The following is a 115,343-nucleotide window of genomic DNA, read 5'->3' as shown; positions in this document are numbered from 1 at the left end:
AGGGCATCGCGGCGAGGTCCTTGGCGAGCGACTGAGCCCGGCAGCTGGAGTAGATGACCCGGCGCACGCCCGAGGCCTCGAGCCACGCGGCGAGGTCCGGCCCGATGCCACGCCGGGGCGGGTTGACGATGACCAGCTCGGGCGGGGCGTCCGCGGCGAGCGCGAACGCCGTGGCGTCCCCGGCGGCGAAGCGCACGCCGGGCAGCCCGGCCTCGTTTCGGCTGGCCTCGGCGCTGGCGATCGCCTCCCGGCTGATCTCGATGCCGGTGACCGCGCGGCCCTCGCCCGCGCTGTGCAGCGCGAAGCCGCCGACCCCGCAGTACAGGTCCCACACCGAGGCCGGGTCGACCTCCTGCACCCACTCCCGCCCCTGCCGGTACAGGGCGGCGGCGACGGCGGTGTTGGTCTGGAAAAAGCTCTGCGGGCGCAGGTGGAGGACGACGTCGTTGACCGCCATGCGCAGCGTGGCCTGCTCGGTCAGGACGATCTCCTCCTCCCCCTCGAGCACCGCCTTGTGCTCGGGCTGGAGGTTGGCGGAGACCACCCGCAGCGTGGGCAGGGCGTCGAGCAGCCACGGCAGGTGCTTGCGGATCCGCACCAGTGACTCGGTCGAGCGCAGCACCAGCCGGAGCATCAGCTCGCCGTCGGGCGAGACGGTCAGCAGCACGTACTTGAGCTCGCCGCGGCGGCGGGGCACGTCGTAGGGGGTGAGCCGGGCACGGGTGACGAAGGCGGCCAGAACCGGGAAGGCGTCGCGCAGCTCCTCGCCGGTGATGCCGCAGCTGGTCAGGTCGATGCCCTCGCCGGCGGCGTCGAGGATGCCGAGCAGCGGCTCCTCCACCGTGCCGGAGACGACCATCTTCGCCTTGTTGCGGTACCCGGACTCGCGGCTGGCCACGGCGGGCAGCCACTCCAGGTCCGGGTACCGCTCGAGGAGGTGCGCGCAGTGCCGCTGCTTGGCCGTCAGCTGGTCGCCGTAGGGCTGACCCATGAGCGTGCACGAGCGGCACGCGACCGCGTCGAAGTAGGAGCACTGCATAACGCCTCGAAGTCTAGGCGCCGGGCCCGGCACTCCCCCGCCGGCTCACAGCAGCTCGAGCGTCCGTTCGTCCTCGAGGCCGTCGTAGTAGCGCTCGAGGACGCGCCGGAAGGCCGGCTCGCCGGGGTCGGCCCGGGCGAACAGCGTCATCGACGAGCGCAGCTTCACGGCGTCGACGCCACCGAGGAGCTCCCCGGCGCTGGCCGCGCCGGACGCGGCGACCACCTCGGCGCACTCGCGCAGCCGCGGGCCGAGCACCGGGTGGCCCAGGTAGGCGCGTGCCTCGTCCAGGGAGGAGACGGCGTAGGCCCGGGCCATCGGACTGTTCCCGAGGCCGGCGATCTGCGGCAGGACGAACCACATCCAGTGGCTCGTCTTCCGGCCCCGGCGCAGCTCCGTGAGCGCGCGGTCGTAGGTTCCGCCGTCGTCCTGGGCGGTGACGAAGCGCTGGAGGTCGTACGGGTCGTCCATGGCTCTCCCTCTGTGCCGGGCCCCCACCAACCCTCTCGCGACCGGCGGTCTCGCGCGCGTCCGCCGTCGCGCCGGCGCCCAGGGGTTGTCAAAGTGAGGGATCGGCAACATGATCGGCGCACCACGCGTCTCGCGCCGCCGCCGCCGCGGCTGCTCGAGGCCGGGCCCGGCGCAGCGACGCTGCCGGGCGGACACGGGAGGAGAGCGGACATGGCTGAGAACCCACGCCTCGGTGACATCGGCGAGGAGGAGGAGGAGATCGAGCTCGAGCCCCTCCCCAAGGAGGTCCCGGTCCCGGAGACCCTGCCGGCGCCCGACGAGGTCCCGGCCTGACGATGGCGCCCGAGGAGTTCGGGGGGCCCGCCCTCGTGCTGGGCTCGGTCCGGGGGCGGCGGTCCTTCGGCGTGACCGCCGACGGCCGGCTCACCGGGCTGTACTACAGCCAGGTCTGGCACCCGGGCGAGAACCGCGCGTCGTGCCTCCACGACGGCGGCGTCGTCGTCCGGCTCCCTGACGGCCGGATCACGGTGCGGGCCGCGTCCGAGCGGGAGATCGGCGCCGGGCACGGCCTCCAGGGGTGCACCTGCGGCTTCTACGCGTACTACCGCGAGGACCCGTACTCGACGTCGCGCCGGATCTCCGGGGTCGTCGAGGGGTATGGCCGGGTGGTCCTCGGCACGGCGGGGTTCCGCGCGGAGAGGGCCCGGATCCTGGCGCTCCTCGTGCCGGGCACGGCCTCGGGTCCCGGGGCGGACGCGCGCCCCCGCCCGGGCAACATCTCGGGCCCGGGCTGGGACGCGGGTGGGTCCCGAGATCCTGACGTCCCGACGGCGACCGGCCGGCGCGCTCCCCGCGAGCCCTCCGGCCGGGAGCCTTTCAGCGGCGCCACCTCGGCCGAGGAGGCCCCGGTCGACGTAGCGAGGATCAGGGCGGCGTACCCGGAGGTCGCCTTCTTCGACCGCGCGGAGGACATGCTCGCGGCGTGCCCGCCCACGGTGAACGGCCCCGAGATCTGACCGCGACGAGAAGGCCCGGTAGCCCGCCCGCTCAGTGGCCGAACGCCTCCGCCAGCCACCACGCCGGCTCGTCGGCGCGCACCTTGGCGTCGACGAGCAGCGGGGCCTCGCGCGGGCCGGCCAGCCAGGCCTCGACACCGGCGAGATCCTCCGGGCCGCGGACGGTCACGGCGGTGAACCCGTACCCGCGACCGACCGCGGCGATGTCCGTCGGCGGGAAGGTGACGATGCCGAGGTCGTCGCCGTCCGGCCCGAAGTGGTGGACCTCGGCGCCGTAGGCGTCGTCGTTGTACACCAGCACCACCATGGGCAGCCCGAGCCGGCGCACCGTGTCCAGCTCGGCCGCGCCCATGAGGGCGCCGCCGTCGCCGAGCGCCGCGACCGGCAGCCGGTCCGGCCGGGCCAGCGCCGCGCCCACCGCCGAGGCCAGCCCGAGCCCGATCGACTGGAACGCCTGGGTGAAGCAGAAGCCCTGCTCGTCCGGGACCGAGAGGTACATGCTCGGGTAGCCCATGAAGTTGCCCGAGTCGACGGCGACCACCCGTTCGGCCGGCAGCAGATCGTCCAACGCCGAGGTGAGGGTGCGCGGGTCGATGCGCCGCTCCCCCGCCGCGTCATCACCGCCGCGGTCCTCGTAGGGCACCGTCCGCCAGCGCAGCCGGTCGCGCAGCGCCTCACGCACGGCCGCGGTGCGGTAGCCGCGGGCCGCCTCGCCACCCGGGGCGGCACCGAGCTCGGCCAGCACCGCGGTCGCGGTGGCGGCGACGTCACCGAGAACCCCGAGAGTCAGCTCGCGGTGTGCGCCGAGCGCCTCTGCGGTGTCGTCGACCTGGACGACGGCGGCGCCCGGCCCGATCAGCGCGCCGTGGCGCATGGTCCACATGTTCAGCGCACAGCCCCAGCCGACCACGAGGTCGGCGCCGCGGATCAGGTCCGCGGCGAGCGGCGAGGAGAAGCCCCCGGCGACGTCGAGGGAGTACGGCTCGGCGTGGAAGAGGCCCTTGGCGACGGCGGAGGTCGCCAGCAGCGCCCCGCACCTCTCCGCCAGGGCGGCGAGAGCGTCGCGCGCGGACGGCGTGCGGGCGCCGCGGCCGGCCACGAAGACCGGGCGCTCGGCCCCGCGCAGGAGCGAGGCGAGCCGGCCGAGCTGCTCCGCCGCCGGGGCCACGGGCGGCGGGGCGGCGGGGAGGCGGGCGGGGGCGTGCTCCGGGGCGACGGCGCCGAGGAGGTCCAGCGGCAGGTTGAGCACCACGGTGCGCCGCCCGTGCAGGGCCGTGGCCACGGCACGGGCCGTCTCGGCGGCGGCGGAGGCCGCGTCGGTGAGGCGGAGCGGGACGGCGCCGACGGCGCGGGCCAGGGCGTCCTGGTCGACGGCGAAGTTCGAGGTGGGCGAGGTGGCCTCGGGGGCCAGCACCACCAACGGGGTGCGGCTCTTCGCGGCCTCCGCGATGCCGGTCATCGCGTTCGTCAGGCCGCAGCCCTGGTGGACGCTCAGGGCTGCGGGGCGGCCGGCGGTGCGGGCGAACGCGTCAGCCATGGTGGCGGCGCCGCCCTCGTGGCGTGCGGCGACGAACCGGGCACCCGCCGCGACCATTGCGTTGGTGAGGTGGAAGTTGCCGGAGCCGACGACGCCGAAGACGTGGTCGACGCCGACGTCGACCAGGGCCCGCCCGACCGCCTCGCTGACCCGCACCTCAGTCCTCGACCAGCGCGATCACCCGGACGGGCGAGCCGGACCCGCCCACGATCTTCAGAGGCGGCGCGACGACGACCGCGCCGGTGGGCGGGAGCTGATCGAGGTTCTGCAGCTGCGCGAGGCCGTACTTGCCGGCGCCGAGCAGGAAGGCGTGGCACGGGAAGGCGGGGTCGAAGGAGTGGGCCGCACCGGCGTCGGTGCCGACCGTCTCCACGCCGATGCCCTGCAGCGGGGAGTCCTCCGCCACCCACCGCGCACACTCCGCCGACAGGCCCGGGCTCGTGGGACCGGTCTCGGTGCTGTTGATCATCTCCTCCTGCGTCACGCGGGCGGACCAGCCGGTGCGGCACAGCAGCCAGCCGCCCTCGGGCAGCGGGCCGTGCTCGGCGACGAACGCCTCGACGTCGGCCACCTCGATGAGGAACCCAGGGTCCTCGGCGACGCGGGCGGTGACGTCCAGAACCACGGCGGGGGCGACGAAGGCGCGCGGCGGGACGGTGTCGATGGGGTCCTTCCCCTGGCCGGTCACCCAGTGGATGGGCGCGTCGAAGTGGGTGCCGGTGTGCTCGCCGGTGCGGAAGTTGTTCCAGTACCAGGCAGGCCCACGGTCGTCGTACCGGCTGATCTCCTCGAGCTGGAACCGGGCGGTCTGGCCGAAGTTCTCGGGAAGCTCCAGCACGGGCGTGGTGTCGGCGAGCGGCGCCGTCAGGTCCACCACCCGGACGGAGCCGGAGGACAGGGCGGCGACGAGGTCGGTCAGCACGGGCATCGTTGCTCCAGCGGGTCGGCGCGCGGGGCGCGGCGGCGAGACGGACTGCAGGTGTGACCGCGAACATAGCGGACCCGACGGACACGAGGTCCGCCGGGTCCGCGATCCGACCGGTGTCCCTGCCTGCCGGCCCCGAGCCGCTAGCCCTGCGCGGCGGTCAGCACGGCGCCCGGCTCCTGCCAGCCCTGGAACGGCTCGCCGTCGACCAGCACGGTCGGGGTCCCGGTGTAGCCGTCCCGGGCGAACTGGGCCGTGTTCGCGTCGACCCACTCGGTGTACCGGTCCTCGGCGAAACGGTCGACCACGTCCTGGGGGACGCCCGCGGCGAGCGCCGCGGCGGCGATGTCGTCGTCCGTCGGCTCGCCCGCACCCTGCCCGCCCTCGACGGCGCCGGCCGCCACGGCGTCGCCCCACAGGGCGAACATCGCATCATGGAAGTCCAGGAACGCCTCGGGCGCGCCGTCGGCGACCACCACGGCGGCCTCCGCGGCCCGGCCCGAGAACGCCGAGAAGTCACCGGACCGGTCGAGGATCGACACCGGGTGCAGCGCCAGCGTCACGTCACCGGCCCGGGCGGCCTCCTCGAGGTCGTCGGCGTTGACCTCCTCGAACTGCCCGCAGTAGCTGCAGGTGTAGTCGTAGTAGACGTCGATGACCGGCGCGCCGGCGTTCGTCCCGCCCGCGACGAGGTCGGCGCCGATCGTCACGGCGCCCTCCTCGGTGACGTGCGCCGGGAGCTCGGCGACGCTCGCGAGCAGGCTCTTGCTGCCCTGGACGACGATCGCGGTCACCACGACGGCGACCACCACGATGAACGCGACCACGCCGCCGACGAGGAGGCGACGGTTTCGTCGGGCCTGCCGCTCGTGCTCGGCGCGCAGGGCCAGGGCCTTCTCGCGGGCGGCGTCGCGTTCCCTGGTGCGGGGAGGCCGGGCGCTGGTGGTGCTCATCGGAAAAACCCTTCGTCGGGCGGTGCGTGACTGTCACCAGAAGGGTGTCCGATATGTACCGGCCCCGCCCGGGACGAAAGTCCGCCTCCGTGGGACCCATTTCCGGTCGAGGGCGGACGGCAACAAGCGGCAACGGTTCGTCGGGTGGTCCGCATCACTGCCTATCCTCGCCGAGCCGTTCCCCCGGGGCTCCGCCGCCCGCGGCTGGTGAGCGGCACTGCTAGCCGAGACGCTCCCATCGCGGGGCGACAACCGAGAGGCCGATGATGACCACCCAGTCCGCCGAACGCACGACGAGTCTGGACAGGAGCCTGGATCCTTACGTGCTGGATCCGGCCAACGTCCAGGAGCCGCCCACGACGCTCAAGGGGCGTCTGAAGTTCCTCGGTCCGGGCATGATCACCAGTGCCGCGGTCGTCGGCTCCGGCGAGCTGCTCACCGCCACCGCGCTCGGGGCCAAGGTCGGCTTCATGCTGTTCTGGCTCATCCTCGTCTCCACGTTCGTCAAGGTGTGGGTCCAGGTGGAGCTGGCCCGCTGGTCGATCTCCACCGGCAAGCCGGCCATCACCGGCTACGCCGACGTGCCGCCGAAGTTCCTGGGCCGCGGCTGGATGGCGTGGCTCGTGCTGTTCATGTTCCTGCAGTTCCTGATCGGCCAGGCCGGCGTCATCAGCGGTGCCGCACTGGCGTTCTCCATGCTGCTCCCGATCGGGGGTGATCCCTTCGCGATCGTCTCGATCGGCAGCTGGGTCGCGATCCTGGTGGCCGTCGCGATCGGCATCCACCTCGCGAACCGCTACGAGCTGGTCGAGAACATCTCCACGTGGATGGTCATGCTCGTCACGCTGTTCGCGGTCGCCGTCGTGTTCCTCGTGCAGTACACCGAGTTCGCCTGGAGCGGCGCCGACCTCGCGGACGGGCTGCGTTTCCAGGTCGCTGCCGGCGCCATGGGTGTCGCGCTGTCCATGTTCGGCATGACCGGCGTCGGCGCCGGCGAGATCACCGCCTACACCTACTGGGTGGTCGAGAAGGGCTACGCCGCCTGGACCGGCCCGAACGACGGCTCGGAGAGCTGGGTCGGCCGGGCGCGCGGCTGGATCAAGGTCATGAAGGTCGACGCGTGGGTGTCGTGGGGCGTGTACACCCTCTCCACCGCCGCCTTCTACATGCTCGGTGCCGCGGTGCTGCACCCCCAGGGCCTGCAGCCCGAGGGGACGCAGGTCATGGAGGTCATCTCCGGCATCTTCTCCACCGCGGTCGGCCAGTGGGGCGGCACGCTGTTCCTGCTCGGCGCCGGGGTCGCGCTGTTCAAGACGATCATCGCCAACGTCCCGAGCCTGGGCCGCCAGGTCGCCAACACGCTCTCGGTCTTCGGTGCCTTTGACTGGACCGACATGGCCGTGCGCGACAGGTGGATGCGCGTGATCATGGTCATCCTGCCCATCACCTGGGGCACGCTGGGCGTCCTCGCCAACTCCCCGCTTGCGCTGGTCATCATCGCCGGCATCCTCAACGCCCTGTTCCTCATGGGCGTCGCAGTCGCCACCCTGCACCTGTCCCGCACGCAGACGGACCCGCGGGTCAAGGACGGCCCCGGCTTCATGGTCCTGCTGGTGATCTCCGCCGTCGCGATCTTCGCGGTGGGCACCATCTCGCTGGTCGACCTGCTCGGCTGACGCAGCACCGGGGCGCCGCGGCTCAGGGCCGCGGCGCCCTGCCGTACGTCGAGCACGCCCGCGCCTCGGCCGCGCACCGCGTGCCGGTGCGCGGCACGCATGCAATCTTGTGCAGATGCGATGGCGAATCGGTGGTGACCGAGACAGAGACGCGCCCCGCGCCCGCCCGGTGCGGGTGGCACGCCCGGACGACGCCGGAGCCGCGCTCCCGCCGTCGGCGGCCGTGCCGCCGGACGGCCGGCCGCGTGCGCGGCGCAGCCCGTGGGCGGACAGCCTGGGACGGGCCGCGATCCGCAGTGCGCAGGTGCTGCTGATCCTCGCGGTGCTCACCTGCGCGGTGCTGGCGCTCCGGCAGCTGAAGCTGCTCGTCATCCCCCTGCTCATCGCGATCATCCTGGCTGCCGCGCTCAGCCCGGCCGTCCGGTTCCTCCGCCGCAAGGGCTGGCCCAACGCCCTGGCGACCTGGACGACCCTCATCGCGGGCGTGGGCGGGCTCAGCGTGGTGCTGTGGCTCGTCGGCCGCGAGATCCGCGACGAGTCGGACGAGCTCGTCCAGGGCGCCACCGAGGGGCTCGACGAGCTCCAGGCATACCTCACCGAGGGGCCCCTCGGCATCACCGACGAGCAGATCAGCGCCGCCCGGCAGGCGGTCATCGACTTCCTCACCAGCGACCAGGTCCAGGGCGGCGCGGTCGCCGGCGCGACCGCCGCGTTCGAGGTGGTGGCCGGGCTGCTGCTGGGCCTCGTCGTCCTGTTCTTCCTCCTCAAGGACGGGCGGCAGATCTTCTCGTTCCTCGTCCGGCCGCTCGACCGCCCGACCCAGGAGCGCACCTGGCGCATGGGCCGGCGCTCCGTGGACGTGCTGGGCGGTTACGTGCGCGGGACGGCGATCGTCGCGACCGTGGACGCCGTCGTCATCGGCGTCGCGCTGCTGATCATCGGGGTGCCGCTGGTGCTGCCGCTGGTGACGATCGTCTTCCTGGGCGCGTTCATCCCGCTCATCGGGGCGACTCTCGCGGGCGTGCTCGCGGCTCTGATCGCTCTCGTGGCCAACGGCCCCGTGGCCGCGCTCATCGTCGTCGCCGTGGTCGTCGCGGTGAACCAGCTCGAGGGCGACTTCCTGGCCCCGGTCGTCATCGGCAGGACCCTCTCGCTGCACCCCCTGGTGATCCTGTTCGCCCTCACCGCCGGCACGATCCTCGCCGGCGTCGTCGGTGCACTGCTGTCGGTGCCCATCACCGCAGTCGTCTGGGCGGCGGTGAAGGAGTGGTGGGCCACCAGTCCCCGCCGCGCGGCGGAGACGGAGCAGGTTGGCGTCGGGTGATCACGTAGCTCGACCGCCTGCCGCGCCCGGTCGGCCAGACCGGTGCGTCCGTCGTCGGTGTCGCACGGCCCCGGTCAGTGGCCCCCGTGCCCCCCGCCGTCGGACGGCTGGCCTTCTTGGACCGGCCCGATCCGGTACGGCCGCATCATCCCGTTGTCCTCGTGCTCCACGATGTGGCAGTGCCAGACGAACTGGCCCTCGGCGTCGAACCGGATCCGCACCCGCGTGACCTCCCCGGGATACGCGATCACCGTGTCCTTCCAGCCCTCCTCTCCCGGGTCGGGCGGTCTCGCCCGGGAGCCGTCCGCGAGCCCCACGGTGCCGGTCTCCTCGTCGACCACGACGGGCTCCCGGTCGATCACCTGGAAGTGGATCTCGTGCACGTGGATCGGGTGGGCGTCCCCGGTCGTGTTGTAGAACTCCCAGGTCTCGGTCTCCCCCACGTGAGGGTTCTCGGTGACGGGGTCCGTCCACTCGTGGGCCACCCAGCGGCCGTCGTCCTCGACCCGGCCGAGAAGTGCCTCGGACGGCGCGTCCTCGAAGTGCTCGGACATCATCTCGATCAGCGCCAGCCGGCGGACGCTCCCGCCGGTCAGCGGGGCGATCGACGGCATGGTGAGGAACTCGGGTGGCGTGGTCCGGTCCGGCCCCCGGGCCGGCGTCACGCGGAACTGCATGACCTGACCGGTCGTCGCCGGGTCGGCCGGGTGGAAGCCGTCGTCGTCCCCTGGCTCGAGCTCCGGCTCCCCGCCGCCGAAGGGCTCGTCCGGCCCGAGGTTGCGCAGCACGTGGCGCCCCGGCGGCACGGCTGAGAAGTCGACGATGATCTCGGCCCGCTCCGCGGGCCCCAGCAGGAGACGTGACCGGTTCGCCTCGCCGGTGATCTCGACCGGCTCGGGCAGGAACCCGCCCTCGGAGCCGATCTGCCACACGCCGGCGCCGGGGATGCCGGAGAAGTCGAGGACGAGGAAGCGGGAGTTGCAGCCGTTGAGGAGCCGGAACCGGTACCGGCGCTGCTCGACGTCGAGGTAGGGCCAGGTGTTGCCGTTGACCATGAGGGTGTTGCCGAAGAACTCCGGGTTCCAGATCGGCGAGACGTCGGTGTGCGGGAGGTAGGGCCCAGGCACGCCGTCGAAGAACTCACGGGTGTCGGGGTAGAAGAGCGAGCCGTCCTGGTTGAAGGAGCGGTCCTGGATGGCCAGGGGGATCTCGAGGTACCGCTTCGTGGCCGGGTAACGGTCGTTGCGCCGGGGGCCGGGCCCGGGCAGCTCGGCGCGCTTCCCGGTGCGGCTGTCGAGGACGGCGTCGTCGCCCTCGGGCCCCCCACGGATGATGTAGAACCCGGCCGGGCCGGCGTACACGTTGAGGCGGGTCATGCCCAGGGTGTGGTCGTGGTACCACAGGGTCGACGCGCGCTGCTGGTTCGGGTACTCGGCGGTGGCGGTGCCCGGGACCCAGCCGGAGCCCTGGAGAGCCTCGGCCTTCGCGGCGAAGAAGTCGTACCAGGTACCCTCCCGGGCATAGTCGGGGTCGATGTCGTGGGCGTCCGGCAGGAACCAGGCCTCGGCGTACCCGTCCGACTCGTCGCCGACGCCGACCGCGCCGTGCACGTGGGTGACGATCGGGACCGGGCCGTCGTACGACTCTGGGGTCTCGGTGTGGTGCGGACGGCTGTCGCGGCCGTCCGTGCCGCCCGGCGGGTTGGCCCAGTGCAGGGTGGGGTCGACGGCGAGCAGGTGCGGGAGGTACCCGCCGCCGTCGTCCACCAGATCGTTGACCCAGGTGACCCGGAGCGGCTCGCCGTGCCGGGCCTCGATCGTGAGGCTCGGAGCGTTGTGGATGGCCAGACCCTTGTTCTGGGGGTCGACCGGTCCGTACCCCCAGACGGTCGTCGCGGGCATCCCGGCCGGAAGGATCTGCTGGTCGAACTCGCGCACGGCGATGACGTAGTGGTCGATGTTCTTCCCCGCCCGGGTACGCACCTTCGAGGTGCGCGGCATCACGGGCGGGACCAGCAGGGGCGTGACGTACTTCGGGATGCCGGTCGGATCGAGGGTGCCGCCGGGCAACGCCGTGGCCGGCACCTCGACGGCCACCGCGCGACCGCCGACCGAACCCAGCAGGAACAGCCCGATGCCCGCGCTGCCCGCGCGCAGGACGGTCCGCCTGCTCAGGGCCGTGCCGAGGACAGCGTTGGCAGGTGCACGGCCGTCGTCCGGGCGGGAGACGCAACGATCACCGGTGGTGCTGCGGGCCTCGGACATCGTGACACTTCCTCGGGTCGGTCGGCGCCCTGCATCGTCAATGAACCGCGCGTTCAGGGGGCCGTCAAGGGCCCTGTCCCATATGTCCCGGACGAAATCGCCTGCTCACCCGCCCCTCACCCGCCTTCGCCTACCCTCCGGGGCGCCAGCGGCGTTCCCGAGAGCGCGGCCAGCTTGGCCATCCCGGGCCCCACGTGCCGGCGGAACCGGTCCTTGGCGGCGGCGACGGCGGCGGAGCCGGCCAGCTCAGGGGGGATGCGCGCGGGGTTGAGCGAGACCGCGTCGGCCCAGTCCTTGATATGAGGTTCCGACGTGAAGGACGCCCGAGCGCCGAGGACCTGCTGCCTCGCCCAGTCAGCCGGCGTGTCGGAGAAGGGCGAGGGCGGGCACAGGCGGTTCTTCTCGTCGTCGTCGTCGAGCGTCGCCTCGACGTATCCGGCGAGCGCGGCGCCGAAGCACGCGAACCCGAGCCGGATCGGCTGGACGGTGATCGCCTGCTCGCCCCAGACCGGCACCAGCGGCCGGTACCGCAGCCCCGAGGCGGCGCAGTGGACGACGACGGCGTCCGGGGCGACGGCGACGTCGCCGTCGTCCAGCTCCAGCCGGCCGCGCTCGACGTGACGGAGGTGCCCGAGCCGCACGACCCGGTCGATCGTGCGGAGCCGGTCGAGCTCCCACCGCGCGAGCGTGGGCACCTTGGCCATCGTGGGGGTGACGGACCGGTCGATCCGCAGCATGACTCCCGCGTCCTCGAGCAGGAAGAACACCTCGTCGGGGTGCGTGGCTGCCTCCGCCGCCTCCATGATGTCGGCCGCCGTGCCGTAGAACACGGCAGGGTCCGGCTGCACCGCCGCCCTGTCGAGCATCCACGGCTCGCGGGGACGCACCCAGCAGATGTCGCCGGGATCGACGCCGTTGTCGAGCAGCCACACGCAGGCGTCGGTGGCGGTCTTGCCGGCGCCGGCGATCACGAACTCCGGCGGCGCTCCTCCGAGATGGACCAGCTCTCCGGACGGTACGACCCGCACGCCGTCCGCGCAGCCGAACGGCGGGGGCGTCGTCGCAGGAATCTGAGGAGAGAGGTAGCGGGCGTCGACGACGCGCGGCCGGCCGCGTACCTCGTAGCGCTTCCCGGACAGCCTCGAGACGAACTGGCCCTCGCCCAGGAAGTCGCAGCTGGGGTAGAAGGCCACCTTCCCGGACCCCAGCATCCGATCCTTCAGCACGCGGGCGTAGTACGCGCAGATCTCCGGTGCGGAGGCGCGCTCGTGCAGCCCTGCCTCGGGCCCGTCCTGCTGGAGCCGGCCCTCGCCTAGCAGCGTCGAGGCCACGCCGTAGAACGAGGAGGCCTGGTGCAGGCGCACGAAGGGGTACGCGTCCAGCCAGTGGCCACCGGCGCTGTGCCGCCGGTCGACCATGACGACGCTGACGTCCGCGTGGGCGACCAGGGCGTCCGTGAACGCCATGCCCGACGCCCCGGCGCCGACCACGAGGTAGTCGGCGTCCAGCACCTCCACCACTCGCCCATGCTGACCCCGCGGGCGTGGCCGGTCAACGGTCCGTCCCCCCCGCTGCCGCTGTGCCGCGCGATCTGCGAGGTCTATAGTCCGAGGCAAGAGGCGCATCTCCCACGCCTCGATCGCCTCCCGAGGGTGGTGGCGCGATGAGTCTGACCGATCGTGAGCTCTGGACGCTGATCCACGGAATGCTCCTCGGAGCGCTGTTCCTGCTCGGATTCGCGGGCGGTCTCGAGGGCCTCTACAGCCTGCGTCCCCAGCTCCTGAGACCGGAGGGCATCCGCGACCGGGCGCGTCGCCTGAAGATCGGGGTCGTCGCGATGGCGGTCGCCGCCTGGGGAACGGTGCTGACCGGCACCTGGATCGTCTACCCGTGGTATCGGGAGGACATCCCCGAAAGTCCCCGCTCGACGTTGCTGGCGGACCCTGCGACAGCGGAGTGGCACCACTTCGGCATGGAGTGGAAGGAGCACGTGGCCTGGATCAGCCCCATCCTGGCGACCGTCGTGGCTTTCATCGTCATCTACTACGGAACGAGCCTCATTCGCCATGACCGAGTTCGCAGGACCACGATTCTGCTCTTCGTCCTGGCCTTCGTCTTCGCGGCGGTCGCAGGGCTCTTCGGCGCCCTGATCACCAAGGCCGCCCCCCTCCTGTAGGAGACAGACATGGCATCGAACCTGGAGACCGGCGCATCGGTCAGCCCGGAGCTCGAGTACGCCGAGAAGCCCGAGGGGCCGGTCTCGGCAGCGATCCTCGCTGCCGGCGTCGGTGCGTTCGCACTCGGCGTCCTCACGACCCTCGCCGAGGCGAGCGAGGGACTCAAGCAGCTCCTGAATCTCTACGACCCGGTCGGCCCCCTCTCCGGCAAGACCGTCGGCGCCGTCATCGTCTGGCTCGTCGCGTGGGCCGTGCTGCACGTGATGTACCGGGGGAAGGCGATCGAGACACGCAAGGCGCTGACCGCCTCCCTCATCCTGATCGGCCTCGGGGTCCTCGGGACCTTCCCCATCTTCTTCCAGGCCTTCGCGGCGGAGTAGGTGCTGCACCTCGACCGTGTCGCCGGCGGCTGCGGTGCCCTCCATGAGCCGCGTTGTCGCCCCACGCCGTCTCCTACGGAGCCATCTGCGTCCTACGGGGTCATCTCGCGGGCGGCCTCCCGGGCGCGTTGGGCGGCCGCGACGACGAACTCGTCGACGATGTCGGCCAGCCCGAACCTGACGCGACCCGCCCGCTTCTCGATCTTGCCCAGGAGCGGCTCGATGAGGTCCAGGTTCTCCGGGCGCTCGCCGTCGCGCTTCTTCCACCCGTTCCGCCGCCACGTGGGCGCCCACACCGTCGCAGTCTTCACGAGGTACTCCGAGGCGGACCGCACCAGCAGGTGGGCGCCGGGTGCCGAGTGATCCAGCAGGTGCAGAGCGGCAACCAGCTCCCCCTCCCTGTCCGTCCCGTTGGGCAGACCGCCCGACGTCGGCTCCCAGGTCTCCTGGTTCACGTACGCCCACCCGGTCGGACCGGGGTTCGGATCGGCGACGGCGTGCAGCGCGACCACGACGTCGAACGTCGTGCCCGCCCCACGCACCACCTGCCTCTGGGCCGCCTGCCTCGGAGCTGCCCGCCCGCGCTTCCCCGCCTCGGCCTCGCTCTTGGCCGGTGCTGCCGCCAGACGCCGTGCCAGGGGCTCGATGACAGGCAGGACCGCCTCCGCCCGCCACCGTACGAACGGCCGCCCGAGCGGCGAGGTGCCGGGCTCGGCAAGCCCTCGGTCCAGCGCGTCGTCCGACGCGTGCCGGCCCTCCTTCAGACCGGCCGCCGCGAGAAGGTCGCCGACCGCCTGGGCATCGATGCCGAGCTGCTTGCCCAGCTCGTCCTGGGTCGCCCCCTGTTCCACGAATCTCTCCTTCCGCCCCCGCGGACCGTGCCGGGATGGCACCGGCTCCGGCCACCCTCACATCGATCAGATGCCGACCTGACCGGCGACCGGAATGTGGCACGTGGAGGGGGCTGTCGCGTGCAGCGCTTCGTGGGCACGCTACCTTCTCACCGGCGGGCAGGGGCGACCGGACGGATTCCGTCAGCCACTCGCGACGCGACCTCACCGAGCAGTGCCAGGGTGGGAGCTCGGCGCCGACACCGGCGTCCCAGGCTGAGGTGGGCTCTCTTCCCTCGGCCAGGTGCACCGATATTCTGTGCTCTGTCACCGGAGGACGGGCGCGTGGACGAACGTGGTAGCTCCCTGTCACTCGCGCGGCGGGCCTACGCCTCGCGCGACTGGCCCACCGCTGTCACGAACTTCGACGCCGCCGACTCGGCGGACTTCTCTGCCGACGACCTCGCGGCCTACGCCGACGCCGTGTGGTGGGTGGGTCGCATCGAGGACAAGCTGCGGCTCGGCGCCGCCGCCTGCGACGCCTTCGAGGCCGCCGCTCGACCGGCCGAGGCAGCGATGACTGCCTTCTCGCTCGGGGTCTGCCACCTCGCTCGTGGCGAGGACGAACAGGCCAGAGGATGGCTGGGTCGCGCCGGTCGCCTGGTGGAGGGGCTTCCGGAGGGCCCGGTCCATGGGCATCTGATGCTGTTCACGGAGGTCGAGGGGAATCTCCGTGCTGGTCGGCCCGCCGCGGCGCTCGACGCGGCGCGTCGGGGGCAGGACATCGGCCGTCGGTACGAGGACGCCGGGCTGCTGGCGCTAGGTGTCCAGAGCGAGGGCAGGGCCCTGATCCAGTCCGGCCACATCGCCGACGGGCTGCCGCTGATCGACGCGGCGATGGTCAGCGTCCAGAGCGGCCGGATCGACCCCTTCCTCTCCGGCGTCCTGTACTGCCACACCGTCGCGGCCTGCCATCGGATCGCGGACGTGCGCCGGATGGTCCGCTGGACCGACCTGACGGAGCAGTGGCTGGCCACCCTGCCCGCGGCGGTCTTCTTCGAGGGCCTCTGTGCGGTGCACCGCGCCCAGCTGCGTCTGCTGCGCGGCGAGTGGGACGAGGCCGAGCGCAGCGCGCTGCGAATCGCGAACGACTTCGACCGGTACCGGGTCGACTACGCCGCCGAGGCATGGTACGTCGTCGCCGAGGTGCGTCGGCTGCGCGGGGACGCACGCGCCGCCGACGCGTACGACGAGGCGCACGCCCGCGGCCGCGACCCGCAACCCGGCAGAGCCCTGCTGCGCAGCCAGCAGGGCGACGCAGCCGGGGCGGCGACATCGGTGCGCTCGGCGCTGGCCGCGGCGGGCGACGACCCGCTGCGCCGGGCCCCTGTCTGCGCGGCGGCGGTGGACATCGCGCTGAGCGCCGGGCGGCTCGAGGAGGCTGCCGCGGCCGCCTCCGAGCTGGCCGCGACCGCAGCGACCTGCGCCACCTCGGGCCTGGAGGCGATGGCATGCGCGGCGCGCGGCGCCGTCCTGCTGGCCGAGGGCCGGGCTGACGAGGCACTCCCGGTACTCCGCGACGCCTGCCGTCGCTGGCACGAGCTCGGTGCCGAGTACGACGCCGCCCGGACCTGCGTCCGGCTCGCCGATGCCTACCGCGCGCTCGGCGACGGGGTGTCGGCCGCCGCAGAACTCGACCGTGCCCACGCGGTGTTCGACCAGCTCGGCGCGTTCCGGCCGAGGCCGGAGCCGCCGGACGGACTGACCCGGCGGGAGTGCGAGGTCCTCGCGCTCGTGGCCGACGGACGCTCCAACCGGGACATCGCCGAGACCCTGGTCATCAGCGATCGCACCGTCGCCCGCCACCTGACGAACATCTTCCACAAGATCGGTGTCATCTCGCGGACACAGGCCGCCCGCTACGCGTTCGACCACAGGGTGACCGCATCCCGGTGAGCGCCGCGCCACTACGCACAACCGCGTAGCCGGGCGGCGGCACGTTGGTCAATCGCTCCGATGAGCCCAGCCCGTCGCGCTGCCTAGCGTCGCGATGAGAGCACGCCGCACGGGCGCGCACCGATCGCGGGAGCGAACTGATGAACACCATGACTGGGACGGCGGCCAGGCGGCTGATGCCGGACCCCACCACCCGGGTCCGGGTCTCCGGTGGCGACGAGCTCGACGTGTGGGTGATCGGCAAGGGCACGCCGGTCGTCCTCGTCCACGGCGCGGTCATGCGCGACTTCCTCGTGCCGCTCGCGGACAGGCTCACCAGCTGGGGCGACCACCAGGTGATCCATTACGGCCGGCGGGGGTACGGCGGCCGCGGGCTGCCGGCCGAGGCCACCGACATTCCCGGTCAGGTGGTTGACGTCCTCGCGATCCTCGAGGCGCTGGGGATCGAGAAGGCGCATGTCGCCGGGCACTCCTTCGGTGGCTACATCGCGATGGAGCTCGCGGCGCGGGCGCCCGATCGTGTGCTGTCGGCACTCCTCCTCGAGCCGTTGCTCGGACAGGTGGTCCGGAGCGCTGAAGGGCAGGAGGAGATGCGAGCCGTCGCCGAGGTGGCGATGCCGGCGGTTATCGAGCAGCTCGGGAACGGCGACGGGCACGGCGCGGTCTCGGCCTTCTACGACGCCACGTCGGGCGTGGAGAACGCACGGGAGCTGGTCGAGCGCTCCTTGCCGAGGGGCGGGCGGGAACTCGCGCTCAGGGACATCGCCACCTTCCTCCAGGTCGACTGGCCGGCGATGGGCGCCTGGATGGCCGAGCCGCTTCGGTTGCCCGACGCCGCCATGCCGATCGTCTGGGTCGGGAGCGCGGACAGCGGAGCGGCCTTCGCCGAGAGCCGTGCCTACCTTGAGGAGCAGCTGCCCGGGACAACGGCCTGCACCGTCGCCGACGTCGGCCACTACTTCCCGCTCCTGAAGCCTGCCGAGACGGCCGGCGCCGTGCACGAGTGGCTGACGAAGCTGCGGCTCGGTCGGCTCGATGGCGGCCGGCGAACACTGGCCAGGTCCACCTGAGCACCGCCGCGATCTCGGGTTCTCGCGTGTCGGACCGGCAAGAGGAAGAGGCCCGTCCGGTTTCCCGGACGAGCCTCTCACCTGCAGTTTTACGTCGGGCTGACAGGATTTGAACCTGCGACCCCTTGACCCCCAGTCAAGTGCGCTACCAAGCTGCGCCACAGCCCGTCTCCCACCAGCACCTGGCCGGTCGGGACTGAACGATGCTACCCCAGCCCTGAGCCCGGTTCCGAATCCGCCGGACCGCCCTCCGCTGTGACTCCCGACACTCCCATCCCCGGGGCAGACGGATCCCGTCCGGTACCACCTCCGCCTCCCGCTACGCTGCCCGGGACACGACGACGGACGACGATGCGGGGGGCCATGCCCGACCTCGAACGGTGGGACCGCGAGCTTCTCGCCTCCGGCCAGGTGCGGCTGCGGACCAAGCAGTCCAAGAATCTCTGGGCGCTGCTCGGCTGCCTCGGCTTCACCGCCGTCGGCGTCTGGGCCGCCGCCGACGGCGCCTGGCTGGTCGCCGTCCTGGCCGTCGGGTTCTTCGGTGGGCTGGGCATTCCCGCCATCGGGTACCAGATCGTGCGCCCCCGCGACGTGCACGTCACGCCGGCCGACGTGCGCGTCGATCGCGTCGTGCTTCCCTGGCGGCAGGTCATCGCGGTGCAGGTCGTCACGATCATGAACCAGCAGACGGTCGTGCTGCGCCTGACCGGGGAGGGAGCCAGGACCGTCGACGGCGGACTCCTCTCCTGGGTGCGGCGGTTCCAGGGGGCGAACGCGAAGCTGCTCGGCGGGCCCGTCCTCGCGCTGCCCACCCAGCTCGCCGGCGACAAGCAGCAGATGGGCATCTGGCTGGCTCTGGTCCATGGTCGTTCTTCTGCCCCGCAGGACCCCGGGGACCAGTGGGCCGGTGACACGGTCGAGCCGCGCGGCTCCGAGCACGGCGTCGGACCGGAGCCCGCTCCCGAGGACCACAGCCGCTTCATGCCGCCGGGCACGCGGCCGCCACGGGGCTGATCCGCGCGCAGCTCTAGGCTGGCGCCATGATCATCCTCGGCGTCCGGGGCTCCACGACCCTGCTCGCGACCATGACCCTGGTGTGCCCGCAGTGCCACAACCCCGCCGCACACCGGCTCCACCGCATCGTCAACAAGTTCACGCTCTTCTTCGTCCCGCTCTTCCCGGTCTCGACGAAGCACGTCATCGACTGCACGTTCTGCGGCCTCCGCCGCACGCCCACGAAGGCCCAGGCCGCGAAGCTCCGGCGGCTCGCGCAGAGCGGGGAGCCCCTCGCTCCGCCGGCCGACCTGCCGTCGCACCCCGCCTGATCTCCAGCGCGGCGCCGCCGACGGGAGCCCAAGCGCGCATCGTCCTCAGGGGATCGCGAGGCGACTGGCGCCCGTCAGACCTCGACCAGGTGCAGCCGCTCGAGACGGTGCTTCTCGGAGGCGATCACGCCGAGAGTGAGCAGCGCCAGGAACAGCCCGAGCGTGGCCGCCCACGGCTCGATCCGGAACAGTGCCACCTGGGTGAGCAAGAGGTTGACGAGCACCGCCCGCCGCAGCCACTGGAAGGCCCGGTAGCGGTCGCTCCGGAGCAGGGTCCAGCCGCGCACGCCGGCCACCAGGGACAGCCCGACGGAGGCGACCGCGCCGATCTCCGCCCAGCCCGGGTCCTGGCCCCAGGTCGCGACCACGGTGACCACCGTGCCGAGCGCGACGACGGCGAGCAGCGCCGTCGTCGTCCGGGTGGCCCACTCCCGCGTCACGACGGCGCGGAACAGGGCCCGCAGGCGCCGGGCCGAGGCGTCGAGCGGGTCGGGCGCCTCGACGTCGTCGCTGGGGACGGCCCGCAGGAGCGCTGCGGTCTCCGCCGCACCGGCGGCCTCGCGGCCCCGGGTGAGGAGGTCCTCGGCGACGGCGCGCCGCTCGGGGCTGAGCCCGCCGGCCAGGCCGGCGACGGCGTGGTCGGCCGCGGCCGCGAGGTACTCGGTCGGGTGGTGGGCCCGGCGGCCGTGCAGCGCGTCGGCCCCGAGCATCACCAGCACGAGCGTGACGTACATGATCATCGGCGCGGGGCTGAAGAAGTAGTCGTTGTCGTGGGTGAGGAACTTGCCCACCTCGTCGATGAACAGCCCGAACCCGATGCCGCCCACGAACGCGACCAGCGGGCGCACCACCGGCCCGGCGAAGGACAGCGTCAGCACGACCGCCACGCCCATGAGCAGGCCGCCCCACAGCACGTGGGCGACGTGCAGGGCGTCGCCGCCCACCTGGGGGAAGCCGGTCAGCTGCAGGACGCCGCGGGTGACCGCGATGGTCAGGACGGTCGTGACGGCGAAGCCGAGCACGTGCTCGGACGCGCGCGGGTCGCGCGGCAGGCCCCAGCGCAGCAGCCGTTGCGGCCGCTGCTCACGCGGTGCGGGCCGCGCGTCGCCCGGCCGCGCCGCCCCGGACCCCGCTCCCATCAGCGCCGCCGCTTCTCCCGCACCCGCACGCTGATCTCGATGGGGGTGCCGGTGAAGCCGAAGTGCTCCCGCAGCCGGTTCTCGATGAAGCGGCGGTAGCCGGCCTCGATGAACCCGGTGGCGAAGATGACGAACCGGGGCGGCCGGTTCGACGCCTGTGTGGCGAAGAGGATGCGCGGCTGCTTCCCGCCGCGCACCGGGTGCGGGTGGCCCGCGGTGAGCTCGCCGAGGAACGCGTTGAGCCGCCCTGTCGGGATGCGGGTGTCCCAGGACGCCAGCGACGTCTCGAGCGCCTTGGAGAGCCGGTTGGTGTGCCAGCCCGTCTTCGCCGAGACGTTCACGCGCGGCGCCCACTGCACCTGGACCAGGTCGAGGTCGATCTCCCGCTCGAGGTAGGGGCGGCGGTCCTCGTCCATGAGGTCCCACTTGTTGTACGCGATGACCAGCGCCCGACCGGAGTCGATGACCTGCTGGATCACACGGGTGTCCTGCTCGGTCATCGGCACGGACGCGTCGATCAGGACGACGGCGACCTCCGCCTTCTCCAGCGCCGCCTGGGTACGCAGGGAGGCGTAGAAGTCGGCGCCGGAGGTCTGGTGGACGCGGCGGCGGATGCCGGCGGTGTCGACGAACCACCACGGCTTGCCGTCCAGCTCGATGAGCTCGTCGACCGGGTCCCGGGTGGTGCCGGCCACCTCGTGCACGACCACCCGCTCCGAGCCGGCCAGCGAGTTCAGCAGCGAGGACTTCCCGACGTTCGGCCGTCCCACGAGCGCCACCCGCCGCGGCCCGCCGGCGGGCAGCTTCCCGGCGACGGCGGAGACCTCGGGCAGGACCTTCATGGCGACGTCAAGGACGTCCCCGGAGCCTCTGCCGTGCAGGGCGGAGACGGGGTACGGCTCCCCCAGGCCCAGCGACCACAGCATGGCCGCGTCAGCCTCCTGCACCGGCGAGTCGACCTTGTTGGCCACGAGCACCACCGGCTTGCCGGAGCGGCGCAGCAGCCGCACCACCTGCTCGTCGGTGTCGGTGGGGCCGACGGTGGCGTCGACGACGAACATCACCGCGTCCGCCATGGCGATGGCGACCTCGGCCTGCTGCGCCACGGAGGCGTCGATCCCCGCGACGTCGACCTCCCACCCGCCGGTGTCGACGAGCGTGAAGTTGCGGCCCGCCCACTCGGCGGGGTAGCTGACGCGGTCGCGCGTGACCCCGGGGGTGTCCTGGACGACGGCCTCGCGGCGGCCCAGGATCCGGTTGACCAGGGTCGACTTGCCGACGTTCGGCCGGCCGACGACGGCGAGCACGGGCAGCCCGGCGGGCGCGATCTCCTCGGGGGCGGCCTCGCCGGCCTGCAGCACCGCGAGGTCCTCGTCCTCGAGCACGTAGTCGGCGAGCCCGGCGCGCAGCGCCTCGGCGCGGCGCTCGTCCTCGGCGGTGTCGGTGGTCGGGACCGCGGGAGGTTCAGCGACGGGGTGCTCGGGGAGCTCGGAGGCGCGGTCGGCGTCGGTCGGCAGGTCCTCGACGTCTGCGTCCGGTCGTGCGGCGGACTCGCGCGCGGGGTCGGTGCTCATGGGGTCATTCTCCCTTGCCGTCGCCGGCGTCACGACCAGGCGCGTCCGGACCGGTCGGGCCGTCGGTGAGCGGGTCGGCCTCCGAGGCGGGCAGCGGGACGCCGGTGAGGGCGACGGCGTCGCGCACGTGGGCCGCCAGCCCGGCGCCGATGCGGTCCATCGCGCCGTTCATCCGGTCACGCCGGCTGGTGCCCTCGGGCATGTCGAGCGTGAGGGGGTCGCCGAAGACCACGTGCAGCTTCGAGCGCGGCCCGGGCACGTGACCGCGCCGGTCGCCGGGCAGCCGGGTGCCCAGGCAGGCGGCCGGGACCACCGGTGCGCCGGTGTTGACGGCGAGCCAGGCCACGCCCGCACGCACCGAGCTGGCGTCGCCGGTGCCGCGGGTGCCCTCGGGGAAGATGCCGACCACACGGCCCTCCTCGAGCATCGACTTCCCGACGGCCAGGGCGGCCCGGCCGGACGCCCGGTCCACCGGGATCTGCCCGGCCCAGGTCATGAGGAAGCCGATCCGCGAGTCGAAGAACTCCTGCTTGACGAGGAAGTGCGAGCCGCGGGGCACCGCCCCGAACACCACGGGGCCGTCGACGATGCCGACGTGGTTGGAGGCGATGATGACCGGCCCCTCGGCGGGCACGCGTTCCGCGCCGTGCACGGTGGTGTCCCACCAGATGTGGTTGAGGAAGCGGCCAACCTGACGGGCCCAGACCGGCCCCCAGCGGTAGATGTCCTCGGGGCGCACGCGCTGCCCGCGGCTCGGGGCCTTCTTCTGCCCGGTCGCTCTGCTCACCGGCGTGCCTCCTGGGCCTTGGTGACCACGGAGAGCACGGCGGCGAAGGTCTCGTCGACCCCGTACGCCGAGGAGTCGACGGTCACGACGCCGTCGGCGGCGGTCAGGAAGGTCGAGACGGTCGAGTCGTCGGCGTCGCGGCGCAGCACCTCGTCGCGGGTGGCCTCGATCGTGCTGGCGTCGGCGGTGCCGTGCCGCTCCTTGGCGCGCCGGGCGAGGCGGGCCTGCTCGTCGGCGAGGAGGAGGATGCGCACGTCGGCGTCGGGCGCCACGACGGTGGTGATATCGCGGCCCTCGGCCACGATCCCGCGCGGCGCGTGGTCCCCCGCTCCCCCGGCGGCGTCCTCGATGATCGCGCGCTGGAGCCGCTTGAGCTCGGCGCGCACGTCGAGGTTCGTCGCGACCTTGGAGACGACGGCGGTCAGCGCCGCCTCGCGGATGGCGTCGGTGATGTCAACGCCGTCGCACACCACGCGCGGGTCGCGCGGGTCGGTGACCATCGTCAGCGGCATCGCGCGCACGGCGGCCGCGACGGCGGCCACGTCGTCGAGGTCGACCCCGGTGCGCCCGCACCACCACGTGGCGGCCCGGTACATCGCGCCGGTGTCGAGGTAGGCCAGGCCGAGCTCGCGCGCGAGGCGGCGGGAGACCGTGGACTTCCCGGAGCCCGACGGCCCGTCGATCGCGACCACGATCCCGCGGTCCTGCCTGCCCTGCTCCACGCTGTCCTCCTGCCGCGCCGACGAACCCTGCGTCGTCGTCCCTGATCCTTGCGTCGTCATTCGTCGCCCCTGCCGCACGCTCACCGGGCCACCACGCGCCAGCCGCGCCGGTCGAGCTCGTCCTCCAGCGGCTCCACCGCGGACGGCAGCACCGACAGGATCGCCAGGCCCACCGGCTGCCCCGCGGAGTGCTCGAGCTGGAGGTCCTCGATGTTGATCCCGGCCTCGCCGACCTCGCTGAAGAGCCTCCCGAGCTCGCCCGGCTCGTCGGGGATGAGGACGGTGACCTCGCCGTAACGGCGCGGGGCGCCGCCGTGCTTGCCCGGGATCCGCCCGACGCCGGAGCGCCCCGCCGCGACGACGTGGGCCAGCGGGCCGGTCGAGCCCGGGGCGAGGGGGCCCTCCTGGGCGGCGCGGTCGAGGGCGGTGACGACGGTGTCGAGATCCTCGCGCACCTCGCGCAGAGCACGGGCGACCGGGCCGGCGTTGCCGACGAGGATGGCGGCCCAGAGTTGCGGGTCGGAGGCGGCGATGCGGGTGACGTCACGCAGGCCCTGGCCCGCCAGTCCCAGCGCCGCCTCGGGCGCCTCGCGCAAACGGGCGGCGACCAGGGAGGCCGCGAGCTGGGGCAGGTGGGAGACCAGGGCGACGGCGTCGTCGTGCTCCTGCGCCCCGAGGGTGACGGGGCTGGCGCCGACGTCGGTGGCCAGGGACCGCACGGCCAGCACCGCGGCGGGCGAGGCGTGCGGCCCGGGGACGACCACCCACGGGCGGCCGACGAAGAGGTCGGCGTCGGCGGCGGCGGCACCGGAGCGCTCCCGCCCGGCCATCGGGTGGGAACCGACGTAGCGGTCCAGGTGCGCGCCCGCGTCCCGGGCGACCTCGTCGGCGATGAGGGCCTTGACGCTGGCGACGTCGGTCACGACGGCCCGCGGGTGGCGGGCCAGCTCGGCGACGACGGTCTCGGCGGCGACGTCGGGCGGGGTCGCGACGACGACGAGGACCGGCTCGGGGTCGCCGTCGGCGGCGGGCGTGCCGGCGCCGACGTCGCGGGCCAGGGCGAGCGCGGTGGGTGAGGCGTCGGCGAGCTGGACGGCGACGCCTGCCGCGCGCAGCGCCAGGCCGAGGCTCGCGCCCAGCAGCCCGGTGCCGACGACCTTCACCGGTCCCGTCGTCGCGACAGGGCTGGTGGGGGCGTTCTCAGGCACCAGGCGAGGGTACCGCCACCGTGGCCGGGGCTCCGGACCGGGCCCGGGTGCACCCGCTCACAGCGGCAGCTACATGTCGACGGCCTTCATCAGCGAGCCGAGCTCGGCGCCGCCGATCACCCGCGTGCTGCCCGGGCGCAGGTTCCCCAGGACGATGGGCCCGATCCGGGTCCGGGTCAGCTTGATGACCGGGTGACCGACCTCCGCCATGAGTCGCCGGACGATGTGGTTGCGGCCCTCGTGAAGGACCACCTCGACCAGCGACTGGTCCGGGACGACCTCCTTGACGGTGAAGGAGTCCACGCGCACGGGCCCGTCCTCGAGCTCGACACCTGCCTCGAGCTGCTTGACGAGGCCGCGGGACACGCGGCCCTCGACGGTGGCCAGGTACGTCTTGAGCACCTCGTAGGAGGGGTGCGTGAGCCGGTGGGCGAGCTCGCCGTCGTTCGTCAGCAGGAGCAGCCCGGAGGTCTCGGCGTCGAGGCGGCCGACGTGGAAGAGCCGCTCGGGCCGGTCCGCGACGTACTGGGCGAGGGAGGGGCGGCCGTGCTCGTCGTCCATGGTGGAGACCACGCCCTCGGGCTTGTTCAGCGCCAGGGTCACGACGGAGTCGTCCAGCTGGACGCGCAGCCCGTCGACGTGGATGACGGCGGTGCGCGGGTCGACGCGGGTGCCGAGCTCACGGACCTTCTGACCGTTCACGGTCACCCGGCCGGCGGCGATGATGTCCTCGCACGCGCGCCGGGACCCGAGGCCCGCACCCGCCAGGACCTTCTGCAGGCGGACGCCCTCGGGCACGTGCTGGTCTGTCATCTGAACTCTCCGTCGACGTCGTCAAGGCTGCCCATGTCGGGCAGGTAGGGGGCGAGCGGGGGCAGGTCCTCCAGCGAGGTCAGGCCCATCCGCTCGAGGAAGTACGCGGAGGTCCGGTACCGCATGGCACCGCCCTCCTCGTCGTGCCCGGCCTCCTCGACCAGACCCCTCGCCAGCAGCGTACGCACCACGCCGTCGACGTTCACACCACGGATGGCCGAGATGCGGCCGCGGGTGACGGGCTGGCGGTAGGCGATCACGGCCAGGGTCTCGAGGGAGGCCTGCGTCAGCTTGGCGGTCTGCCCGTCCAGGACGAAGCGGCCGACGACGTCGGCGTGGGCCGGGGCGGAGAAGATCCGCCAGCCGCCGCCGACCTCGCGCAGCTCGAACCCGCGGGGCCGCCCGCCCCGCTCGCCGCGGTACTCGGCGGCCAGCTCCGCGAGCAGCTCGGTCACCTGGCCGGTGGGCAGCCCCATGACGCTGGCGAGATCGGCCGCCGGGACCGGCTCGTCGACCACCATGAGCACCGCCTCCAGGGCGGTGAGGTGCTGCTCGGGCAGGGCGTCGTCAGGGACCGCCTCATACCGGGGCTCCTCCCCCGGCTCGTGCTCGCTCACTGGTTCTCCTCGCTCGCTGCGGGTCCGCCCCGGCCGGGCTCCGTGCCGTGGTCCTTCTCACGTGCCGCGTCGTCGTCGTGGGGCTCCTGCGGGTCGTCGAAGTCGTCGCGGACGGCGATCTCCCCCTCCTCCGTGCCCGACCAGCGCACGGTGAGCTCACCGAGTGCCTCGGCCTGCTCGAAGGAGACGGCCCCCTCGCGGAAGAGCTCGAGGAGGGCCAGGAAGCGCGAGACGACGACGGCGGTGCTCGCGGCGTCCTCCGTCAGGGCGCGGAAGGTGGCGCTGCGCAGGCGGCGCAGCCGGTCGACGATGATCGTGGCCTGCTCGCGCACGGGCACGACCGGGTTGTGCAGGTGGGACAGCTCGACGGTCGGGGCGCCGGGCCGGGGCGCGAGGGCGCCGGCGGCCAGCCGGGCGAGCTCGTCCGGCCCGACCTGCATGACCAGCTCCGGCAGCAGCGCGGCGAACTGGGGCTCGAGCGGCACGCTGCGGGGGTAGGAGCGGCCGTTGGTGTCCCACTCCTGGCCGAGGTAGGCGGCGACCTCCTTGAACGCGCGGTACTGCAGGAGGCGCGCGAAGAGCAGGTCGCGCGCCTCGAGGAGCTCGAGGTCGTCGTCGTCCTCGACGGAGCCGCGCGGCAGCAGGCGGGCGGCCTTGAGGTCGAGGAGGGTCGCGGCGATGACGAGGAACTCGCTGGCCTGTCCCAGGTCCCAGTCGGCGTGGGCGGAGATGTGGGCGATGAACTCGTCCGTGACCTCGGCCAGGGCGACCTCGGTGATGTCCAGCCGGTGCTTGGCGATCAGGGACAGCAGCAGGTCGAACGGACCCTCGAAGTTGGCCAGCGTGACGGCGAACGTGCCCGCGCCGGCCCGGGTGACGGCAGGCGCCGCGTCGACGGCGGCGGGAGCCCCGCCGGCGGGCACCGCGTCGACGGCGGCGGAAGCCCCGGCAGCAGGCGCCGCGCCAACGACCGTCTCGGCGGGGGCTGCCGCGTCGGCGAGCGGCGTGCCTGCGGGCGCCGCCGGGTCGACGGGCGGCATCGTGACGGTCAGGCCGAGTCGCCGCGCGCGACGAGCTCGCGGGCCAGGCGGCGGTAGGCCTCCGCCCCGGGGTGGGTCGGGGCGTAGGTGGTGATGGGCTCGGTCGCGACGGAGGCGTCGGGAAACTTCACGGTGCGGGAGATCATCGTGTTGTACACCTTGTCGCCGAACGCCTCGCGGACGCGGTCGATGACCTCGCGGGAGTGCAGGGTGCGCAGGTCGACCATGGTGGCGAGGATGCCGTCGATGCGCAGCCGCGGGTTGATCCTGTCCTGCACGCGCTCGATGCTCTCCACCAGCAGCGCGACGCCGCGCAGCGCGAAGAACTCGGCCTCGAGCGGGATGAGCACGCCGTGAGCGGCGGTCAGCGCGTTGACCGTGAGCAGGCCGAGCGAGGGCTGGCAGTCGATGAGGATGACGTCGTAGTCGTCGAGCACCGGGCGCAGCACGCGGGCGAGGGCCTGCTCGCGGGCGACCTCGGAGACCAGCTGCACCTCGGCGGCGGAGAGGTCGATGTTCGCCGGAACGACGTCCAGGCCCTCGACGTCGGTGTGCTCGATGATCTCCCGCACGTCGGCGCGCGGCTCCATCATCAGGTTGTAGATGGTGCGGTCGAGCTCGTGGGCGTTGATGCCCAGGCCGGCCGATGCGGCGCCCTGCGGGTCGAAGTCGACGATGAGCACGCGGCGGCCGTACTCGGCCAGCGCCGCGCCGAGGTTGATCGTGGTCGTGGTCTTGCCGACGCCGCCCTTCTGGTTGCACATGGCGATGACGCGGGCCGGCCCGTGACCGTCGAGCGGCGCGGGGACCGGGAAGTCGACGTCGGCGTCGGGCATGGTGCCCACGGCGCCCTCCGGGATCAGGCCTGGCTGCTCGCTACTCACCCTCGCCACGCTAGTCGACGCGGCGCGGGCGCCCCAACACCGCGCGGGGCGTGGCGCGAAGCCACCGCCCCACGTCTCGCGAGGATCCCCGGACCATCCCCGTTCTCGGAGCGATCCCAGGATCCCGGAGCGATCCCAGGTTCCCGGAGCGATCCTAGGTTCGGTGGTCCTTCCCTCCTCCGGTGCTCGCTAGAACACGCACCGATGATCGGGAGGGGCACCGAAATCCGCGCGCTCGAGTATGCGCCGCCTCCCGCACGCTCGAGGGGGACGCGATGCGCCGCCCGGGCCAGGCCCGGATCCGCTCAGCCCAGGGCTCGGGGGTGCGCGGCGGCGTACACCTCACGCATGGTCTGGGCGGTGACCTGGGTGTAGATCTGCGTGGTGGTCACCGAGGCGTGGCCGAGCAGCTCCTGCACCACGCGCACGTCCGCGCCGCCGGAGAGCAGATGGGTGGCGAAGGAGTGCCGGAGCGTGTGCGGGGAGATGTGCTCGGTGAGCCCCGCACGCCCCGCGGCGGTCTGCAGCACCGCCCAGGCGCTCTGGCGGCTCAGCGGGTTGCCGCGGGTGTTGAGGAACACACCAGCGTTGCCACGGCCCGCCTTCGCCAGCTCCGGCCGCCCGCGCACCAGGTAGGCCTCCAGCGCCTCGACGGCGTAGCTGCCCACCGGCACCACGCGCTCGCGGCGGCCCTTGCCGAAGAGGCGCACGGCGGCGACGTCGCCGTCGAGGTCCAGGTCGTCGACCGCCAGGCCGACCGCCTCGCTGATCCGCGCCCCCGTCCCGTACAGCACCTCCAGCAGCGCCCGGTCCCGCAGCGGGACCGGCCCCTCCCCCAGCGACGCGGCCTCCAGCAGCGCCTCGACCCGGTCGACCGGGATCGCCTTGGGCAGGCGGCGTGAGCTCGACGGCGGCCGCACGGCGGCGCTCGGGTCCTGCGCCGTCGTCCCCTCGGCGTGCGCGAAGCGGTGCCACCCGCGCACGGCGGTCACGGCGCGGGCGGCCGACGACGGCGCGAGCACCGATCCGCCGTCGTCACCGGTGCGGATCGCCTCGAGGTAGGCGACGACGTCGCCCTCGCGCACCTCGTCCAGGCTCGCCCGGCCCCGGGCGAAGAGGAACTCGCAGTAGCGCTCGAGGTCGCGGGTGTAGGCGGCGAGGGTGTGGTCGCTGACGCCGCGCTCGACCGCGAGATGGGCGAGGTACTCCGCCCGCGCGCGCTCGAGCCCCGACGTCATCGCCGCGGCGTCAGAACGGCAGGAACGGGTCGACCGCCACGGCGAGGAACACCACGGACAGGTAGGTGATGGAGCCGTGGAAGACCTTCATCGCGGCGAGCTTGCCCCGCTCGGGGTGCAGCGCCCGGCGGTAGAGGCGGACGCAGGAGGCGAGGAACCACGCCCCGGCGGCCAGCGCCGTCACGGTGTACAGCCAGCCCATCCCCGCCACCGGGATCAGGGCGAGCGTGCAGGCGATCATCGCGACCGTGTAGAGCAGGATCTGCCGGGCCACGCGCACGTCGTCGGCGACCACGGGCAGCATCGGGACCCCGGCCCGCGCGTAGTCCTTGCGGAACTTCATGGACAGCGGCCAGTAGTGCGGCGGCGTCCAGAAGAAGATGACGAGGAAGAGCACCACCGGCGCCCACGCCACGGTCCCGGTCACGGCGGCCCAGCCGATGAGCACGGGCATGCAGCCGGCCACCCCGCCCCAGACGATGTTCTGGGAGGTCCGGCGCTTGAGCAGGATCGTGTAGAAGACGACGTAGAGCAGGATCGCGGCCAGCGCGAGCCACGCGGACGCCCAGTTGACCAGCGCGGCGAACCACGCGATCGAGATGGCGCCGAGGGCGGTCGCGAAGACGAGGGCCTGACGGTCGGTGAGCTCTCCGGTCACCAGCGGCCGCTGCTTGGTGCGGTTCATCAGCCGGTCGATGTCGCGGTCCAGGAACATGTTGAACGCGTTGGCCGAGCCCGCGGCGAAGGAGCCCCCGACGAGCGTCGCGACGAGCAGCCAGGTTCCCGGCCAGCCGTCCGCGGCCAGGATCATGGTCGGGACCGTGGTGACCAGCAGCAGCTCGATGATCCGCGGCTTCGTCAGGGCGAGGTACGCCCTCCAGCGCGACCGCCGCCCGTCCGCCGGGTGCAGCGGGCCCGCCGGCGTACCGGCCCCGGCGGGGGTGGCATGGGCCACGGGGTCGCTCGCGGCTGGCTGGGCACTGTGCACGCGGATCTCTCGCTCCTGCTCCGCCGGCGGGCGCACCGGCTCATGACGGCGGGCATGTTCCACCCGTCCTCCGCGGCCATGGTACGTGGACCGGCCCGGAAAACCGCCATCCTGGCATGTCGAAGGAGTCACGTCTGGCGGCGACGGCGCCCCTCGGGGAGGTGGCGTGCCTCACCCCGGGACGCGCCCCACGGCGCGGGATCCGGCCGTTCTCGCGGCCCTCGGCGGGTCCGGCGACGACGTCGGTCGCCCGGCCCCGGCTACCCCGCGGGACAACCTATGGCCACCCGGGGCCCGGGGGGCCGGCGGCCGGTAAAGTCGCGGAGGTACAGATCGTGACGCCTGCCGTCTGCCGGACGAGCGGAGCCACCGTCCGACGAGGTCCCGGGCCGGAACCGGGACGGAAACGAGGATTCGTGAACGTAACGCCAGCCGCCCTCGAGTGGTCCGAGCTCGACCAGCGGGCGGTCGACACCGCCCGCGTGCTCGCCGCCGACGCCGTCCAGAAGGTCGGCAACGGGCACCCCGGCACGGCGATGTCGCTCGCCCCGGCGGCGTACCTGCTGTTCCAGAAGGTCATGAAGCTGGACCCCGCCGACGACCAGTGGCTCGGGCGCGACCGCTTCGTGCTCTCGGCGGGACACTCCTCGCTCACCCAGTACATCCAGCTGTACCTGGCCGGCATGGGCCTCGAGATCGAGGACCTCCAGGCCCTGCGCACCTGGGGCTCGAAGACGCCGGGCCACCCGGAGTACCGCCACACCAAGGGTGTCGAGATCACCACCGGGCCGCTCGGCCAGGGCCTCGCCTCCGCCGTCGGGATGGCCTACGCCACCCGCAAGGAGCGCGGTCTGCTCGACCCCGACGCCGCCGCGGGCGCGAGCCCGTTCGACCACCACGTCTTCGTCATCGCCTCCGACGGTGACCTCCAGGAGGGCGTGACCTCCGAGGCCTCCTCCCTCGCCGGCACCCAGCAGCTCGGCAACCTCGTGGTCATCTACGACGACAACCACATCTCGATCGAGGACGACACCAACATCGCCTTCACCGAGGACGTCCTGGCCCGCTACGAGGCCTACGGCTGGCACACCCAGCGGGTCGACTGGACCCAGGGCGGCACGGAGTACAAGGAGGACGTCGACGCCCTCTACTCCGCGATCCAGGCGGCGACGGCGGAGACGAGGCGCCCCTCGATCATCTCGCTGCGCACCATCATCGGCTGGCCCTCCCCCACCAAGCAGAACACCGGCGCCATCCACGGATCGGCGCTGGGCGCCGACGAGGTCAAGGCGCTCAAGGGCGTCCTCGGGTTCGACCCCGAGAAGGACTTCGAGGTGGCCCCGGAGGTCCTGGAGCACACCCGCTCGAACGCCGCCGCCCGCGCCGCCGCCGCGCACGAGCAGTGGGACGGCGCCTACGAGGCCTGGCGCACCGCCAGCCCCGAGGGTGCCGCGCTGCTCGACCGGCTGCGCGCCCGCGAGCTGCCCGCGGGCTGGACCGACGCCCTGCCCGTGTTCGAGGGCGGCAAGGCGGTCTCCACCCGTAAGGCCTCCGGCGAGGTGCTCTCCGGCCTGGCCGCCGCCCTGCCCGAGCTGTGGGGCGGCTCGGCCGACCTCGCCGGCTCGAACAACACCACCATGAAGGGCGAGCCGTCCTTCCACCCGGTGGAGCGCTCCACCAAGATGTTCCCCGGCCACGAGTACGGCCGCACGCTCCACTTCGGCATCCGTGAGCACGCCATGGGCGCGATCCTCAACGGCATCACGCTGCACGGCCTGACCCGCCCCTACGGCGGGACCTTCCTCACCTTCTCCGACTACATGCGCCCCTCCGTGCGGCTCGCCGCCCTCATGGGTGCTCCGGCGACCTTCGTGTGGACGCACGACTCCATCGGTCTCGGCGAGGACGGCCCGACGCACCAGCCCGTGGAGCACCTCAGCGCCCTGCGCGCCATCCCGGGCCTCGACGTGGTCCGCCCCGCCGACGGCGCCGAGACCGCCTACGCCTGGCGCGGCATCCTCGAGCGCACCGACCGCCCCGCCGGCATCATCCTGACCCGTCAGGACGTGCCGAACCCCGAGCGCGGCGACGGCGCGGCCGACGGCGAGCAGCTCGCCAGCGCCGAGGGCACCCTCCGCGGCGCCTACGTCCTGGCCGAGGCGGCCGGCGGCGAGCCGGACGTCATCCTCATGGGCACCGGCTCCGAGGTGCAGCTGGCCCTGGCGGCCCGCGAGCAGCTCGCCGCCGAGGGGATCGCCGCCCGCGTGGTCTCCGTGCCGAGCCAGGAGTGGTTCGCCGAGCAGGACGAGGCCTACCGTGAGCAGGTGCTCCCCTCCTCGGTGCGCGCCCGGGTCTCCGTCGAGGCCGGGATCGCGATGAGCTGGCACCACCTCCTCGGCATCGCCGGCCGGGCCGTCTCGCTCGAGCACTACGGCGCGTCCGCCGACTACAAGGTGATCTACGAGAAGTTCGGCATCACGGCCGAGGCGGTCGCTGCCGCGGCGAAGGAGTCCATCGCCGCCGCGCAGGGCGACGCCGCGCCGCAGGCGGAGCAGGTCCCGACGCAGGCGGGCACCGGCGACCTTCCCAAGTGACCCGCGGTCACGCCCACCACACCTTTCACGAACGAGGAGCAGCAATGAGTGACAGCAGCACCGACCGGCTCGGCCGGCTCAGCGAGCTCGGCGTCTCCGTCTGGCTCGACGACCTCTCGCGCGAGCGTCTGACCGGCGGGGGTCTGCGGGCCCTGGTCGACCAGCAGCACGTGGTGGGCGTGACCACGAACCCGACGATCTTCGCCGGCGCCCTCTCGCAGGGCTCGGCCTACGACGAGCAGATGGCCACGCTCTCCGAGCAGGGGGTCAGCGTGGACGAGGCGGTCATCGCCGTCACGACCGACGATGTGCGCCACGCCTGCGACCTGCTGCGGGACGTCTACGACGCCACCGGCGGCGAGGACGGGCGCGTGTCCATCGAGGTGGACCCGCGCCTGGCCAAGAACACCGAGAAGACGATCGAGCAGGCCCGGGTGCTGTGGCAGACGGTGGACCGCCCGAACCTCTTCGTGAAGATCCCGGCCACCATGGAGGGCCTGCCGGCCATCACACAGGCGATCAGCGAGGGCATCAGCGTGAACGTGACGCTGATCTTCTCCCTCGACCGCTACCGCGCGGTGGCCGCCGCGTACCTCGACGGCCTCGAGCGCGCCCACGCCGCCGGCATCGACCTCGGCACGATCCGGTCGGTGGCCTCGTTCTTCGTCTCCCGCGTGGACACGGAGTTCGACAAGCGGCTCGACGCCCTGGGCACCGAGGAGGCGAAGGCCCTGAAGGGCAAGGCCGGCATCGCCAACGCCCGCCTCGCCTTCGAGGCCTACGAGGAGATCTTCTCCACTCCGCGCTGGGAGGAGCTCGCGGCGGCCGGCGCGCACCCGCAGCGGCCGCTCTGGGCGTCCACCGGTGTGAAGGACCCCGCCTACCCGGACACGATGTACGTGGACGAGCTCGTCGTCGACGGCGTGGTCAACACCATGCCCGAGAAGACCATGCAGGCCGCCGCGGACCACGCCGACCTGCGCGGTGACACCGTGCACGGCACCTACGCGGAGTCCCGGCAGATCCTGGACGAGCTCGAGCGCGTCGGCGTCTCCTACACCGACGTCACCGAGGTGCTCGAGGAGGAGGGCGTGGAAAAGTTCGAGAAGAGCTGGACCGAGCTCCTCGAGACCGTCGAGGCCGCCCTCCAGGGCCGCACCGCCACGCAGGAGGCCGCCAAGTGAGCGCCTCGGCCGCCACGATCGCCTGGGCCGGCCCCGAGGAGGGCGCGGTCATCGAGGTGAGCGCGACGGGCGACGCCGCGCGCGCCGTCACCACCCACCTTCCGCGCCTCGTCGAGGACAAGGTCGCCAGCCGCCTCTCCGCGCAGGACCCCACGCTGTGGGGCGATGCCGCGGAGTCCGAGGCCTCGGTGCGCCTGGGCTGGACGCGACTGCACGAGACCTCCCGGCCGCTGCTCGAGCCGCTGCGCAAGCTTTGCGAGGAGCTGGTGGCGGAGGGCGTGGACCGCGTGGTGCTGTGCGGCATGGGCGGGTCCTCGCTCGCCCCCGAGGTCATCGCCGGCACCTCCGGCGAGCAGCTCGTGGTGCTCGACTCGACGCACCCCGACCAGGTCCACCGGGCGCTCGAGGGCGACCTGCGGTCGACCGTCGTCGTCGTCTCCTCCAAGTCCGGCTCGACCGTGGAGACCGACTCCCAGCGCCGCACCTTCGAGGTGGCCTTCACCGCCGCGGGCATCGACGCGGCCAGCCGCATCGTCGTCGTCACCGACCCGGGCTCCCCGCTCCAGGAGGCCGCGACGAAGGCGCGCTACCGCGCCGTCTTCGAGGCCGACCCGAACGTCGGCGGGCGTTTCTCCGCGCTGACCGCCTTCGGCCTCGTGCCGGCCGCGCTGGCCGGGGTCGACGTCGAGGAGCTCCTCGAGGAGGCGGGCGCCGTCGCGGAGTTCTTCGCCGAGGACTCCGAGGCCAACCCCGCGCTGGTCCTCGGCGCCGCCCTGGCGGGCACCGAGCCGCTGCGCGACAAGATCGTCGTCCGGGACGCCGGCTCCGGCCTCTTCCACTTCGGTGACTGGGCCGAGCAGCTGGTGGCCGAGTCCACCGGCAAGGAGGGCACGGGCCTGCTGCCGGTCGTCGTCGGACCGCGGGCTCCCGAGCTCACCGACGTCGCCCGCGACGTCCTGCCCGTCATCCTCACCCCGCTGACCGACGACGGCGAGGACACCTCCGAGGAGGACGCCTCCCGCACCGAGGTGACCGTCTCCGGCACGCTCGGCGGCACCATGCTCCTGTGGGAGCACGCCGTCGCCGTGGCCGGCCGGCTGCTGGGGATCAACCCCTTCGACCAGCCCAACGTCGAGTCCGCCAAGAACGCCGCACGGGGGCTGCTCGACTCCACCCCGGCGCCGCAGCCGCCGGCGTTCGAGGACTCCGGCATCGAGGTGCGCGCCTCCGCGGGCCTGCTCGACGGCGTCTCCTCCGTGGACGAGGCGGTCGGGCGGCTCCTGGGCCGGCTCGGGCAGGACGGCTACCTCGCCGTGATGGCGTACCTCGACCGCGAGGGCCGCGCCAGCCAGATCCTCGACGGCGTGCGTGACGGTCTCGCCCGGCGCACCGGCCGCCCGGTCACGTTCGGGTGGGGGCCGCGGTTCCTCCACTCGACGGGGCAGTACCACAAGGGCGGCCCGGCCAACGGCGTCTTCCTGCAGATCACCGGGACCCCCGCGGCCGCCGTGCAGATCCCGGGGCGCGACTTCGACTTCGCCACGCTGATCTCCGCCCAGGCGGCGGGGGACGCGCGGGTGCTGGCCGAGACGGGCCGTCCCGTCCTGCGCCTGCACGTGACCAACCGCGACGCACTGGCCTGGCTGGCCGGTGTGCTCAGCGGCCCCGTGGCGTCGTGACGAACCCGCTGCGCGACCCGCTCGACCGGCGTCTGCCCCGCATCGCCGGCCCCTCGGGTCTGGTCATCTTCGGCGTCACCGGCGACCTGGCGAAGAAGAAGCTCATGCCCGCGGTCTACGACCTCGCCAACCGCGGCCTGCTCCCGCCGTCGTTCGCGCTGACCGGCTTCGGCCGGCGGTCCTGGAGCGACGAGGACTTCGCCCAGGTCGTCCACGACGCCGTGCGCGAGCACGCCCGCACCCCCTTCGACGAGCGGACCTGGAAGCAGCTCGCCACGGGCTTCCGGTTCGTGCAGGGCGAGTTCGACGACGACGCCGCGTTCGACGAGCTGGCGCGGACCGTCACCGCGCTGGACACCGAGCAGGGCACCGGCGGCAACCACGCGTTCTACCTCTCGGTGCCGCCCGACGCCTTCCCGCTCGTGCTGCGCCAGCTGGCCCGGTCGGGGCTGTCGGGGTCGGAGCCGGAGAGCTGGCGCCGGGTCGTCATCGAGAAGCCGTTCGGGCACGACCTGACCTCGGCGCGCGAGCTCGACGCCGTCGTCTCCGAGGTCTTCCCGCCCGACTCCGTGTTCCGGATCGACCACTACCTCGGCAAGGAGACGGTCCAGAACATCCTGGCGCTGCGCTTCGCCAACCAGCTCTTCGAGCCGATCTGGAACGCCAACTACGTCGACCACGTCCAGATCACGATGGCCGAGTCCATCGGCATCGGCTCGCGGGCCGGGTACTACGACGGCATCGGCGCGGCCCGCGACGTCATCCAGAACCACCTGCTGCAGCTCCTCGCGCTGACCGCCATGGAGGAGCCTGTCTCCTTCGAGGCGGACGCGCTGCGGGCGGAGAAGGAGAAGATCCTCTCCGCGGTGCAGATCCCCGAGGACCTCGACTCCCACACCGCCCGCGGCCAGTACGCCGGCGGCTGGCAGGGCGGCGAGGAGGTGCGCGGCTACCTCGAGGAGGACGGCATCCCGCCGACCTCGGAGACCGAGTCCTACGCGGCGGTGCGTCTCGACATCGACACGCGCCGGTGGGCGGGCGTCCCGTTCTACCTGCGTGCCGGCAAGCGCCTGGGACGGCGGGTGACCGAGATCGCCGTCGTCTTCAAGCGGGCGCCGCACCTGCCGTTCGACCTCACCTCCACCCAGGAGCTCGGCGCCAACGCGCTGGTCATCCGGGTCCAGCCGGACGAGGGCGTGACGATCCGGTTCGGCGCAAAGGTGCCGGGGACCGCCATGGAGGTCCGCGACGTCACGATGGACTTCGGGTACGGGCACGCGTTCACGCAGGACTCCCCGGAGGCGTACGAGCGCCTCATCCTGGACGTGCTGCTGGGCGACCCGCCGCTCTTCCCGCGCCAGAAGGAGGTCGAGCTGTCCTGGCAGATCCTCGACCCGATCCTGGAGCACTGGGCGCGGCGGGGGCAGCCGGAGCCGTACGCGCCGGGCTCGTGGGGTCCCTCCTCCGCGGACGCCATGCTGGCGCGCGACGGACGCACGTGGCGCCGGCCCTGAGCCGGCCCCTGACAAGGAGCAAGCGATGATCGTCACCCTGCGCAACACCAGCGCCGCCGAGGTCGGCTCCCGCCTCGTCTCCCTGCGGGACGAGGGCGGCGCCGTCGCCCTCGGGCGTGTCCTGACGCTGGTGATCCTGCCCGACGACGAGGCGTCCTCCGAGCGGGCCATCCGCACGGCGAACGGCGCGTCCCACGAGCACCCGATGCGGGTGATCGTCCTGCTCCCCGACGACCTCGACAAGCCGGCCGGGCTGGACGCCGAGATCCGGGTGGGAGGCCACGCCGGGGCGTCCGAGGTCGTGGTGCTGCGGCCCCGCGGCGGGGCGGGCAAGACGCGGGACACCCTCGTCATGCCCCTGCTGCTGCCCGACGCGCCCATCGTGGCGTGGTGGCCCTCGACGCCGCCCGCGAACCCGTCGGCCGACCCGATCGGAGCGATGGCGCAGCGCCGGATCACCGAGTCCGTCCGGTGCTCCCAGCCCGTGGAGACGATCCGCACCCTCGCCGACGGGTACGCGCCGGGCGACACCGACCTCGCCTGGGGCGGCCTGACCCTGTGGCGCGCGCTGCTCGCGGCCGCGCTGGACGAGCCCCCGGCGGAGCCGGTGCTCGGCGCCCGCGTCGCCGGCGCGGCCGACCACCCCTCGGTGGAGCTGCTCGCCGCCTGGCTGCGCGTCTCGCTCGGCGCCCCGGTGACCGTGGTCCCCGAGGCGCACGACGCCATCGAGTCGGTGGTGCTCGAGCGGGCGTCCGGGTCGATCAGCATCGTCCGGCCGCAGGGGTCGACCGTCGCCGTGCTGAGCCGCTCCGGCCGGCCGGACCAGCACGTCAACCTGCCCAAGCGCGACACCGAGAACACCCTCATCGAGGAGCTCCGGCGTCTGGACCCGGACCTGACGTACGGGCGTGTGCTCACGAAGGGCCTCAAGGAGCCCGCGACGGCGTAGCGCCTGTCTCCCTCACTCGCACGTCCCGAGCGGGCGGGCCCCTCCTTCCTGGGTGCATGTCCACAGGTTCGGCCTGTGTCCCGGCCGATGTCGGTGGCGGGCCCTAGTGTGGACACATGTTCGACACCGGGCGTGGCGGGGGCGACGGCGTGATGGCCGCCGGTCCCGACGTGTCCGAGCTGGAGGTGCTGCTCGGGGCCGCTACCCGCGCCGTGCGGTCGGCGACCGCCCCGGGGTCCTCGCTCCGCCTCGGCACCGGCCAGAACGGGGTCGCCGTGCTGGTCACCCCCCCGCCTGCAGGCGACGATGCGGCGGCGCCGCACCGGGCCCGCGGCCTCCAGCGCGAGCCGCCGCACCGGGCGCCGCCAGCCCTCCGCGACGGAACGTGGTCCCCGCCCCTGCACAGCCGCGGCCGTGCAGGGTCCGGCCGCGCCGGAGGCGGCCCCGGCACCGGTGCACGCGGGGACGCCGTCGCACGTCGGAGTGCCGCCGCACGCGGCGGTGCCGGTGGGCGCCGCCCCGTCCCCGGCCGGAGCGGTGGACGGCGGCGCGGTGCTGGCCGCGCTCGCCGCCGGCACCGGTCTCGCCATGGGCCAGGAGGTCGACGCCGCCGCGGCCTCGACGCTGGAGGCAATGCCCGGTGGCCCGGGCCTGGCCACCGTCCTGGCCGCCCTGACCCCGGCCGGGCTGGGCGAGGCCACCGTGGTGGAGGTGATCGCGGGCCTCGAGCGCGTCGCATCCTGGGCGATGTCCCTCCAGGCCCGGTACGTGCGCGAGCTGACCGACCGGCGCGGCCGCACCGACCGCGCCGCCACCGCCGCCGCCGCGGAGATCGGCGTCCGGCTCGGCTCCACCGCCACCGTCGGGTCGATGAAGGTCAACCTCGCCGCTGCCCTGGACACCTTCCCCGAGGTCGCCGACGCCCTGACGACCGGGCGCCTCGACACCCGCAAGGCCACCATCCTGTCCACCCGCGAGCCCGGCCTGAGCCTGGACGAGCACCGCCGCGTGACCACCGCCCTGCTCCCCGAAGCGCACCGCCTCACCGGCCCCCAGCTGCGCGCCCGCCTGCGCAAGGCCGCCCTGACCCTCAACCCCACCGCCGCCGCGGCCCGCCACGAGGTCGAGCACGCCGCCCGGCACGTGACCATCACCCCCGCCCCGGACGCCATGGCCGTCGTCACCGCCTACCTGCGCGCCGACCACGCTCAGACCGTCAAGCACTCCCTGGACGCCCTCGCCCACGCTGCTATGGCCGACGTTGCCGACCGCGCCGAGGACCCCCGCACCATGGACCAGGTTCGCGCCGACGCCTTCGTCGACCTGTTCTCCACCGTCCTGGATCGCGGCGTCGACCTCGCCGGCCACCCCTGGGCAACCGCGCCCGCCACGCGCTGCAGGTCACCGTCGGCGCCGGCACGCTCCTGGGGCTCGATCACCGCCCCGCCCACCTCGGCGGCTACGGACCCATCCCCGCCGACCTCGCCCGTCAGCTCGCGCAGGACGCCACCTGGCGTGGCCTGTTCACCGACGCCAACGGCGCGTTCGCCGATCTGGGCACCGCCCGCTACCGGCCCGGCGCCGACCTGACGCGCACCATCCAGGCGCGCCACATCACCTGCTCCTTCCCCGGATGCGCCCGCCCGGCCATCGTCTGCGACCTCGACCACGCGATCGAGTACGACCCCGCCATCGCGCACCTGATCGTCCAGACCCGCAAGTGCAACCTCCACCCCCTGTGCCGGCGGCACCACAACCTCAAGACCACCAAGCACTGGCACGTACGCCTTCATCCTGACGGCACGGTGACCTGGACCGTCGCTCGCACCGGCCACAAGTACCGCCGCGCCCCCGACCCACCCGCCGGCGCCTATCCCGCACCGCCCGACCCCTGGACCATCCCGGGCACCACGGACACGCCCCGCCAAGGTCCCGCCCCCGGCAGAGCCGGCCCGCACGACGACGAGCCACCCTTCTGAATGCCGACCGCACCGGGCGGACCAGCGCCCCTCCGAGCCGGAAGGACTGAGGGCCGCAGGATGGCAGCGGGACTCGGGCTGCCGGCGTGCTCGGAACAAGAAAGCCCCTCCGACCGGCAAGGTCGGAGGGGCGTGTCTCGTCAGCTAGGGCTCAGCCGCCGCGGCGCTCACGCAGGGCGGCGAGGGCCTCGTCCAGGAGGGCGGCGCCGTCCTCGTCGGAACGTCGCTCCTTCACGTAGGCGAGATGCGTCTTGTACGGCTCGTTCTTGGGTGGCAGCGGAGGGTTCTCCTTGTCCTGCCCAGCGGGGAGACCGCAGCGCGGGCAGTCCCACGTCTCCGGGATGACGATGTCGGGCTCCTTGGCGAAGCTCGGCCGGACCTCATGACCGTTCGAGCACCAGTAGCTCACCCAGACGCGGGGTGCGGCCTCGCCGCGTTCGGTCTCCCCCATGGGGCCCGCGCCAACGCGCGACCCGCGGATCGCACTTCCACCAGCCACGACGATCTCCTCAGAACTCGAACTTCTGGATCAAACCGATCAGCATGACCGTGATCCCCCAGACCACCGCGACACCGACCGTGATCCGGTTGAGGTTCCGCTCCGCAACCCCGGAGGAACCCACGGAGCTGGAGAGGCCGCCGCCGAACATGTCGGAGAGGCCGCCGCCCTTTCCCTTGTGCATGAGGATGGTCAGGATCAGGAAGATGCTGGTGATGACCAGCAGCACCTGCAGTGCGATCCGCAGTGCGTCCAAGGTGTCGTCCGTTCGTCGTGTCGTGCGGTGAGCGCCGCAGCGCCGGGTCAAGGATAAGCGATCGAGAACGTCCGAGGGGCCGTCCCGCGCGCGGACCTGGCTCTTCGATGCCGCGAGTGAGTCTACGGACAGCGGCCGCGCGCCAGCGGTGCTGGCGCGCGGCCACGTCGGCAGCGTCGGTACGAGCCCTTACAGGCCGACCTGGTGGTCCTGGAAGCGGACGATGGCCGCGAACTCCTCGGCCTTCAGGCTGGCGCCGCCCACGAGGGCGCCGTCGACGTCCTCCTTGGCCATGATCGAGGCGACGTTCGAGGACTTCACGGACCCGCCGTACAGGACCCGGACGCTCTGGGCGACGGACTCGTCGTACAGCTCGGCCAGGCGGCTGCGGATGGCGCCGCACACCTCCTGCGCGTCCTCCGGCGTCGCGACCTCACCGGTCCCGATCGCCCACACGGGCTCGTACGCGATGACGGTCTTCGCGGCCTGCTCGGCGCTGATCCCGTCGTACGCGCCGTCCACCTGAGCCAGCGTGTAGGGCACGTGCTCGCCCGCCTTGCGGACGTCGAGACCCTCCCCGACGCAGATGATCGGCGTGATCGACGCGCCGAGCGCCGCCCTGGCCTTGGCGCCGACGAGCGCGTCGTCCTCCGCGTGGTACTGCCGGCGCTCCGAGTGCCCGACGACGGCGTAGCTCACGCCGAGCTTGGCGAGCATCACGGCGGAGATCTCGCCGGTGTAGGCGCCCGACTCGTGCGCCGAGATGTCCTGGGCGCCGTAGCGGATGTCGAGCTTGTCGCCGTCGACGAGGGTCTGCACGGACCGGAGGTCCGTGAACGGCGGGACGACGACGACCTCGACCGAGGCGTAGTCGTGCTTGGCGTCCTTGAGCGTCCAGGCGAGCTTCTGGACCAGGGCGATGGCCTCGTGATGGTCGAGGTTCATCTTCCAGTTGCCCGCCATGAGCGGGGTGCGTGCGTTGGCCATTCAGTCCTCCAGTACGGCGATGCCGGGGAGAGTCTTGCCCTCGAGGTACTCCAAGGACGCGCCGCCGCCCGTGGAGATGTGGGAGAAGGTGGCCTCGTCGAAGCCGAGCGTGCGCACGGCCGCGGCGGAGTCGCCGCCGCCGACGATCGTGAAGCCGTCGGCGTCGGACATGGCCTGCGCCACGGCCTTCGTGCCGGCCGCGAACGCGTCGAACTCGAAGACGCCCATCGGGCCGTTCCACACGATGGTCTTCGCGTCGGCGATCTTCGCGGCGAACGCCTGCTGCGACTCGGAGCCGATGTCCAGGCCCATCTGGTCCGCGGGGATGGCGTCGGCCGCCACGGTGGTCGCGGGCGCGTCCGCCTTGAACTCGGGGGCGACCACGATGTCGGTGGGCAGGACGATCTCGACGCCCTTCTGCTCCGCCTCGGCGAGGTAGCCCTTGACGGTGTCGATCTGGTCCTCCTCGAGGAGGGACGAGCCGACGCCGTGGCCCTTGGCGGCCAGGAACGTGAAGACCATGCCGCCACCGATCAGCAGGCGGTCGGCCTTGCCGAGCAGGTTGGCGATCACGCCGAGCTTGTCGGAGACCTTGGACCCGCCCAGGACGACGACGTAGGGCCGCTCCGGGTTCTCGGTCGCGCGGCTCAGGGACTCGATCTCCTTGAAGACGAGCTTGCCGGCCGCGTGCGGGAGCCGCTGGGCCACGTCGTAGACGGAGGCCTGCTTGCGGTGCACCACGCCGAAGCCGTCGGAGACGAAGGCGTCGGCCAGCGCAGCCAGCTCGTCGGCGAACGCGCCGCGCTCGGCGTCGTCCTTGGAGGTCTCGCGGGCGTCGAAGCGCACGTTCTCCAGCAGGGCGACCTCGCCGTCGGCCAGGCCGGCGACGACGGACTTCGCGTCCTCGCCGACGGTGTCCTTCGCGAGGGTGACCTTGGCGTCCAGCAGCTCGCCGAGACGCGCGGCCACGGGGGCGAGGGAGTACTTGGCGTCCGGCGTGCCCTTCGGGCGGCCCAGGTGCGCGGTGATGAGCACGCGCGCGCCCTGCGCCAGCAGCGCCTGCAGCGTCGGCAGCGCAGCCCGGATGCGCCCGTCGTCGGTGATGGTCGTCCCGTCCAGCGGGACGTTGAAGTCGGAACGGACGAGCACGCGCTTGCCGCGCAGCTCCCCGAGGTCCTCGATGGTCTTCACGAAGATGCTCCTTACGTCGTCTACGTCGTGGGCGCGGTGGGGCCGTACGTGCCCCGACGCGCGGACGTCCGCGTGCGCGAGCGGATGCTGCGCACGCGGACGTCCGTCACTGCTGCCGAGCTACGGGGTCAGAGACGCTCGCCCACGTACTCGGTGAGCTTCACCAGGGAGTTGGAGTAGCCGTACTCGTTGTCGTACCACGAGACGACCTTCACCTGGTCGCCGATGACCTTGGTCAGGCCGGCGTCGAAGATGCTCGTGTGCGGGTTGCCCACGATGTCGCTGGAGACGATCGGGTCCTCGGTGTACTCGAGGACACCCTTCAGCTCGTTCTCGGCGGCCTTCTTGATGGCGTTGTTGACCTCCTCGACCGTGACCTCGCGGCCCGCGGTGAAGGTGAGGTCGGTGGCCGAGCCGGTCGGCGTCGGGACGCGCAGGGCGTAGCCGTCCAGCTTGCCCTTGAGCTGCGGGAGGACGAGGGAGACGGCCTTGGCCGCGCCGGTCGAGGTGGGGATGATGCTCAGGTTCGCGGCGCGGGCGCGGCGCAGGTCCTTGTGCGGGCCGTCCTGGAGGTTCTGGTCGGCGGTGTAGGCGTGGACCGTGGTCATCAGGCCGCGCACGATGCCGAACTGCTCGTCGAGAACCTTGGCCATCGGGGCCAGGCAGTTCGTGGTGCAGGACGCGTTCGAGATGACGTGGTGGTTCGCCGGGTCGTAGTCGGTGTGGTTCACACCGATGACGAAGGTGGCGTCCTCGTTCGTGCCCGGCGCGGAGATGATGACCTTCTTGGCGCCGGCGTCGATGTGGGCCTTCGCCTTGGTGGCGTCGGTGAAGCGGCCGGTGGACTCGATGACGATGTCGGCCCCGAGCTCGCCCCACGGCAGCGCGGCCGGGTCCTTCTCCTCGAGCGCCTTGAAGGTCTGGTTGCCCACGGTGATGCTGTCCTCCGTGTACGACACGTTCTCCTTGAGAACGCCGAAGACGGAGTCGTACTTCAGCAGGTGCGCGAGGGTCTTGTTGTCGGTCAGGTCGTTGACGCCCACGATCTGGATGTCGGCGCCCGACTCGAGCACGGCGCGGGTGAAGTTACGTCCGATACGGCCGAAGCCGTTGATGCCGACGCGGATGGTCACAGTGTCCTCCTGGAGTGCGCCGCTCGGCGCACGCATTGTCCGGATTCGTTCAGCACCGCTCAGGGTGCTCCCGGCCGGGGCGCCGCCTCCACGCGAGAAGCGCGGTGAGCACCTCGACCAGCACTGTCGAGTCTACCCACGGAGGGACAAAACGCCCGGGGACCATGGTCCGCCGGGGCCCTGTGACTGCACTCACAAGGGCCGGGGGCCCGGGCCGGAACTGGCGAGCCGAGTGGCACCGACACCGGAGCGGACCGACGCCGGAGCGGACCGACGCCGGAGCGGACCGACGCCGGAGCGCACCGACCGCCGGAGCGGACCGACGCCGGAGCGGACCAACGCCGGAGCGCGCCGGACCTCAGAGGTCGAGCATCTCCGGGGTCAGCGTCGCCTCGGTGTCCGGGATGCCCTGCTCGTGCGCGCGCTTGTCCGCCATCGCGAGCAGACGCCGGATCCGGCCGGCGACGGCGTCCTTCGTCAGCGGCGGGTCCGAGAGCTGGCCCAGCTCCTCGAGGCTCGCCTGCTTGTGGGCGAGGCGCAGCCGCCCGGCCTCGACGAGGTGCTCGGGGATGTCGTCGCCGAGGATCTCGAAGGCGCGCTCCACGCGCGCCCCGGCGGCGACGGCGGCCCTGGCGGAGCGCCGAAGGTTGGCGTCGTCGAAGTTCGCGAGCCGGTTCGCGGTGCCCCGCACCTCCCGGCGCATGCGCCGCTCCTCCCACACCAGCACCGCGTCGTGGGCGCCCATGCGGGCGAGCATCGCGGAGATGGCATCGCCGTCGCGGATGACGACGCGGTCGATCCCCCGCACCTCCCGGGCCTTGGCCGCGACGTTCATGCGGCGGGCGGCGCCGACCAGCGCGAGCGCGGCCTCCGGACCCGGGCAGGTGATCTCCAGCGAGCTCGACCGCCCCGGCTCCGTGAGCGAGCCGTGGGCGAGGAAGGCGCCGCGCCAGGCCGCCGTCGCCTCCGCGACACCGGCGGAGACGACCTGGGGCGGCAGCCCGCGCACGGGCCGGCCGCGGTTGTCCAGCAGACCGGTCTGCCGGGCGAGGGACTCGCCGTCGCGGACCACGCGCACCACGTACCGGTTGCCCCGGCGCAGGCCGCCGCCGGAGACGACGATGATGTCGGAGTGGTGCCCGTAGACCTCCTGCATCGTCTGGCGCAGGCGGCGGGCGGCGATCCCGGCGTCCAGCTCCGCCTCCACGACGATGCGCCCGGAGATGATGTGCAGCCCGCCCGCGAAACGCAGGGTCGCGGCCACCTCGGCCTTGCGGGCCGACATCTTGTCCACCCGTACCCGGGCAAGCTCGTCCTTCACGGCAGAGGTCAACGACATGCCGGCCATCTTCGCACTCATTCCCCCGCGCTTTCCTGCCGGGATCGATGGACGTCCCCCAGCACTCCCTCGAACGCGTCACGGTACGCCGCGGCCAGACGGAGCGGATCGTGACGTGCTGTGCCGTCCCCCACACCGATCTGCCGGAGCAGCACCTCGGCCCCGCACGCCCGGGCGGCGTCGGTGAGGTCGTCGAGATCCTCGACGGCGGTGGGGTCCGCCAGGACGACGTCGAGGCGCAGGTCGGGGGCGAGCTCGTGCAGGCTGCGGACGTGGTCCGCGGCGGTCATGCCGTCGGTCTCGCCCACCTGCGCGGAGAGGTTCACCGTGAGCGCGCGCCGGGCGGGGGTGGTGTGCAGCGCCTCGGCGAGCTCGGGCACCAGCAGGTGCGGGATCACCGAGGTGTACCAGGAACCCGGGCCCAGGACGACCCAGTCGGCGGCCCGGACGGCCGCGACCGCCTCGGGGCAGGCCGGCGGGGCGTCGGGCACCAGGCGGATCCGCTCGACCCGGCCGGGCGTCACAGCCACGTTGTACTGGCCGCGGATGGTCCGCGTGCCCTCGCCCGACTTCACCTCGGCCTCGATCTCGAGCGGGACCGCGGCCATCGGCACCACCCGGCCGTGCACGCCGAGCAGACGCCCGACCAGGTCCAGGCCGGCGACCTCGTTGCCGAGCAGCTCCCACAGCGCCACGATCAGCAGGTTGCCGACGGCGTGGTTGTTGAGCGGGCCGTCGGAGACGAACCGGTGCTGCAGCACGTCGCGCCAGGTCAGGCCCCACTCGCCGTCGTCGCACAGCGCCGAGAGCGCCATGCGCAGGTCGCCGGGTGGCAGTACGCCGAGCTCGTGGCGCAGGCGGCCGGAGGATCCGCCGTCGTCCGCCACGGTGACGACGGCGGTGAGGTTCTGCGAGAGGTGACGCAGCGCGCCGAGCGTCGCCGCGAGGCCGTGGCCGCCGCCGAGGGCGACGACGGCGGGCCCGCGGGCGCCGGGCTGCAGGCTGGCGGGCGGCGGCGTGCCGCCGTCGGGGATGAGGCTCATTCCCGCCCCAGGTCCCGGTGCAGCGTCCGGACCGACTGCCCGCGGTCGCGGAGCCGCTGGGCGATCGCCTCCGCCATGGCGACGGAGCGGTGCTTGCCGCCCGTGCAGCCCACGGCGATGGTGACGAAGGGCTTCAGCTCGTCGATGTAACCGTCGAGGACCGGGGCGAGGGCGTCGACGTAGCGGTCGGCGAACTCGGTGGCGCCGCGCTGGCCGAGGACGTAGTCGCGCACCGGCTCGTCGGTCCCGGTGAGGTGGCGCAGCTCCGAGACCCAGTACGGGTTGGTGAGGAACCGGACGTCGACCACGTGGTCGGCGTCGAGCGGGAGGCCGTACTTGAAGCCGAAGGAGACCACGGTCAGGCGCAGCGGTCGGTCGGACTCCCCCGCCACGACCTCGCGCACCTTGCGCGCGAGGTCGTGGACCGAGAGGTCGGTGGTGTCGATCAGGACGTCGGCCCTGCGGCGCAGGTGCGCGAGCAGCTGCCGCTCCTCCGTGATGCCGTCCAGGAGGCGCCCGTCGCCCTGCAGCGGGTGGGGGCGGCGCACGGACTCGTAGCGGCGCACGAGCACATCGTCGTCGGCGTCGAGGAAGACGATCCGGTAGTCGGTCCCCTGGAGGCGCAGCTGGTCCAGGACGCTCACCAGCTCGGCGAAGAACTCGCGCGAGCGGACGTCGACCACGGCGGCGAGGCGGTGCACGCCACCCTCCCCCGGCGTCATCATCCGGGCGAGCGCGGCGAGCATGCGGGGCGGCAGGTTGTCGACGACGTACCAGTCGAGGTCCTCCAGGGCCGCGGCGGTGCGGGAGCGGCCCGCCCCGGACATCCCCGTGATGATCAGGAGCTCCGGCCGCTCGTTCTGCGGGAGCTTGGCCTCCTCGTCGAGGAGGGGGATCCCCTCCGGCACCGTCGGTGGCCTGCGCTCCTCGTTCCCCGGTGTCTCCATGCCCTCAGGATGCCAGGTGTCGCCGGTCCGCCGGTGCGGGGTCGCCCGCGGCGGCGTCGGCGGGTGACGCGGCGCTGCCCGGCGAGGCGCCGAGCGCCTGAAGGACCGCCCTCGCGGTGTGCGGGCCGATCCCCTTCACCGCCGCCACCTCCTCGACGGTGGCCGCGCGAATGTTCTTCACCGAGCCGAACGCCTTGAGCAGCGCGCGCTGGCGGGTGGGCCCGAGGCCCGGGACGTCGTCCAGGACGGACCTGGTCATCGCCTTGGCCCGGCGCGAGCGGTGGTGGGTGATGGCGAAACGGTGCGACTCGTCGCGCAGGTGCTGCAGCAGGTACAGCGCCGGGGAGGTGCGCGGGAGGACCACCGGGAAGTCGTCGCCCGGCAGCCAGACCTCCTCCAGACGCTTGGCCAGGCCGACAAGCGCCACCTCGTCCACGCCGAGCTCGTCGAGCACGCGCTGGGCCGCGGCGACCTGGGGCGGCCCGCCGTCGACGACGACGAGGTTCGGCGGGTACGCGAACTTCCGGGCCCGCCCGGTGGTGGGGTCCACCGGGCCCGAGCGGAGCGGGACGCCGTCGTCGTCCAGGGTGTCGATGTCGACGGTGTCGGACCGGTCGGGGTCGTCCCCCGCCAGGGCCGCGCCCACGGCCAGCGCCCCCGCGTCCGCGGGCCGGCCGTTGCGGGCCTGCTCCTCTGCGTCGCGCTCGGCGACGTACCGGCGGAACCGGCGCCGGAGCACCTCGTCCATGGCGGCGGTGTCGTCCCGGGCGCCCTGCCCGTCCTCGCCGCGCACGATGAAGTGGCGGTACTCGGACTTCTTGGCGAGCCCGTCCTCGAAGACGACCATCGAGCCGACCTGGTGCGAGCCCTGGGTGTGGGAGATGTCGTAGCACTCGATGCGCAGCGGCGAGTCGGCGAGGCCGAGGGCGTCCTGCAGCTCGGACAGCGCCTGGGACCGGCTGGTGAGGTCCCCGGCCCGGCGGCTCTTGTGCAGGGCGAGGGCCTGCTCGGCGTTGGTGCGCACCGTCTCGGCGAGGTTCTTCTTGTCGCCGCGCTGCGGCACGCGGACGCGGACCTTCGCGCCGCGCCGCCCCGAGAGCCAGGCGGTCATGCCCTCGACGTCGGTCGGCAGCACGGGCACGAGGATCTCGCGCGGGACGGCGGTGGTCGGGGTGTGCCGCACGTCATCGACGCTGGTCGCCTGCCCGTCGGTGCGGCGCGAGCGCGCCTTGCCCACGGAGCGCTCGTCCCGCGGCGCGACCTCCGGCTGCGCGTCGCCGTAGACCTGCTGCAGCAGGTGCTCCACCAGGCCGGCGTCGTCGACGTCCTCGACCCGCTCCACGACCCAGCCCCGCTGACCGCGGATGCGCCCGCCGCGCACGTGGAAGACCTGGACCGAGGCCTCCAGCTCGTCCGCGGCGAGGCCGAAGATGTCGGCGTCGGTGCCGTCGGGGAGCACGACCGCGTTCTTCTCGACGACGCGGCGCAGCGCCGCGGCGTCGTCGCGCAGGCGGGCGGCGCGCTCGAAGTCCAGCTCGGCGGACGCGTCCCTCATCTCCCGCTCGATGCGCCGCAGGTGCGGCCCCGTCTCCCCCTCCATGAACCGGCAGAACTCCTCGGCGAGCTCGCGGTGGTCCTCCGGGGAGATCCGGCCGACGCACGGCGCCGAGCACTTGTCGATGTAGCCGAGCAGGCACGGGCGGCCGGAGGACTGGGCGCGCCGATACACGCCCGCGGAGCAGGTCCGGACGGGGAAGACGCGCAGGAGCTGGTCGACGGTGTCGCGGATGGCCCACGCGTGGGTGTACGGCCCGAAGTACCTGGTGCCCGGGCGCTTGGCGCCGCGCATCACCTGCACGCGCGGGATCTCCTCGCCCATGGTGACGGCGAGGAAGGGGTAGGACTTGTCGTCGCGGTACTTGACGTTGAACCGCGGGTCGAACTCCTTGATCCAGGCGTACTCGAGGGCGAGGGACTCGACCTCGGTGCCGACGACCGTCCACTCCACCGACGCGGCGGTGGTGACCATCTGCTGGGTGCGCGGGTGGAGCGCGGCGAGGTCCTGGAAGTAGCTGCCCAGCCGGCTGCGCAGGCTCTTGGCCTTGCCGACGTAGATGACGCGCCCGTGGGGATCCTTGAAGCGGTAGACGCCGGGCTGGTCGGGCACCTCCCCGGGCCGGGGTCGGTACGTGGACGGATCGGCCATGCGTTCGAGCCTACGTCAGCGCGACGACACCAGGACGCACCCCGCGGGCGCCCGGACGCGCGGCGCTCAGGCCGTGGGGACCGGCACCGCCACGGGCTCGACGAGCACCGGGAACCCGACCGAGCGGGCGAGGTGGTTGTACTCCCGGGCCTCGTGGTGCAGGCGCGCCGCCGCCTCCTCGCTCATGGGGTCGGCGTAGGTGACGTTCGGCCGGAGCACCACCTCGACGAAGGGCCCCGACCCCGCCCCCTCGACGCGCTGGGTGCCGGTGGCCTTGTCCGCGTAGCCGAGGACGACGACGTCGTGCTTGGCCGCGGTGCGCAGGAACCAGAGCATCTGGGCCTGGGACAGGGAGCCGACGAAGAGCTCCTCCGCCCGGTACCGGCTGACGTCGGTGCGGACCTTGAGGTCCGACGTCGCCAGCAGCGTGGGCTTGCCCTCCACCCGGACCTCGTGGTCGCGCGAGTAGCTGGCGTAGCTCGCCGTCCCACGCTCGTCGGCCCCGGTCCAGTCGACGGTGACGTTGTACGTCTGGAGTGCTCCCATGTCCCCACGTTAGCCACAAGAGGGTCGGCGTGGGCAGACTCGCCGACGCCTCGCCACGGGAGACGTCCGCCGTCACCACGGGAGACGTCCGCCGTCGTCCCGCGACGAACGTCGGGGGACGACGGCGGAGCTGGTCGCGTCAGGAGGGCACGCGGACCAGAGAACCGTGGAGCGCCTCCCGCAGGAACTGACCGGTGTGGGACGCCTCGACCTCGGCGACCTGCTCGGGTGTCCCCGCGGCCACCACCGTGCCGCCGCCGGAGCCACCCTCCGGCCCCATGTCGATGACCCAGTCGGCGTTCTTGATGACGTCGAGGTTGTGCTCGATGACGATGACGGTGTTGCCCTTGTCCACGAGCCCCTGCAGCACGAGCAGCAGCTTGCGGATGTCCTCGAAGTGCAGGCCGGTGGTCGGCTCGTCGAGCACGTAGACGGTCCGCCCGCTCGAGCGCTTCTGCAGCTCGGCCGCGAGCTTGACGCGCTGCGCCTCGCCCCCGGACAGGGTGGTGGCGGGCTGCCCGAGCCGGACGTAGCCGAGACCGACGTCGACCAGGGTCTGCAGGTAGCGCCGGATCTTCTGGACCGCGCCGAAGAACTCGACCGCCTCCGCGATCGGCATGTCCAGCACCTCGGCGACGGTCTTGCCCTTGTAGTGGACCTCGAGCGTCTCCCGGTTGTAGCGCGCGCCCTGGCACACCTCGCACGGGACGTAGACGTCGGGCAGGAAGTTCATCTCGATCTTGATGGTGCCGTCGCCCTTGCAGGACTCGCAGCGCCCGCCCTTGACGTTGAACGAGAAGCGCCCGGGGCCGTATCCACGCACCTTCGACTCGGTGGTCTCCGCGAACAGCTTGCGGATGTTGTCCCAGACGCCGGTGTACGTGGCGGGGTTGGAGCGGGGCGTGCGGCCGATGGGCGACTGGTCGACGTGCACCACCTTGTCGAGCTCGTCCAACCCGGTGACGCGGGTGTGCCGGCCGGGCACGTTGCGGGCCCGGTTGAGCTCGGCCGCCAGCACGCGGTAGAGGATCGAGTTGACGAGGGTCGACTTCCCGGAGCCGGACACTCCCGTGACCGCCACGAACGTGCCGAGCGGGAAGGAGACGCTGACGTTCTGGAGGTTGTTCTCCCGCGCCCCGACCACCGTGATCTGGCGCTTCTTGTCGACCTTCCGGCGCTTGGCCGGCATGGAGATGGAGCGCCGGCCGGAGAGGTACGCGCCGGTGACGGAGTCCTCGGTGGCGAGCAGGCCCTCCAGGTCTCCCGAGTGCACCACGTGGCCGCCGTGCTCGCCGGCACCGGGGCCGATGTCGACGATCCAGTCCGCCACGCGGATCGTGTCCTCGTCGTGCTCGACGACGATGAGGGTGTTGCCGAGGTCGCGCAGCCGGGTCAGGGTCTCGATGAGCCGCCGGTTGTCCCGCTGGTGCAGCCCGATGCTCGGCTCGTCCAGCACGTACAGCACGCCGACCAGGCCGGAGCCGATCTGGGTGGCCAGCCGGATCCGCTGCGCCTCACCGCCGGAGAGCGTCGCCGCCGGGCGGGAGAGGCTGAGGTAGCTCAGGCCGACGTCGAGCAGGAACTGCAGGCGTACGTGGATCTCCCGGAGCACCTGGCCCGCGATCGCCGCCTCGCGCGTCCCGAGCGTGAGCCCGTCGAGGTAGACCTTCGCGTCGGCGATGGACAGGTCGCTGAGCTGGGCGATGTTGAGGTCGCCGAGCCGCACTGCGAGCACCTCGGGCTTGAGGCGCGCGCCCTGGCAGACCGGGCACGGGGTCTCCCGCATGTAGCCCTCGTACCGCTCGCGCGACCACTCGGACTCGGTCTCGTCGTGCTTGCGCTTGATGAAGTCGACGGCGCCCTCGAAGCCGGTGGTGTAGGCACGTTCCCGGCCCCACCGGTTGCGGTACCGCACCTTCACCTCGTAGTCGTTACCGTAGAGCACTGCCTGCTTCGCGCGCTTGGGCAGCTGCCGCCAGGGGACGTCGACGGAGAACTCGAGCTGCTCGCCCAGGGCGCGCAGCTGACGCAGGAAGTACTCGCCCTGCGCCGCCCACGGCGCGACGGCGCCGTCGGCGAGGCTGAGCTCCTCGTCCGGCACCACGAGCTCGGGGTCGACCTCGAGGCGGGAGCCGATGCCCGTGCACTCCGGGCAGGCGCCGTACGGGGCGTTGAAGGAGAAGGTGCGCGGCTCGATCTCCTCGAGCGTGAGGGCGTGGTCGTTGGGGCACGCCCGCTTCTCGGAGAACCGCTGCTCGCGCGCGGGGTCGTCCTTGTCCAGGTCCACCAGCTCCACGACCACGAGGCCGTCGGCCAGCCGCAGGGCCGTCTCGACGGAGTCCGTCAGCCGCTGCCGGACGTTGTCACGGATGACGAGGCGGTCGACCACCACGTCGATGTCGTGCTTGAGCTTCTTGTCGAGCACGGGCGGCTCGGCCAGGGGCGAGACCGCCCCGTCCACCCGGGCGCGCGCGAAGCCCTGGGACTGCAGGTCACGGAAGAGCTCGGAGTACTCCCCCTTGCGTCCCCGGATGATCGGTGCGAGCAGCTGGAACCGGGTGCCCTCCGGCAGCTCGCGCAGCCGGTCGACGATCTGCTGGGGCGTCTGCGCCGTCACCCGCTCGCCGCAGACCGGGCAGAACTGCGTGCCCGCACGCGCGAAGAGCAGGCGGAGGTAGTCGTGGACCTCGGTGATGGTGCCGACGGTGGACCGCGGGTTGCGGTTGGTGGACTTCTGGTCGATCGAGACGGCCGGCGAGAGGCCCTCGATGAAGTCGACGTCGGGCTTGTCCATCTGCCCGAGGAACTGGCGCGCGTAGGAGCTCAGCGACTCCACGTAGCGCCGCTGCCCCTCCGCGAAGATGGTGTCGAACGCCAGCGAGGACTTCCCGGAACCTGACAGGCCGGTGAACACGATCAGCCGGTCGCGCGGGAGCTCGAGGCTGACGTTGCGGAGGTTGTGCTCGCGCGCGCCGCGCACAAGAAGCTGATCACTCACCCGGCGATGATAAGCGCCAGGGCCGACATCCGCGCCGCACGTGTGTTCGACGTCACCTCCGGCCCAGCGGCACGCAGGTCCTCGCCCCGCCGGCTCCGGGCGAGCAGCGCGCTCAGGAGCGTGAAGACGACCGCACCGACGAACAGTCCGACCGCTGCACGCCAGATGCCGCCGCGCTCGTGCGCGTCCTCGAAGAGCTCGGAGGTCAGGGCGGTGATCAGGGAGCCGGCCGCGAACGACAGGAGAACCGCCAGCACTCTCTTGGGCAGCTCGAACCGCACGCCGATGAGCGAACCCAGCACGAGCGCGCTGGAGGCGATGGCGCCGAAGACGAGCGACTCGCTCACGGCACCAGCGCACAACCCGCAGGGACGCACGCCGGAAGAGCCCCCACCGCTGCAGCGTCGCCCACGTGTCAGGCGGTTCCGGGCGACCGCTGGGAGCGGGACTGCGACGCGGGGTCCTGCACGAGCCTCATCGACAGGAGCTCGCTGAATCCGGCACGGCGGGCGAAGCGCACCTTCCGACGCTTGTACACCGTGAAGCCGAGCTTGGCGTAAAGGCCGAGGGCGGGTGCGTTGGTGTCCTTGATGTCCTCGAGCACGTACTCGCGATATGCGGGCAGCGCGAGCAGGTGACGCAGCAGCGCGGTCGCGACGCCGCGACCCTGGTGAGCCGGCTCGGTGGCGACGAAGCCGATCTCGGCGAGCCCGGGCCGGGCGCCGTCCGAAGGCTTCATGAACCACCTGCGGATCACCACGTAGCACAGCAGCCCGCGCACCGGCCCGAGGTGACGCCGGATCTCCCGCCATCGCGGCGCGAACACCGTCTGGTCGCCCTCGGTGAGCGAGGCAAGGCCGGCGGGGTCCCCGTCCACGAGCGCGACGTAGAACCGGTCGAGCAGCAGCATGTGCTCGAACGCGTCCGCGAGCGCGCCCGTGTCTCGCGAGAACGCGACGAAGTCCTGCCCGAAGCTGCGCACGTAGACCTCGGTGACGCGGCGCCGGTAGGCCTCCCCGAGCTCGTCTCCGCTCTGAACCACGACCATCGTCGCGACCATCCTCGTCCACTCCGCTCGTCACGCACCGGCGGTGCTCGACCGTGCGGGCCCGACCATATCGACCGGCACGACGACTGCCGAACCATTAACGCGGAAGGCACCGCCGGTGAACGTCAGCCGCGGGGGTCGTGGACGCTGCCGAGGAAGAGCACGGCGCCGGTCTCGCGGTCACTGACGGTGAACGCGAAGGGCCGGTCGACCCGGAACGGCGGCGGCCCGGCGGACTCGGCCATGACCCCGCCCGTGACCGCCGCGGCCTCGGTGCCCTGCTCGTCGACCCGGATGTAGGTCTTCTGCACGACGGTGTCGAGGAACGGGTTCCTCGGCGACATCGGGGTGAAGTCCCCGCCTCCGAAGGCGGACACCATCCCGAGCGACTGCAGAACCTTGTTGAGGTTGGCGTCCCACTCGAGCTCGAAGCGCGGCAGGGCGATCTCGGAGAAGGTGGCAGTCTCGAGGTCGTCGACCGCGTCCCGCCAGGCCTCGGCGTCGAGGTCGTCGAGCAGCTCGTCGAGAGGCACGTCCTGGTCGGGCAGCAGCACCTCCATGGCGAAGCGCTCCTCCTCGCCGTAGGGGAGCCGGAGCATCTGGAAGCCGTCACCGACGGAGGTCTCCAGCGCCGCGTCGCTGCGGTGCATGGTGGGCACGTCCACCTTCTCGCCGCCAGCCAGGGTGAACGTCGCCTCGCGGGTGTCGGCCTCGTCGAACGTGGTGGTCCAGGTGCCGAGGAAGTACACCGTGTTGAGCAGCACCAGCACCGCCTGCGGGTCGGGCAGGTCGAGATCCTTGGCGATCTCGTCGATCAGGCCCTCGGTGCGCCTCTCGACCCAGTCGTCGATCGCGTCGGCGGCGCCCTGCGAGCCGAGGTCGACCTCGTCGAGCGTCGCCCCATAGGTGTCCTGCACGAACGAGACGTAGTCGTCCTCGAACGGATAGCCCTCGGCCGCCCAGAGCGAGTTCGCGACCGACAGCGTGACGTCGTCGGTGTCGACCAGGTCGGCGAGCAGTGCCGCGTTCCGGGTGTCCCGCGGACCGTCGAGGCGCAGCAGATCGACCATCTCCTCGGCAGTGTCCCCGCCGGCGCCGGCGGCCACCATCGCCAGCAGAACCGACGCCGACAGCGGCGAGGTCACCGTGTTACCGCCGTCCTGAGCGACGCCGGCGTGCAGGTCGAAGCCGAAGGCGTTGACGCCCGCGGCCGCCGCCGCGGCGTCCTCGGGCGAAAGACTGCCCGCGAGATCGGCGTCCAGGGTGTCCCCCGCGCCGTCGCCCGGCCGGCCACCGGCCCCGCCACAGGCGACGAGGACGAGCGCGAGCGCAGCCACGCCCGCGGCCGCAGCGGGTCCGGCGCGCCTCGGTTCTGCCACCGCGCTCATCTCTCTCCGGCGGCGGGGGTTGCGGCGCAGTTCTGTGTCATACCCGGAGAATGTCCGGACCACCGCGCTTCTTGCAGCCGCTCGCGCCTGCACATCTTCCGAGGAAGGCGCACGGCCCGAGCGTGACCATGCCGGGATCGCTTCCCCTGGCCCCCTCCGCCCCGTCCTGGGAGCATCGGGACGGTGACCAGCCCCCCACACCAGGTGCCGCCCCGGCGTCCCGGCCCCGCGCCGATCGGTGACTACGCGGCGCTCGGCGACGCCCACTCGGTCGCGCTCGTCTCCCGCCACGGCTCGGTCGACTGGCTGTGCCTCCCCTGGCTGGACTCCCCCGCCTTCTTCGCCGCCCTCCTCGGCACCCCGGACAACGGCCGGTGGCTCCTGGCCGCCGTCGCGGACGAGGTCGACGGAAACGACGCCGGCGACGGGGACGACGAGCGCGACGGCCGCCGGGCCGCCGACGGTGGTGCTCAGGACGGGGTCACGGTCAGCCGGCGTTACCGCGGGGACAGCTTCGTCCTCGAGACCACCTGGACCACGCCCACAGGCACGGCCCGCGTCGTCGACGCCATGCCGCTCGCGGACGGCCGGTCGGACCTCATCCGCCGGGTGGAGGGCGTCACCGGGACCGTGACCTTCGAGCACGAGTGGGTCGTCCGGTTCGGCTACGGCCGCACGAAGCCCTGGATCCACCGCGAGCGTGCGGCCGACGGGCACGAGGTCATCCACGCCGTCGCCGGCCCGGACTCGCTCACCCTCGCGGGGGACCGGCTCCCGCGCGGGGTCCGCGGCAGGCATGCGGACCGGTTCACGGTGAGCGCCGGCGAGACGGTCACGCTGGTGATGACGTGGCAGAAGTCGTGGGAGCCGGTCCCCCTCCTGCCCGACACGGCGGCGCAGCTGGAGGAGACCGAGACCACCTGGGCCGACTGGGCCCGCCTGACCACCTACCAGGGGCGCTACCGCGAGCAGGTGGTGCGCTCGCTCCTCGTGCTGCGCCTGCTCACCCAGGAGCCGACCGGCGGGATCGCCGCGGCGGCGACCACGTCGCTGCCCGAGCAGCTCGGCGGCGGGCGCAACTGGGACTACCGGTACTCCTGGCTCCGCGACGCCGCGCTGACCCTCGAGGCGATGATCGAGGTCGGCTACCGCGAGGAGGCCGACGAGTGGCGTCAGTGGCTGCTCCGGGCTGCCGCCGGGGACCCCGAGAACCTGCAGATCATGTACCGGCTCGACGGCTCCCGTGACCTGCCGGAGCGCACCCTCGACCACCTCCCCGGGTACGCCGGCTCGGCGCCCGTGCGCATCGGCAACGGCGCCGTCGACCAGCACCAGAACGACGTGCTCGGCGAGGTCATGCTCGCCCTGGACCTGGCCCGGCGTTCGGGCATGCGGGTCGACCACGACGCGTGGGCCCTGCAGCGTGTCCTCGTCAACGGGATGATCGACCGCTGGCAGACGCCCGACCACGGCATCTGGGAGATCCGCGGCCCGCTGCGCCACTTCACGCACTCGAAGGTCATGTGCTGGGCGGCGCTCGACTGCGCGGTCCGGGCCGTGGAGCACCAGGGGCTCGGCGGGCCGGTGGACCGCTGGCGCGAGGTGCGGCGGCAGATCCGGGCCGACATTCTGGAGCACGGGTTCGACGCGGAGCTGAACTCCTTCGTCCAGTACTACGGCGCGAAGCACACCGACGCCTCGCTCCTCCAGCTCGTCCAGGTGGGCTTCCTCCCGCCCGACGACCCCCGGGTCCTGGGCACCGTGGCCCGCGTCCGCGAGGAGCTGGCGGACGGGCCGTGGGTCCGCCGGTACCGCACCGAGACCGGCGTCGACGGCCTGGCCGGGGACGAGCACCCGTTCCTCGCCTGCTGCTTCTGGCTCGTCGACGCCCTCGCGCGCACGGGCGACGTCGCCACCGCCCGCCGCCACATGGACGAGCTGGTGGGGACGATGAACGACGTCGGTCTGCTCGCCGAGGAGTACGACCCGGTGAACCGACGGTTCACCGGCAACTTCCCGCAGGCGTTCTCCCACCTCGCGCTCGTGCGGGCGGCCCACTCCCTGCACGTCGCGGCCGCGAGCCCCGTCCCGCTCGGTGCGCAGGCGCCGCTGCACGAGCACGCCCCGCGCCGCACCGGCGAGCACGCCCACGTCACGCGCCACCACGAGCGCACGCCGAGCGCCCGTCGGTCGAACCTGCCCCACGGAGAGCCCCATGCCTGAGCACCCCTCCCCCTCCCACGCCGACGACGACGACCTGCGCCACGCCCACGTCGAGCCCGGCGGGCCCGTCGCGGTCCACCGGCTGGGCGGGGTCACGGTGCGGAAGGCCTCCGTCTCGGAGCAGGACAACAACGCCTACCTGCTCACGGCCGACGACGGCAGCCAGCTCCTGATCGACGCCGCCGACGACGGCCCCCGGCTCCTCGCCCTCGTCGCCGAGGGCTCCGGCCGGCTCGACGCCGTCGTCACCACCCACCGCCACTGGGACCACCACCGGGCCCTGCCCGCCGTCGTCGAGGCGACCGGCGCCGCCGTCCTGGCCGGTGCCGCCGACGCCGCCGAGCTGCCCGTCCCGGTCACGCGCACGCTCGCCGACGGGGACGTCGTCGACCTCGGCGGCCTCCGGCTCGAGGTGGTCGGCCTGCGCGGTCACACCCCCGGGTCCGTCGCCCTGGTCCTGCGCGAGGACGACGGCGCTCCCCGGCCCGGTCGGGTCCACCTGTTCACCGGCGACTCGCTCTTCCCGGGCGGCGTCGGCAGGACGTGGTCGCCGGAGGACTTCACCGCTCTGATGGACGACGTCGAGGCACGCGTCTTCGCCCGGTTCCCCGACGACACGCGCGTCTACCCCGGGCACGGGGACGACACCACGCTCGGCCGGGAGCGGCCGCACCTGGCCGAGTGGCGCTCGCGCGGCTGGTGACGCGCGCTTCTTCCCACATCCTGGACAGCTCGGGCGTGCGGCAGTGTCGCACGTCATATTCGTTCGCCTAGCCGACGACCGTTCGAAGGCCGAACGTCGTTCCGGATCAGCCATCGCGCCCACAGAGCTGGAGCGCGCCCCCGAGAGGACCTACCACGATGTCGAAGGTCGCCACCGAAGGTGCCCCCGTCGCGCAGGACCGGCCACGCCGCACAGTCATGTCGTCAGTCACGGGCTTCTTCACGGAGCTCATGCGCAAGTACCTCCCCGACCCGTTCGTCTTCGCGATCGGGCTGACCCTCCTCACGCTGCTCATGGCCGTGACGATCGAGGGGCAGAACTTCCTCGACATGGCTGACGCGTGGGGCACGGGCTTCTGGGACCTCCTGGCCTTCACCACCCAGATGGCCGTCATCCTCGTCGCCGGCTACGTGCTCGCCTCGGCGCCCGTCACCGACCGGATGCTCGACCGCATCGTCGCGAGGGTGCGGACCCCGCGGCAGGCGATCATCGTCGCCACCCTGGTCGGCGCCGTCGGCTCCTACATCAACTGGGGCTTCGGCCTCATGATCGGCGGCGTCGTCGCCAAGAAGCTCGCCCTCGGGGTGCGCGGCGTGCACCACCCGTTGATCATCGCGTCCGCCTACTCCGGGTTCACCCTGTACGGCCTGGGCCTCTCGGCCACCATCCCGGTGACCATCGCCGCCGAGGAGCACCCGCTGGTGGACCAGATGGGCGTCGTCCCGCTCTCGGAGACCATCTTCTCCGCGCCGATGCTGATCCTCGCCCTCGTCACGGTCACCACGCTGCCCCTGCTGAACGCGTGGCTGCACCCCCGGCCCGGCCAGCCGGTCAAGGAGATCGACCGCGAGCGGGCCGCCTCCGGCGTCGCCGCCGCCGTGCGGACGGACGTCGACCTCGAGAACACCGTCGCCGCGAGGCTCAACAACTCCCGGATCCTCGCGCTCGCGATCGGCGTCCTCGGCATCGTCTTCGTCGTCCTGTACTTCGCGGACGGCCGCGCGCTGAACATCAACATCATCAACTTCATCGTGCTGTTCCTCGGCATCATCCTGATGGGGACGCCGGCGAAGTACGTGGCGAAGTTCGGCGAGGGCATCAAGACCGCCGCCGGGATCGTGCTCCAGTTCCCGTTCTACGCCGGCATCCTCGGGATCATGGCGGCCTCGGGGCTCGTCGTGACCATCTCCGAGCTCTTCGTGAGCGTCTCCGGCGCCGAGACCCTGCCGTTCTGGGGCATCGTCTCCAGCTTCGTCATCAACTTCTTCGCCCCGTCCGCCGGCGGGCACTGGATCATCCAGGGGCCGTTCATGATGGAGGCCGCCACCGCGCTCGACGCGTCCTACGCGCAGACCGCCATGTCCGTCCAGCTCGGCAACGCCTGGAACGACCTCGTGCAGCCGTTCTGGATCCTGCCCGCCCTGGCGCTGTCCGGGCTCAAGCTCAAGGACATCATGGGCTACACGGTCATCATGATGTTCTACGTCGGCGTCCTGTACTGCGGCGCGACGCTGCTGTGGGGTTTCCTCGGCTGACCGCCGCCCCACCCCGCTCCCCGCTCCCCACCGCCAAGGAGGCAACATGCTGTACCTCGTCCACATGGTCGTCGACATCCCCGAAACCGTCCCCGCCGACGTCGCGCAGGAGACGATCGCCCGCGAGAAGGCCTACTCCCAGGAGCTCCAGCGCGGGGGCGAGTGGGCGGAGATCTGGCGCGTCGTCGGCGAGTACGCGAACTACTCGATCTTCGACGTCGAGAACCACGACCGGCTCCACGAGATCCTCTCCGGCCTGCCGCTGTACAGGTGGATGACCATCAAGGTCACCCCCCTGGCCAAGCACGGCTCGTCCATCAGGTAGCGCCGTGCCGTACCTCGTCGAGACCTACGACAAGCCGGGCCACCACGATCTCCGCCTGCAGGTGCGGGACGAGCACCTGCGGTTCCTCGCCGCGAACGCCGAGCTGCTCCTCGCCTGCGGGGCGAAGCTCTCCGACGACGGCGAGACCGCCTCGGGCGGGATCTACCTCCTCGACGTCGACACTCGCGAGGAGGCCGAGGCGCTGATCGCGCAGGACCCGTTCACCCGGGCCGACCTCTTCGACCGCGTGGTCGTGAGCCGGTGGCGCAAGGCCTACCTGGCCGGCCAGAACTACCTCTAGGAGCCCCATGCCCACCCTGACCACCCCCGGCGCCACGATCCGGTACGAGGTAGACGGCGACGCCGCGAACCCGGCGGTCGTGCTGTCCAACTCGCTCGGCACCAACCTTGACCTGTGGGAGCCCCAGGTCGGTGCGCTCGCCGAGCGCTTCCACGTCGTGCGCTACGACAGCCGCGGCCACGGGCTGTCCTCCTCCCCCGCGGGCCCCTACAGGATGAGCGACCTGGCTGGCGACGTCGTCGCGCTCCTCGACCATCTCGAGGTCGAGCGCGCGCACGTCGTGGGGATCTCGATCGGCGGCCTGACCGGCCAGTACCTCGCCGTCGAGCACCCCGAGCGCGTGGACCGCCTCGTCGTCGCCAACACCGCCGCCAAGATCGGCGAGCCGCAGGCGTGGCTCGACCGGGCGGCCCTGGTGGAGTCCTCCGGGCTCGGCGCCATCGCGGACGCCGTCGTGGAGAAGTGGCTGACCCCGGACCACGCCCGCGAGCACCCCGAGCTCGCGGCCCGGCTCAGGGCGATGCTGCTCGCCACCGACGACGCCGGGTACGCCGCCACCTGCCACGTGCTGGCGGAGACGGACCTGCGCGAGCGGATCGGCGGCATCACCGCGCCGACGCTCGTGATCGGGGCCAGCGGCGACCTGCCCACCCCGCCCGCCGCCACGCGGGCGATCGCCGAGAGCGTCCGCGGCGCGCGGTACGTCGAGGTCGACGCCGCCCACATCTCCAACCTGGAGGCGACGGCGGAGGTCACCGCCGCGGTGCTGGGGTTCCTCGACTGAGCCCGTCCCCGCGGGCCTGTGGCACCCACCGGCCCGCGGGGTCCGCCACTGTCGCTACTCTGGCGGGCATGACCCTCTTCGCCGTCGAGTACGTCTACGACCAGAACCGCACGAAGGACCTGGAGACGCTCCGACCGCAGCACCGTGCGTTCCTCGGTGGCCTGCACGAGTCGGGCTCCCTCCTCGCGTCCGGGCCGTGGCAGGACGCCGCGGCCCCCGGGGCGCTCCTCCTGGTGCGGGCGGACAACCACGACGCCGCGATCCACCTGCTCGACTCCGACCCGTTCCACCGCGCCCACCTCATCGTGCGCCGCACCGCCCGCGCCTGGAGCCCGGTGATCGGTTCGCTCGGCTGATGGGCCGGGTGCTCCGCACCTGGGTCGACCCGTTCGTCGTCGCGCTGGTCATCACGATGGTGGCCGGCTTGGTGGTTCCCGTGCCCGCGCCGCTGCGGCACGCGATCTCGGTGGCGGGCGACGTCGCGGTCACGGTGCTCTTCCTCGTCTACGGCATGCGGCTCTCCACCCGGGAGGTCCTCGCCGGTCTGCGCAACGTGCGCCTGCAGGGCGCGATCCTCGCGTCCACCTACGTGCTGTTCCCGCTCCTCGGGCTGGCCCTGCACGCCCTGACCGGGTCGCTCGTCGGGTCGGCGCTGGCCACGGGTCTGCTGTACGTCACGCTGCTGCCCTCGACGGTGCAGTCCTCGGTGTCCTTCACCTCGATCGCGCGGGGCAACGTCGCCGGGGCCATCTGTGCGGCGACGGTCTCGAACGTCCTCGGCATGGTGCTCACGCCGCTGCTGGTGCTGCTCCTGATGGACCGCTCCGGCGCGCTGGGGCTGGGCGGCCTGCGCGACGTTCTGGTGCAGCTGCTGCTGCCGTTCGTCGTCGGCCAGCTCCTCCAGCCGTTCTCCGGGAGCTGGGTGCGCGCCCGCCGCTGGCTCACGGTGAGCGTGGACCGCGGCACCATCCTGATCGTCGTCCTCGGGGCGGTCACCGCCGCGACCGCCGCCGGCGTGTGGGACGCGGTCTCCTGGACGATGGTGCTGGCGCTGCTCGCCCTGTGCGCCGTCCTGCTGGCGGTCATGCTCGCGGCCACGTGGTGGGGCGGGCGCGCCCTGGGCATGGACCTGCCCGACCGCGTCGCACTGCTCATGTGCGGCTCGAAGAAGTCGCTGGCCACCGGGCTGCCGATGGCCGCGGTGCTCTTCCCCGCGTCGACCGCCGCGGCCGTGGCCGTGCCGGTGATCGTCTTCCACCAGCTCCAGCTCGTCGTCTGCGCCGTCCTCGCCCGTCACCTCGCGCGGCGCGCGGCGTAGTCCGCGTCGGCGCGGGGCGCGGGGCGCGGCGTAGTCCGCGTCGGCGCGGGGCGCCGGCGTGAGTGCGGGGCGCCGGCGTCGGCGCGCCCCAACCGCGCAGGCATGCGCACGGCGCGCGAGCCCGACGGTGGGCGCACCGGCGACCTCCCGGTGGACGACCCCGTCCCGGGTGGAGCCCACGGCCGACTCGGGGACGAGGCTTTCGGCACCACCGCCGACAGCACCGAGACCTCAGGCGGATCGGCCTTGACCCGCCGGGCGGCGGCACGGGATGATAGTTCTAATTGCGCGCACATGTGCGCATACCGAACACTGAGGAGTGTGAGCGCGGCGATGCTGCGGATCACCGAGGATCTCCGCGAGGCGGTGGAGGGCATCAGCGACGGGTCGACCGTCATGATCGGCGGGTTCGGCACGGCGGGGCAGCCGGTCGAGCTCATCGACGCCCTCATCGACCAGGGCGCGAGCGACCTGACAGTCATCAACAACAACGCCGGCAACGGCGACGTGGGTCTCGCGCAGCTCATCGCGCTCGGGCGGGTCCGGAAGATCGTCTGCTCCTTCCCGCGGCAGAAGGACTCGTGGCACTTCGACGAGAAGTACCGCGCCGGCGAGATCGAGCTCGAGGTGGTCCCCCAGGGCAACCTCGCCGAGCGCATCCGCGCCGCGGGCGCCGGCATCGGCGCCTTCTTCACGCCGACCGGGTACGGGACCCTCCTGGCCGAGGGGAAGGAGACGCGGCGCATCGACGGGCGCGACTACGTCCTCGAGTACCCGATCCACGCCGACTTCGCGCTCGTCAAGGCCCTGCGCGCGGACGGCGTCGGGAACCTCGTCTACCGCAAGACCGCCCGCAACTTCGGCCCGGTCATGGCCACCGCCGCCCGCACCACCATCGTCCAGGTCAACGAGATCGTCGAGACCGGCGCGATCGACCCCGAGGTGGTCGTCACCCCGGGCATCTACGTCGACCGCGTGGTCCGCGTGGACCCGGTCAGGCCCGAGCCCGAGGAGGGACAGTGAGCGAGCCCCTGACGCGCGACCAGATCGCCGCGCGCGTGGCGCAGGACATCCCCGAGGGGGCCTACGTCAACCTCGGCATCGGGATGCCCACGAAGGTCTCGGACTACCTCGAGCCGGAGCGCCACGTCACCCTGCACACCGAGAACGGCATGCTCGGCATGGGGCCCGAGGCCGAGGGCGACGAGATCGACCTGGACCTCATCAACGCCGGGAAGATTCCCGTCACCGAGCTGCCGGGCGCCTCCTACTTCCACCACGCCGACTCCTTCGCGATGATGCGCGGCGGGCACCTCGACCTGTGCGTCCTCGGCGCGTTCCAGGTCTCCGCCTCCGGCGACCTCGCCAACTGGCACACGGGCAGGCCGGGCGCCATCCCCGCCGTCGGCGGCGCGATGGACCTGGCCATCGGCGCCAAGCAGACCTTCGTGATGATGGAGCTGCTCACGCGCGACGGGCACTCGAAGCTGGTCGAGGCGTGCACCTACCCGCTGACGGGTGTCGGCTGCGTCTCGCGCGTCTACACCGACCTCGCGGTCTTCGACCTCACCGACGACGGCGTGGCCGTCCTCGAGACCTACGGCGACGCCACCGTCGAGTCCCTGCGCGAGACCACCGGGCTGCCGCTGCTCGACGCCACCGTCCCCGCCCGCTGAGGAGAGCCATGTCCGCCTTCATCTACGACGCCGTCCGCACGCCCTTCGGCCGCTACGGCAAGGGCCTCGCCGGCGTGCGCCCCGACGACCTCGGCGCCACGGTCATCAAGGCCGTCGTCGACCGCAACCCCACCCTCGACCCCGCCCGCATCGACGACGTCATCTTCGGCAACGCCAACGGCGCCGGCGAGGAGAACCGCGACGTCGCCCGCATGTCCACCCTCCTGGCCGGGCTGCCGGTCACGGTCCCGGGCGTGACCGTGAACCGGCTGTGCGGCTCCGGCGTCGAGGCGGTCATCCAGGGCTCGCGGGCCATCGAGACCGGCGACGCGGACGTCATCCTGGCGGGCGGCACCGAGTCGATGTCCCGCGCCCCGCTGGTGCTCCTCAAGCCCGAGCGCGCGTTCCCCGCCGGCGACCAGACCCTCGCCTCGACCACCATCGGCTGGCGGCTGGTCAACCCGAGAATGCCGAAGGAGTGGACCGTCGCCCTCGGCGAGGGCGCCGAGATCCTCGCCGACCAGCACCAGATCTCCCGCGAGGAGCAGGACGCCTTCGCGCTGCGCAGCCACCAGCTGGCCACGCAGGCCTGGGACGAGGGCCGCTACGACGCCGAGCTCGTGCGAGTCCCCGGCGTCGAGCTCGACCGCGACGAGAACATCCGGCGGGACAGCTCCCTGGAGTCCCTCGCCCGGCTCAAGCCGGCCTTCCGGTCGCCCGAGCAGGGCTCCGTCACGGCCGGCAACGCCTCCCCGCTGACCGACGGCGCCTCCGCCGTCCTCCTCGCGGGCGAGGACTTCGACGGCGAGCCGCTCGCCCGCGTCGTCTCCCGCGGCGTCTCCGCCCTCGAGCCGCAGATCTTCGGCGTCGGCCCGGTCGAGGCCGCCAACATCGCGCTCGAGCGGGCCGGGAAGACCTGGGACGACGTCGACCTCGTCGAGCTCAACGAGGCCTTCGCCTCCCAGTCCCTCGCCTGCCTCAGGCTCTGGCCCGACCTCGACCCCGAGAAGGTCAACGTCGACGGCGGGGCGATCGCCATCGGGCACCCGCTCGGCGCGTCCGGCGGACGCATCGTCGGCCACCTCGCCCACGCGCTCAAGGCCCGCGGCGGCGGCATCGGCGTCGCCGCGATCTGCATCGGCGTGGGCCAGGGCCTCGCCGTCGTGCTGGAGGCCTGAGGGAGGCCCGAGGGCCGCACGGCCCGACGGCCGCGCGGCGCGACCGCCGCGCGGCCGGGGCTCAGCCCGCCGGAGGATCAGCCCGCCGGAGGATCAGCCCCGGCCGGGCGGTGCACCGGCCCGGCCGGACGCCTCGGCGACGGCGGCGCTGATCTCCCGCCCCGCGGCGACGACCGCCTCGACGAGGTCGGGCCCCACGCCCCACGGCGGCAGGGACGCCGTGCTCAGCGGGAGGTTCACCGCGGCCACGACCACGCCGTCGTCCACCACGGGGGCGGCGAGGGTGGTGAGCCCGGGCTCGAACTCCTCGTCGATGTGGGCGTACCCCTGCGCGCGCACCTGGTCGAGCACCTCGCCCAGCCGGGCGGGGTCGGTCACGGTGGTCGGTGTGAGCGCCTCGAGCGGGCCGGCCCCGAGGACGGCGGCACGGTCGCCGGGGCGGAGGTCCGCCAGCAGCACCCGGCCGATCGCGGTCGCGTGCGCGGGCACCCGGGCGCCGACGTTGAGGACCACGTCGACGATCCGCGCCCCCGCGACCCGCTGGACGTAGACCACCTCGGCGCCGTCGAGTACGCCGAGCGAGATGGACTGGCCGGTGGCGGCGGAGAGGCGTCGCATGGCGGGGAGCGCGAGGGCGGGCAGGCGCAGGCTCGCGCGGTACGCCTCCCCCAGCTCCAGCACACGCGGCCGCAGGCTGAACTCGCGGCCGCGGGCGAGCACGTAGCCGACGTCGACGAGGGTGAGCAGCACCCGCCGCGTCACCGCCCGGTTCAGCGTGGCCGCGTGCGCCACCTGGGCGAGCGTCAGCGGGCCGTCCGCCGCCGCGAGGGCGCGCAGGACGGCGAGACCGCGGGCGAGTGACTGCAGGCCCTCCGGCTCGGCCTCCTCGCTCACGAGCGCTCGCTCTCGACGTCGTCGAGGACCTGCTGCGCCAGGGCGAAGGCGTGGTTGGAGACCGGCACCCCCGCGTAGACCCCGATGTGCAGCAGCACCTCGCGGATCTCGTCGACGGTCAGGCCGTTGCGCAGCGCGGCGCGAACGTGCATGGCGAACTCGCCGTCGTGCCCGAGCGTGGCGAGCACTGCCAGGGTGATCGCGCTGCGCATCCGCCGGTCGATGCCGGGGCGGGTCCAGACGTCGCCCCACGCGTAGCGGGTGATGAGGTCCTGGAAGTCGGCGGTGAAGGACGTCGTGCGCTCCTGGGCCCGGTTCACGTGGGCGTCGCCCAGCACCTCCCGGCGCACCCGCGTGCCGGCCGCGCGCACGGGGTCCTGGGCGTCGAGGTGCTCCAGGACCAGCCGGGTGACGGCGGGCGCCTGCTGCACGGCGCTGATGTGCGCGGCGTCGGCGACCACCTCGTACCGGACCTCGGCCCCGGCGGCCCGCAGGGTCTCCGCGGCGGCGGCGGACAGCTCCGGCGGCGTGGCCGCGTCGCTGTCGCCCGCCACGAGCAGCAGCGGGGCCGAGATGCTGGGCAGCTCGGGCCGCAGGTCCATGCCGGCGACCGCCTCGCAGCACTGCGCGTAGCCCTCCGGGTCGACGGCGAGGAAAGACTGACGCAGGGCGGCGCGGCGCCGCTCGTCGTCGTACGTCTCGGTGAACCAGCGGGACATGACGGCGTCCACCAACGCGCCCATGCCCTCGCGGCGCACGGTCGCGGCCCGGGTCAGCCAGCCCTCCGCGGGCGGCAGGTAGGGGGCGGAGCACACGACGGCCACGCGCTCGACGCGCTCGGGGTGCCGCTGGGCGAGCCACAGCGCGACCATCCCGCCGATCGAGAGGCCGACGTGGTGGGCGGACGCGACGCCCAGGTGGTCCATGAGGCGCAGGACGTCGGAGCCGAGGTCCGCGATGGTGGCCGGGCCCTCGGTCCGCGGGGTCCCGGAGCGGCCGTGACCGCGCAGCTCGTACCGGACCACGCGGTAGCGCCGGGCCAGCACGGGGACCTGGGCGTCCCACATGTGCCGGTCCGTGCCGAGCGAGGAGCCCATGACGACCACGGGGGCGTCCTCGGGGCCGTCGACGGCGTGGGCCAGGATCTGCGCGTCGTCGTGCATCGTTCTCCTTCAGCTGGGGTGCCGGCCTCCCGGCCCGCCCGGCCAGGCTACCGACCCGGACCGCTCAGGAGTCGACGTGCCCGAGGGGGACGAGGTCGGCGTCGATCGCGGCGGCCGTCCGCCGCAGCTGAGGCAGCACCCGGTCGAGGAACGCGGCCGGCTCGTCGTGGATGACCGTGGTCGCGACGTTGACCGCGGCGATCACGTTCCCCTCGCCGTCGTGCACGGGCACGGCGACGGACCGCAGCCCCTCCTCCAGCTCCTGATCGACCAGCGCCCAGCCCTGCGCGCGCGTCCGGGAGAGGATGGCGCGCAGCCGGGCGGTGTCCGTCGTGGTGTACGGGGAGCGCCGCTCGACCCGCACCGACTCCACGAAGCCCTCGAGCCACTCGGGCGAACGGGCGGCGAGCAGCACGCGGCCCATGGCGGTGGACTCGGCCGGGAACCGCGAGCCCACCCGGATCTGGACGCGCATGACCCGGCGGGTGGCGACGCGTGCGACGTAGACGATCTGGCCGGCGTCGAGCACCGAGGCCGACACGGACTCGTCCAGGCGCGCCGAGAGCGCCTGGAGGTGCGGGGTGACGACGTCGGCCAGCGAGAGCCCCGAGAGCTGCTCGAACCCGAGCTCGAGGAGCGTGGGCCGGAGCGTGAACTCACGGCCGGACCGGGCGGCGTAACCCAGCTCCACCAGGGTGTGGAGCGCGCGCCGGGCGCCCGCGCGCGGCATGCGGGCGCGTGCGGCGACCTCGCTCAGCGTCAGTCGCGGGTGCGCCGCGTCGAACGCCCGGACCACCGACAGGCCGCGTGCCAGGGAGCGGATGAACTCCGGTGAGCGGTCCGTCCCGTCCGTCTCGCCGGCCCCACCGCCGGAGGTGCCGACGGCGGTCGCTCCGTCGTCGTCGCTCGCCCGCACCGGGGCATGCTACCGCCGGACGCACGACCGCCCGGCCCCCGGTCCGGGGGCCGGGCGGTGCCGGCGGGCGCGGCGGCCGTGGCCGTCGCGGGACTCAGTCCTCCGAGGTGCGCTTCGCAGGCTCCGCCGGCGGGATGGTCGGACGGCGGTCCTCCTCGCGCTCCCCGGCGCGGAGGATCGCGGCCTCGGCGGCCGCGATGCGGGCGTCCTTCTTGTTCTTGCGCAGGCTGGCCACCACCGTGATGACGAGCACGCCCACGATCCAGAGCAGCGACACGACGATCGACGGCTCGGGGATCGCGGTCCAGTGCTCACCGCCGTTAATGAACGAGAGCTCGTTCTCGTGCAGGGCGTGGATGACCAGCTTGACCCCGATGAAGCCGAGGATCGCGGCGAGGCCGTAGTGCAGGTAGACGAGCTTGTCGAGCAGGCCGTCGATCAGGAAGTAGAGCTGGCGCAGACCCAGGAGCGAGAAGGCGTTCGCCGCGAAGACGAGGTACGGCTCCTTGGTGAGGCCGAAGATGGCGGGGATGGAGTCGACCGCGAAGAGGATGTCGGCGCTGCCGATCGCGATGATCGCGAGCAGCATCGGGGTGATCATCGTCTTGCCGTGGTGGCGGTGGACCAGCTTGCCGCCGACGAAGCCCGGGGTCACCGGCACGAAGCGCCGGACGAGGCGGACGAAACCGTTCTCGTGGTACTCCTCGTGCTCGTCGGGGTCCTCGACCCCCTGACGCGCCTGTGCGATGGCGGTGTAGATCAGGAACGCGCCGAAGAGGTAGAACACCCAGGAGAAGTTCTCGATCACGGCCACGCCGAGGGCGATGAAGACGCCGCGCAGGACGATCGCGATGATGATGCCGGCCAGCAGCACCTCCTGCTGGTACTTCCGCGGGATCTTGAACGCCGCGATGATGATGACGAAGACGAACAGGTTGTCGACGGAGAGGGATTTCTCCGTGACGTACCCGGCGAAGTACTCCGTGCCGTACTGGGTGCCGTAGACGCCCCACACGATGAATCCGAAGATGATGGCCATGGCCACGTAGGCCACCGACCACCAGGCCGCCTCCTTCATCGAGGGGGCGTGCGGGTTGCGGACGTGGCCGACGATGTCGACCACGATCATGACGACGATGATCGCGCCGAGCGCGATCCAACCAAGGGCGTGGACTTCCACAGTGCCTCCGGTACGTAGGGACGGGTACCGGAGGTCTCTTCCGCCTGGTCCGGGCTGTCCCCACCCGCGACGCTCCGGGGCGGGGACGACCGTCGTGGTCCGGGCCAGTGGTACCGAGCGGACGACGTCGCCCACCGTGATGACGGCACCACTGTTCGGGGAATACTCCCCTCCGCAGCGGCAACGATACGTCACCCCCATCCCGAGCGCGACCACCCGGCCGCGTGACGACCGACGTCACAGAACCGGACATGTCGGTCACGACGCCACCTGCCGGGGACGCCGACCGTCCGGCGGCCGGTCAGGCGTTGGCGGCCGTCATCTGCCGCAGCTCCTTCTTCAGGTCCGCGATCTCGTCCCGCAGGCGGGCCGCGAGCTCGAACTGCAGCTCCTCCGCCGCGGCGTGCATCTGGGCGGACAGGTCCTGGATGAGCTCGGCGAGGTCGCTGGCCGCCGCGCCGGCCAGCTTCTCGCGGACCGACTCCCCCGCCTTCCGGCGATCCTTTCCGCCCGGCCCCTTGCCGGCGCCCCGGTAGCCGCCCTCGAGCAGCTCGGCCGTGTCGAGGTCCTCGCGCGCCAGCATGTCGGTGACGTCGGCGATCCGCTTGCGCAGCGCCGTGGGCTCGATGCCGTGAGCCTCGTTGTAGGCCACCTGCTTCTCGCGGCGCCGCGTGGTCTCCTCGATGGCGTGGGCCATGGAGTCGGTGATCCTGTCGGCGTACATGTGCACCTGCCCCGAGACGTTTCGGGCGGCGCGGCCGATGGTCTGGATGAGGGAGGTGGAGGAGCGGAGGAACCCCTCCTTGTCGGCGTCCAGGATGGCGACGAGGGAGACCTCCGGCAGGTCCAGGCCCTCCCGGAGGAGGTTGATGCCCACCAGCACGTCGAACTGCCCCAGCCGGAGCTCCCGCAGCAGCTCGACGCGGCGCAGGGTGTCGACGTCGGAGTGCAGGTAGCGCACCTGGATCCCGCGCTCGAGGAGGTACTCCGTGAGGTCCTCGGCCATCTTCTTGGTCAGCGTGGTCACGAGCACCCGCTCGTCCTTGTCCACGCGGTCGCGGATCTCCCCGAGGAGGTCGTCGATCTGGCCCTTCGTCGGTTTGACCACCACCTCGGGGTCCACCAGTCCGGTGGGGCGGATGATCTGCTCGACGACGCCGTCGGACTGGCTGAGCTCGTAGGGCCCCGGCGTGGCGGAGAGGTACACCGTCTGGCCGATGCGCTCGAGGAACTCCTCCCAGCGCAGCGGCCGGTTGTCCATCGCCGAGGGCAGGCGGAAGCCGAAGTCCACCAGCGTGCGCTTGCGCGACATGTCGCCCTCGTACATGGCACCGATCTGCGGCACGGTCACGTGCGACTCGTCGATGACGAGGAGGAAGTCCTCGGGGAAGTAGTCCAGCAGGGTGTTCGGCGCCGTGCCGGCAGCACGGCCGTCGATGTGCCGGGAGTAGTTCTCGATCCCGGAGCACGTCCCGATCTGGCGCATCATCTCGATGTCGTACGTCGTACGCATGCGCAGCCGCTGGGCCTCGAGCAGCTTGTTCTGCCGTTCGAGCTCCTCCAGCCGCTCGGCGAGCTCGACCTCGATGCCCGCGATCGCCCGCTCCATCCGCTCGGGGCCCGCCACGTAGTGGGTGGCCGGGAAGAGGTGTACCGCCTCCTCGGAGCGGACGACCTCGCCCGTCAGCGGGTGCAGCGTGCTCAGGCCGTCGATCTCGTCGCCGAACAGCTCGATGCGGATGGCGAGCTCCTCGTAGACGGGGATGATCTCGATGGTGTCCCCGCGGACCCGGAACGTGCCACGGGTGAAGGCCATGTCGTTGCGGACGTACTGCATCGTCACGAACTGGCGCAGCAGGTCGTCACGCTCGATCGTGTCGCCCACCTTGAGCTGGACCATCCGGTCGACGTACTCCTGCGGGGTCCCAAGACCGTAGATGCAGGAGACCGACGCCACCACGATGACGTCGCGCCGCGTCAGCAACGAGTTCGTCGCGCTGTGGCGCAGCCGCTCCACCTCGTCGTTGATCGAGGAGTCCTTCTCGATGTAGGTGTCCGTCTGCGGCACGTACGCCTCGGGCTGGTAGTAGTCGTAGTACGAGACGAAGTACTCGACGGCGTTGTTGGGCAGCAGCTCACGGAACTCGGTCGCGAGCTGGGCGGCGAGGGTCTTGTTCGGCGCCATCACCAGCGTGGGCCGCTGGACCTGCTCGATGAGCCAGGCGGTCGTGGCCGACTTTCCGGTGCCCGTGGCGCCGAGCAGGACGATGTCCTTCTCGCCGGCCCTGAGCCGCTCGGTGAGCTCGGCGATCGCCGTCGGCTGGTCACCCGACGGCGTGTAGTCGGAGACCACCTCGAACGGGGCGACGGCGCGCTGCAGGTCGGTCACGGGACGCATGGGTCAACGGTACGTCGGGGCACCGACATCGCGCCGGGTGCCTCAGCGCTGCAGAGCCCCTGCCGCGGTCGACGGACCCGCCGGTGCCGACGGTCCTGGCGACGGTGCGGACGCGGCCGACGGCGCCGTGCTCCCCGTCGGCGCGGACCCGCCGGCGGACCGGTCGACGTCGAGCCCCTCGACGAACCGGCCGAGAAGCTCGGCCAGCACCCGCCGGTCCTCCTCGCTCCACGAGGCGAGCCGGTCCTCGAGCACGGCGGCGCCGGCGCGGCGGAACCTGTCCCGCACGCCGAGCCCCTCCTCGGAGAGCGAGAGGAGCACGGCGCGGCCGTCCTGCGGGTCCGCCGTCCGCACCACAAGACCCGCCCGTTCGAGCCGCCGCACCTGCGGCGTGACGGTCGACTTGTCCACGCCCTGCCACGCGGCGAGCGCCGTCAGCCGCATCGGCCCTCGTTCCGCCAGGACCTCCACGATCCACACGTCCGTCGGCGTGAGCGAGCGTCCGAGCTCCCCGCTGAGGAACTGGGCACGGACGCTCGCCCGGCTCCCCCACCGCAGCAGCAGCCAGAAGGCGCGCTGCAGGCCCGCGCCGACGTCGGCGGCCTCCGCGCCGTCGTCCAGCCCCGTGCTGCCGTCGTCCCGGCCCGTGTCGTTCACCACAGTTGGTGAGATTACACCAACTAATAGGTAGCCACCCGCGCCGACGGCATCTAAACTAGTTGGCACACACCAACGAACCCACCCCGGAGGGACGCCCCGTGTCCAACCCCCGCGACGCCCGACGCACCGAGCCACCGGAGCAGCCTCCCGCGGGCCAGCCCTGGCGCACGGAGGGCGTCCCGCCCCAGGGCCGCGAGCCCGAGCCACCGGGATGGGGACGGGTGATCACCTGGCTCCTGCTGGGCTGGGTGGTGCTCTTCGGGCTGACGACGCTCCAGGACGTCGCGAGCTCGCAGGTCGCCACGATCTCGTACACCGAGTTCCGGCAGCAGGTGGAGGAGGGCAACGTCGAGGAGGTCTTCTCCCGCGGCCAGAGCATCGAGGGCCGGCTGGCCGAGCCGGCCGAGCTGCCCGAGGGCGCCTCCCCGGCCCCGGCCGGCGACGGCGGCACCTACACCCAGTTCGTCACCGAACGGCCCACCTTCGCCCAGGACGACCTCCTCGCCGAGCTCGAGGCGAGCGATGCCGTCGTCCGTGCCACCCCGATCACGCAGGAACGCGGGATCCTCCCGAACCTCCTGATATCGCTGCTCCCGCTCGCGCTGCTCGTGGGGTTCTACGTCTGGCTCTTCCGCCGGGCCCGCAAGGCCGGCGGGATGGGCGCAGGGATGCTCGGCGGCCTGGGCGGGAAGAAGGCCAAGCCGGTCGACCCCGAGAAGGTGCGCGTCAACTTCGACGACGTCGCGGGCATCGACGAGGTCGAGGCAGAGGTCGCGGAGATCGTCGACTTCCTCAAGAACCCGGAGAAGTACACCCGCCTCGGCGCCAAGGTCCCCAGGGGCGTGCTCCTCGAGGGCGGCCCGGGCACCGGCAAGACCCTCCTCGCCCGGGCGACGGCGGGCGAGGCCGAGGTGCCCTTCTTCTCGGCCTCCGCGTCGGAGTTCATCGAGATGATCGTCGGCGTCGGCGCCCAGCGGGTGCGCGACCTCTTCGCCGAGGCCCGCAAGGTCGCCCCGGCCATCATCTTCATCGACGAGATCGACACCATCGGGCGCTCGCGCTCCGGGGCCCGCTCGATGGGCGGCAACGACGAGCGGGAGCAGACCCTGAACCAGATCCTCACCGAGATGGACGGCTTCGACGGCACCGAGGGCGTCGTCGTCCTCGCGGCGACCAACCGCGCCGACGTCCTGGACGACGCCCTGACCAGGCCGGGCCGCTTCGACCGCAAGATCACCGTCTCCCCGCCCGACCAGGCCGGCCGGGAGCAGATCCTCGCGGTGCACACCCGCGGCAAGCCGCTCGCGCCCGACGTCGACCTCGGCGCCGTCTCGCGGTCCACCCCCGGAATGACCGGCGCGGACCTCGCGAACCTGGCCAACGAGGCCGCGCTGCTCGCGGCCAAGCGCGGCCAGGACCAGATCTTCGCCAAGGACTTCGCGGACGCCCTCGAGAAGGTCCAGCTGGGCTCCGAGCGCGCCGTCGTCATGCCCGAGGAGGAGCGCCTGCGCACCGCGTACCACGAGGCGGGCCACGCCCTCCTCGGCATGCTGCGGCCCGGCGCCGACCCCGTCCGCAAGATCTCGATCATCCCCCGCGGCCGCGCCCTCGGCGTCACCCTTTCCACGCCCGAGACGGACCGGTACGGGTACGACGTCGACTACCTCCGGGGCCGCATCATCGGTGCCCTCGGCGGCATGGCCGCCGAGCAGGAGATCTTCGGCGTCATCACCACCGGCGCCGAGTCCGACCTGCAGACCGTCACCGCCATCGCACGCCAGATGGTGGGCCGGTGGGGCATGTCGGAGAAGATCGGGCCCGTCCAGGTCTACCCGAGCGACGGCGACGCCCGGCAGAACGGTGCCTCCGAGGCGCTCCTGGAGGCCGTCGACGCCGAGGTCCGCGCCCTCGTCGACGACTGCTACGCCGAGGCCCGGCGGCTGCTGCGCGAGAACCGCGACAAGCACGAGGCCATCGTCGCCGCCCTCATGGAGCACGAGACCCTCGACGAGGCCGACGCCTACGCGGCCGCGGGCATCGAGCGCCGGCCGGCTGACCCGCACCTCGTGGGGGCCCCGGCGGGGTCGCCCGGGCACCGGGACGCCTGACGACGGGCGGGGCGACCGGTGTCCGAGCGCCGGGACTACCCCGCGTCGTCGGGCGTCGTGGCGCGGTCGTCCGCGGCGGCCTGGCCGACGGCGGCCACCGAGGAGCCCGGGACCCACACCACGTCGCCAAGATCGGTGTTGGCGCCGCGGGCGGCGACGAACAGCAGCGTCGACAGGTGGTTCAGGTAGCGGCCGGCCTCCCGGTTGACCGCCTCCGGGTGCGCCTCGACCGCGCGCCAGACCGCCAGCTCCGCGCGACGCACCGCCGAACGGGCCTGGTAGAGCAGCGCCGCTGCGAGCGTGCCGCCGGGCAGGACCATCCCGCTGAGGTCGCCGGCCCCCTCGGTGAAGTGCTCGATGGCCCGGTCCAGCCGTTCGACGTGGGCGGGCACGATCCTGACCGCGACCGGCTCGTCCCCCACGGTGGAGACACCGAGGTCCGTGACCAGGTCGAGCAGGTCGTTCTGCACGCTCAGCAGCATCGAGGCGAGCTCTCGAGGCAGCGGGGCCGCGGCCATCGCCATACCGATCGAGGCGTTCGCGGCGTCGACCTCGGTGTAGGCCGCCACCCGGAGGTCGGACTTGGCCAGCTCGCCGTGGTCGCCGAGGACCACGCGCCCGGTGTCGCCGCCGTGCTCGCCGAGGAAGATGCTCCCCGCGTCGCCGTGCTCGTCCGGTCCTGGCTCGCCGCCGACAGTCATGGGTGCCACGATACTGAGCGCGGAGTGCCGGAGCGCGACGAGCCGCCCGACGGCCGCGGAGCCGCCCGACGGCCACCGGCCGGCCCCGCAGCCCCATGGGACGGAAGGAGCGGGGACCGCATGGACAACCAACCGTCGGACGGCGTCGTCACGACGCCTGCCGGCACGGCCGATCAGGAACGCGGGTGGGCGACCGTCGACAAGCCGGTGTTCTTCATCTCCGTCGCCCTCGTCATCGTGATCTGCCTCCTCGGCGTGCTGTTCACCGAGGCCGTCGGGGACGCCGCCGGCGCCGCGCTCGGCTGGGTGACGCACACCTTCGGCTGGGTGTTCATCCTCGCCGCGGCGGGGTTCGTCGCCTTCTCCCTGGTGCTCGCCTTCGGGCGGTTCGGAGGCATCCCGATCTCCCGCGCCGGAGAGTCCACCGAGTTCTCCCGGATGTCGTGGATCGCCATGATGTTCAGCGCCGGCATGGGCATCGGCCTGATGTTCTTCGGCGTCTACGAGCCGGTCACCCACCTGGCCGCTCCGCCGCCCTTCGTCGACGCCGCACCGGGCAGCCCGGAGGCCGCCGAGGCGGCGATGGCCTACACGTTGTTCCACTGGGGGCTGCACCCCTGGGCGATCTACTCCGTGGTGGGCCTGGCCCTGGCCTACTCCACCCACCGGATGGGGCGCGGCAACCTCATGAGCGCGCCGTTCCAGTCGATCCTCGGGAAGGACCGGATCGAGCGGCGCGGCTGGGGCCGCCCGATCGACATCCTGGCCATCCTGTGCACGAAGTTCGGCTCGGCGACGTCGCTGGGCCTGGGCGCGCTCCAGATCGCCGCGGGCCTCTCCCTGCTGCGCACCGGCGAGTTCGTCGACGACCCCGGCACGGCCGCGCCGGTGATCATCATCTGCGTCCTCACCGTGGGCGTGGTGATCTCGGCGGCCAGCGGCGTCTCCCGCGGCATCAAGTGGCTGAGCAACACGAACGTCGTCCTCGCGGCGGCGCTGCTGCTGTTCGTCTTCGTGGTCGGGCCCACCGTCTTCATCCTCGACCTGCTGCCCGCGTCGGTCGGTGCCTACCTGTCCAGCCTGGTCCCCATGAGCTTCCACTCGGCCGTGTTCGGCGGCGGGGACTGGCTGGCCAGCTGGACGATCTTCTACTGGGCCTGGTGGATCTCCTGGACGCCGTTCGTCGGGACGTTCATCGCGCGGATCTCCAAGGGGCGCACCATCCGTGAGTTCGTCCTGGGCGTGCTCCTGGCCCCCACCGGCGTGAGCATCGTCTGGTTCGCCGTGTTCGGCGGCGCGGGGATCAACCTGCAGCACAACGGCGTCGACATCGCGGGCACCGGCAGCGAGGCCGCCGGGTTCTTCGCGATGCTCGCGCAGTACCCGTTCTTCATCGGCGCGAGCCTGGTCGTCATGGTCCTCACCGCGGTGTTCTTCATCAGCGGCGCCGACGCCGGCTCGCTGGTCATGGGGACCCTCTCCTCCCGCGGGCGGACCACGCCGTGGACACCGGTGGTCATCATCTGGGCCATCCTCACGGGCGCCGTCGCCGCGGTCCTGCTCTTCGTCGGCGGCCTCGCCGCCCTGCAGACCTTCACGATCCTGGTCGCGACCCCGTTCGTGGTGATCATGATCGGGCTGTGCGTGGGGCTGTACGTGGACCTGCGCCGGGACCCCCTCCGTCAGCGCAAGCCCGGTCCGGTGCGCCAGGCCACGGTCGTGCCGTCCGAGGTCCCGTTCGCCGAGCCCGCCGCTCCCCCGGGCGCGGCGCCGCGGGAGCGTGGGCCGGCGCCGGAGCCGGGCTAGACGCCCGCCGCCGGGCTCGCCCCGGTGCTCCGCGCGCGCCGGTCGCGCTCGGGCACCAGCCTCTCCCGCCACAGCCGGCCGACGGCGTCGCGGAGCTCCTCGGGCGTCCCGGAGTTGTCCAGCCAGACGTCCGCGACGGCCCGGCGGGCCGCGTCGTCGGCCTGGGCCCGGATCCGTGCTCGTGCGTCCTCCTCCGACATGCCCCGGTGCGCCGTCAGCCGCTGGACCCGGGTGGCCTCGTCGGCGCCGACGACCACCACGAGGTCGTAGCGGTCGGCAAGGCCGTTCTCCACGATCAGCGGGACGTCGTGCACGACGACGGCGTCCGCGGGCGCGGCCGCCTGCAGGCGGCGGCTCTCCTCGGCGACGAGCGGGTGCGTGATGGCGCCGAGCCGCGCCAGGGCGTCGGGGTCACCGAACACGCGCGCGGCGAGGGCGGCCCGGTCCAGGGAGCCGTCCGGCGCCAGGACGGAGTCGCCGAACTCGGCGACGACCGCGGCGAGACCGGGCGTGCCGGGTGCGACGACGGCGCGGGCGAGCTGGTCGGCGTCGACGACGACGGCGCCGAGCCTGGCCAGCTCGGCCGACGCGGTCGACTTGCCCGAGCCGATACCTCCGGTGAGGCCGACGGTGAGCATCAGACGGACCGGGGCGCTCGGGCGGACTGGCTCATACCGGAACCCTAGCGGCGCCCGGCGCACCGGTGCGGGCCTCGCGGGTGCTGGCGGGCGCTGGCAGGATGGACGGGAAACCCACGACGCCCGGGCTCCCGGGCGAGCAGAGGAGGAAGTCGCATGGCACTCAGCAGCAAGGCCAGCACCACCTGGAAGGGCAACCTGTTCCAGGGGTCCGGCACGACGACGATGGACAGCTCGGGGCTCGGCACCTTCGACGTGACGTGGAAGGCACGCACGGAGGAGGACCGCGCGCGGACCAACCCCGAGGAGCTCATCGCCGCCGCGCACGCGACCTGCTTCTCCATGGCGTTCTCCAACGAGCTCGACCAGAACGGCACGCCGCCGACCCAGCTCGACACCTCCGCGGAGGTGACGTTCTCCACCGAGGGCGGGGCGCACATCTCCGGCGTGCACCTCACCGTGAACGCCCAGATCGAGGGCATCTCGGAGGAGGACTTCCAGCGCATCGCCGAGGCGGCGAAGGTCGGCTGCCCGGTGAGCAAGGCCCTCGCCGGCACGGAGATCACGCTGACGGCCTCGCTGGTCTGAGGCCCGCCCGACGGCCGAGGTCCGCCGGCACGGCGGCCTGAAGCCCGTCCCACGTACGACGAGGCCCGTCACCCCCGAAGGGATGACGGGCCTCGTCGTCTGCTCACGTCCGCCCGGAGGCGGAGCGGGTCAGTGGCCGGTGAGCTTCTCGCGCAGGGCGGCGAGGGCCTCGTCGGAGGCCAGGGTGCCGGCCGCCTCGGCCGGAGCCGAGCTGTACGAGGTCGGGCCCGCGGCGCCGGCGCCCGGCGTCCCCGTCTCGACGGCCTCGGTGTCGGCCTCCTGGGCGGCCGCGACCTGCTTCTTGTGCGCCTCCCAGCGAGCCTGCGCCTGGGCGTACTCGTTCTCCCACGCCTCGCGCTGGGCCTCGTAACCCTCGAGCCACTCGTTGGTCTCCGGGTCGAAGCCCTCGGGGTACTTGTAGTTGCCCTGCTCGTCGTACTCGGCGGCCATGCCGTACATCGACGGGTCGAAGTCGTCGCTGGTCGGGTCGACGCCCTCGTTGGCCTGCTTCAGGGACAGCGAGATCCGGCGGCGGTCGAGGTCGATGTCGATGACCTTGACGAAGACGTCGTCACCGACCTTCGCGACCTGCTCCGGCACCTCCACGTGGCGCTGCGCCAGCTCGGAGATGTGGACGAGGCCTTCGATGCCGTCCTCGACGCGCACGAACGCACCGAAGGGGACGAGCTTGGTGACCTTGCCGGGCACGACCTGGCCGATGGCGTGCGTGCGGGCGAAGGCCTGCCACGGGTCCTCCTGCGTCGCCTTGAGCGACAGGGAGACCCGCTCGCGGTCCATGTCGACGTCGAGAACCTCGACGGTGACCTCCTGGCCGACCTCCACGATCTCGTTCGGGTGGTCGATGTGCTTCCAGGACAGCTCGGAGACGTGCACGAGGCCGTCCACGCCGCCCAGGTCGACGAAGGCGCCGAAGTTGACGATGGACGAGACCACACCGGGGCGGACCTGGCCCTTCTGCAGCGTCTGCAGGAAGTGCGAGCGCACCTCGGACTGCGTCTGCTCGAGCCACGCGCGGCGGGAGAGGACCACGTTGTTGCGGTTCTTGTCGAGCTCGATGATCTTCGCCTCGAGCTCCTTGCCCACGTAGGGCTGGAGGTCGCGGACGCGGCGCATCTCGACGAGCGAGGCCGGGAGGAAGCCGCGCAGGCCGATGTCGAGGATCAGGCCGCCCTTGACGACCTCGATGACGGTGCCGGTGACGACGCCGTCCTCCTCCTTGATCTTCTCGATCGTGCTCCAGGCGCGCTCGTACTGGGCGCGCTTCTTCGACAGGAGCAGCCGGCCCTCCTTGTCCTCCTTCTGGAGGACGAGCGCCTCGATCTTGTCCCCGACGGAGACGACCTCGTCCGGGTCCACGTCGTGCTTGATGGACAGCTCGCGGGAGAGGATGACGCCCTCGGTCTTGTAACCGATGTCGAGGAGAACCTCGTCCCGGTCGACCTTGACGATGGTGCCCTCGACGATGTCCCCGTCGTTGAAGTACTTGATGGTCGCGTCAATCGCGGCGAGGAAGTCTTCCTCGGAACCGATGTCGTTGACGGCAACCTGGGGGGACGTCGGCTGCGTGGGCGTAGTGGTGGTCATTGAGCTGTGGACTCCGATGCGGACAGGAAGTAGTGCGGACAGGATTGTTCTGAAAGGTGACGCAGGAGCAGCCGCATGGGCACAACTGCACCAAAGGTTGATCCTACCGACGCCGGGCGCGGCCGGGCAACCACGCCAACCCCCTCGTGACGTGCCTCACGCCCTCGGGGTGAAGGGGGTTTGGGGTAGGGCGAGCAGGGCGATGGGGTGGACGAGCCGGTTCCCGCGTGCGACGGCGGGTCCGACATCTCGGCCAGCTCGCCGGTCCGGAGTACCTCGTCGGGAGCCTACCGACACCGGCGGGGCCGCCCCGTGGGCAGTCCGCAGTGGGCCGTCCGCCGTCAGACCCGCGTGCACACTGGGGGCATGGCCCCGCAGAACATCCCGGCGCGCGCCGGCTACGAACCGGTCGACGGCGACGCCGCGGCGCGCGCCAACGCCGCCTGGTGGAGCGAGGAGTCCGCCGAGTACCTCGCCGAGCACGGGGAGTTCCTCGGGCCGGCCGACTTCTGCTGGTGCCCCGAGGGGCTGCGCGAGTCGGACGCGCACCTGCTCGGGCCGGTCGAGGACCTCCGGGGCTCCCGAGTGCTCGAGGTCGGCTGCGGCGCGGCCCAGTGCTCGCGCTGGCTGCTGACCCAGGGGATCGACGCGGTCGCCACGGACGTCGCCGGCGGCATGCTCGAGCGGGCCCGGGAGCTCGACGCGGCCACCGGCGTCGCCGTGCCGACCGTGCTGGCGGACGCGCGGGCCCTGCCGTTCGCGGACGCGAGCTTCGACGTGGTCTTCACCGCCTTCGGCGCCCTGCCCTTCGTGCCCGACCCGGGCCGCGTGCACCGGGAGGTGGTGCGAGTCCTGCGCCCGGGCGGCCGGTGGGTCTTCTCGGTGTCGCACCCGGTGCGGTGGGCGTTCCCCGACGACCCGACGGCCCGTGGCCTGCGCGTGACCCGGTCGTACTTCGACCGCGCGCCGTACGTCGAGACCGACGACGCCGGCCGCCCCCTCTACGCCGAATACCACCACACCCTGGGCGACCACGTCCGCGACGTCGTCGGAGCCGGGCTCGTGATCGAGGACGTGGTGGAGCCCGAGTGGCCCCCGGGCAACCACAACGTGTGGGGCGGCTGGGGGCCGGAGCGCGGGGCGCTCCTGCCCGGGACGGCCATCTTCGTCACGCGCCGGCCCTGACCCGTGGGCGCGGCTAGTGCGCCGCGTCGCGCCAGGACCGGCCGGTGCCGACCGAGACGTCGAGCGGCACGGATAGCTCCGCGGCCCCGGCCATCTCGCGCCGGACCAGCGCCTCGACCTCCTCGGCCTCACCGGGCGCCACCTCGAGCACCAGCTCGTCGTGGACCTGGAGCAGGAGGCGCGAGCGCAGGCCGGCCGTGTCCAGCGCCCGGCGCGTGCCCACCATGGCGACCTTGATGATGTCCGCCGCCGAGCCCTGGATGGGGGCGTTGAGCGCCATCCGCTCGGCCATGTCCCGGCGCTGGCGGTTGTCGCTGGTCAGGTCCGGCAGGTACCGGCGCCGGCCCATGATCGTCTCCGTGTAGCCCGTCCGCCGGGCCTGGTCCACGACGCCGGTGAGGTAGTCGCGCACGCCGCCGAACCGCTCGAAGTAGCCCTCCATGAGGGTGCGGGCCTCGGAGACCTCGATCCGCAGCTGCCGGGAGAGCCCGAACGCGCTCAGCCCGTACGCGAGGCCGTAGCTCATGGCCTTGATCTTGCTGCGCTGGGCGGCGGTGACCTCGTCGGTGGGCACGTCGAACACGCGGCTGCCGACGAAGGAGTGCAGGTCCTCGCCGGAGTTGAACGCGTCGATCAGTCCGGCGTCGCCCGACAGGTGCGCCATGATCCGCATCTCGATCTGGGAGTAGTCCGCCGTCAGGAGCTGCTCGTAGCCCTCCCCCACCACGAACCCCTCGCGGATGCGCAGGCCGTCCTCGGTGCGCACCGGGATGTTCTGCAGGTTCGGGTCGGTGGAGCTGAGCCGGCCCGTCGCGGCGATGGTCTGGTGGAAGGTCGTGTGGATCCGCCCGTCGGGCGAGATCGAGCGCAGCAGCCCCTCGGCAGTCTGCCGGAGGCGGATCTGGTCGCGGTGCGCGAGCAGGTGCTCGAGGAAGGGGTGCTCGGTCTTGGCGTACAGGTCGGCCAGCGAGTCGGCGTCGGTCGTGTAGCCGGTCTTGGTCTTCTTCGTCTTCGGCATCTCCAGCTCGGTGAAGAGCACCTCCTGGAGCTGCTTCGGGCTGGAGAGGTTCACCTCGTGGCCGATCGCCTCGTACGCCATGGCGGCGGCCCGCTCCACCTCGTGGTCGAAGTCCCGGCGCAGCGACTCGAGGTTATCGGCGTCGGCCGCGATGCCGACGCGCTCCATGTCCTGCAGCACCCGCTGGACGGGCAGCTCGAGGTCGGAGAGCAGCTGGGCGGCGCCGCGGTCCGCGAGCTCGCTCCCGAGCACCTCCGCCAGCTCCACGACGGCGCCCGCGCGGATCCCCGCGAGCCGGTCGGCCGTGCCGCCGTCGAGGGCGAGCATCGCCTGGCCGCCCTCCGCCTCGTCCTCGCGCAGCTCCCGGCGCAGGTAGCGCACCGTCAGGTCGGCCAGCGCGTACCGGCGCTGGTCCGGGTGGGTGAGGTAGCCGGCCAGCGCCGTGTCGAAGGTGACGCCCGCCAGGGTCAGCCCACGCCCGCCGAGGGCGTGCCAGGCCCGCTTCGCCTCGTGCACCGCCTTGGCCCGCGCCGGGTCGGCGAGCCAGGCGGCGAGGACCGTCTCCTCGTCGGGCGGGAGCTCGGAGAGGTCGACCGTCACCGCGTGACCGGCGTCGTCGGCCACCGCCAGGGCCCAGGCGTCGCCCGCGCCCTGCGCGGACGTGCCCGTGACGTCGAGGCCGAGGAGCTGCTCGCGCCGCTCGGCGAGCCACGGCGCCAGGCCGCCGGGGAGGTCCTGCACCGCGACGACGTCGATCTCGAGCGTCTCCGCCGGCGCCGACTCGTCCTTGTCGGGCAGCGTGGCGAAGAGCCGGTCCCGCAGGACGTCGAACTCGAGCGTGTCGAACAGCTGGTGGACCGCCTCCCGGTTGAACGGCCGGCGCGCGAGGTCGTCCACCCCGAGCGGCAGCTCGACCTCGGTGACCAGCTGGTTGAGCCGGCGGTTCCGGATCACCTGGTCCAGGTGGTCGCGCAGGCTCTGCCCCGCCTTGCCGCCGATCTCGTCGGCCCGGCCGATGACGTTGTCGAGGCCGTCGTAGAGGTTGACCCACTTCGCGGCCGTCTTGGGCCCGACGCCGGGGACCCCGGGCAGGTTGTCGCTGGTCTCCCCCACCAGGGCCGCGAGGTCCGGGTAACGCTCCGGCCCGACCCCGTACTTCTCCATGACCGCGTCCGGGGTCATCCGGGTCAGCGTCGAGACGCCGCGGATGGGGTAGAGGACGGTCACGTCCTCGCTGACGAGCTGGAAGGTGTCGCGGTCGCCGGAGATGAGCAGCACCTCCATGCCCGCCCCCTCGCCCGAGGTGGCGAGGGTCGCCAGGACGTCGTCGGCCTCGTAACCGGACTTCTCCAGGACGGGCACGTTCATCGCGGCCATGACCTCGCGGATGAGCGGCACCTGCCCCTTGAAGGGTTCGGGAGCCGCGTCCCGGTTGCCCTTGTACTCGGCGTACTCCTGTGTGCGGAAGGTCACGTCGGAGAGGTCGAACGCCACCGCGAGGTGGGTGGGCTTCTCCTCGTCGAGCAGCTTGATCAGCATCGACAGGAACCCGTAGACCGCGTTGGTGTGCTGCCCGGTGGAGGTCGAGAAGTTCTCGGCCGGCAGGGCGTAGAAGGCACGGAAGGCCATCGAATGACCGTCGACGAGCAGGAGACGCGGGCGCTGGGTGTCAGTCACGGATGCCACCCTAGGCGTCATGACCGACACGGACGATCTCCTGCTGGCGCTGCGCGCCACCTTCCCGGGCACCCTGATCGAGCGGCTGGGCATCGAGCTGCTGGCCGCCGACGACGACCACGTCGTCGCCCGCATGCCGGTGGCCGGGAACACCCAGCCGCACGGTCTGCTGCACGGCGGGGCGACGGCGGCGCTGGCCGAGACGGTCGGCTCCTTCGCCGCGACGATCCACGCCGGCCCGGGCCGCGTCGCCGTCGGCACCGAGCTGAGCGCCACCCATCACCGGTCCGCGCGGGATGGCTACGTCACCGCCACCACCACGGCGCTGCACCGCGGCCGGAGCACCGCCACGTTCGACGTCGCGGTCCTCGACGACCACGGACGCCGGGTCTGCACCGCGCGTCTCAGCTGCATGATCCTCGAGCGCGGCGCCGGCTCTCCGGCGTGAGCGGCACCACGGCGGCCGCGTGAACCGTCGCCGTGCGAACGACGCCGCGTGAACGACGCACACGCCCGCACGAGCGGCACCCCCGGGGACGACGACGGCCCGCCTCCCCGAGGGGAGCCGGGCCGCGCCGGAAAGAGCTGACTACTTCTTGCCGCCGACCTGCTCGATGACGGCGTCGGCGACCTCGCGCATGGTGAGACGACGGTCCATCGACGTCTTCTGGATCCAGCGGAACGCCTCGGGCTCGCTGAGCCCCATCTTGGTCATGAGGAGGCCCTTCGCGCGGTCGACGCGCTTGCGGGTCTCGAACTGCTCCGCCAGGGAGGCGACCTCGCTCTCGAGCGAGAGGATCTCCTGGTGGCGGGAGATCGCGATCTCCACCGCGGGCACCAGGTCGGCGGGCGTGAACGGCTTGACCACGTAGGCCATCGCGCCGGCGTCGCGGGCCCGCTCGACGAGCTCCTTCTGCGAGAACGCGGTGAGCATGACGACGGCGCACGTGCGCGCGGAGATGATCCGCTCCGCCGCGGTGATGCCGTCCATCACCGGCATCTTCACGTCCATGACGACGACGTCGGGCTCGAGCTCGGTGGCCAGGGCGATGGCCTGCTCGCCGTTCGCGGCCTCGCCGACGACGTCGAAGCCTGCCTCCGTGAGCGACTCGACGATGTCGAGACGGATCAGGGTCTCGTCCTCGGCGACGACGACGCGGCGGCGGGTGCCGCTCTCCTCGGCCTCGCCGGCCTCGGGGCCGGGCAGGTCGAGGGGGGCTTCGGCCGTCACGGTCTCGTCGGCCGCGTCGGCGCTGGTCGCGGCGTCATTCTCGTTCTTCGTCACGGCCGCAAGCCTATATTGACGACGCTGCCCGAGCAGCACCGGGGGGCCCGCACGTGACACGGTTCACGGCCACCCTGCGGGCGGGGGTGCAGGTGCTCCTGGCGGGACTCGAACCCGCATACCTTTCGGCGCCGCATTTTGAGTGCGGTGTGTCTGCCAGTTCCACCACAGGAGCGTGACGACGGCGGCGCCCAGGTTAGCGCGCCGCCAGGGCCGGACCGGACCGGCCGGCGTCGGGGCGTGCCTGGCCCCGGAGTGAACGCCGGCCCCGCCCACGGCTGGTGCCGAGGCCCGGGGATGCGCGCCGGCCCCGCCCACGGCTGGTGCCGAGGCCCGGGGATGCGCGCCGGCCCCGCCCACGGCTGGTGCCGGGGCGGGGCCAGGTGCACGGCTCAGACCTTGGGGGCCTTGGTGTAGGTCTCGCCGATCTTGTGCACGCGGATCGAGTTGGTCGACCCGACCTGCCCGGGCGGCATGCCGGCGACGATGACGACGCGGTCGCCCTCGTCGGCCAGACCGGTGGTCTGCAGGATCTGGTCGACCTGGTTGACCATGTCGTCGGTGTGGCTGACGGCGGGGACCGTGTAGGTCTGCACGCCCCAGCTCACGGCGAGCCGGTTGCGGGTGTCCGTGTCCGGCGTGAAGGCCAGCAGCGGGATGGGCGAGCGCAGGCGGGACATGCGGCGGGCGGAGTCGCCGGACTGGGTGAAGGTGACGAGGTACTTGACCTCGAGCATCTCGCCGATCTCGGCGGCGGCCTTGGTGATGACGCCACCGCGGGTGTGCGGGCTGGAGCCAAGCGGGGCGATGCGCTCGCCTCCGTTCTCCTCGGTGTTCTCCACGATCCGGGCCATGGTGCGCACCGTCTCGATCGGGAAGTCGCCCACGGAGGTCTCGCCGGAGAGCATGACCGCGTCGGCGCCGTCGAGGATGGCGTTGGCGACGTCGGAGGCCTCGGCCCGCGTCGGGCGCGGGTTGGTCACCATGGACTCGAGCATCTGGGTGGCCACGATGACCGGCTTGGCGCTGCGGCGGGCGAGCTCGATGGCGCGCTTCTGCACCAGCGGGACCTGCTCGAGCGGCAGCTCCACGCCGAGGTCGCCGCGGGCGACCATGATGGCGTCGAAGGCGTCGACGATCTCGACGAGGTTCTCCACGGCCTGCGGCTTCTCGACCTTGGCGACGACCGGCACGCGGCGGCCGACCTCGTCCATGATCGCGTGCACGTCGTCGATGTCCGAGGCGGAGCGGACGAAGCTGAGAGCGATGAGGTCGGCGCCCACCTCGAGGCCCCAGCGCAGGTCCTCCTTGTCCTTGTCGGACAGCGCGGGTACGGAGACGGCGACGCCGGGGAGGTTGAGGCCCTTGTGGTTGGAGACGGGGCCGGGGACCTCGACGCGGGTGATCACGCGCGGGCCGTCGACCTCCAGCACGCGGACCGCGACCTTGCCGTCGTCGATGAGGATGCGGTCGCCGGGCGAGCAGTCGCCGGGCAGTCCCTGGTAGGTGGTGGAGGCGAGCTCGGCGGTGCCGGGCACGTCCTCGGTGGTGATGGTGAAGGTGTCCCCCTCGCGGAGGTTCTCCTGGCCGTTGGCGAAGTTGCCCAGCCGGATCTTCGGACCCTGGAGGTCCACGAGCACGGCGACGGCGCGGCCCGAGGCCTGCGCCGCGGCGCGGACGTTGTCGTACACCGCCTTGTGCTCCTCGACGGAGCCGTGGGACCGGTTGATCCGGGCGACGTCCATACCGGCGTCGACGAGTTCCTGGACCTTCTCGGCGGAGGCTGTGGCTGGGCCAATCGTGCACACGATCTTCGCTCTACGCATGGGCCCCAGCCTAGGGCCTGGCGGTGACGGCGCACCCCCCGCAGGTCCCGGGTGCCACCTGTTGTCTCGCCCACACCGGGGCCCGGACGCACGCCCCCGGACGCACGTGCGGCGGCCCGGAGCTCCCGTGCCGGGGAGCTCCGGGCCGCCGCAGGGACCGGCCGCGTCAGGCGGACACGGACACGGTGGAGGGCAGGATCGGCGCCGGAAGGTCGGTGTCGCCCCGCAGGTAGGCGTCCACCGCCGAGGCCGCGGAGCGGCCCTCCGCGATGGCCCACACGATGAGCGACTGGCCACGCCCGGCGTCGCCGGCGACGAACACGCCGGGCACCGACGTGGCGAACGTCTCGTCGCGCGCGACCCGGCCGCGCTCGTCCAGCTCGAGGCCGAGCTGGTCGACCAGGCCGGTGCGCGGCACCCCGGTGAACCCCAGCGCGAGGAGGACCAGCTGGGCGGGGACCACCCGCTCGGTGCCCTCGATCGGCACGGCCCGTCCGGAGGAGCGGTCGACGTTCTCCAGGCGCAGGTGCGTCACCCGCCCCTCCCCCGCGGACCCGTCGGAGAGGAGCTCGACGGTGGAGCTGGCGTAGACGCGCTCGCCGCCCTCCTCGTGGGAGGTCGAGACGCGGTACACCTTCGGGTACGTCGGCCACGGCTGGTCGGCGGGCCGCTCGACGCCCGGGAGCGGGTTGATGTCGATCTGCGTGACCGACCGCGCGCCCTGGCGCAGGGCGGTGCCGAGGCAGTCCGAGCCGGTGTCGCCGCCGCCGATGATGACGACGTCCTTCCCGGTGGCCAGGATCTGGTCGGGCACCTCCTGACCGGCGACGACGCGGTTGTGCTGGACCAGGTAGTCCATGGCCGGGTGGATCCCCGCGAGCTCCCGGCCCGGGACCGGCAGCTCGCGCGGGACGGTCGAGCCCATCGCGAGGACGACGGCGTCGTAGCGCTCGAGCAGGTCCTGCCCGCTGAGGGAGCCCTCGCCGTCGCCGCCGACGTCGACGCCCGGGCGGAACCGCGTCCCCTCGGCCTCCATCTGCTCGATCCGGCGGTCGACCTGCCCCTTCTCCATCTTGAAGTCGGGGATGCCGTAGGTGAGCAGGCCGCCGATGCGGTCGTCCTTCTCGTACACGGCCACGGTGTGCCCGGCGCGGGTGAGCTGCTGGGCCGCCGCGAGACCGGCGGGGCCGGAGCCGACGACGGCCACGAGCGAGCCGGTCAGCCGCTCGGGGACCTGCGGCTCGACGAGGTTGAGGTCCCACGCGTTGTCGGCGATGGACTGCTCGATGTTCTTGATCGTCACCGCCGGCTGGTTGATGCCGAGCACGCACGCGGTCTCGCAGGGCGCCGGGCAGAGCCGGCCCGTCCACTCCGGGAAGTTGTTGGTCGCGTGCAGCCGCTCGATGGCGCCGGCGAAGTCCTCCCGGCGGGTCAGCTCGTTCCACTCCGGGATGAGGTTCCCCAGCGGGCAGCCGTTGTGGCAGAAGGGCACGCCGCAGTCCATGCAGCGGCCGGCCTGCCGGACCAGCGCCGGGGAGTCCTCGACCCGGCGGGTGTAGACCTCCCGGTTGTCGAGGATGCGCACCGGCACGGGCCGGCGCTTGGGGAGCTCGCGCTCCCGGACCTTGAGAAAGCCGTTCGGGTCAGCCACGGGTGGCCTCCATGATCGTGGCCCACACGTCGGGCGAGGCCGGGTCGAGGCCGTCCTCGGCCGCCTTGACGAGGGCGGCGGAGACGGCGGCGTACTGGCGCGGGAGCACCTTGGTGATCCGCGCGGGGAGGGCGTCGGGCTCGGCCAGCAGCTCGGCGGCCACCGGGGAGCCGGTCAGCTCGGCGTGGCGCCGGAGCAGGTCGGCGACGATCGAGACGTCCTCGGGGTCGAGGGCGCCCAGGATGAGGTCGCCGTCGGCCACCGCGGGGGCGTTGACCTTGGCGGTGTCCAGGTCGAGCACGTAGGCGGTGCCGCCGGACATGCCGGCACCGAGGTTGCGCCCGGTGCCGCCCAGGACCAGGAGGGTCCCGCCGGTCATGTACTCGGCGGCGTGGTCGCCGACGCCCTCGACGACGAGCGTGGCGCCGGAGTTGCGGACGCCGAAGCGCTCGCCGGCCCGGCCCCGCAGGAAGATCTCCCCGGACGTGGCGCCGTAGCCGACCACGTTGCCCGCGATGACGTTCTGCTCCGCGGCGAAGACCGAGCGCGCGTCCGGGCGGACGACGATGCGCCCGCCGGAGAGCGACTTGCCCACGTAGTCGTTGGCGTCGCCGACCAGCCGCAGGGTGATGCCGCGGGGCAGGACGGCCCCGAAGGACTGCCCGGCGGACCCGGTCAGCGTGATGTCGATCGTCCCGTCGGGCAGGCCCTCGCCGCCGTGGCGCTTGGTCACCTCGTGGCCGAGCATCGTGCCGACCGTGCGGTTGACGTTGCGCACGCCCAGCTCGAGCCGCACGGGCTCGCCGCGCTCCAGTGCCGGGGCGCTGCGGGCGATCAGCTCGTTGTCCAGGGCCTTCTCCAGGCCATGGTCCTGGCTGCGCGCCTGCCGCAGCGAGGAGCCCTCCTTCGGCTCCACCTTGACCAGCAGCGGGGCGAGGTCCAGCCCGGAGGCCTTCCAGTGGTCGACCGCCTCGGTGGTGTCGAGCAGGTCGACCTGACCGACCGCCTCCTCCAGCGAGCGCAGCCCGAGGGAGGCGAGGTACTCGCGCACCTCCTGGGCGATGAACTCGAAGAAGTTGACCACGTGCTCCGCCTTGCCGGTGAAGCGGGCGCGCAGCTCCGGGTTCTGGGTGGCCACGCCCACCGGGCAGGTGTCCAGGTGGCACACCCGCATCATGATGCAGCCCTCGACCACCAGCGGGGCGGTGGAGAAGCCGAACTCCTCCGCGCCCAGCAGGGCGGCCACGACCACGTCGCGGCCGGTCTTGAGCTGGCCGTCGGTCTGGACGACGATCCGGTCCCGCAGGTCGTTGAGCACGAGGGTCTGCTGGGTCTCGGCCAGGCCGATCTCCCACGGGCCGCCCGCGTGCTTGAGGGACGTCAGCGGGGACGCGCCGGTCCCGCCGTCGTGCCCCGAGACGAGGACGACGTCGGCGTGCGCCTTGGCCACCCCGGCCGCCACGGTCCCCACCCCGATCTCCGAGACCAGCTTGACGTGGATGCGCGCCGCCGGGTTGGAGTTCTTCAGGTCGTGGATGAGCTGGGCGAGGTCCTCGATGGAGTAGATGTCGTGGTGCGGCGGCGGGGAGATGAGCCCCACGCCGGGGGTGGAGTGCCGGGTCTTGGCCACCCACGGGTAGACCTTGTGCGCCGGCAGCTGGCCGCCCTCGCCGGGCTTGGCGCCCTGGGCCACCTTGATCTGGATGTCCTCGGCGTTGGTGAGGTAGTCGGCGGTGACGCCGAACCGGCCGGAGGCCACCTGCTTGATGGCCGAACGGCGGCGCGGGTCGTGCAGGCGGTCGGTGTCCTCCCCGCCCTCGCCGGTGTTGGACTTCGCGCCGAGCATGTTCATCGCGATCGCGAGGGTCTCGTGGGCCTCGGCGGAGATGGAGCCGTAGCTCATCGCGCCGGTGGAGAACCGCTTGACGATCTCGCTGACCGGTTCGACCTCGTCGACGCTGATCGGCTCCCGCACGCCGGTCCGCAGCTTCATGAGCCCGCGCAGGGTCATGAGCCTCCGCGACTGCTCGTCCACCCCGTGGGTGTACTTGCGGAAGATGTCGTAGCGGCGGGTCCGGGTGGAGTGCTGGAGCCGGAAGATCGTCTCGGGGTCGAACAGGTGCGGCTCGCCCTCGCGGCGCCACTGGTACTCCCCGCCCATGCGCAGCGTGCGGTGCGCGGGCGAGATGCCCGACGGCGGGTAGGCGGTGGCGTGCCGGGCGGCGACCTCGGCCGCGATGACGTCGAGACCGACCCCGCCGAGCGGGGTGGGCGTGCCGGTGAAGTACTCCTCGACGAGGTCCTCGGACAGGCCGATGGCCTCGAAGACCTGGGCGCCGCGGTACGACATGACCGTGGAGATGCCCATCTTGGACATCACCTTCAGCACGCCCTTGCCGAGCGCCTTGATCACGTTCTTCACGGCCTGCTCGGGCGTGACGCCGGTGACGATGCCCTCGCGCACCAGGTGCTCGACGGACTCCATGGCCAGGTACGGGTTGACGCAGGCCGCCCCGTAGCCGACGAGCAGCGCCACGTGGTGCACCTCGCGCACGTCGCCCGCCTCGACGATCAGGGAGATCTTCGTGCGGGTGCGCCGGCGCAGCGTGTGGTGGTGGACGGCCGACGTGAGCAGCAGCGACGGGATCGGGGCGAGCTCCGCCGTCGACTCTCGGTCGGAGAGGACGATGAAGCTGGCGCCCGCGTCGATGGCGTTGTCGACCTCGTCGAAGATCTCCTCCAGGCGGGCCTGCAGGGCCGCTCCCCCGCCGGAGACGCGGTACAGACCCTCGATCGTGACCGCCGAGAAGCCCTTGCCCTGCCGCGGTGTGCGACCGATCTTCTTGATCTTGACGAGCTGGTCGTTGTCGATCGTCGGGAACGGCACGACCACCTTGCGGGCGTGGCTCGGGGAGTCGGCGAGCATGTTGGGCTCGGGCCCGATGGCGCCGGCCAGCGAGGTGACGAGCTCCTCGCGGATGGAGTCCAGCGGCGGGTTGGTCACCTGGGCGAAGAGCTGGGTGAAGTAGTCGAACAGCAGCCGCGGGCGCGCGGACAGCACGGCCAGCGGGGTGTCCGTGCCCATCGAGCCGATCGCCTCGGCGCCGCTCGCCGCCATCGGGGCGAGCAGCAGGCGCAGCTCCTCCTCGGTGTAGCCGAACGTCTGCTGGCGGCGCACCACCGAGAGGTGCGAGTGGTCCACGTGGTCGCGGTCGGGGAGGTCCTCGAGGCGCACGAGGCCCTCGTCGAGCCACTGCTGGTACGGGTTGGCCTCGGCGAGCCCGCGCTTGATCTCCTCGTCCTCGACGATGCGGCCCGTGTGGGTGTCGACCAGGAACATCCGGCCGGGCTCGAGGCGGCCCTTGCGCACGACGCGTGCGGGGTCGAGGTCGAGCACGCCGGACTCGGAGGCGAGGACCACCAGGCCGTCGTCGGTGACCCAGAAGCGACCGGGGCGCAGGCCGTTGCGGTCCATGACGGCGCCGATGAGGCGGCCGTCGGTGAACGTCATGGCGGCGGGGCCGTCCCAGGGCTCCATGATCGTCGAGGAGTACTCGTAGAACGCCCGGAGCCCGGGGTCCATGGAGGTGTGGTTCTCCCACGCCTCCGGGATCATCATCAGCACCGCGTGCGGCAGGGACCGGCCCGCGAGGTGGAGGAGCTCGAGGACCTCGTCGAAGGTGGCGGAGTCCGAGCCGCCCGGCGTGCACACCGGCAGCAGCTCCTCGAGGTCGCCGAGCACCTCGGAGGCGAGCATGCCCTCCCGCGCCGACATCCAGTTGCGGTTGCCGCGCACCGTGTTGATCTCGCCGTTGTGGGCGACCAGCCGGAACGGCTGGGCCAGCGGCCAGGACGGGAAGGTGTTCGTCGAGAAGCGCGAGTGCACCAGGGCGATCTCGGAGGCGAACCGCGGGTCGGACAGGTCGGGGAAGAACGGCTGCAGCTGCGTCGTCGTCAGCATGCCCTTGTAGACCAGGGTGCGCGAGGAGAGCGACGCGATGTAGATGCCCGTCTCGTGCTCGGCACGCTTGCGCAGCCGGTAGGTGAGCCGGTCCAGCGCCAGCCCGGCCGCCGCGCCGTCGGCGGCCGAGACGAACACCTGGCGGAAGGTGGGCATGGACTCCAGCGCGCTGGGCCCGATCATCGACGGGTCGGTCGGGACGTCGCGCCAGCCGAGGACGGTCAGGTGCTCCTCCGCGGCGATCTCCTCGATGCGGGCGACGGCGGCGTCCCGGCCGGCGTCCTCCTCGTCCGGCCCGGGCAGGAAGACGAGGCCGACGGCGTAGCGGCCGGCCGGCGGCAGCGCGAAGCCTGCGACCTCCCGCAGGAACGCGTCGGGCACCTGCGTGAGGAGGCCGGCGCCGTCGCCGGTGTTCTCCTCCGCGCCGACGGCGCCGCGGTGGTCGAGGTTGAGCAGCGCCGTCAGGCCGGCGTCGACGATGTCGCGCCCGGGAGTGCCGCGCAGGGTGGCGACGAAGGCGACACCGCAGGCATCGTGCTCACGGTCGGGTGCGTACAGACCCGCGCGTGGGCGCGCGGGGAAGGGTCCTGAGACCTGGGGTGACTCCATCCGCGTGCTGTCCTCACTGCGGAGCGCTCCGGGGACGGGCTCCGCATCGTCGTGCTGATGTGGTGGGTCGTCGTCGTCCCGTTGGCGGCGCGATATTACTCTCAGATGACGACCCGGTGACACGAAGTGTCCACATTCTTGACACTCGGGTGACGAGCCCATGGCCAGACACCAAGAAAACGGCGGCAGAACGGCCCGTGTCAAGGTCTCCCGGCCCGACGAAATTGCTCCGGGCGCGCCGTGCGGGCAGGGCCTTGCCGCTCGTCGCCGGACCGTACGGTTCCCGGCCGAAACCGGCCCGCAGCCCCCCGCGGCCCGCTACGTTGCGGACGGACGTGCTCGGACGGCGGAAGCTGGGGCGAGATGAGACGTGGAGCGCTTCGCAGGCCCGCGGCGGCGACGGTCGGCCTCCTCGTGGTCGGCACCGCCCTGGCCGCGTGCGGGCCCACCGGCGAAGCCGCCGGACCGTCGCCGGTCGTCGGAGGGACGGAGCGGCCCCGCCCGGAACAGCCGCAGGGCACATCGACGCCGCCCGCCACGAGTTCCCCGGCCGCACGGGGAAGCAGCACGGGGCAGCCGGCCGGGCTGGCCCTTCGCGGGACCATCGGCGGCCCGGACGGAGGTCGGGTGGAGCTCGCGCCGGCACTCGCCGTCGACCTCGCGCCGGACGCCGACGACCCCTCCGGCACGCACGCGATCGTCCTGGTGAGCAGCACCGGCGCCGTCGTCCACGCCACCCGCTTCACACCCGAGAGCTCGTCCGAGGAGCCCGCCGAGGGAGCGACCGCCGGCGCGCCCGAGGCGTCGTTCCTCGTCGTCGTACCGGCCGACCTCAGCTCCGTGGCCGAGGTCCGGCTCGAGGCGAGGGGCACGGTCCTGGCCACCCGCCGGCTCTCCCCCTCGGCGCCCGTGGTCGGTGCCCCGGCCGCGTCGGACGGTGACGCCGGTTCGCTGGAGGTGACGTGGACGTCGTCGGACCCCGATGGGGACCCGCTGACCCACTGGGTCCTCGTCAGCGCCGACCGCGGAGCCTCGTGGGACGCCGTCGCGGCGGACATCACCGACACGGCTGTCCCGGTGCCCCGGTGGACGCTGCCCGGCGGGACGGACCTGCTCGTCCGGGTGGTGGTCAGCGACGGTCTCCGCAGCGCGTTCGCGACCTCACCGCTGTCCGCGCTGCCGAACAACCCCCCGACGGTCGTGATCTCGTCCCCGGCCGACGGGCAGCGGGCCACCGGGGACCAGACGGTGGTGCTCAGCGCGACGGTGGCCGACCCGGAGGACGGCAGCAGCGACGGCAGTCCCGTCGAGTGGTCCTCCGACGTCGACGGATCCCTCGGCACGGGGGCCCAGCTGCTCCAGCGGGCCGACCACCTCAGCGAGGGCACGCACACGATCACCGCCACCGCCCGAGACTCCGCCGGTGGGGTCGCGAGCGACCAGGTGACGCTCCACGTCGGCAGGTCGTGACCCTGCGCGGCTCAGGAGATGCGGTCTCTGCCCTGCGGGTCCGCCGGTGACGTCTCGTCCTCCGGGTCAGCGGCCGCCGGTCCGTCCCGGTGTGCCGACGCCCCGGGCTCGGGCTCCGCGGCGTCGTCGGGCTTGCCGCCGTCGGCCTCTGCCGCGTCCTCGTCCCGGGTGTCCCCCTCACCCTCGGCCGGCTCCCGGCCGGGCAGCCAGATGGTCTCGGGCACGCCGCGGGTGCGTCGACCGATGACGACGAAGGCGACGAGCGCGACCAGGAAGATCAGGATCGAGGTCCACACGTTCAGCCGCAGCCCGAGGACGAGCTCGGCGTCGTCGATGCGCAGGTACTCGATCCACACCCGGCCCGCGGTGTAGAGCATGACGTAGAGCCAGAACACCCGCCCGTGGCGCAGCCCGAACCTGCGCTGGGCCCAGATCAGCACCGCGGCCGCCCCGAGGTTCCAGAGCATCTCGTAGAGGAACGTCGGGTGGAACAGCGTGCCCGGCTCGTACCCACCCACGAGGTGTGCGTCGTCGATCTCCAAGCCCCAGGGCAGCGTGGTGGGCGCGCCGTAGAGCTCCTGGTTGAAGTAGTTGCCGAGCCGCCCGATCGCCTGGGCCACCAGCAGGCCGGGCGCGAGCGCGTCGGCGAACGGCGCCATGCGCAGCCCCCTGCGGCGCAGCCCGATCCAGGCGCCGACGGCGCCCAGCGCGACGGCTCCCCAGATACCGAGGCCGCCCTGCCAGATGTAGAGGGCCCGGACCGGGTCGCCGTCCGGGCCGAAGTAGGCGTCGGGCGAGGAGATGACGTGGTAGATCCGCGCACCGACGATGCCGAACGGCACCATCCAGAACGCGACGTCGAGCGCGGCGTCCTTCGGCCCACCCTTGGCGGTGTAGCGCCGGTCGAGGATCCACCAGGCGGCGAAGATGCCCAGCAGGATGGCGAGCGCGTAGGCGCGGATCGGCAGGGGCCCGAGATGCCACTCGGCCTGCGACGGGCTGGGGATGGAGGCGAGCGGACTCAGGAACACCCTCGAAGGGTAACGGCCGCGGACCGCGGGCCGGACAGCCGACCACCGGTCAGGCCGACGGGGCGTCGCGCCGGACGGGAGGTCGGACCGACGCCAGGTCGCCCGGACCGGAGGTCAGGCCGAGCGGTCGGGCAGTGCCCCGTGCGCGCCGGCGGCGAGCTGCTCGCCCAGTGCGGCCAGATCGCGGAGCCCGGCCTCGACGTCGCCGTCCTCGCGCGCAAGGGTGCGCACGAACGCCGATCCGACGATGACGCCGTCGGCGTACTCGGCGATCTCCGCGGCCTGCGCGCCGGTGGAGACGCCCAGACCGACGCAGACCCGCTCGGCTCCGGCCGCCCGGGTGCGCTCCACCAGTCCGCGCGCGTGGGTGTCCACGCTCGTCCGCGCGCCGGTCACGCCCATGGTCGAGGCGGCGTAGACGAAGCCGCGGCACGCCTCGGAGGTCATGCGCAGCCGCGCGTCGGTCGAGCTCGGCGCCACGAGGAAGACCCGGTCCAGGTCGTGCGCGTCCGAGGCGGCGATCCACTCGGCGGCCTCGTCCGGGATCAGGTCCGGCGTGATCAGGCCGGCGCCGCCCGCGGAGGCGAGGTCGCGGGCGAAGCGGTCGACGCCGTAGTGGTACACGGGGTTCCAGTAGGTCATGACCAGCACGGCGGCGCCGGTCTGGGCGACCTGCTCGACCGCGCGCAGCACGTCGGCGGTCCGCGTGCCGCCGTCGAGCGCGGCCTGGGTCGCACGCTGGATGACCTCGCCGTCCATGCCCGGGTCCGAGTAGGGGAAGCCGAGCTCGATCACCTCGGCACCGGCCGAGACGAGCGTCTTCGCCGCCCGCACCGACGTGGCCACGTCCGGGAAGCCGACCGGCAGGTAGCCGACGAGCGCTGCTCCCCCGCGCGCCTTCGCGGCGTCGATGGCGGCCGCGCTCTTGGACGCGGTGGTGCGGCTGGTGGTCGTCTCGCTCACTTCTCGACACTCCCGGTGGCGGTGTAGGGCGCGTCGTCCACGGCGCCGGTCTTGGCGGCATCCTCCGGGCGCGCGGCCTCGGGGACGTCGGCGTCGTGCTGGGCGTCGTCGAGAAGGTGGAACCAGGCGGCCGCGGTCTCGACGTCCTTGTCCCCGCGTCCGGAGAGGTTCACGAGGATCGTCGGCGCCGGCAGGCCGGCGTCCGCGGCCTCCTTCCCGATCCGGATGGCACCCGCCAGCGCATGCGCGCTCTCGATGGCGGGGATGATCCCCTCGGTGCGGCACAGCAGGCGGAAGGCCTCCATGGCCTCGGCGTCCGTGACGGGCTGGTACTCGGCACGGTGGATGCTGGCGAGCCAGGAGTGCTCGGGCCCTACGCCGGGGTAGTCCAGGCCGGCGGAGATCGAATGAGACTCCTTGGTCTGGCCGTCCTCGTCCTGGAGGATGAAGGTTCGCGCGCCGTGCAGGACGCCGGGCTCCCCGCCGGTGATGGAGGACGCGTGCCGCCCCGTCTCGACGCCGTCGCCGGCGGCCTCGAGCCCCACCAGCCGGACGCCCTCGTCGTCGAGGAAGGCGTTGAAGATGCCGATCGCGTTGGAGCCGCCGCCCACGCACGCGCACACGACGTCGGGCAGCGCGCCGGTCAGGTCGAGCACCTGCTGGCGCGCCTCCTCGCCGATGATCTTCTGGAGATCCCGGACCATGGCCGGGAACGGGTGCGGACCGGCGGCGGTGCCGAAGATGTAGTTGGTCGTCTCGACGTTGGTGACCCAGTCGCGGAAGGCCTCGTTGATCGCGTCCTTGAGGGTGCGCGAGCCGGTGGTGACGGGGACGACCTCGGTGCCCAGCAGGCGCATGCGGGCGACGTTGAGTGCCTGGCGCCGCACGTCCTCCTCGCCCATGTACACGGTGCACTCGAGCCCCAGCAGCGCCGCGGCCGTGGCGGTGGCGACACCGTGCTGGCCGGCGCCGGTCTCGGCGATGACCCGCTTCTTGCCCACCTTCCGGGTCAGCAGCGCCTGGCCGAGGACGTTGTTGATCTTGTGCGATCCGGTGTGGTTCAGGTCCTCGCGCTTGAGGATGATCCGCGCCCCGCCCGCGTGCTGGGCGAACCGCGGCACCTCGGTGATGATGCTCGGGCGCCCGGTGTACGTGCGGTGGAGGTGGTCCATCTCCGTGAGGAAGGCCGGGTCGACCTTGAGCTCCTCCCAGGCGGCGGTGAGGTCGTCGAGCGCGGCGACGAGCGCCTCGGCGACGAACCGGCCGCCGAACTCGCCGAAGTAGGGCCCGGCGGCGTCGGCGAGGTGGCCAGGTCGCTCCCGGCTGGGGGTGGTGGTCACTTGCGCACCGCCCGCAGGGAGGGGTGCGAGCCGGCGGCCACCATGTCCGCGACGGCGGCGCGCGGGTTGCCGCCGGTGACCAGCGCCTCCCCCACGAGCACCGCGTCGGCGCCGGAGCGGGCGTAGTCGAGCACGTCGTGGGGCCCGCGCACGCCGGACTCGGCCACGCGCACGATGCTGTCGGGCACGACGTCGACGACCTTGGCGAACACCGACCGGTCGACCTGCAGGTCGTGGAGGTTACGGGCGTTGATGCCCACCACCCGCGCGCCGGCGTCGACCGCCCGGCGGGCCTCCTCGCGGTCGTGCGCCTCGACGAGCGCGGTCATGCCGAGCGAGTGGACCCGCTCGACCAGTGACGTCAGCACGGTCTGCTCGAGCGCGGCGACGATGAGCAGGACGAGGTCGGCGCCGTGCGCCCGCGCCTCCCAGACCTGGTACGGCGTGACGATGAAGTCCTTGCGCAGGACCGGGATCTCGACGGCGGCGCGCACCGCGTCCAGGTCCGCGAGCGAGCCGCCGAAACGGCGCTGCTCGGTGAGGACGGAGACGACGGCGGCCCCGCCGGCCTCGTACTCGGCGGCCAGGCCGGCCGGGTCGGCGATGGTCGCCAGCGCGCCCTTCGACGGGCTGGAGCGCTTCACCTCGGAGATGATGGTGACGGCCCCGCTCCCGCCGCGCAGGGCGGCGACGCCGTCCTTGGCGCTCGGCCGGCGCTGGGCCAGCTCCTTGAGGACGTCGAGCGGTCGCTGCGCCTCCCGCTCGGCGAGGTCCTCGCGGACCCCGGCGACGATGTCTTCGAGCACGGTCACGGCGCACTTCCCTTCAGGTCGGACTTCCCCCATGGTAGGCCGGGGTGCAGACATGCCCGGTGCGCCGTCCGAGGACTGGCGCACCGGGCACCGGTGCGGAGCTCGCGGGCCGCCCGGCGGCCACCGCAGGCGGCGGGTGTCAGACCCCCGTGCCGAGCTCCGAGAAGACGAGTGCGGCGCTGACGATCCAGAAGATCACGCCGACGACGATGGCCACGATGCCGAGCACGAAACCGGCGCGGGCGGCGCCGCCGTTGGTGGCGATGCCGGCCTGCACCGCGTTCTTCGCCTTCGCACCGAGGACCGTCGCCGCGATGCCGAGGCCGATGGCGAGGATCGGGATCCAGAAGGCCAGGATGCCGATGATGCCGAGCACCAGGGCGATGGTCCCGAGGCTGTTCTTCTCGCTCGAGGGCGCGCCGAACGGCGCCTGGCCGTAGCCGTACTGCGCGCCGTAGCCCGACCCGTACTGCGGGGCGGCCGGCGGCTGGCCGTACTGCGGCACGGTCTGGCCGTACTGCGGCACGGTCTGGCCGTACTGCGGCGCGGTCTGGCCGTACTGCGGCACGGCCGGGGGCTGGCCGTGGTCCGGCGCGGCGCGGCCGGGCTGTGCGCTCTCGCGCGGGTCGGGGTTCTGCCCGTAGCGGGGCTGCTGGTCGTCGGCGCTCATGCGTCCTCCATCCGGGGAGGCACGGAGCTCCCGGGTTCGTCGGTCTGTCGGTACCGGCACCTCGGGCGCCGTCGTGGTCGGTCGGGCCTCAGGCCGAGAGCCCCCCGATCGCCCTCAGGCGCTGTACCAGTCCTTCTTCTCCGTCTCGTCCCCTGCACGGGGAACCGGCTGCCCCAGGCCCATGCCGCGCATGATGACCGAGCTGACGACCGCGGCGACGGTGATGACGATGCTGGCGATCACGATCGCGTCGTTGCTGATGATCAGCCCGACCCCGGCGAGGAGGAACCCGAGGCAGACGCCCAGCATCAGCACCCACGCGGCCTTGGTCCGGCCGTGGTTCGAGTACGGTGCGGCCGCAGGCAGCGAGTAGGTGTGCGGCTCGGGGGTCTGGACCATGGTTGTGCTCCTCGGTTGAACGGATCGACGGACAGCCTATCGGCTCAGCCCGCCCGGAAACGTCTCAGGCACGCGGGCCGGTGCCGGGTCCCGCACCGTCGGTGCCCGCGCTCGGGTCCTCGCCCCGGCCGAGCGCGTCCCAGTCGTCCATGGCCCGGTCCCGCTCGTCGGTCGCCGCGCTGGCCGCCGACCTCGGTCCCGCCGTCGCCGGCCGCTCGAACCGCCGGCCGGCGCTCTGCCACGAACGGCCGGCCAGCAGCGTGACGACCCCCGCACCGGCCACGGCCACGGCGAGGACGAGGGTGACGTAGGGCCAGACCGCGGTCCGCGCCTCGCCGGTCAGCTCGGGCACTCCGCTGATCTCGCCGGCAGCCGCCTCCAGCGGCGCCGCCGGGTCGCCCAGGAAGCCCACCACGGAGGCCGCCACCAGCACGGCGGCGCAGACGAGCGCGATGCCGGCGATCACGGCGCCGACCCGCCGGCCGATCGCGGCCGCCAGTGCGGCAGCCCCGACGACGAGCGCCGCCGCCCCGACACCGGGCGCCGCGGAGGAGCCGGAGACGGAGACCTCGCGGGGACCGAGCACGGTCGACACCTCGCCGTGCGCCCAGCCGGCCGAGCCGCACGCCAGCAGCAGCACGCCGAGCGCGAGCACGGCGACGACCACGTGCCTGCGCCGCGGGACCGTCATGCCCCGGGCCCCGCGGCGCCAGCCCCGACGGCGGGACGGGAGCCTGCGGCCGGACCGGAGCCGGCGGCCGGACGCAGCCCGGCCGCGACCTGCACCGCGCGCACCGCGGCGGCGGCCTTGTTGCGCGTCTCCTCGTACTCGGTCGCCGGGTCGGAGTCCGCCACGATCCCGGCGCCGGCCTGCACGGAGGCCGTACCGCGGTGGATGACCGCGGTGCGGATCGCGATGGCGAGGTCTGCGTTGCCGGCGAGGTCGAGGTAGCCGATCACCCCTCCGTACACGCCGCGGCGGGCGGGCTCGAGGGCGTCGATGAGCTCGATCGCCCGCGGCTTGGGGGCCCCGGAGAGCGTGCCCGCGGGGAACGTGGCGGTGAGGCAGTCCAGCGCGGTGACGCCGGGCCGCTGCCGCCCGACCACCGTGGAGGAGATGTGCATGATGTGGCTGAAGCGCTTGATCTCCATGAGCTCGACCACCTCGACCGTCTCCGGCCGGCAGACCTTCGCCAGGTCGTTGCGGGCGAGGTCGACGAGCATGACGTGCTCGGAGAGCTCCTTCGGGTCCGCGAGCAGCTCCTCCGCCAGCGCCCGGTCCTCCGCCGGCGTCGCCCCACGAGGGCGGGAGCCGGCGATCGGGAACGTGGTGACCTGCCCGTCCTGGACCCGCACGAGCGTCTCGGGGCTGGAGCCGACGACGGCGAACCCCTCGCCGTCGCCCGCGCCGTCGTCGAGCTGGAGGTAGTACATGTACGGGCTCGGGTTGATGGTGCGCAGCACCCGGTACACGTCGAGCGGGTCGGCCGCGCAGTCGATGTCGAGGCGCTGGGACAGCACCACCTGGAAGACCTCGCCGTCGACGATGGCCTGCTTCGCCGCGAGCACCGCGTTCTCGAAGTCGGCGCGGGGGGTGCGGAAGCGCAGCTCGGGCTCCGTGGTCGGCTCGTGCACGGCGGCGGCGCTGGCGGCCGGCGCGGTCAGCGCGGCCTCCATGGCGTCCAGGCGGGCGACGGCGTCGGCGTGGGCCTCGTCCACCCGCTCGGGGGTGTCGTCGAAGTTCACGGCGTTGGCGATGAGCCACACCGACCCGTCGTGGTGGTCCACGGCCGCCATGTCCGTGGCCAGGCACAGCGCCACCTCGGGGGTGTCGTGCTCGACCGGGGCGGTCGCGCGCAGGGTCGGCTCCCACTGGCGCAGGACGTCCCAGCCGAGCGAGCCGACCAGCCCGCCGGTCAGGGGCGGCAGGCCGGGCACGGCCGGGGTGCGCAGCTTCTCCAGGGTGGTGGCGAGCACCTCGAGCACCGGTCCCTCGGCGGGGATGCCGACCGGGACGTCGCCGGTCCACCGGGCGTGGCCGTCCCGGCTCGTGAGGGTGGCCCGGGACGCGACGCCGACGAAGGACCAGCGCGACCAGGCGCCGTCGTGCTCCGCGGACTCGAGGATGAAGGTGCCCGGCCGCCCGCCCGCCAGCTGGCGGTACAGACCCACGGGCGTGACGTCGTCGGCGAGGAGGCGCCGCACCACGGGGATGACGCGCCGGTCGGCCGCCATCTGCCGGAACGCCGGCAGCTCCGGCCACGTCTCGCCCCAGCGGACGGAGGCCGCCGTGCCCGCGGCGCCGGGACCGGCCGCCGTCGCCCCGCTCACGCCTGCTCCCCGACGACGGCGCCGAGGTCTCCCCCGGCCTCGAAGCAGGTGCGGGTGCCGGTGTGGCAGGCCGCGCCGACCTGGTGCACGCGGACCAGGACGGCATCGCCGTCGCAGTCCAGGGCGACGGACCTCACGTGCTGGGTGTGCCCGGAGGTGTCGCCCTTGCGCCAGTACTCCTGGCGCGACCGGGACCAGTAGGTCGCGCGGCCGGTGGTCAGCGTCCGGTGCAGCGCCTCGTCGTCCATCCAGCCGACCATGAGCACCTCGCCGGTGTCGTGCTGCTGGACGACGGCGCAGACCAGGCCGTGCTCGTCCCGCTTGAGACGGGCGGCGATGTCGGGGTCGAGGGAGGTGTTCGCGGGCACCGGACGATCTTGCCACGACCCGCCCCGGCACCGTCCGCCGCGTCCGCCCGAGCGGGGCGGGCCAGCGAGATCGAGAATCTGGTTCATGGAACCGCCTGATTGGAACCACTATCGCGATCTCGTGAGGTCCTGACGCTCGGCGGCTCGCCGAGCGGGTGACGCCGAGCACGTGGCGTCTCACCGAGCACGTGACGGGTCAGCGGGTCTGCGCCACCCACGAGCCGTACATGCGCGCGTAGGTGCCGCCCGCGTCGACCAGCTCGTGGTGTCCGCCCACCTCGACCACGTGGCCCTCGTCGACGACCACCACCAGGTCGGCGGCCTCCGCGGTGGAGAGCCGGTGCGCGATCGTCACGGAGGTGCGCCCGCGGGTGAGCCGGTCCAGGGCCCGGTTGATCCTTGTCTCGGTCGCCGGGTCGACGGCGGAGGTCGCCTCGTCGAGGATCAGCAGGTCCGCGTCGGCCAGGTACGCCCGCCCGAGGGCGACGAGCTGGCGCTCGCCCGCGGAGAGCGACTCCCCGCGCTGGCCGACCGGGGTGTCCAGCCCGGCCGGCAGGGTCGCCACCCAGCCGCCCAGCCCGAGGTCGGCGACGGCGGCGCGGACCTCCTCCGGGGAGCGGGCGACCGGGCCGTAGGCGAGGTTCGCCCCGATCGTGGTGTCGAAGAGGAAGCCCTCCTGCGGGACGAGGACCACGCGGTCGCGCAGGTCGGCGAGCGGCAGGTCGCGCAGGTCCGTGCCGTCGAGGAGGACGCGGCCGGCCGTGGGGTCCATCAGCCTCGCGAGGAGCTTGGCGAGGGTGGTCTTGCCCGACCCGGTCTGCCCGACCACCGCGACCTGGGTGCCCGGCTCGATCACCAGGTCCACGCCGTGGAGCACCTCGGGGCCGCCCGGGTACGCGTAGCGCACGCCCCGGAACTCCACCCGGGCCGCGCGGGGCGAGTGGTGCGGGGACGTGTCGCGCGCGACGGGGCGGGCGGGCGCGCCGGCCGGGTCGGTGACATCCACGGGCGTCTCGAGCACGGCGATGACCCGGCGCCACCCGGCCACCGCGTTCTGGAGCTCGTTGAGCACCTCGGTGGCGTTCTGCACGGGGCCGGTGAACATCTGCACGAGGAAGAGGAAGGCGAGGAGCGTCCCGACGGAGATGTCGCCCCGCACCCCGAGGTAGGTGCCGGCGACGACGACGGCCGCCAGCGCGACGGCGGAGAGCACGACCCCGGTCGAGAAGGCCAGCGCGACGTAGGTCTGCGCGCGGACGGCCTGGCCGAGGTGGGCGCGCACGGAGCGGTCGATGCGCTCCTGGGTGCGGTCGGCGGCGCCGAAGGCCCGGATCGTCTCGGCGCCGACGACGGACTCCGAGATCGCCGACAGCATGCCGCCGACCTTGACCCGCACCCCGCCGTACGCGGCGGAGACGGCCCGCTGGGCACGGGGCGCGAGCAGCACCATGGGCAGGTAGCACAGCCACACGAGCAGGGCGAGGCGCCAGGAGTAGACGAACATCGCGACGCTGGCCAGCAGCAGCTGACCCGCGTTGAGGATCAGCATGAGCCCGCCGCGCTGGACGAACATCGAGATGGTGTCGACGTCGGAGGTCACGCGCGAGACCAGCGAGCCCCGCTTCTCGGCCGACTGCGTCAGCGTCGAGAGGTCGTGGACGTGGCGGAAGGTCTGCACCCGCAACTGGGCCAGGCCCGTCTCGCTGGCCTGGTACAGCCGGACGTTCACCACGGCGCTGACCCGCCCGGTCACCAGGAGCACCAGCAGGCCGGCGAGGCACAGCCAGGCCACGCGGGCGACGTCCGGCCCGCCCGGGGCGAGGATGCCGAAGTCGGTGGCCTGCTGGACCACGACGGGGACGACCACGCGGCCGAGAGTCGCGACGACGGAGAGCAGCAGGGTCACGCGCAGGCCCTCGACCATCGCCGGGGACAGCTGCAGGCCCCGACGCACGGTCGCGACGACGCCCAGCTCCGACGCGGAGGAGATCTGCGAGCTCATCGGCCGCGCTCCGCCCGCTCGGCCTCGCGCTCGGCGGTGCGGGCGGCGTAGGCGGTGACGAGCTCGCGGTAGCCCGGGTCCCGCTCGAGAAGCTCGTCGTGCGTGCCGGTGTCGACGACCGACCCGCCCTCGAGGTGGACGATCACGTCCGCCAGCGCGATGGTCGACGTGCGGTAGGCGACCAGGAGCACGGACGGCCCCGTGCCGCTCGTCGTCGCCCCGAGCCCGGCGAGGATCTCCTGCTCCACGACGGGGTCGACGGCGGAGGTGGCGTCGTCGAGGATCAGCAGCCGCGGCCGGCGCACGAGGGCGCGGGCGATTGCGAGGCGCTGCCGCTGGCCGCCCGAGAGCGTTGCGCCGCGCTCGCCGACGAGGGTGTCGAGGCCCTGCGGCAGGGCGCGGACGAACCCGTCCGCGCGGGCGGTGCGCAGCGCGGCCCAGACCTGCTCGTCGTCGAATCGGCCGCCGTCGTCGAGGGTGACGTTGCCGCGCACCGTGTCGTCGAAGACGAACGTGGACTGGCTCACCAGGGCGACGGCGGCGGTGCGCGCCGCCGGGTCGAGGTCGTGGACGTCCGTGCCGTCGAGGAGCACCCGCCCGCGTGTGGGGTCCAGGAGGCGGGCGACGACGGCGGTCAGGGTGGACTTCCCGGAGCCGGTGGAGCCGACCAGCGCGACCGTCCGTCCCGGCGGGACGGCCAGCGAGACGTCGTGCAGCAGGTCCGAGGTGCCGGGCACGTCGCCGGGGTGGCCGGCGGGCTCGCCGTCGCCGCCCTCGGCCACCCGGGTGGGCACGGTGACGGTCACGTGCTCGAGGCGGACGTCGAGGCCGCCGTCGCCCGTCAGCCGTGCGCGCCCGGCCGGCAGGGCGCCGGTGGCGTCGACGACGCGGGCGATGCGCTCGTGCCCCACGAGGGAGCGCGGCAGCTCGCCCAGCACGAAGCCGATCGAGCGGATGGGCATCGTCATGACGGTGAGCAGGTACGCCACGGTGACGACGTCGCCCGTGCGGGCGTGGCCCGCCCGCACCTGCAGCGCCCCGACGGCGATGACCACCAGGGTGGCCGCGGAGGGCAGCAGCTCGATGACGGGGTCGAACACGGAGCGGATCCGCCCCATGGTGACGTTGGCGTCGCGCAGCTCGTCCGTGGCGCCAGCGAAGCGCGTCTGCTCGACGTCGGCGGTCCCGAGGCTCTTGACCAGCAGCGCCGCCTCGAAGCTCTCGTGGGCGACGTCGGAGACCTTGGCGCGCAGCCGCTGGGAGTGGGTGGCCGCGGGGGTCATGCGCCGCCGGAAGACCGCGTTGGCGGCGACCACGAGCGGCAGCACGGCGACGCCGATCAGGCCGAGGAGCGGGTCGGCCAGGAACATCGCGACGGCGGCGACGACCATCATCACGACGACGCCGAGGGCGAACGGCAGCGGGAAGAAGACGCCCGCGGCGGCCTCCGCGTCGGCGTTCGCGTTGGAGAGCAGCTGCCCGGTGGGGTGCCGGCGGTGCCAGCTGACCGGCAGGCGCAGGTACTGGCGGGTGACGCGCAGCCGGTGGGCCGCCTGGACCTCGAAGGAGGCCCGGCCGCCGTAGATCCGGCGGAGCGCGACGCTGGCCGCGGTGACGAGCCCGACGAGCAGCAGGACCGCGCCGGCGCCCCAGAGCCGTGCGGGGTCGAGCACCCGGTCGGTCAGGGCCGGGGCGATGACGCCGTCCGTGATCCGGCCGAGCAGCCAGCCGGAGGCGACGGTGCCCACGCCGTATACGGCGGCGGCGAGGATGGCGACCGCGGACGCGCGCCGGGAGTCGGCGATGCCGCGCGCGATCAGGGCGAGGCTCCGGCGCAGGGTGCCGCCCGGAAGGGCGTAGGGGCGGGGTCCGTCGTGACGGCGCGAGGACGCGTCCTCCTGCGCTGGGACGGGCACAGCTGGTCCTTCCGGCGGTCCGTGGGCTGGCGTCGATCCTCGCACAGAACGCGCCGTCCCCGCCGTCGTGGCACGGTGTGAGCGGACGCGACCGAGGAAGGACACCGAATGGCCTGGATGGAGGACGAGCGCGCGGCGCTCGTGGAGACCCTGCGCGCTGCGGACCCCGACGCGCCGACGCTGTGCGAGGGCTGGACGGTCCGCGACCTGGTCGCCCACCTGGTGGAGCGCGAGCACATGCCGCTGCGCCGCGGGCTCGACGTCCTCGAGCGCCGGGCGCCGGGGAGCGAGCGGTTCCAGGGCCGACTGGCCGACGGCGCCCGCACGCCGGAGGGCTACCGCGCCCTGGTCGACCGGTTCGCCGCCGGCATCCCGCCCTGGTCGCCGGTGGGCTGGGCCGGCGACGCCGCCCACCTCCTCGAGTACGTCGTCCACCACGAGGACGTCCGCCGCGCCGGCGCCGAGCCGGCGGAGCCGCGCATCCTGCCGACCGACCTGGTGCGGGCCGTGTGGGAGCGACTCGGCCCGCTCGCGCGGATGGCCCACCGCTCCAGCCCGGTCGGCGTGGTGCAGGTGGTTCCGGGCGGGCCGCGGCGCGTGGTGCACCGCGGCCGCGACGCCGTCGTCGTCCTGGGAGACCCGGTCGAGCTGGCGCTGCACGCCCTCGGGCGCGACGAGGTCGCGGAGGTCGAGGTGCTCGGCCGGGACGAGGTCGTCGACCGGTACCTGGCTGCGCGCTGACCGAGCGTGCCGCGCCGGTGCCGCCGAGGGCGGCTGGGCGGCGAGGTCGACCGAAACGGACCCGTTCCGCCGTGATCTCCGGAAGACTCGGCAACCACAGACCGGCGGCCACGCGCGGTCGCTGTCGAAAGGACACCGCGTTGCGCCTCGTGAAGCCCTTCCTGGCCGCCGCCGCGGCCGCACTGGTCGGCCCGGTGCTCGTCGCCGCACCGACCTCGGCCCGGCCGGCGGAGGAGGAGAGCTGGATCGTGCGCGTCGACGCCGGCTCGCAGGACGAGGTCCGGGCCGCCCTCGACGGGATGGGCGTCGAGCCCGACGCCGAGTTCGCCGACGCGGTCGACGGGTTCGCCGTGACGCTGGACGGCGCCGAGGTCGACCAGGTGGCGGACGTCCCCGGCGTCGCCGTCGTCCAGCCGGACAACCCCGTGACGCTCAGCGAGCCCGCGGAGCCGGCCGGGCCCGCCGGCCGGGTCGGCGCCGCGGGGGCGACGATGTCGTGGGGCCTGGACCGCGTCGACCAGCGCACGCTCCCGCTCGACGGCCAGTACATGGAGTCCTCCTCCGCCGGGCTCGGCGTGCGCGTGTACGTCCTGGACACCGGCGTGGTCACCACCCAGACCGACCTGACCCGCCTGGCCTCCGGCTACTCCGCGGTCGGCGGCGGCACCTCCGACTGCCACGGCCACGGCACCCACGTCGCCGGCACGGTCGCGAGCCAGACCTTCGGGGTCGCCGAGGGCGCCACGGTCGTGCCCGTGCGGGTCCTCGACTGCCTCGGCTACGGCAGCACCTCGACCGTGCTCGCCGGGATCGACTGGATCTTGGCCAACCACCCGGCCGGCACGCCGGGCGTGCTCAACCTCAGCTTCGGCACCGAGGTGCCGGACTACGCCCTCGACGCCGCCGTCGCCTCGGCCACCCAGGCGGGCCTGTTCGTCGCCGTGGCCGCCGGCAACGAGAACCGTGACGCGTGCGGCAGCTCCCCGGCCCGTGCCCCGAGCTCCTACACGGTCGGCGCCACCGCCTCCGGCGACACCCGGGCGTCCTTCTCCAACTGGGGCGCATGCCTGGACGTCTTCGCGCCCGGTCAGGAGATCGCGTCCCTGGATCTCCAGGCCGGCTACTACACCATCATGTCGGGCACGTCGATGGCAGCCCCGCACGTCGCCGGCGCGGCGGCCGTGTACCTGGGCCAGCACCCCGGTGCCACGCCGTCGCAGGTCGAGGCCGCCCTCGACGGCGCCGCCGCCGGCGCGGTCACCGACGCCCGGTCGGCCGGCAACCGCGTCCTGACGATGGGCGCCTCGCTCACCGCCGGTGCGCCGACCGGCCTGGCGCTGACGTCCCGGAGCGGGACGTCGGCGACCTTCTCGTGGGCGGCCCCGGCCGGGTCCCTGGTGGCCCCGACGGACTACGTCCTCGAAGTCCGGCCCGCCGGCGGCTCGTGGAGCGTGGCCGCGGACACGGTCTCGGCCAGCACCCGCGCCACGGTCACCGTGCCCGCGACCGGGACGTTCGACGCCCGCGTCACCGCGCGCGTCGGGCAGTTCGCCGGCGCGGCCTCGACCGCGCTGACCGTCCCGGCCCCCGCGCCGGGGCCCGCCGAGCCGCAGCCTGTCCCCCAGCCCGGCACCGACGGCTCGGTGACCTTCTATCTCAACGACGCCTGGAGCGCGTCGGCGAACCACGTCTTCGCGTACGGCACGGCCGGCGACACCGCCTACGTGGGCGACTGGGACGGCGACGGCCAGGACACCGTGGCGGTGCGCCGCGGGAACGTCTTCTACGTCGCCAACAGCCTCCGCGGGACCGCGGACCAGGTCTTCGCCTACGGCCGCGCGGACGACGTCGTGCTGGTCGGCGACTGGGACGGCGACGGCGTGGACAGCCTCGCCGTGCGCCGCGGGAACGTCTACCACGTGAAGAACTCCGTCTCCGGCGGGCCCGCCGACCAGGTGGTGGTCTACGGCCGAGCCGGTGACGAGGTGCTCGTCGGCGACTGGGACGGCGACGGTGACGACACCTTCGCGGTGCGCCGCGGCCGGGAGTACCACATCAAGAACTCCATCTCCGCCGGGCCTGCGGACACGGTCGTGTACTACGGCCGGCCCGACGACGTCGTCCTCTCCGGGGACTGGGACGGGCAGGGGGGCAGCTCGCTCGCCGTGCGCCGCGGGAACATCTACCACGTGAAGAACACGATCGCGGGCGGCTCGGCCGACCTGGTGCTCGCCTACGGGCGCGCGAGCGACACGGTCCTGGTCGGCGACTGGGACGGCGACGCGACGGCGACCCTGGGGGTCCGCCGCACGCGGTGACCACCCGTCAGCCGTAGAGGTGCGAGGCGACGACGACGAGGGCCCAGATCGCGAGCACGCTCCAGGGACGCCGCGGCGCCGGCTCGGCGGCGATCTCTCCCCCGGCGCTCGCCGCTCCCCCGGTGCTCGCCGCTCCCCCGGTGGCGTACCGGCGGGCGGAGAGCAGCACGGCACGAAGCTGGGTCGCGGTGCGCCAGCCGGCGTGCAGCGCACGGTGGCGGGGGTCGGCGGCGTCGACGTCGACCACGTCGAGGAGCTCGCCGTCGTCGTCGGACGCGTGGTCCCCGCCCTCGTCGCCGCCCGTCTCGGGGCCTCCGCCGGCCTCGAGCCGCTCGGGACGGGGTGCCAGCACCAGATGAAGCTCGCGGCCCTCCGCGACCGCCCCGTGCAGCGCCGCCCACGGGACGAGCAGCTGCGGGCCCAGCGGGCCGACCACCCGGACCCCCGCGCCGTCCCAGCTCAGGCGCGGACGGGCGGCGAACCGCCAGGTGAGCTCCAGCGCGACGAGGCCGGCGAGCGCGGCCACGGCGCGGGCCCCGAGCCCGGTCCAGCCGAGCACCAGGTCGAGCAACGGGTCTCCGACGGCGGTCAGGAGCAGAGCCAGGGCGACCCGCACGAGCTGGGCCCAGACCGGCACCCGGTGCTCGCCCTGCATCACCACGCCCGTCCGGTCGCGCGGGGCGAGATCGCTCGGGGAGAACCCGCGCAGCACCAGCTCGTCCACCTCGTCGTCCGCACCGGCCGGCAGCTGGGACTCGTCGCGCACGGCGCGCACGGGTCCGTCCACCGCGCCGTCGGACCAGCGGGTCGCCACCCAGTGGCCCGGCGCGGGCACCCCGACGACGGTCACGGGCTCGAGCGGCGGGAGCTCCTCGTCCGGCCAGAGCTCCTCGTCCTCCGTCGCGTCCTGCGCCGCATGGTCGCGCGCGGTGGGGCGGTCCTCGTCGGGTGGCCCGTCAGCGAGGAAAGGGCTGGATGGAGGCAGGTCCAGGAGGGGCACCGCACCTGTGCCGCTCGCCGCCGGGTAGAGGAGCGCGCCGTCGTCGAGGGACCGACGGGCGAGCGCCGTGGTCACCGGCTGCGGCTGAGCGTCGAACGCCGCGCGCTCGCGGCGCTGCCTGGCGGCCGCGGCGACCAGGGCGACGGCGAGAGCGCCGGCGGCGGCACCGGGCACGTCCAGCGCGGTCCCGTCGTACGGCTCGGCGAGCAGGCGCATGTCGTCCTCCGGGAGCACCCACACGGGCTGCCGCGAACCGACGGGGTACTGAGCCGCCTCCAGCGTGTCGATCTCGGTGGTGCCGGGACGGCCGGGGACCGAGACGGCGATGACGAACTCGTCCACGTGGGCGGCGACCGTGCCCACGACGACGGGTGCGGCCGCCTCCTCGGCGGCGGCGTCCCGGCCGAGCTCCACGCCGTACCAGACGAGGGCGGCCGCGCCGACGGCGAGCGCCGCGGCCGCGGCCAGCGGCCGGCGGGGCCAGCGGGCGCGGCCCGGCCGGACGCCGAGCGAGGCGGGGGCGAGCGTCGGAGCACCCGCCTCGATGAGCAGGCCCCGCGGCGCCCGGTGCAGCAGGCTGCGACGCCGCGCGGCCCAGACCAGGGCGGCGAGGTACACCACCAGGGTGCCGACCACCGCGGCCGACCCGGTCGGGTTGAGGCCGCTGGTGGCGAGCCCCACCGCCACGGCTACGACGCCGGCGCCCACGCCCACCGGCCCGGACACCCGGACCACGGGCACCGAGGCCAGCAGCAGCCCGAAGCCGGCCGCACCCACGTGGTCCGGTCCGCACGGCGAGGCGGGCGTGCAGGCGACGGTGTCGAAGGCGATGCCGACGGCGGCCATGAGGGCGAAGGCGACGAGGACCGGGCCGAGCGTCCGCTGCCACGGGTCGGCGGCCGCCCGCAGCACCCGCGCGCCGAGGGCGGGGGTCAGCGGCGGCGAAGTGATGCTCACGAGCGCCAGATGCTGCCAGCCGGCGGACGGGTAGCCTCGACGGCGCGCCGCCTCCGGTGCCGCGTCACCTCCGGTGGCCGCGTCACCTCCGGTGGCCCTCGTCGGACCGAACCCCACGAAAGGGGGCACATGACGGAGCTCGAGCGTGAGCAGCACAACCTCGACCGGCTGTACGCCCGGGTGGACGAGCTGCGCGCCGAGGTCGCCGCCGAGCTGGCCACCACCCTGCGCGAGCGCGGCGCCTCCGCCCGTGACCTCGTCGACCGCGAGGCGCGCGTGGACCGGCTCACCGAGCGCGCCGTCGCCCTGGACCACGCGGAGAACGGCCTGTGCTTCGGCCGGCTGGACCTGACGACGGGCAGGTGCGCTACGTCGGCCGGACCGGTCTGCGCGCGCCCGCGCCCGAGCGCACCCCGCTGCTGCTGGACTGGCGCGCCCCCGGCGCGCGGCCGTTCTACGTCGCCACGCCCGCGGACAGCCACGGCGTGCTCCGCCGCCGGCACCTGCGCACCGCCGGCCGCCGGGTGGAGGCGCTCGAGGACGAGCTGCTCGACCTCGACGCCGCGCGCGGCAGCGTCCGGCTGCAGGGCGAGGGCGCGCTCATGGCCGCCCTCGCGGAGCACCGCACCGGCCGGATGAAGGACATCGTCACCACCCTGCAGGTGGAGCAGGACGAGATCGTGCGCGCCGGCTCGGACGGCGTGCTGGTCGTCCAGGGCGGGCCCGGCACCGGGAAGACGGCCGTGGCGCTGCACCGCGCGGCCTACCTGCTCTACGCCCAGCCCTCGATCACCGCGCGGGGCGTGCTCGTGGTCGGCCCCACGCCGACCTTCCTGGACTACATCGAGCAGGTCCTGCCCTCCCTCGGGGAGACGCAGGTGGTGCTCACCACGCCCGAGGCGCTGGTCCCCGGGGTCGTCGCCGCCCGGCGCGAGGACCCGGCGGTGGAGCGACTCAAGGGCGACGTCGTGATGGCGGAGGTCCTCGCCCGGGCGGTCCGCGCCCGGCAGGGGTCCGGCCAGGACGTCGTCGTGACCTTCGAGGGCGATGAGCACCACCTGCCCACTCACCTCCTCGAGGCGGCGGCCGACCGGGCCCGCCGTTCCGGGCGTTCGCACAACGAGGCCCGGCGCCACTTCCGCGCCGAGGTGGTCACCGCGCTGGCGCTGGAGGTGATCGGGGCGGGGTACCGGCTGCTGCAGGACGTCGAGGAGGGGCTTGAGGACGAGCTCGCCGCCGTCGACGCGTCGCTGGCGCGGAACCCGGACGCCGTCCCCGGCCGCGTGAACGCCGCGGGCAGCGAGATCGACGGGCTCGCCGCCGCGCACGAGCTGCCGCTCGTGGAGCGCGACCTGCTCGCGGACCCGCGCGTGGCGGCCGTGCTGGAGGAGCTCTGGCCGGAGCTGAGCCCGGAGGCCCTGCTCCGGGACCTCTACACCGATCCCGCGCTGCTGGCCTCCGCCTCGGCGGGGCTGCTCACACGCGACGAGCGCGCGCTGCTGCGCCGCGACATGGGCCGGGGGTGGTGCGTCGCCGACGTCCCGCTGCTCGACGAGGCGGCCGAGCTGCTCGGCGTGGACGACTCGGCCGCCCGCGCGCGGGAGGCGGCCAGGCGGCGGGAGAACGCCCGCTTCGCACGCCAGGTGCTCCGCGCGAACGACCTGCTCGTCGAGGAGGGCGACGGCGACGCCGTGAGCGCCGGTGCGCTGCTCAGCGACGACGAGCTCGCCCGGCGCCACGCCGAGACGGACCGGCGCAGCTTCGCCGAGCGGGCGGCCGAGGACCGCACGTGGGTGTACGGGCACGTGATCGTCGACGAGGCGCAGGAGCTCTCCGCGATGACGTGGCGCGCGCTGTTCCGGCGCTGCCCGGCGGGGTCGATGACCGTGGTGGGCGACGTGCACCAGGCCTCCGGCCCGACCGCGGTGGAGCACTGGGAGGCGGCGCTCGCCCCGCACACCTCCGCGCGGGTCCGGCGGGCGGAGCTTACCGTCAGCTACCGCACCCCGCGCGAGATCATGGACGCGGCGGTCCCGGTGCTCCGCGCTCTGGACCCCGCCGCCCGGCCCCCGCTGTGCGCGCGGTCCACGGGCGCCGTCCCCGTCCGGGTGATCGCCCCGGCCGGCGGGCTGGACGACGCCGTCGCGGCCGTCGTCGAGGAGGCGCTCGGTCGAGGGGACCGGACCGGGGTGGTCGCCGCCACCGGCCGCGTCGCCGAGCTCGCGGCGACGCTGGGCACCCGGGCGGGGGCGGTGGACCTGCGCGCCGGCGTCGTCGTCCTCTCCCCCGCCGAGGCCAAGGGCCTCGAGTTCGACGCGGTGGTCGCGGCCGAGCCGGCCGAGATCCTCGCGGCGGAGCGCGGGCTCAACGACCTGTACGTGGCGCTGACCCGGCCCACGTCCGCGCTGACGGTGGTCCACACGGGCGAGCCGCCGGAGGTGCTGGCGCACCTGCCGGCCGCGCCCCCGTCGGCGCCCACGCCCACGCCCACGCGCACGCCCACGCCCACGCCCACGCCCACGTCGAGAATGCCCTAAGGGCTCATCGGCGCGTCCGGACGGGCACTTAGGACATTCTCGGCGCGGCGCCGGCGGCCGAGTGTGCCACCGCCCGAATCAGGGCGACCAGCGCCGCCACGATCCCGATGACGCTGCCCAAGATCCCGAGCCCCACGACCCAGCGCGCGACCAGCTCCCAGTCGAACGTCGCGTCGCCGAAGTCGAACGGGAAGACCTGCCACAGCCGCACCACGGCGACGAGGCCGACGACAGTGGTGACGAGATCGCCGAGCGCCCGGAACCAGAGCGGGTCGTGGACGACGTAGAGGGCGTTGGCCACGAGCCCCACCGCGATCGAGGCGTTCACCGCGCCGAGGACGAGGGCGGTGTCAGCCGTCAGGAACGGCAGCACCTGCCAGCCGGGCGCGACGTTGATCGCGTAGAGCATCGCCGCGTTGACCACCACCGCGATCGTGTAGCCGAACCGCCGCGCGCCGACGGCGGGGCGCTCGCGCACCTCGTGTGCCATGTGGACCTCCCTCGGGTCGTCCACCTGCTCCCCACGCTACGCAGGCCCGCCCGGCACCCGCGAGGGCCGAAGGTCACCTCGGCACAGCGCCAGGCCTTGACCACGTGAGGACCGCCTTCTGGGCCGAGGACAGCCGTCGAACCGTCCGTCGTCAGCGCAGATGGGGGTCCTCACGCGGACGGCCTCATCTTCAGCGGATCTCGAGGCCCGCGGCGCGCATCTCGTCCTTGACCTGGCCGACCGTCAGTGTGCCGAAGTGGAAGACCGACGCCGCCAGCACCGCGTCGGCCCCGTGCCGGGCGGCCTGGGTGAAGTGCTCGGCGGTGCCGGCGCCGCCGGAGGCGATCAGCGGGACGTTCACGCGCGAGCGGACGTCGTCGAGCATCTGCAGGTCGAAGCCGCCGGTGGTGCCGTCCGCGTCCATCGAGTTCAGGAGGATCTCGCCGGCGCCGAGCTCGGCGCCCCGCTCCGCCCACTCCACGGCGTCGATGCCGGTGCCGGTGCGGCCGCCGTGCGTGGTGACCTCGTAGCCGGAGGGGGTGACGGTGTCGCCCTGGCAGCGGCGGGCGTCCACGGAGAGCACGAGCACCTGACGGCCGAACCGCTCCGCGATCTCGCTGATGAGCTCGGGG

The 115,343-nt window shown here is 73.2% G+C and carries 97 protein-coding genes, 2 tRNA genes and 1 pseudogene (2 of these 100 running past the window's edge); 37 read left to right on the top strand and 63 right to left on the bottom strand.

The annotated features are described in order from the left end of the window. Nucleotides 1-1,039: the 5' portion of a 23S rRNA (uracil(747)-C(5))-methyltransferase RlmC gene (gene rlmC / locus ABD774_RS04630; RefSeq protein ID WP_345038159.1), read on the bottom strand. 92 nt of this gene lie to the left of the window's left edge; 1,039 of the gene's 1,131 nt are visible here — the first part of the coding sequence; it begins with the start codon at nt 1,037-1,039; the stop codon falls past the left edge of the window. Between the two features lie 45 nt (nt 1,040-1,084). Next, complete coding sequence (locus ABD774_RS04625; RefSeq protein WP_345038157.1) at nt 1,085-1,510, bottom strand: DUF1810 domain-containing protein; 426 nt, start codon at nt 1,508-1,510, stop codon at nt 1,085-1,087. A gap of 210 nt (nt 1,511-1,720) precedes the next feature. Here ABD774_RS04625 and ABD774_RS04620 point away from each other — a divergent pair, with 210 nt between their 5' ends. Continuing rightward, the gene (locus tag ABD774_RS04620) at nt 1,721-1,843 is read left to right on the top strand and encodes a hypothetical protein (RefSeq protein WP_345038155.1); all 123 of its coding nucleotides are present in this window, start codon (nt 1,721-1,723) and stop codon (nt 1,841-1,843) included. Nucleotides 1,844-1,845: 2 nt separating this feature from the next. Further along, nucleotides 1,846-2,526 (top strand): hypothetical protein, encoded by a 681-nt coding sequence (locus ABD774_RS04615; protein WP_345038153.1) that lies wholly within the window; start codon nt 1,846-1,848, stop codon nt 2,524-2,526. 31 nt (nt 2,527-2,557) lie between these two features. Here the strand turns inward: ABD774_RS04615 and ABD774_RS04610 are convergent, their stop codons facing one another. The 3 genes from ABD774_RS04610 to ABD774_RS04600 all read right to left on the bottom strand — a co-directional run bounded on the left by ABD774_RS04610 (nt 2,558) and on the right by ABD774_RS04600 (nt 5,941). Beyond that, nucleotides 2,558-4,219, bottom strand: a complete 1,662-nt coding sequence (locus ABD774_RS04610; protein ID WP_345038151.1) for a thiamine pyrophosphate-binding protein — start codon at nt 4,217-4,219, stop codon at nt 2,558-2,560. A gap of 1 nt (nt 4,220) precedes the next feature. Beyond that, complete coding sequence (locus ABD774_RS04605) at nt 4,221-4,991, bottom strand: cyclase family protein (protein ID WP_345038149.1); 771 nt, start codon at nt 4,989-4,991, stop codon at nt 4,221-4,223. Nucleotides 4,992-5,131: 140 nt separating this feature from the next. Beyond that, on the bottom strand, nt 5,132-5,941 hold the full coding sequence (locus ABD774_RS04600; RefSeq protein ID WP_345038147.1) for a DsbA family protein: 810 nt from the start codon (nt 5,939-5,941) through the stop codon (nt 5,132-5,134). Nucleotides 5,942-6,204: 263 nt separating this feature from the next. Here ABD774_RS04600 and ABD774_RS04595 point away from each other — a divergent pair, with 263 nt between their 5' ends. Together ABD774_RS04595 and ABD774_RS04590 are read left to right on the top strand one after the other, a co-directional pair. Further along, on the top strand, nt 6,205-7,617 hold the full coding sequence (locus ABD774_RS04595; RefSeq protein ID WP_345038145.1) for an Nramp family divalent metal transporter: 1,413 nt from the start codon (nt 6,205-6,207) through the stop codon (nt 7,615-7,617). Nucleotides 7,618-7,732: 115 nt separating this feature from the next. Next, the gene (locus ABD774_RS04590; protein ID WP_345038143.1) at nt 7,733-8,941 is read left to right on the top strand and encodes an AI-2E family transporter; all 1,209 of its coding nucleotides are present in this window, start codon (nt 7,733-7,735) and stop codon (nt 8,939-8,941) included. A gap of 74 nt (nt 8,942-9,015) precedes the next feature. Here ABD774_RS04590 and ABD774_RS04585 read toward each other — a convergent pair whose 3' ends face one another. Next, nucleotides 9,016-11,205, bottom strand: coding sequence for a multicopper oxidase family protein (locus ABD774_RS04585; RefSeq protein WP_345038141.1), 2,190 nt, complete (start codon nt 11,203-11,205; stop codon nt 9,016-9,018). A gap of 116 nt (nt 11,206-11,321) precedes the next feature. After that, nucleotides 11,322-12,725, bottom strand: a complete 1,404-nt coding sequence (locus tag ABD774_RS04580) for an NAD(P)-binding protein (protein WP_345038139.1) — start codon at nt 12,723-12,725, stop codon at nt 11,322-11,324. Nucleotides 12,726-12,868: 143 nt separating this feature from the next. Here ABD774_RS04580 and ABD774_RS04575 point away from each other — a divergent pair, with 143 nt between their 5' ends. Next, entirely contained in the window at nt 12,869-13,381 is a 513-nt protein-coding gene (locus tag ABD774_RS04575; RefSeq protein ID WP_345038137.1) for a hypothetical protein, read from the top strand. Between the two features lie 9 nt (nt 13,382-13,390). Then, nucleotides 13,391-13,762, top strand: a complete 372-nt coding sequence (locus ABD774_RS04570; protein ID WP_345038135.1) for a hypothetical protein — start codon at nt 13,391-13,393, stop codon at nt 13,760-13,762. A gap of 92 nt (nt 13,763-13,854) precedes the next feature. On the opposite strand, the gene ABD774_RS04565 is transcribed toward ABD774_RS04570, so the two are convergent. Beyond that, on the bottom strand, nt 13,855-14,613 hold the full coding sequence (locus ABD774_RS04565) for an RNase H family protein (RefSeq protein WP_345038133.1): 759 nt from the start codon (nt 14,611-14,613) through the stop codon (nt 13,855-13,857). 324 nt (nt 14,614-14,937) lie between these two features. Here ABD774_RS04565 and ABD774_RS04560 point away from each other — a divergent pair, with 324 nt between their 5' ends. Then, complete coding sequence (locus ABD774_RS04560) at nt 14,938-16,548, top strand: LuxR C-terminal-related transcriptional regulator (protein WP_345038131.1); 1,611 nt, start codon at nt 14,938-14,940, stop codon at nt 16,546-16,548. Nucleotides 16,549-16,688: 140 nt separating this feature from the next. Then, nucleotides 16,689-17,618 (top strand): alpha/beta fold hydrolase, encoded by a 930-nt coding sequence (locus ABD774_RS04555; RefSeq protein ID WP_345038129.1) that lies wholly within the window; start codon nt 16,689-16,691, stop codon nt 17,616-17,618. A gap of 94 nt (nt 17,619-17,712) precedes the next feature. On the opposite strand, the gene ABD774_RS04550 is transcribed toward ABD774_RS04555, so the two are convergent. After that, a tRNA-Pro gene (locus ABD774_RS04550) sits at nt 17,713-17,786 on the bottom strand. 195 nt (nt 17,787-17,981) lie between these two features. Between ABD774_RS04550 and ABD774_RS04545 the strand changes: the two genes are divergently transcribed. Beyond that, on the top strand, nt 17,982-18,632 hold the full coding sequence (locus ABD774_RS04545) for a hypothetical protein (protein WP_345038127.1): 651 nt from the start codon (nt 17,982-17,984) through the stop codon (nt 18,630-18,632). Nucleotides 18,633-18,658: 26 nt separating this feature from the next. Continuing rightward, nucleotides 18,659-18,943: a zinc ribbon domain-containing protein gene (locus ABD774_RS04540; RefSeq protein WP_345038125.1), complete on the top strand. Its 285-nt coding sequence runs from the start codon at nt 18,659-18,661 to the stop codon at nt 18,941-18,943. A 74-nt stretch (nt 18,944-19,017) separates the two neighbouring features. Here ABD774_RS04540 and ABD774_RS04535 read toward each other — a convergent pair whose 3' ends face one another. The 11 genes from ABD774_RS04535 to ABD774_RS04485 all read right to left on the bottom strand — a co-directional run bounded on the left by ABD774_RS04535 (nt 19,018) and on the right by ABD774_RS04485 (nt 29,875). Beyond that, nucleotides 19,018-20,082, bottom strand: a complete 1,065-nt coding sequence (locus ABD774_RS04535) for a hypothetical protein (RefSeq protein WP_345038123.1) — start codon at nt 20,080-20,082, stop codon at nt 19,018-19,020. Further along, the gene (der, locus tag ABD774_RS04530; RefSeq protein ID WP_345038120.1) at nt 20,082-21,656 is read right to left on the bottom strand and encodes a ribosome biogenesis GTPase Der; all 1,575 of its coding nucleotides are present in this window, start codon (nt 21,654-21,656) and stop codon (nt 20,082-20,084) included. Before der ends, ABD774_RS04535 begins: the two co-directional genes overlap by 1 nt. A 4-nt stretch (nt 21,657-21,660) precedes the next feature. Then, nucleotides 21,661-22,443: a lysophospholipid acyltransferase family protein gene (locus tag ABD774_RS04525; protein WP_345038118.1), complete on the bottom strand. Its 783-nt coding sequence runs from the start codon at nt 22,441-22,443 to the stop codon at nt 21,661-21,663. Further along, the gene (gene cmk / locus ABD774_RS04520) at nt 22,440-23,165 is read right to left on the bottom strand and encodes a (d)CMP kinase (protein ID WP_345038117.1); all 726 of its coding nucleotides are present in this window, start codon (nt 23,163-23,165) and stop codon (nt 22,440-22,442) included. The genes ABD774_RS04525 and cmk overlap by 4 nt, the downstream gene beginning before the upstream one ends. 80 nt (nt 23,166-23,245) lie before the next feature. Then, nucleotides 23,246-24,373, bottom strand: a complete 1,128-nt coding sequence (locus ABD774_RS04515) for a prephenate dehydrogenase (protein ID WP_345038116.1) — start codon at nt 24,371-24,373, stop codon at nt 23,246-23,248. Nucleotides 24,374-24,442: 69 nt separating this feature from the next. Then, nucleotides 24,443-25,186, bottom strand: coding sequence for a pseudouridine synthase (locus tag ABD774_RS04510; protein ID WP_345038114.1), 744 nt, complete (start codon nt 25,184-25,186; stop codon nt 24,443-24,445). Then, a complete protein-coding gene (gene scpB, locus ABD774_RS04505; RefSeq protein WP_425554464.1) occupies nt 25,183-25,803 on the bottom strand; it encodes an SMC-Scp complex subunit ScpB in 621 nt (206 codons plus the stop codon). The genes ABD774_RS04510 and scpB overlap by 4 nt, the downstream gene beginning before the upstream one ends. Then, complete coding sequence (locus ABD774_RS04500) at nt 25,800-26,843, bottom strand: segregation and condensation protein A (protein WP_345038111.1); 1,044 nt, start codon at nt 26,841-26,843, stop codon at nt 25,800-25,802. The genes scpB and ABD774_RS04500 overlap by 4 nt, the downstream gene beginning before the upstream one ends. An 8-nt stretch (nt 26,844-26,851) precedes the next feature. Continuing rightward, entirely contained in the window at nt 26,852-27,679 is an 828-nt protein-coding gene (locus ABD774_RS04495; RefSeq protein WP_345038282.1) for a ParA family protein, read from the bottom strand. A 353-nt stretch (nt 27,680-28,032) separates the two neighbouring features. Then, complete coding sequence (gene xerD / locus ABD774_RS04490) at nt 28,033-28,965, bottom strand: site-specific tyrosine recombinase XerD (RefSeq protein ID WP_345038109.1); 933 nt, start codon at nt 28,963-28,965, stop codon at nt 28,033-28,035. A gap of 10 nt (nt 28,966-28,975) precedes the next feature. Further along, on the bottom strand, nt 28,976-29,875 hold the full coding sequence (locus ABD774_RS04485; protein ID WP_345038280.1) for a heme o synthase: 900 nt from the start codon (nt 29,873-29,875) through the stop codon (nt 28,976-28,978). 494 nt (nt 29,876-30,369) lie between these two features. Here ABD774_RS04485 and tkt point away from each other — a divergent pair, with 494 nt between their 5' ends. The 7 genes from tkt (at nt 30,370) to ABD774_RS04450 (ending at nt 39,852) form a co-directional block, all read left to right on the top strand. After that, complete coding sequence (gene tkt / locus ABD774_RS04480) at nt 30,370-32,547, top strand: transketolase (RefSeq protein WP_345038107.1); 2,178 nt, start codon at nt 30,370-30,372, stop codon at nt 32,545-32,547. Between the two features lie 44 nt (nt 32,548-32,591). Then, nucleotides 32,592-33,731 carry a transaldolase gene (tal, locus tag ABD774_RS04475; protein WP_345038104.1) on the top strand — a complete coding sequence of 380 codons (1,140 nt, stop codon included), beginning with the start codon at nt 32,592-32,594 and terminating at the stop codon, nt 33,729-33,731. Beyond that, nucleotides 33,728-35,410, top strand: coding sequence for a glucose-6-phosphate isomerase (locus ABD774_RS04470; protein ID WP_425554461.1), 1,683 nt, complete (start codon nt 33,728-33,730; stop codon nt 35,408-35,410). The genes tal and ABD774_RS04470 overlap by 4 nt, the downstream gene beginning before the upstream one ends. After that, nucleotides 35,407-36,924 (top strand): glucose-6-phosphate dehydrogenase, encoded by a 1,518-nt coding sequence (gene zwf, locus ABD774_RS04465; protein WP_345038102.1) that lies wholly within the window; start codon nt 35,407-35,409, stop codon nt 36,922-36,924. Before ABD774_RS04470 ends, zwf begins: the two co-directional genes overlap by 4 nt. 25 nt (nt 36,925-36,949) lie before the next feature. Further along, a complete protein-coding gene (locus tag ABD774_RS04460) occupies nt 36,950-37,873 on the top strand; it encodes a glucose-6-phosphate dehydrogenase assembly protein OpcA (protein WP_345038100.1) in 924 nt (307 codons plus the stop codon). A gap of 414 nt (nt 37,874-38,287) precedes the next feature. Continuing rightward, on the top strand, nt 38,288-39,463 hold the full coding sequence (locus tag ABD774_RS04455) for a DUF222 domain-containing protein (protein WP_345038098.1): 1,176 nt from the start codon (nt 38,288-38,290) through the stop codon (nt 39,461-39,463). Between the two features lie 215 nt (nt 39,464-39,678). After that, entirely contained in the window at nt 39,679-39,852 is a 174-nt protein-coding gene (locus ABD774_RS04450) for a hypothetical protein (protein ID WP_345038096.1), read from the top strand. 151 nt (nt 39,853-40,003) lie between these two features. Here the strand turns inward: ABD774_RS04450 and ABD774_RS04445 are convergent, their stop codons facing one another. The 14 genes and pseudogenes from ABD774_RS04445 to ABD774_RS04380 all read right to left on the bottom strand — a co-directional run bounded on the left by ABD774_RS04445 (nt 40,004) and on the right by ABD774_RS04380 (nt 55,424). Further along, entirely contained in the window at nt 40,004-40,351 is a 348-nt protein-coding gene (locus ABD774_RS04445) for an RNA polymerase-binding protein RbpA (protein WP_308221684.1), read from the bottom strand. A gap of 10 nt (nt 40,352-40,361) precedes the next feature. Beyond that, nucleotides 40,362-40,607 carry a preprotein translocase subunit SecG gene (gene secG, locus ABD774_RS04440; RefSeq protein ID WP_345038092.1) on the bottom strand — a complete coding sequence of 82 codons (246 nt, stop codon included), beginning with the start codon at nt 40,605-40,607 and terminating at the stop codon, nt 40,362-40,364. A gap of 189 nt (nt 40,608-40,796) precedes the next feature. After that, complete coding sequence (gene tpiA, locus ABD774_RS04435) at nt 40,797-41,594, bottom strand: triose-phosphate isomerase (RefSeq protein ID WP_345038090.1); 798 nt, start codon at nt 41,592-41,594, stop codon at nt 40,797-40,799. Next, nucleotides 41,595-42,785, bottom strand: a complete 1,191-nt coding sequence (locus tag ABD774_RS04430; protein ID WP_345038088.1) for a phosphoglycerate kinase — start codon at nt 42,783-42,785, stop codon at nt 41,595-41,597. Nucleotides 42,786-42,913: 128 nt separating this feature from the next. Further along, nucleotides 42,914-43,918: a type I glyceraldehyde-3-phosphate dehydrogenase gene (gap, locus tag ABD774_RS04425; protein WP_345038086.1), complete on the bottom strand. Its 1,005-nt coding sequence runs from the start codon at nt 43,916-43,918 to the stop codon at nt 42,914-42,916. A 358-nt stretch (nt 43,919-44,276) separates the two neighbouring features. Further along, a complete protein-coding gene (gene whiA / locus ABD774_RS04420) occupies nt 44,277-45,257 on the bottom strand; it encodes a DNA-binding protein WhiA (RefSeq protein WP_345038083.1) in 981 nt (326 codons plus the stop codon). A gap of 17 nt (nt 45,258-45,274) precedes the next feature. Beyond that, a complete protein-coding gene (locus ABD774_RS04415) occupies nt 45,275-46,300 on the bottom strand; it encodes a gluconeogenesis factor YvcK family protein (protein WP_345038081.1) in 1,026 nt (341 codons plus the stop codon). Then, nucleotides 46,297-47,247 (bottom strand): RNase adapter RapZ, encoded by a 951-nt coding sequence (gene rapZ, locus ABD774_RS04410; protein ID WP_345038079.1) that lies wholly within the window; start codon nt 47,245-47,247, stop codon nt 46,297-46,299. Before rapZ ends, ABD774_RS04415 begins: the two co-directional genes overlap by 4 nt. Before the next feature lie 4 nt (nt 47,248-47,251). Then, the gene (gene uvrC, locus ABD774_RS04405; protein WP_345038077.1) at nt 47,252-49,453 is read right to left on the bottom strand and encodes an excinuclease ABC subunit UvrC; all 2,202 of its coding nucleotides are present in this window, start codon (nt 49,451-49,453) and stop codon (nt 47,252-47,254) included. Nucleotides 49,454-49,519: 66 nt separating this feature from the next. Further along, the gene (locus ABD774_RS04400; RefSeq protein ID WP_248255793.1) at nt 49,520-49,999 is read right to left on the bottom strand and encodes an OsmC family protein; all 480 of its coding nucleotides are present in this window, start codon (nt 49,997-49,999) and stop codon (nt 49,520-49,522) included. Nucleotides 50,000-50,138: 139 nt separating this feature from the next. Next, nucleotides 50,139-52,997 (bottom strand): excinuclease ABC subunit UvrA, encoded by a 2,859-nt coding sequence (uvrA, locus tag ABD774_RS04395; RefSeq protein WP_345038074.1) that lies wholly within the window; start codon nt 52,995-52,997, stop codon nt 50,139-50,141. Between the two features lie 95 nt (nt 52,998-53,092). After that, nucleotides 53,093-53,344: pseudogene (locus ABD774_RS04390) on the bottom strand (zinc permease); the annotation flags it as partial. Nucleotides 53,345-53,412: 68 nt separating this feature from the next. After that, nucleotides 53,413-54,045, bottom strand: coding sequence for a GNAT family N-acetyltransferase (locus ABD774_RS04385; protein ID WP_345038069.1), 633 nt, complete (start codon nt 54,043-54,045; stop codon nt 53,413-53,415). A 125-nt stretch (nt 54,046-54,170) separates the two neighbouring features. Next, a complete protein-coding gene (locus ABD774_RS04380; protein ID WP_345038067.1) occupies nt 54,171-55,424 on the bottom strand; it encodes a serpin family protein in 1,254 nt (417 codons plus the stop codon). Between the two features lie 192 nt (nt 55,425-55,616). Between ABD774_RS04380 and ABD774_RS04375 the strand changes: the two genes are divergently transcribed. The 11 genes from ABD774_RS04375 to ABD774_RS04325 all read left to right on the top strand — a co-directional run bounded on the left by ABD774_RS04375 (nt 55,617) and on the right by ABD774_RS04325 (nt 65,497). Next, complete coding sequence (locus tag ABD774_RS04375) at nt 55,617-57,656, top strand: glycoside hydrolase family 15 protein (protein WP_345038065.1); 2,040 nt, start codon at nt 55,617-55,619, stop codon at nt 57,654-57,656. Then, the gene (locus ABD774_RS04370; RefSeq protein WP_345038064.1) at nt 57,649-58,359 is read left to right on the top strand and encodes an MBL fold metallo-hydrolase; all 711 of its coding nucleotides are present in this window, start codon (nt 57,649-57,651) and stop codon (nt 58,357-58,359) included. Before ABD774_RS04375 ends, ABD774_RS04370 begins: the two co-directional genes overlap by 8 nt. A gap of 218 nt (nt 58,360-58,577) precedes the next feature. Next, on the top strand, nt 58,578-59,915 hold the full coding sequence (locus ABD774_RS04365; RefSeq protein ID WP_486327269.1) for a short-chain fatty acid transporter: 1,338 nt from the start codon (nt 58,578-58,580) through the stop codon (nt 59,913-59,915). A gap of 46 nt (nt 59,916-59,961) precedes the next feature. Continuing rightward, nucleotides 59,962-60,240 (top strand): muconolactone Delta-isomerase, encoded by a 279-nt coding sequence (gene catC, locus ABD774_RS04360; RefSeq protein WP_345038060.1) that lies wholly within the window; start codon nt 59,962-59,964, stop codon nt 60,238-60,240. Nucleotides 60,241-60,244: 4 nt separating this feature from the next. Next, nucleotides 60,245-60,541: a YciI family protein gene (locus tag ABD774_RS04355; RefSeq protein WP_345038057.1), complete on the top strand. Its 297-nt coding sequence runs from the start codon at nt 60,245-60,247 to the stop codon at nt 60,539-60,541. Between the two features lie 7 nt (nt 60,542-60,548). Beyond that, nucleotides 60,549-61,325 carry a 3-oxoadipate enol-lactonase gene (gene pcaD, locus ABD774_RS04350; protein WP_345038055.1) on the top strand — a complete coding sequence of 259 codons (777 nt, stop codon included), beginning with the start codon at nt 60,549-60,551 and terminating at the stop codon, nt 61,323-61,325. 68 nt (nt 61,326-61,393) lie between these two features. After that, nucleotides 61,394-61,681 (top strand): YciI family protein, encoded by a 288-nt coding sequence (locus ABD774_RS04345; protein ID WP_345038053.1) that lies wholly within the window; start codon nt 61,394-61,396, stop codon nt 61,679-61,681. Further along, a complete protein-coding gene (locus ABD774_RS04340; RefSeq protein WP_345038051.1) occupies nt 61,681-62,643 on the top strand; it encodes a bile acid:sodium symporter family protein in 963 nt (320 codons plus the stop codon). Before ABD774_RS04345 ends, ABD774_RS04340 begins: the two co-directional genes overlap by 1 nt. A 333-nt stretch (nt 62,644-62,976) precedes the next feature. Further along, the gene (locus ABD774_RS04335) at nt 62,977-63,666 is read left to right on the top strand and encodes a 3-oxoacid CoA-transferase subunit A (protein ID WP_345038275.1); all 690 of its coding nucleotides are present in this window, start codon (nt 62,977-62,979) and stop codon (nt 63,664-63,666) included. Beyond that, nucleotides 63,663-64,319 carry a 3-oxoacid CoA-transferase subunit B gene (locus ABD774_RS04330; RefSeq protein ID WP_345038050.1) on the top strand — a complete coding sequence of 219 codons (657 nt, stop codon included), beginning with the start codon at nt 63,663-63,665 and terminating at the stop codon, nt 64,317-64,319. Before ABD774_RS04335 ends, ABD774_RS04330 begins: the two co-directional genes overlap by 4 nt. Nucleotides 64,320-64,327: 8 nt before the next feature. Then, the gene (locus ABD774_RS04325) at nt 64,328-65,497 is read left to right on the top strand and encodes a thiolase family protein (protein ID WP_345038048.1); all 1,170 of its coding nucleotides are present in this window, start codon (nt 64,328-64,330) and stop codon (nt 65,495-65,497) included. A gap of 93 nt (nt 65,498-65,590) precedes the next feature. Here ABD774_RS04325 and ABD774_RS04320 read toward each other — a convergent pair whose 3' ends face one another. The 6 genes from ABD774_RS04320 to ABD774_RS04295 all read right to left on the bottom strand — a co-directional run bounded on the left by ABD774_RS04320 (nt 65,591) and on the right by ABD774_RS04295 (nt 72,708). Continuing rightward, nucleotides 65,591-66,391, bottom strand: coding sequence for an IclR family transcriptional regulator domain-containing protein (locus ABD774_RS04320; RefSeq protein WP_345038047.1), 801 nt, complete (start codon nt 66,389-66,391; stop codon nt 65,591-65,593). Continuing rightward, on the bottom strand, nt 66,388-67,554 hold the full coding sequence (gene pcaDC, locus ABD774_RS04315; protein ID WP_345038046.1) for a bifunctional 3-oxoadipate enol-lactonase/4-carboxymuconolactone decarboxylase PcaDC: 1,167 nt from the start codon (nt 67,552-67,554) through the stop codon (nt 66,388-66,390). Before pcaDC ends, ABD774_RS04320 begins: the two co-directional genes overlap by 4 nt. Nucleotides 67,555-67,618: 64 nt before the next feature. Next, on the bottom strand, nt 67,619-68,470 hold the full coding sequence (locus tag ABD774_RS04310; RefSeq protein ID WP_345038045.1) for an IclR family transcriptional regulator domain-containing protein: 852 nt from the start codon (nt 68,468-68,470) through the stop codon (nt 67,619-67,621). Nucleotides 68,471-68,564: 94 nt separating this feature from the next. Continuing rightward, the gene (locus ABD774_RS04305) at nt 68,565-69,650 is read right to left on the bottom strand and encodes a TerC family protein (RefSeq protein ID WP_345038044.1); all 1,086 of its coding nucleotides are present in this window, start codon (nt 69,648-69,650) and stop codon (nt 68,565-68,567) included. A gap of 301 nt (nt 69,651-69,951) precedes the next feature. Continuing rightward, nucleotides 69,952-72,048 (bottom strand): excinuclease ABC subunit UvrB, encoded by a 2,097-nt coding sequence (gene uvrB / locus ABD774_RS04300; RefSeq protein ID WP_345038041.1) that lies wholly within the window; start codon nt 72,046-72,048, stop codon nt 69,952-69,954. Between the two features lie 42 nt (nt 72,049-72,090). Next, nucleotides 72,091-72,708, bottom strand: a complete 618-nt coding sequence (locus ABD774_RS04295; RefSeq protein WP_345038039.1) for a MarR family winged helix-turn-helix transcriptional regulator — start codon at nt 72,706-72,708, stop codon at nt 72,091-72,093. 98 nt (nt 72,709-72,806) lie between these two features. Here ABD774_RS04295 and ftsH point away from each other — a divergent pair, with 98 nt between their 5' ends. Continuing rightward, a complete protein-coding gene (ftsH, locus tag ABD774_RS04290) occupies nt 72,807-74,816 on the top strand; it encodes an ATP-dependent zinc metalloprotease FtsH (RefSeq protein WP_345038037.1) in 2,010 nt (669 codons plus the stop codon). A 35-nt stretch (nt 74,817-74,851) separates the two neighbouring features. On the opposite strand, the gene ABD774_RS04285 is transcribed toward ftsH, so the two are convergent. Next, a complete protein-coding gene (locus ABD774_RS04285; protein ID WP_345038035.1) occupies nt 74,852-75,517 on the bottom strand; it encodes a cob(I)yrinic acid a,c-diamide adenosyltransferase in 666 nt (221 codons plus the stop codon). Nucleotides 75,518-75,637: 120 nt separating this feature from the next. Here ABD774_RS04285 and ABD774_RS04280 point away from each other — a divergent pair, with 120 nt between their 5' ends. Further along, the gene (locus tag ABD774_RS04280) at nt 75,638-77,323 is read left to right on the top strand and encodes a BCCT family transporter (RefSeq protein WP_345038033.1); all 1,686 of its coding nucleotides are present in this window, start codon (nt 75,638-75,640) and stop codon (nt 77,321-77,323) included. Here the strand turns inward: ABD774_RS04280 and coaE are convergent. After that, nucleotides 77,320-77,961 (bottom strand): dephospho-CoA kinase, encoded by a 642-nt coding sequence (gene coaE, locus ABD774_RS04275; protein WP_345038031.1) that lies wholly within the window; start codon nt 77,959-77,961, stop codon nt 77,320-77,322. The two genes, ABD774_RS04280 and coaE, sit on opposite strands and share 4 nt — an antisense overlap. A gap of 156 nt (nt 77,962-78,117) precedes the next feature. Here coaE and ABD774_RS04270 point away from each other — a divergent pair, with 156 nt between their 5' ends. Further along, nucleotides 78,118-78,549: an OsmC family protein gene (locus ABD774_RS04270; RefSeq protein ID WP_345038029.1), complete on the top strand. Its 432-nt coding sequence runs from the start codon at nt 78,118-78,120 to the stop codon at nt 78,547-78,549. A gap of 129 nt (nt 78,550-78,678) precedes the next feature. On the opposite strand, the gene rpsA is transcribed toward ABD774_RS04270, so the two are convergent. Next, complete coding sequence (gene rpsA / locus ABD774_RS04265) at nt 78,679-80,154, bottom strand: 30S ribosomal protein S1 (RefSeq protein WP_248255766.1); 1,476 nt, start codon at nt 80,152-80,154, stop codon at nt 78,679-78,681. A gap of 366 nt (nt 80,155-80,520) precedes the next feature. On the opposite strand from rpsA, the gene ABD774_RS04260 reads away from it, so the two are divergent. Next, on the top strand, nt 80,521-81,339 hold the full coding sequence (locus ABD774_RS04260) for a class I SAM-dependent methyltransferase (RefSeq protein ID WP_345038026.1): 819 nt from the start codon (nt 80,521-80,523) through the stop codon (nt 81,337-81,339). 13 nt (nt 81,340-81,352) lie between these two features. On the opposite strand, the gene polA is transcribed toward ABD774_RS04260, so the two are convergent. Next, nucleotides 81,353-84,055, bottom strand: coding sequence for a DNA polymerase I (gene polA / locus ABD774_RS04255; protein WP_345038024.1), 2,703 nt, complete (start codon nt 84,053-84,055; stop codon nt 81,353-81,355). Between polA and ABD774_RS04250 the strand changes: the two genes are divergently transcribed. Further along, the gene (locus ABD774_RS04250) at nt 84,054-84,482 is read left to right on the top strand and encodes a hotdog fold thioesterase (RefSeq protein ID WP_345038021.1); all 429 of its coding nucleotides are present in this window, start codon (nt 84,054-84,056) and stop codon (nt 84,480-84,482) included. The genes polA and ABD774_RS04250 overlap by 2 nt on opposite strands. 141 nt (nt 84,483-84,623) lie before the next feature. On the opposite strand, the gene ABD774_RS04245 is transcribed toward ABD774_RS04250, so the two are convergent. The 5 genes from ABD774_RS04245 to gltB form a co-directional block, all read right to left on the bottom strand. After that, nucleotides 84,624-85,319, bottom strand: a complete 696-nt coding sequence (locus ABD774_RS04245; protein ID WP_425554459.1) for an ANTAR domain-containing response regulator — start codon at nt 85,317-85,319, stop codon at nt 84,624-84,626. Nucleotides 85,320-85,412: 93 nt separating this feature from the next. Continuing rightward, nucleotides 85,413-85,494: transfer RNA gene (locus ABD774_RS04240), tRNA-Leu, on the bottom strand. A 217-nt stretch (nt 85,495-85,711) separates the two neighbouring features. After that, nucleotides 85,712-87,145, bottom strand: a complete 1,434-nt coding sequence (pyk, locus tag ABD774_RS04235; protein ID WP_345038019.1) for a pyruvate kinase — start codon at nt 87,143-87,145, stop codon at nt 85,712-85,714. 166 nt (nt 87,146-87,311) lie between these two features. Next, nucleotides 87,312-88,796, bottom strand: a complete 1,485-nt coding sequence (locus ABD774_RS04230) for a glutamate synthase subunit beta (RefSeq protein WP_345038017.1) — start codon at nt 88,794-88,796, stop codon at nt 87,312-87,314. Then, nucleotides 88,789-93,366: a glutamate synthase large subunit gene (gene gltB, locus ABD774_RS04225; RefSeq protein ID WP_345038015.1), complete on the bottom strand. Its 4,578-nt coding sequence runs from the start codon at nt 93,364-93,366 to the stop codon at nt 88,789-88,791. The genes ABD774_RS04230 and gltB overlap by 8 nt, the downstream gene beginning before the upstream one ends. Nucleotides 93,367-93,993: 627 nt before the next feature. Between gltB and ABD774_RS04220 the strand changes: the two genes are divergently transcribed. After that, nucleotides 93,994-94,836, top strand: coding sequence for a hypothetical protein (locus ABD774_RS04220; RefSeq protein WP_345038013.1), 843 nt, complete (start codon nt 93,994-93,996; stop codon nt 94,834-94,836). 11 nt (nt 94,837-94,847) lie between these two features. Here ABD774_RS04220 and lgt read toward each other — a convergent pair whose 3' ends face one another. From lgt to ABD774_RS04165, 11 genes are all read right to left on the bottom strand, one after another. Continuing rightward, on the bottom strand, nt 94,848-95,867 hold the full coding sequence (gene lgt / locus ABD774_RS04215; RefSeq protein ID WP_486327264.1) for a prolipoprotein diacylglyceryl transferase: 1,020 nt from the start codon (nt 95,865-95,867) through the stop codon (nt 94,848-94,850). Between the two features lie 114 nt (nt 95,868-95,981). Beyond that, the gene (gene trpA, locus ABD774_RS04210; RefSeq protein ID WP_345038010.1) at nt 95,982-96,830 is read right to left on the bottom strand and encodes a tryptophan synthase subunit alpha; all 849 of its coding nucleotides are present in this window, start codon (nt 96,828-96,830) and stop codon (nt 95,982-95,984) included. Further along, nucleotides 96,827-98,170, bottom strand: a complete 1,344-nt coding sequence (gene trpB, locus ABD774_RS04205) for a tryptophan synthase subunit beta (protein WP_345038008.1) — start codon at nt 98,168-98,170, stop codon at nt 96,827-96,829. The genes trpA and trpB overlap by 4 nt, the downstream gene beginning before the upstream one ends. After that, entirely contained in the window at nt 98,167-98,982 is an 816-nt protein-coding gene (trpC, locus tag ABD774_RS04200; protein ID WP_345038006.1) for an indole-3-glycerol phosphate synthase TrpC, read from the bottom strand. The genes trpB and trpC overlap by 4 nt, the downstream gene beginning before the upstream one ends. A 139-nt stretch (nt 98,983-99,121) precedes the next feature. Continuing rightward, nucleotides 99,122-99,652 (bottom strand): hypothetical protein, encoded by a 531-nt coding sequence (locus tag ABD774_RS04195; RefSeq protein WP_345038004.1) that lies wholly within the window; start codon nt 99,650-99,652, stop codon nt 99,122-99,124. 114 nt (nt 99,653-99,766) lie between these two features. Next, entirely contained in the window at nt 99,767-100,051 is a 285-nt protein-coding gene (locus tag ABD774_RS04190) for an HGxxPAAW family protein (protein WP_345038002.1), read from the bottom strand. Nucleotides 100,052-100,115: 64 nt separating this feature from the next. Then, nucleotides 100,116-100,742, bottom strand: coding sequence for a Trp biosynthesis-associated membrane protein (locus ABD774_RS04185; RefSeq protein WP_345037999.1), 627 nt, complete (start codon nt 100,740-100,742; stop codon nt 100,116-100,118). Then, a complete protein-coding gene (locus ABD774_RS04180) occupies nt 100,739-102,286 on the bottom strand; it encodes an anthranilate synthase component I (RefSeq protein WP_425554468.1) in 1,548 nt (515 codons plus the stop codon). The genes ABD774_RS04185 and ABD774_RS04180 overlap by 4 nt, the downstream gene beginning before the upstream one ends. A 92-nt stretch (nt 102,287-102,378) precedes the next feature. Then, nucleotides 102,379-102,750: a phosphoribosyl-AMP cyclohydrolase gene (gene hisI / locus ABD774_RS04175; RefSeq protein ID WP_345037995.1), complete on the bottom strand. Its 372-nt coding sequence runs from the start codon at nt 102,748-102,750 to the stop codon at nt 102,379-102,381. A gap of 196 nt (nt 102,751-102,946) precedes the next feature. Continuing rightward, a complete protein-coding gene (locus ABD774_RS04170) occupies nt 102,947-104,752 on the bottom strand; it encodes an ABC transporter ATP-binding protein (protein ID WP_345037993.1) in 1,806 nt (601 codons plus the stop codon). Beyond that, on the bottom strand, nt 104,749-106,668 hold the full coding sequence (locus tag ABD774_RS04165) for an ABC transporter ATP-binding protein (protein ID WP_345037991.1): 1,920 nt from the start codon (nt 106,666-106,668) through the stop codon (nt 104,749-104,751). Before ABD774_RS04165 ends, ABD774_RS04170 begins: the two co-directional genes overlap by 4 nt. Nucleotides 106,669-106,776: 108 nt before the next feature. Between ABD774_RS04165 and ABD774_RS04160 the strand changes: the two genes are divergently transcribed. Both ABD774_RS04160 and ABD774_RS04155 read left to right on the top strand, forming a co-directional pair. Next, nucleotides 106,777-107,409 (top strand): TIGR03085 family metal-binding protein, encoded by a 633-nt coding sequence (locus ABD774_RS04160; RefSeq protein WP_345037989.1) that lies wholly within the window; start codon nt 106,777-106,779, stop codon nt 107,407-107,409. 149 nt (nt 107,410-107,558) lie between these two features. Beyond that, nucleotides 107,559-109,727, top strand: a complete 2,169-nt coding sequence (locus ABD774_RS04155; protein ID WP_345038268.1) for a S8 family serine peptidase — start codon at nt 107,559-107,561, stop codon at nt 109,725-109,727. A 7-nt stretch (nt 109,728-109,734) separates the two neighbouring features. Here ABD774_RS04155 and ABD774_RS04150 read toward each other — a convergent pair whose 3' ends face one another. Next, a complete protein-coding gene (locus ABD774_RS04150; protein WP_345037987.1) occupies nt 109,735-111,999 on the bottom strand; it encodes a hypothetical protein in 2,265 nt (754 codons plus the stop codon). A gap of 14 nt (nt 112,000-112,013) precedes the next feature. Here ABD774_RS04150 and ABD774_RS04145 point away from each other — a divergent pair, with 14 nt between their 5' ends. After that, complete coding sequence (locus ABD774_RS04145) at nt 112,014-114,221, top strand: HelD family protein (RefSeq protein ID WP_345037985.1); 2,208 nt, start codon at nt 112,014-112,016, stop codon at nt 114,219-114,221. Nucleotides 114,222-114,249: 28 nt separating this feature from the next. Here ABD774_RS04145 and ABD774_RS04140 read toward each other — a convergent pair whose 3' ends face one another. Next, nucleotides 114,250-114,711, bottom strand: a complete 462-nt coding sequence (locus ABD774_RS04140; RefSeq protein ID WP_345037983.1) for a hypothetical protein — start codon at nt 114,709-114,711, stop codon at nt 114,250-114,252. A 190-nt stretch (nt 114,712-114,901) separates the two neighbouring features. Beyond that, nucleotides 114,902-115,343: the 3' portion of an imidazole glycerol phosphate synthase subunit HisF gene (gene hisF, locus ABD774_RS04135; protein ID WP_345037981.1), read on the bottom strand. The gene runs 329 nt beyond the window's last position; 442 of the gene's 771 nt are visible here — the last part of the coding sequence; its start codon lies off the right edge, out of view; its stop codon occupies nt 114,902-114,904.

Origin of the sequence: Georgenia daeguensis (assembly GCF_039537705.1) — a bacterium.
Classification (GTDB): domain Bacteria; phylum Actinomycetota; class Actinomycetes; order Actinomycetales; family Actinomycetaceae; genus Georgenia; species Georgenia daeguensis.
The sequence above is the reverse complement of the archived record's forward strand: the minus strand, read 5'-3'. Positions and strand labels throughout refer to the sequence as shown.

Coding starts and splice junctions, on each gene's coding strand:
- ABD774_RS04260 (WP_345038026.1), top strand. CDS start 80,521: ATGGCCCCGCAGAACATCCCGGCGCGCGCCGGCTACGAACCGGTCGAC.
- polA (WP_345038024.1), bottom strand. CDS start 84,055: ATGACGCCTAGGGTGGCATCCGTGACTGACACCCAGCGCCCGCGTCTC.
- pcaDC (WP_345038046.1), bottom strand. CDS start 67,554: ATGCACGACGACGCGCAGATCCTGGCCCACGCCGTCGACGGCCCCGAG.
- ABD774_RS04340 (WP_345038051.1), top strand. CDS start 61,681: ATGGGCCGGGTGCTCCGCACCTGGGTCGACCCGTTCGTCGTCGCGCTG.
- whiA (WP_345038083.1), bottom strand. CDS start 45,257: ATGTCGTTGACCTCTGCCGTGAAGGACGAGCTTGCCCGGGTACGGGTG.
- ABD774_RS04590 (WP_345038143.1), top strand. CDS start 7,733: ATGCGATGGCGAATCGGTGGTGACCGAGACAGAGACGCGCCCCGCGCC.
- pcaD (WP_345038055.1), top strand. CDS start 60,549: ATGCCCACCCTGACCACCCCCGGCGCCACGATCCGGTACGAGGTAGAC.
- ABD774_RS04620 (WP_345038155.1), top strand. CDS start 1,721: ATGGCTGAGAACCCACGCCTCGGTGACATCGGCGAGGAGGAGGAGGAG.
- catC (WP_345038060.1), top strand. CDS start 59,962: ATGCTGTACCTCGTCCACATGGTCGTCGACATCCCCGAAACCGTCCCC.
- ABD774_RS04535 (WP_345038123.1), bottom strand. CDS start 20,082: ATGGGAGCGGGGTCCGGGGCGGCGCGGCCGGGCGACGCGCGGCCCGCA.
- rpsA (WP_248255766.1), bottom strand. CDS start 80,154: ATGACCACCACTACGCCCACGCAGCCGACGTCCCCCCAGGTTGCCGTC.
- ABD774_RS04400 (WP_248255793.1), bottom strand. CDS start 49,999: ATGGGAGCACTCCAGACGTACAACGTCACCGTCGACTGGACCGGGGCC.
- pyk (WP_345038019.1), bottom strand. CDS start 87,145: ATGCGTAGAGCGAAGATCGTGTGCACGATTGGCCCAGCCACAGCCTCC.
- ABD774_RS04510 (WP_345038114.1), bottom strand. CDS start 25,186: ATGACAGACCAGCACGTGCCCGAGGGCGTCCGCCTGCAGAAGGTCCTG.
- ABD774_RS04625 (WP_345038157.1), bottom strand. CDS start 1,510: ATGGACGACCCGTACGACCTCCAGCGCTTCGTCACCGCCCAGGACGAC.
- ABD774_RS04325 (WP_345038048.1), top strand. CDS start 64,328: ATGTCCGCCTTCATCTACGACGCCGTCCGCACGCCCTTCGGCCGCTAC.
- ABD774_RS04170 (WP_345037993.1), bottom strand. CDS start 104,752: ATGAGCTCGCAGATCTCCTCCGCGTCGGAGCTGGGCGTCGTCGCGACC.
- tpiA (WP_345038090.1), bottom strand. CDS start 41,594: ATGGCCAACGCACGCACCCCGCTCATGGCGGGCAACTGGAAGATGAAC.
- ABD774_RS04370 (WP_345038064.1), top strand. CDS start 57,649: ATGCCTGAGCACCCCTCCCCCTCCCACGCCGACGACGACGACCTGCGC.
- ABD774_RS04345 (WP_345038053.1), top strand. CDS start 61,394: ATGACCCTCTTCGCCGTCGAGTACGTCTACGACCAGAACCGCACGAAG.
- ABD774_RS04600 (WP_345038147.1), bottom strand. CDS start 5,941: ATGAGCACCACCAGCGCCCGGCCTCCCCGCACCAGGGAACGCGACGCC.
- uvrC (WP_345038077.1), bottom strand. CDS start 49,453: ATGGCCGATCCGTCCACGTACCGACCCCGGCCCGGGGAGGTGCCCGAC.
- ABD774_RS04140 (WP_345037983.1), bottom strand. CDS start 114,711: ATGGCACACGAGGTGCGCGAGCGCCCCGCCGTCGGCGCGCGGCGGTTC.
- ABD774_RS04570 (WP_345038135.1), top strand. CDS start 13,391: ATGGCATCGAACCTGGAGACCGGCGCATCGGTCAGCCCGGAGCTCGAG.
- ABD774_RS04385 (WP_345038069.1), bottom strand. CDS start 54,045: ATGGTCGTGGTTCAGAGCGGAGACGAGCTCGGGGAGGCCTACCGGCGC.
- ABD774_RS04575 (WP_345038137.1), top strand. CDS start 12,869: ATGAGTCTGACCGATCGTGAGCTCTGGACGCTGATCCACGGAATGCTC.
- ABD774_RS04285 (WP_345038035.1), bottom strand. CDS start 75,517: ATGACTGTCGGCGGCGAGCCAGGACCGGACGAGCACGGCGACGCGGGG.
- ABD774_RS04540 (WP_345038125.1), top strand. CDS start 18,659: ATGATCATCCTCGGCGTCCGGGGCTCCACGACCCTGCTCGCGACCATG.
- uvrB (WP_345038041.1), bottom strand. CDS start 72,048: ATGCGTCCCGTGACCGACCTGCAGCGCGCCGTCGCCCCGTTCGAGGTG.
- ABD774_RS04195 (WP_345038004.1), bottom strand. CDS start 99,652: ATGAGCGCCGACGACCAGCAGCCCCGCTACGGGCAGAACCCCGACCCG.
- ABD774_RS04460 (WP_345038100.1), top strand. CDS start 36,950: ATGATCGTCACCCTGCGCAACACCAGCGCCGCCGAGGTCGGCTCCCGC.
- ABD774_RS04495 (WP_345038282.1), bottom strand. CDS start 27,679: ATGCCCGACGCCGACGTCGACTTCCCGGTCCCCGCGCCGCTCGACGGT.
- der (WP_345038120.1), bottom strand. CDS start 21,656: ATGAGCACCGACCCCGCGCGCGAGTCCGCCGCACGACCGGACGCAGAC.
- ABD774_RS04545 (WP_345038127.1), top strand. CDS start 17,982: ATGCCCGACCTCGAACGGTGGGACCGCGAGCTTCTCGCCTCCGGCCAG.
- ABD774_RS04605 (WP_345038149.1), bottom strand. CDS start 4,991: ATGCCCGTGCTGACCGACCTCGTCGCCGCCCTGTCCTCCGGCTCCGTC.
- ABD774_RS04500 (WP_345038111.1), bottom strand. CDS start 26,843: ATGCCGCCCGTCGACCCGGCGGCGCCCGCAGGCACGCCGCTCGCCGAC.
- ABD774_RS04190 (WP_345038002.1), bottom strand. CDS start 100,051: ATGGTCCAGACCCCCGAGCCGCACACCTACTCGCTGCCTGCGGCCGCA.
- ABD774_RS04180 (WP_425554468.1), bottom strand. CDS start 102,286: ATGGCGGCCGACCGGCGCGTCATCCCCGTGGTGCGGCGCCTCCTCGCC.
- ABD774_RS04595 (WP_345038145.1), top strand. CDS start 6,205: ATGATGACCACCCAGTCCGCCGAACGCACGACGAGTCTGGACAGGAGC.
- ABD774_RS04365 (WP_486327269.1), top strand. CDS start 58,578: ATGTCGTCAGTCACGGGCTTCTTCACGGAGCTCATGCGCAAGTACCTC.
- ABD774_RS04415 (WP_345038081.1), bottom strand. CDS start 46,300: ATGAGCCTCATCCCCGACGGCGGCACGCCGCCGCCCGCCAGCCTGCAG.
- ABD774_RS04585 (WP_345038141.1), bottom strand. CDS start 11,205: ATGTCCGAGGCCCGCAGCACCACCGGTGATCGTTGCGTCTCCCGCCCG.
- ABD774_RS04160 (WP_345037989.1), top strand. CDS start 106,777: ATGGCCTGGATGGAGGACGAGCGCGCGGCGCTCGTGGAGACCCTGCGC.
- ABD774_RS04250 (WP_345038021.1), top strand. CDS start 84,054: ATGACCGACACGGACGATCTCCTGCTGGCGCTGCGCGCCACCTTCCCG.
- rapZ (WP_345038079.1), bottom strand. CDS start 47,247: ATGGAGACACCGGGGAACGAGGAGCGCAGGCCACCGACGGTGCCGGAG.
- ABD774_RS04615 (WP_345038153.1), top strand. CDS start 1,846: ATGGCGCCCGAGGAGTTCGGGGGGCCCGCCCTCGTGCTGGGCTCGGTC.
- ABD774_RS04335 (WP_345038275.1), top strand. CDS start 62,977: ATGCTGCGGATCACCGAGGATCTCCGCGAGGCGGTGGAGGGCATCAGC.
- gltB (WP_345038015.1), bottom strand. CDS start 93,366: ATGGAGTCACCCCAGGTCTCAGGACCCTTCCCCGCGCGCCCACGCGCG.
- ABD774_RS04280 (WP_345038033.1), top strand. CDS start 75,638: ATGGACAACCAACCGTCGGACGGCGTCGTCACGACGCCTGCCGGCACG.
- ABD774_RS04555 (WP_345038129.1), top strand. CDS start 16,689: ATGAACACCATGACTGGGACGGCGGCCAGGCGGCTGATGCCGGACCCC.
- ABD774_RS04185 (WP_345037999.1), bottom strand. CDS start 100,742: ATGACGGTCCCGCGGCGCAGGCACGTGGTCGTCGCCGTGCTCGCGCTC.
- ABD774_RS04270 (WP_345038029.1), top strand. CDS start 78,118: ATGGCACTCAGCAGCAAGGCCAGCACCACCTGGAAGGGCAACCTGTTC.
- tal (WP_345038104.1), top strand. CDS start 32,592: ATGAGTGACAGCAGCACCGACCGGCTCGGCCGGCTCAGCGAGCTCGGC.
- xerD (WP_345038109.1), bottom strand. CDS start 28,965: ATGACGTCGGGGCTCGAGCGCGCGCGGGCGGAGTACCTCGCCCATCTC.
- coaE (WP_345038031.1), bottom strand. CDS start 77,961: ATGCTCACCGTCGGCCTCACCGGAGGTATCGGCTCGGGCAAGTCGACC.